Genomic DNA, 114,192 nt, shown 5'->3' on the forward strand with positions numbered 1-114,192 from the left:
GTGGGCCCGATGATTGGATGGCGTGACGAAGAACCACTCGAACCAGCCGAGCTTGGGCACATGACGGGTGTGCACCCAGAATTGATAGAGCAGGTTGAGCGAGGCGACGCTGATGAATACCACCAACGGCACGCCGAGCACGGCCAGGGGCAGGTAGAAAATCCAGCTCAGCAGAAACCCGGTGCTGGTCTGGCGCAGGGCGGTGCTGAGGTTGTAGTCCTCGCTCTGATGATGCACCGAGTGCGCGGCCCACAGGATATTGCGCTCGTGCCCCATCCGGTGCAGCCAGTAGTAGCAGAAGTCGTAGAGCACAAAGGCGAAGACCCAGGTCCAGACACTTTGGGCAGGCAGTTCGATCAGCGCCAAGTGCTTGAGGGCGAATGCGTAGGTCAGCAGCCCGACGCCCTTGGTCAACAACCCCGTGGTGGTGGACAGCACACCGGTGCTGAGGCTGTTGATGGCGTCCGCGACCCGGTAGTTGCGCTGGCCGCGCCAACGGTCAGCGAGCAATTCCACCACGATCAAGGCGATGAAAAACGGTACCGCGTAAGGCACGAAGTCCATGAGCTAGTCCGGTCTATTGTTGTGGCATCAAGATTAGGTGCAGCGACGCGAGATCCCATTGGCAACAGGTTACAAATTAGTAGACATTTAACGCCAAGACCCCAGGAGAAATGCCCATGAGCAAAAAGATTGCAGTGATCCTTTCCGGCTGCGGCGTGTATGACGGCGCAGAGATCCAAGAAAGCGTGATCACCCTGCTGCGCCTGGACCAGCGCGGCGCTCAGGTCCAATGCTTTGCCCCCGACATTCCACAGCTGCACGTAGTCAACCATCTCACCGGTGAAGAGATGCCCGAGTCACGTAATGTGCTGGTGGAGTCGGCGCGCATTGCCCGAGGCGAGGTGAAGGACATCAAAGAGGCCAATGCCGAAGAGTTCGATGCGTTGATCGTGCCCGGCGGGTTTGGTGCGGCGAAGAACCTGTCGGACTTTGCTGTGAAAGGCGCAGAGTGCAGCGTTAATCCACAAGTATTGGCACTGGCTGAAGCCTTTGCCGAAGCCGGAAAGCCGGTCGGGCTGATCTGCATCTCACCGGCCCTGGCCGCAAAAATCTACGGCCCAGGCGTGACCTGCACCATCGGCAACGACACCGACACCGTCGCAGCCCTGGACAAAATGGGCGCCTCCCATCAGGAGTGCGCGGTTGAAGATATCGCCGAAGACACGGCGCGCAAGCTCGTGAGTACGCCGGCCTATATGCTCGGCAAGAACATCAGCGAGGTGGCTTCAGGCATCAACAAGCTGGTGGACCGGGTGTTGGAACTGACCCACGAAAACGACTGATCCGCTCACACAACACTAGATTGTGGTGAGCGGGCTTGCCCCGGGCGAGGTACGGAAGTCAGGCGGGGCGCATCAACTGGGTGAGGATGCGGTCGAGCGAGTTGGCGAACGCCTGCTTATCCTTCTCGCTATGGGGCGGCGGCCCACCGCCCATCTGGCCTTGCTCACGCAGATCGGTAAACAGGTTACGCACCGCCAACCGCTCACTCATGTTCGCGGGGCTGAACTCCTTGCCCCGCGGGTCGAGCGCCGTGACACCCTTTTTCACAAGGCGGTCAGCCAACGGCACATCGCTGCAGATCACCAGTTCGCCGGGCACGGCGTGCTCTACCAAGTAATCATCCGCCGCGTCAGGACCGCTGGGCACCACGATCAGCTTCACGCAGGCAAAGCTCGGCTTGATCTGGCTCTGCCCAGCCACCAGCACCACCTCGAACTGGCGTTTGAGGGCAAACTTCACCACTTGGTCCTTGGCCGCCCGAGGGCAGGCATCGGCGTCAATCCATACCCGCATAGTCAAGCCGTCACGCGGCGTTTTTCGGCCAAACGACTGCGACCATACAGCACCACAATCGCCAGGATCGCTAAGGCCTGGGCGCTCAACGAATACGCGTCGGCGTGGATACCCAGCCAGTCGAAATCAAAGAATGCCACTGGCCGCGTGCCGAAGATGCCGGCTTCCTGCAACGCCTTGACGCCATGTCCGGCGAACACCACCGACAGCGCGCACAGTAGCGCCGCGTTGATGCCGAAGAACAGCGCCAGCGGCAACCTCGCCGAACCGCGCAGGATTACCCAAGCCAGGCCCACCAGCAGCACCAGCGCCGTTGCACCGCCCGCCAGCACAGCGTTGTGCCCGGCCGGGCCGGCTTGAAGCCACAGGGTTTCGTAGAACAGGATTACTTCGAACAACTCGCGGTATACCGAGAAGAACGCCAGCACCGCGAAACCAAAACGCCCACCGCCGCCCACCAAGCTGCTCTTGATGTAGTCCTGCCACGCCGCTGCATGGCGGCGATCATGCATCCAGACGCCCAGCCACAGCACCATGACACTGGCGAACAGGGCCGTGCAGCCTTCAAGCAATTCGCGCTGGGCCCCACTGACATCAATGACATACGCCGCCAATGCCCAGGTGGCCAAGCCCGCCAGCAACGCCAGGCCCCAGCCGACGTTAACGCTACGCACCGCCGATTGCTGGCCGGTGTTACGCAGGAAGGCAAGGATCGCTGCCAGCACCAAAATTGCTTCCAGGCCTTCGCGCAGCAGGATCAGCAGGCCTGAGATGTAGCTCAACGACCAACTCAAACCGTCGCTGCCCAGCAAACCGGCGGATTCGGTGAGCTTGCCCTTGGCCACGTCCAGGCGCTGCTGCACCTGCTCAATCGGCAAACCATCCTGCAACGACTGACGGTAGGCCATCAGGGCCTTCTCGGTATCTTTGCGCACGTTAGCGTCGACGTTATCCAGGGAGCTTTCTACCAGCTCGAAACCTTCCAGATAAGCCGCTACAGACAGGTCGTAGGCTTGTTCGTGGTCGCCATTACGGAACGCGGCGAGGCTTTTGTCCAAGGTCGTTGCGGTGTAGTCGAGCAACTGGGCCGGGCCACGCTTGACCTGCGGTGGTTGCGCACGCTGGGCGCGGAAGGTTGCGGCAGCGGCCGGGCCTTCTGCGGCCAACACTTCGTTGGGGGTTCGGCGAGCCAGATCGGCGAGGTTGAAGGGCTGCTCACTTTTTGCCGCAGCCGGGTCAGCGGTGAAGCCAGCGATGTAGGTCGCCAGGTCCCAGCGCTGACGGTCGTCCAACTGATCGGCAAAGGACGGCATATCGGTGCCTTCGACGCCCAGGCCCAGAGTGTTATAGATCGCGTAGAGGCTCAGACGATCCAGGCGCGCGGCATCCCGCAGGTTGGCAGGCGGCGGTGTGAGGCCCACGCCCGCCGGGCCATCACCCGCGCCGGCAGTGCCGTGGCACACCGAGCAATGCTGGGCATAGAGCGGTGCACCGCGCGTCGGGTCGGGCGTGATGGCCGGGGCCTGACTGACTTCATACGCGACGGCCAACTTGGCGCCCAACTGACGGGCCTGCCGGGCGACGGTCGCGCCGTCCTCATGCGCGTTGACAGCTGACAGTAATTCATCAACGCCCTTTACCAGCTCGGCGCGCTCGGGTCTTTGCGGCAAGTCCGCCACCAACCCCTGCAACACCCCGAGAAACTCCACCTGCTCGCGAAATTCCGAATCATCCACCACCTTGCCCGCCTCCACCGTCGGCGGATAGTCAGCACCAATGTAGTCCAGCAAATGCAGGGCTTGTGGCGCGCCTTCGGCAGTTGCCGCCAACAGGTTGGAGCTGCACGACATCAACGCCGGCAACATCAGCCAGGCGAGAAAACGGAAGGGGGCAGTCATGAACGAATCTCAAAGGGAAATACGAAGTAACACATTGTTAAGGCTTATCCGGTTTGACTCAAGGTGTAAGTGATGGGGTGCGGATAAGGACCCTGGATTTTTGCAGTCGAATAGTGGCACTTCGGCATGGCTTACCCATATGAGCTCCAAATCGGTTCACTCAAACAGGTAACAGCTATTAACCGGTAGGGACGATTTCGCGAGGATCTGGCCATGCTCTGGAGAACTCCCACAGCCACTCAACCGTACTGGGCCTGACGCTGGTGGAGGATTTCAGCCGGTTAACACACGCACCTTTGAGATCACCTCAGCATTTACCACCACGGTGAAGGCCAGGACACCAAACTGGTGAACAGCCGCAATGTGCGCGTTAGCCTGAACCGCCCGAATGGGATGAAAGAGGTGTCGAAGGCATTCGGTGAGGATATGGAGCAATTGGGTGGCGGGCATCAAGCGCCCAACCTACCGGAGTTGCGTAATAACGTGCCTAGGAATGAAGCGCCGAAGACTTTGCGCAGAGCGGTGATCCTCTGGGCGACACAAACCCAATGTGAGAGGGGGCTTGCTCCCGATAGCAGTGTCTCAGTCAGTTTAGCTGTAGCTGAGACACCGCCATCGAGAGCAAGCCCCCTCCCACACTTTTGACCCCGTTTCTTCAGTTATGCCGTGGCGCGGTGCAAGCTGGCCAGGAAACCCGCAGCCCCAACGAACAATCCGGCAAACGTGCGGTTAACACGTTTTTGCTGCTTAGGCGTACGCAACAGCCGCAGCACTTTTGACGCCAATCCCGTATATCCCGCCATCACGATCATATCGACGCTGATCATCGTCGCACCCAGGATCAGATACTGGATCAGCAAAGGCGCCTGCGGGTTCACGAACTGCGGCAGTACCGCCAACATGAACACTAGGGCTTTTGGATTGCTGGCGTTGACCAGAAAGCCACGGAACATCATCGCCATCGGCTTGCCGATCGGACGTGGCGCCGCGTCATCGGTCATGTCCATGGGCAAGGCGCGCCATTGCTTGATAGCCAGGTACACCAGGTACGCCACACCAAACCATTTGATCGCATAGAACGCGGTCGACGACGCCGCCAGAATGGCACCCAAGCCGCCCGCCACCACAGCAATCTGCATCGCCAGGCCCAATTGCAGGCCAATGGCGTTCCAATAACCGCGCACGAAACCATATTGGAGGCCGCTGGACATCGAAGCGATGGCACCGGCGCCAGGGGAAAGGGAGATGATCCAACTGGCCAGGAAAAAGGCCAGCCACGTATCGAGTGCCATTGCACACCTCGGGAGAGAGTCAGCGATTGTTGTGCCTAAAGCTAACTCCGCCGACCAGAGGCTGGCTATAGATTTTTACGCGCGGTGAATGCTAGCGGTCACCAGGAAACACATGGGTGCCTGGCCAGCGGCGTACGGAGCGTTGGAAGAATAGGCTGTTTGGGACCTGCACCATCGCGCTGTCGGTGCCGGCTTCCGCCACTTCGATCAGCGTGGTGTAGAGCAGATTGATTGCCACCACACGGCCTTTCACCCCCGGCTTGTCGACCGTATCCACCAGCTCGACGATGTCACCAATGCGGAACGGCCCAACGGTGAAGATTAAGATCGCGCACAGCAGGTTCGACAGCACCGACCACATCGCGAAGAACGCTACGGCGGCAACCGCAACAAACCCCGACAGCGCCGTCCACAACACCGTGGCGGACACGCCCAGGCGACCCAGCACGAAGATCAGCGCACTGCCCATGATCAGCCAGCGCAAGCCACCGCGCAGCGGCATCAACAGTTGCGGCGGAAACGGGTAGCGCTCACCCAAACGAGTCAGGCCTTTGGCAACGAAACGCTGGGCGAGGTATGCGCCCAGCAGGATCAGCAGGATTTGTACGCCGATCCACGCGGGCTCGACCCATTGCGTGGGTATCGGCAACTGCAACGCCTCCATCAGGACAGCGCCTCCAGCTCCGCTTGCAGGGTTTCAAGCAGTTCGAGGGCTTCCATCCAGGTTTCCTCCAACTGCCCTTCACGCACCTTGAGCTTGGCCTGCTCGGCCAGCAGGTCACGCAGCTCGTCCTTGCGGGCCGCCTCGTATACAGCGCTGTCGCCCAAACTGGCTTCGATCTTGGCCAGGCGCTCGTGAACCTTGCCCAGCTCGGCTTCGAGCTTGTCGGCTTCGCGCTTATGCGGCGCCAACTGTTGGCGCAATGCAGCAGCAGCCTGACGTTGAGCCTTCTTGTCAGTCTTATCCGGGTTAACCGGTGTGTTGCTGACCGGCGCGTTGCGCAGACGGTAATCCGTCAGCCAGCGTGCGTAGTCATCAAGGTCGCCGTCGAACTCTTCGACTTTGCCATCTGCGACCAGCAGGAAGTTATCGGTGGTGCTCTTGAGCAAGTGGCGATCGTGAGACACCACCAGCACCGCACCGCTGAACTCCTGCAGGGCCATGGTCAGCGCCAGGCGCATTTCCAGGTCCAGGTGGTTGGTGGGTTCATCGAGCAGCAGCAGGTTTGGGCGGTCCCAGGCGATCAGCGCCAAGGCCAGGCGGGCTTTTTCGCCACCGGAGAAGTTCAGCACCGGCTCATCGATACGCGCGCCACGGAAGTCGAAACCACCTAGGAAATCACGCAGGGTTTGCTCGCGCTCGGTCGGCGCCAGGCGTTGCAGGTGCAGCAACGGACTTGCCTTGGAATCGAGAGAGTCCAACTGATGCTGGGCGAAGTAGCCCACCACTAGGTTCTCACCACGAGTCAGGCGGCCGGCCAAAGGTTGCAGTTCGCCCGAGAGGTTCTTGATCAGGGTCGACTTGCCCGCGCCGTTGGGGCCGAGCAAACCGATGCGCGCGCCTGGCGTGAGCTGCAGTTTGACCTTTTCCAGGATGGTTTTTTCGCCATAACCCAGGCGAGCATCCGAGAGGTCCAACAAGGGACTGGAGATCTTCACCGACTCGCGGAACACAAAGTCGAATGGCGAGTCGACGTGGGCCGCCGACAGTTCTTCCATACGCTCCAACGCCTTGATCCGGCTTTGGGCCTGACGGGCCTTGGTGGCCTGGGCCTTGAACCGTGCGATGTAGCTTTCCATGTGCGCACGCTGCGCCTGCTGTTTCTCGAACGCCTGCTGCTGCTGGGCCAGGCGCTCGGCACGCGCACGTTCGAACGCGGTGTAGCCGCCACGGTAGAGGGTGATCTTCTTCTGTTCGACGTGGGCGATGTTGTCGACCACAGCATCGAGGAAATCCCGGTCGTGGGAAATCAGCAGCAAGGTGCCCTGGTAGCTCTTGAGGAAGTCTTCCAGCCACAGGATCGCATCGAGGTCCAAGTGGTTGGTTGGTTCGTCGAGCAGCAACAGGTCCGAGGGGCACATCAGCGCCTGGGCCAAGTTAAGGCGCATGCGCCAGCCACCGGAAAAGTCGGCGACCGGCCGGTCCATCTGCTCGTTGGTGAAGCCAAGGCCGGCAAGCATCTTGCGGGCGCGGGCGTCGGCGGTGTAGCCGTCGGCGCTGTCGAGTTCCGCGTGCAGGCGGGCCTGTGCGGCGCCATCCTGGGCTTTCTCGGCCTCGGCCAGGTCGTGTTGCACCTGGCGCAGACGCAGGTCGCCATCGAGCACGTAGTCGATCGCGATGCGGTCCAGGGTGTCGATCTCCTGGCGCATATGGGCGATGCGCCAGTCGGCGGGCAGCAAGCAGTCCCCGGAATCCGGGGTCAGCTCACCCAGCAACAGGGCAAACAACGTGGATTTGCCGGCGCCGTTGGCACCGATCAGGCCGGCTTTGTGACCGGCGTGCAGGGTCAGCTCGGCGTCTTCGAGAAGACGTTGCGGGCCACGCTGTAATGTTAGGCTTTGAAGTCGGATCATAATGGCGGCGGAGTCTACCAGCTTCGTTGCCCGCTGGCTTGGGTGTGAATATGTGCGCTGACCTGTGGAGCTTTGCCCTCTCGACTTACGCCCGTCCGGGCGTGGAAGCCGCTTGTCTGCGCTTGCAGGAACAAGGAGCGGATGTGTGCCTGCTGCTGTGTGGGGCATGGCTGGAACATCGTGGCGTGGCGCTGACCTATGAGCGCATTCAAGCGTTAACACAGATAGCCGGGCCGTGGCAGAAGCAAGTCATCGAGCCCTTGCGACAAGTGCGCGTGCAATGGCGGGCGTTGGCGCAGCAGGACGAACAACTGGCGGCGTTACGGGAGCGGGTCAAAGCCCTGGAGTTGGAGGCGGAGCGCGGGCTACTGACACGCCTGGAGGCGCTGGCACAGAACTGGATGAGCGCAGAGGTGAGCGGGGGTCAGAAATGGCTTGAAGGACTGGGGGCTGAGGCGGCCAACAACCTTGACCACGACGCGCTGCAACACTTGCGCGCCGTGGCAACCGGCACTTAGGAAGCGCTGGTTGGGGTGGTGTTCGATGCTGCCGGTGCAGGAGTGCTGCTGGCCGGTGCTGTTGGAGCGGTGGAGGCTGTCGGGGCGGTTGCAGTTGTTGCTGGTTTTGCAGCAGCAGGCTTAACAGCTGGTTTTGCAGCTGGTTTTGCAGCGGCAGGCTTAGCCGCTGGCTTGGCGGCTGGCTTTGCAGCAGCAGTCTTGGCAGCTGGCTTGGCGGCTGGTTTTGCAGCAGCAGTCTTGGCAACTGGCTTGGCGGCTGGTTTTGCAGCAGCAGTCTTAGCAACTGGCTTGGCGGCTGGTTTTGCAGCAGCGGTCTTAGCAGCTGGCTTGGCGGCTGGTTTTGCAGCAGCAGTCTTAGCAACTGGCTTGGCGGCTGGTTTTGCAGCAGCAGTCTTAGCAGCTGGCTTGGCGGCTGGTTTTGCAGCAGCAGTCTTAGCAGCTGGCTTGGCGGCGGGTTTTGCAGCAGCAGTCTTAGCAACTGGCTTGGCGGCGGGTTTTGCAGCAGCAGTCTTAGCAGCTGGCTTGGCGGCTGGTTTTGCAGCAGCGGTCTTAGCAGCTGGCTTGGCGGCGGGTTTTGCAGCAGCAGTCTTAGCAGCTGGCTTGGCGGCTGGTTTTGCAGCAGCAGCCTTAGCAGCTGGCTTGGCGGCGGCTTTGGCGGGTGCCTTCGCTGCAACTGCTTTTGCAGGTGTACGAGCGCCCAGCACTTTCGCCACGGCTTCTTTAACACGACCAACGCCCTGGGCCAATTTCAGGCTTTCCTGAGCATCTTTCTTGAGTTGGGAAATGTACGCGCGCGTTTCAGCTTGGCGATCCTTGAGGGCGTCCAGCAGGTCCTCAAGTTCTTTGACAGCGTCTTTGGCTTTGGCTTGTGCCTTGGCCTTGCCGGCGGTGGCGGCGTCTTGCAGTTTGGTACGGGATTTATGCAGCTTTTCTTGCGCCTTACCGCGTTGTTTTTCCAACTTGGCGAGCAGTTTTTCTGCATCGGCCAACGCTTGGGAACACGCGCTTTCCAGATGTTCGAGCAGGCTGCTCGACAGTTGTTGGAGTAAGTGCAACGGGGTATTAACAGGCTTCTGTTTGGCCGACATGGTTTACCTCCTGGCTGACGTGGGTGCGGCTCATACTAGCCCTCTGCTCTTACCGCCGCTAGGGCATGTTGACAGTATCGTTTGCCTTGCGTTGCACGGTACGAAAATTCTTATCGATATATCGAAAACACGCGACACTTTTTACCCTTTCACACTGGCATAATCCGTCGCACTTTCGGCGGGAGAATGCCCATGTCGCGTTACCTTTTTCTTGTTCTGGGCTTGGCAATTTCCGTAGCCAATGCGGGCGAGCAATCACCCTCCAAAACGGCAGACCAAGAGCAGCACGACCTCGCCTACAGCCTGGGCGCCAGCCTCGGTGAACGCCTGCGCCAGGAAGTGCCGGACCTGCAGATCCAGGCGTTGATCGAGGGCCTCAATCAAGCCTATCAAGGCAAGCCGCTGGCGTTGGATAACAAGCGCATCGAACAGATTCTTGCCCAGCATGAAGCGCAGGCCGAAGCCGACGCCCAAGCACCCAAAAGTGAAAAGTCGCTCGCAGCTGAACAGCAGTTTCTAGCCAAGGAAAAAACTGCAAAAGGGGTGCGCGAATTAGCTGACGGAATCCTGCTCACGGAACTGACACCCGGCAGCGGCAGCAAACCTGGAGCTAATGATCAGGTTCAAGTGAAATACGTTGGACGGTTACCCGATGGCACAGTCTTCGATCAGAGCACACAGCCCCAGTGGTTTCGCCTGGACAGTGTGATCAGCGGCTGGAGCAGTGCATTACAACAGATGCCGGTGGGAGCGAAATGGCGCCTGGTGATTCCATCAGCCCAAGCCTACGGTGCCGACGGCGCGGGAGAGTTGATCCCGCCTTACACGCCATTGGTATTCGAGATCGAGTTACTCGGCACTCGCCAATGATCCAATAAAAACGGTGCGTCATGCGCACCGTTTTTTTAAATCACCGTTGAGGATCAAGCCTGAGTGGCTGGCTCTTCCTTGTGAGCATTGTGCAGCACTTCGATCAAGCAATCTTCCAGTTCGAAGCGCTCATGCAACAGCGCGCCCAACTCCTTGAATTTTTCGGCAACGCAGTTTCCGGCATCACACAGGTCGGTGAACGCCAGCAGCTTCTCGGTGATGACATCAATGCGTGGGTAAATGGTTTCGGCCAAGTCGAGACCACGTTGATCGTCGAAGGCTTCGGCCTCCTTGGTCAGCTGCTCGTAGACGCCGAAGTGGCCGGCCGACACGTAGTCCACCAAGACACCACAGAAATCCTGCAACGGCTCGCGATTCTCACCCAGTGCCTCAGGCTTGGCGCCGAGAGCATCAAAGGCCCGAACCAGTTCGTGACGTGCCTTCAACCAGCTGTCGATCAGCTTGTGCACCCCACCCCAGCGTTCCTGAGCATTCTGACAACTTTCCAGCATGATGATCTCTCTTCCCTATAGGGGCGCTGCCGCCTGATGCCCGCGCAACACTTCAAGGAGTAAGCCGCAGCGGGACAAGGCCGCATCTGACAAGCAAACGGTTTTAATAACGCGTGCGGGCCAGATTATGCCCGCACGACTATGGCTTCAAGGTACGCAGGAGAGAAAGTTCATACAAGTGTTTAATCCCATCCTACAAACCGCGACCTTCGTTCAGCGCCCTACCGGACGCAGGGGACGGCTCAAATACAGCCGTGAAAACTGTATGACACCGAGGACTAGCATGCCCAGGAAGAACAACAGGCTCCATTCGGGAAGGCTCAAGTCGAACAGCGTCCAGCTTATTTCCACACAATCGACGGTACCCTCGACCACCAATCGTAAGGCCTGCCACACCGAGAGGTTATCGATCATGTGGCTCAGGCTGGGCCAGCAATCGGCGGCCTGATCCGGTGCGGCATTTTGCAGCAGCACCTGACGCACAGCGGTAACGGCACCCAACAATGCACATCCCATGCTCGTCAGCCCGTACAGGTAGTAAGTGGATCGACTGGATGAATGGATAGCGGCAACCAGATTGATGAGCGTGAATGCGGCCAGAAAGGCCCGTTGTATCTGGCACAGGAAGCACGGGCGTAACGATGCACCGAACTCAAGATAGAAGGACGCGCCCAACGTCAGCGCACCCGCCATGAACGCAAGAAAAAACAAGGAGCGTGAAGGGGCCAAAGACATGCTTTATCCGCACAGCGAGAGATAGGTCGTTACGGTAGAGGAAAGGCCCGACCCCTTTCAATACGCGACAGAGCAGACAGTTCTGTGAGATCGCAGGGATATCCCGCATAAGCATGAAAGACTTCGAGCATCCCAGTGTAGGAGTTTGCAGTAGAACGCTTAAAACCCAGCATCTGCTGGGCATTGAAGGGCTAACTCTCAGACGTATCTGAGCAAACCCTCCATTCCTTTCCTACATCAAGACCGGGTAGGAACTGGCAGCGGAGAGGCCAGTAAGCGGTTATCCAGCAGACCCAAACCTTCTTGGAACAGTTGGTTGCTGCGCTCGGTATCACCCAACTGGGCCAATAACCGCGCCAGCTCGGCACACGCCTCAGGATTACGCTGCACTTGAAGGCTACTTTCCAGATAATCCCGTGCCTTGCCCCATAGGCTGTTTTGCAAGCACAGACGACCCGACGTCAGCAGCAGGCTGGCATCACCCGGATGATCCTTGAGCCACCCCTCGGCAAACTTCAATTGCCGGGCCTGGTCACCGCCGCGCAGCAGGCCGTACAGACGAATCAGGTGGCTGTCATAGCCGCGCTTGATAGCACCGCGCAACGCCTCCTCCGCCTTGGCATCGGCGCCCAGCTGGCGCAGTTGCTCGGCGTAAGCCAGCACCAACTGAGGCTCCTGACGCTGAGCCGAAGTGAGTTGCTGCCAGGCCCGCTCAAGGGACTGCAAACCTGCTTCGCCCTGCTCTTCGCGCTGAGCAGCCAGGCTCAGGTTCTCGCCCCAGGCACGGCGCTCCAACTCGGCCAGTTCGCTGGCAGGCAGCACTTTATCCTTGCGCAGCTCCGGCAGCAGTCGAATGACCGAAGACCAGTCGCCTCGCTGCTGGTGCAAACGCTGCAATTGGCGCAATACCTGGGCGTTATGGGGATGACGCTCGTGCATGACCTGCAAGGTCGTCAGCGCGCCGTCAGTATCGCCACGGTCCAACTGCAATTGCGCATGGCTCAACGCGACCGCCAACTCCGCTTGGGGCTGACGCTCCAGCGCACGCGCCAGCAAACCGTCGGACTCCTCATAACGGCCCTGCTCATTCGCCGCACGGGCCGCACCCAGGTAGTACAACAAAGGCTGGCGCTCAGCTTCAGCTGCCCGATGCAGATGACGCTCAGCGCTGGCCCAGCGGCCTTCAGCGAGGTCCATCTGGCCCTGTTCGATGGCGATCTGCACACGGCGACTGCGGTTACGCCGAGACCACGGGTTGACCACGCCACCGGAGGTGGTCACCAGGCTCAGCAACACGCGAATCAGGTAAATGGCGAGGCCGATGGCAAACACTGCCACCACGGTCGCCCATAGGCTTGACTCGTAATGCAGCACATGAGGATAGGTAATCAGCACATAGCCGGTGTGTTTCGAAATGCCCACAGCGAGTGCCAGGGCGATCGCAACCACCAGCACCAGGATCACATAGAAACGCTTCATCGGCTCTACTCCTGGATCGCCGGCTTGCCAGCCGCCGCCTTAGCTTCGTCAGCAGACACATGACGACGTTCTAGGTACGCCTGCACCGCAGCCAGACTCGCCGCCAGGTCCGGTGTCACTACCGACACGGCTTTTGGCTCAAGCTCGGCGATACGCGCCAGCATCGCCTTGCTCTGCGGATTGTCCTGGTTGAAGTTGTCCTGCAACACGCTGCGCGCCTCGCCCAGCGAACGGCTGTACACCGCCGACTCTCCATTGAGCGCCGCCCATTGCGCCTGCTCCAGCGCCAGGCTCAGGGCCAGGCGAACTTGGTTCAGCCCCTGACCGGCGAGCAGTGGTCGAATGTTATCGTCGGGATTGAAGTCGATGCGGAAGTAACGGGAAATCTGCTCCCACCACTGTCTCCAGCGGCTATCCGTATCAGTGCTTGGACGCCCCTGCCCAGAGGGCTCGGTGAGTTGATATTCAGGGGCAATGGCTGCCAACTGCACAACCTGGTCACGCAAGGCTGCCAATTGCAGGTAGAGCCCGGTACGGTCCGGCTGCTCGGTACTGCGCAACGCGGCCAGGCTCTTGGCCAATTGTTCTCGCGCAGCGTAGGAACCTGGATCGCTCTGCTCGCGAAGAATCTCGTCGGCACCCTGCACCAGCGCCTGGGCACTGTTGATATCTTGCAGGGCGGACAGCCGCAAACTCGCCAGACGGATCAGGTGCTCGGCCTCGGCCAGGCGCCAGTCTTTACGGCTGGCCCCCAGCACGGTTTCCAGACGCTGGTTAAGGCGCTGCTGATCACCTTGCAACTGGGCGACCAGACGGCGGCGCTCTTCCAACTCGTCAGCGCCCGGCAACTGGGCCAAGCGCGCAGCCAGTTGCTGCTGACTTTGCTTGAGGGACTGGGATTGGTCATCCAAGGTCTGCACCTGACCCAGCTGCTGCTGGCTGCTGGCTTGCAGGGCGCGGACCTGCCAGATCCCCCAACCCCCGGCAGCAACACCCACGGCGCCAAGCAGCAAGGCGACAACTGCCAGGCCATTGCCACGGCGCGGCGTGGTGACCGGTGACTCAACCGGCGCATCGAGTGCGGGTTGGGTTTCATCTTTAGGCAAGGCTGTTTCGCTCACGTATCCGTCCTTTGCGTATCAGAGAGTGGGAACGGGATGACTCCGTAACGCCACTAACAAAGCCGCGGCACTCGCGCCGCGACAATCCACAACTTTTTCTGCGCCAGCAGCCCGTGCCATCTCGGCGACTCGTGGGCTGGGCACGAACAACGGCAGCTGTGCCACTTGTGGCCAATCGGGGCCGGCCAAGGCTTGCAGGTGCAAAAAACCCTGCCCACTGCTGACCACCAGGCCGTTCAAGCGTTCCAACTGGATGCGTTGCACCAGCACACCGGCGTCATAGGTCGGCAGGAAACGGCGGTACAACTCCAGATAGTCGACACTAGCACCTTGCTCGCGCAAACGCTCCGCCAGCAACTCTCGACCGCCCTCGCCACGCAGAATCAAAACCCGTGAATCGCGGCACGCGATAGCCTCGCGCAACGCCGGTAATTGAAGCAAGGCCTCGCTGTCGTCGCCGCTTTGGGGATAGTGAACGTTCAGGCCCTGATCGGACAGTACCTGCGCTGTTGCCGCGCCGACGCTGAACCAAGGCATTTGTGGTTTGGGATGATGAGCCAACTGCTGCAGGGCAAGGCGCGCAGCGGGCTTGCTCACCACGATCACCGCGCAATAGCGATGCAGGTCACGGAAGACAGCCTGTTGCTCGGGCGTGATGGGTAAAGGCTCAGTGTCCAGCAGGGGCAAACTGCTGCTGAAAATGCCGGCTTCAGATAACGACGCCGCCAGGGCGGTCGATTCCTCTGCAGGCCGCGTCAGCAGCACTCGCCACCCACTCACTGCGGACCGGCCTCACCGTAGACTTTTTGCAGAATGGCACCAGCGCCTTTATCCAGTAGCTCTTCAGCGACCTGGATACCCAACGCCGTGGCATCACGCTGCGGCCCGCGCACTTCTGCCGTCAACAAGGTGCCGCCGTCAGGGTCGCCGACCAGGCCACGCAGCCACAGGTCTTCACCTTCGAGCACGGCGTAGCAAGCAATCGGCACTTGGCAGCCGCCATTGAGGTGCTTGTTCAGAGCTCGCTCGGCTGTGACACGCACTTCGGTATCGTGGTGATCGAGCGGCTTGAGAAGTTCGTGGATTTGGCTGTCGGCGGTGCGACATTCGATGCCCACGGCGCCCTGCCCACCCGCTGGCAAGCTGTCTTCGACGCTGATGGCGGAGGTGATGCGATCTTCGAAACCCAGACGGATCAAACCAGCGGCAGCCAGGATGATCGCGTCATATTCGCCAGCATCCAGCTTAGCCAGGCGAGTGTTGACGTTGCCACGTAGAAAGCGGATCTGCAGGTCTGGACGGCGGGTCAGCAGCTGGGCCTGACGACGTAAGCTGGAGGTGCCGACGATGCTGCCCAGCGGCAGCTCATCCAGGGATGCATAGGTGTTGGAAACGAAGGCATCACGCGGGTCTTCGCGCTCGCAGATGCAAAAAAGGCCCAGGCCTTCGGGAAAGTCCATGGGCACGTCTTTCATCGAATGCACGGCGATGTCGGCTTCGTTTTCCAGCAGCGCAGTTTCCAGTTCCTTGACGAACAGGCCCTTGCCCCCGATTTTCGACAGTGGCGAGTCAAGCAGCTTGTCGCCGCGACTGACCATGGGCACCAGGGACACCGTGAGGCCGGGATGGGCCTGTTCAAGGCGTGCTTTGACGTATTCGGCCTGCCATAAGGCCAGAGCACTTTTACGGGTGGCGATGCGGATTTCGCGAGAGGACATGGATCAATCCGTACTGAATAGATACGGCAGATAATAACAGCTCAGGCAAATGCGCTTTGATTTGAATCAGCAAGTGCGGGGCCTCCCTGGCCACGTCGCACCGGGATAAGGAATGCAGGCCTCGCTACAGCCCTCGAACTAAAGCTGCTGCATCATTTTGCGCACGCCCGCGACATGGCGTCGACTGACGATCAACGCATCGCCGTTAAGCCCTTTAAGGAACAACTGGAAGTGCCCCAGAGGTGTGCGTTGAAGACGTTCGATCCGCTCGCGGGCCACCAGCGCATTGCGGTGGATACGCACGAAGCGTTCGCCGAACTCATCCTCAAGGGCCTTGAGCGGCTCATCGAGCAACACTTCGCCAGCCTCATGTCGCAGGGTCACGTACTTGTGATCGGCAATAAAATAAACAACCTGGCTCAGTGGGATCAGCTCAATCCCTTTGCGTGTCCGAGCGCTGATGTGGCTGCGCGGCCCGTTACCACTTTGGGCGGCAGGCTGGGTCAAGGCTGCCAGTTGGGCGCGGTTGGGGCGCTCGGCTTTCTTCATGGCCTTGAGCAAGGCTTCGGCAGTCACTGGTTTAATCACAAAGCTGACGCCACTGGCTTCCAGCGTCTGCTCAGCAAACTCTTCTTGCGCGGCGCATAACACCACGGCGGGTGGCGATTCTCGCTCGCTCAGCCGGGCGGCGACTTGCAGGCCATCAAGGCCCGGCATGCGGATATCGAGCAACACCAGGTCGGGCTTGAGGCTGTCGATCAGCGTCAACGCCTCCTCCCCGTTGGTGGCACTCGGCTCAAGGACTGTATAACCCTCAAGTTCACTGACCAAGCGGGTCAGTCGCTCGCGGGCTTGGGGTTCGTCATCAACGATCAGGACATTCATATAGCGCTGGATTCCTGCGTGAGTCTCGCACAAGGATAGCGTAGACAGGTGCGGTGACTTGCGTCACAGCGATCCACGCTAAGACTAGCGCGAGCGGCAAAAAGTGCCCTGACAGCGGCACCCATATTTACCCGGACCTGTTCAATAGCGCCCAAGACCTGCTGCCATCGGGCATCGTCGTAGGGTTTGCTGATACACAATCCGAATACCCCCCTTTTAAATGGATAGTCAGGCTCTGACCGCAATACCCGACTTTGGTGCATTCACACACTATCAGTCCAACTGTAGACGCTCACCGGAACGATATTGCGCAATCGTCAAATATCGTTTCGATAAACATCTACCTCCAGTCTCTTCCCGGACGCGTTCGGCGGCAAGGCACTTAGCCATCCTTTGCACAAATAAAAATGCCGACGACCCGCAGCACCGCCTCCACGGGCAACCCTGTTATTATCGCCGGCAGACTTCCACGCCTCTTTATTAAGCAGACCACGAGCGAATCCATGAGCACCGACAAGACCAACCAGTCCTGGGGCGGCCGCTTCAGTGAACCCGTCGACGCCTTCGTCGCCCGCTTCACCGCCTCCGTCACCTTCGACCAGCGCCTGTACCGCCACGACATCATGGGCTCCATCGCCCACGCGACGATGCTGGCCAAAGTCGGCGTGCTGACCGACGCCGAGCGCGACAGCATCATTGACGGCCTGACCACCATCCGCGGTGAGATCGAAGCCGGTACGTTCGACTGGCGCGTCGACCTGGAAGACGTGCACATGAATATCGAGGCCCGCCTCACCGACCGTATCGGTGTGACCGGCAAGAAACTGCACACCGGTCGTAGCCGTAACGACCAGGTGGCCACCGATATCCGCCTGTGGCTGCGCGATGAAATCGACCTGATCCTGTCCGAAATAACGCGCCTGCAAAAAGGCCTGCTGGAGCAGGCCGAACGCGAATCGGACACCATCATGCCCGGCTTCACTCACCTGCAAACCGCCCAGCCTGTGACGTTCGGTCACCACCTGCTGGCCTGGTTCGAAATGCTCAGCCGCGACTACGAGCGCCTGGTCGATTGCCGCAAGCGCGCCAACCGCATGCCACTGGGCAGCGCCGCGCTGGCTGGCACCACTTACCCAATCGACCGCGAGTACACCGCGCAACTGCTGGGCTTCGACGCTGTGGGCGGCAACTCCCTGGACGGCGTCTCGGACCGTGACTTCGCCATCGAATTCTGCGCCGCCGCCAGCATTGCGATGATGCACCTGTCACGCTTCTCCGAAGAGTTGGTGCTGTGGACCAGCGCGCAATTCCAGTTCATCGACCTCCCGGATCGCTTCTGCACCGGCAGCTCGATCATGCCGCAAAAGAAAAACCCCGACGTGCCGGAGCTGGTCCGCGGCAAGAGCGGCCGCGTATTCGGCGCACTGATGGGCCTGCTGACCCTGATGAAAGGCCAGCCGTTGGCCTACAACAAGGACAATCAGGAAGACAAGGAACCGCTGTTCGACGCCGCCGACACCCTGCGCGACTCGCTGCGTGCCTTTGCCGACATGATCCCGGCGATCAAGCCAAAACACGCGATCATGCGTGAAGCGGCCTTGCGCGGTTTCTCCACGGCAACGGACCTGGCGGACTACCTGGTGCGCCGTGGCCTGCCGTTCCGTGACTGCCACGAAATAGTCGGCCACGCAGTGAAATACGGCGTGGAAACCGGCAAAGACCTGGCAGAAATGAGCCTGGAAGAACTGCGCCAGTTCAGCGACCAGATCGAGCAGGATGTGTTCGCCGTACTGACCCTGGAAGGTTCGGTGAATGCGCGTAATCACATCGGCGGCACTGCGCCCGCGCAGGTGAAGGCAGCGGTCGTACGCGGCCAGGCGTTGCTCGCCAGCCGCTAAAAATGTGGGAGGGGCTTGCCCCCTCCCACACTTGATCACTTTTTGGCCGCAATCATCGCCATAAACGCAGGCATCGCCGCCTCCCGGTCCGCTGCCACCTTTTGGGCGTTGGGCATGGCATGCAATCGCTCCAACAACGCTTTCGCCTTTGGCAACTCAGCCAGCAAATCCAATCCAAACAGCTTCTCGCCCACGCCACAGGCGAGGTTCACGCTGTACATGAAATACAGATCCGCAATCGTAAAACTCTCCCCCGCCACGTAAGGCGCGAACTTGCCGTGCCGACCTAAAGAACCGATCCCCAGCAGCAACTCAGCCTTGGATTTTTCCTTGATCGCCTCCGGCACCGGCATACCGAAAAACGCCTCGGCAAAACACGCGCGGGCGGGCAATTCGATGTACAGCTCGATTTCCCGGCACAGCGCCAGCACTTGGGCACGCTGGAATGGGTCTGCCGGCAACAGCGAAGGACCTTCCTGGGTTTGCTCGATGTATTCGAGTATCACGCTGGTTTCGTTGATAAACCCCTGCTTTACGCCAAGCGCCGGTACCTTGCCGCGCGGACTGATTGCCAGGGCTTCCGGGGTTTGACCGGCATAGAAAGGTACCTCTTCAAACAGGAGCCCTTTCTCCAACAGCGCCAGTTTCACCATGTTGTAGTAGTTGCTGACCGAAAATCCGTAGAGCTTGAGCATCGCAAAGCCTCCAGGCCGTGTGCGGGGTTGGCTGCAAGAGTTATAGATCTTGACGCCCAGCCTGACCAGCAGCATCACCTGCCTGAATGGAGGTAGACTGGCGCCCTTTCCTTGAGGAGCCTGCCATGAGCGAGCCGACCGATATCGACAGTGACGAAGAAGAATTCACCGAAAACACCCTGATCGAAGCGATCGAGAACCAGATCGAAAGCGACAATCCCCCCGCCGCCAAGGCGACCTTCAACAAACTGACCCTGGTGGGTTATGAACGCGAAGACATCCTGAATCTTATGGCCCACGTGCTGGCGTTCGAGATCGACGCGATGCTGGACGAGGACCGCGCCTTCAATACCGAATGGTATGAAACCGCGCTGCGGGCGTTGCCTGAGTTGCCGCCTGAAAAGGAATAATCCCGGCACGCAGCAACACGCTGGACAGTTCGGCAAAGTGCGTTCACCTTATGGCCTGCTAGCCTCTAATAAATTTTAGAAAGTCTGGAGTCCTTATGTCGTATACCCCTGAATTGGTTGCCGAACTGGAAATCCTTGTACTCTTCCCCTTGGACAGCACCAAGGAAGGTCTGAAAGTCCATCAGACCGCCGCTCCTACTGCCATCGCCGCTGCCAAGCGCCTCCATGCCAAAGGACTTATCGACCAGCCAGACGGGGGCTATCTGACCAGCCTCGGTCGGGACGCCGCAGAGCAGGCCCAAACCCTGCTGACTATTCTGACCACTGCCAACACCAAAGAAGCAGCCTGATACCCGATACCGCCCATGGAGTCCGCTCACTGCGGATTCCAAGGGCGTTGCTGTGGGCCAGTTAAAATTCTGGCGTCAAAGACCATTTCCCCCTAAACCTCCTACGTCACTGGCTGTAAACTCCTACACGGCCGCCCACGTCGGGCCCTGCGAGCCACCGAGTTCGACATGACCCGCACCCATGAAATCCGCCCTGACTTGGACGAAGGCATCGACCGCAAGGTGCTGGCCCAATTGCGCTCGCGCTTCATGGCCCTCAATGAGGGGCGCATGGCGCGTGCCGTCGAGGGGCTGACGCCGCGCCAGCAAAGCGTGCTGACCCTCCTGCCACTGTTTTTTCACGTTAATCATCCGCTGTTGCCCGGTTATGTTTCGGGCAGCACGCCAGCCGGGCTTTCGAATTTCGAGCCCGACGCTCAGGCCTTGACCGAAGCCCAACGCCTGACCCGCTCGTTCTCTTACAAGCCGCGCCCGGTCAATCAGCCCAAGCCTATCCATGGCCTATTCCTGATGGGCAGCCTTGGCACCCTCGCCCAAGCGGATCAGAGCGATATGGACGTATGGGTGTGCCACGCCCCCGACCTGGGCGAAAACGAGCTGGGCGAACTGCGCAAGAAATGCCAATTGCTAGAAGCCTGGGCCCTCACCATGGGTGCCGAGGCACACTTCTTCCTGATCGAGCCAACGCGCTTCGTACTCGGCGAGCGCGACACCCAACTGAGCTCCGACGACTGCGGTACCACCCAGCATTACCTGCTACTGGACGAGTTCTACCGCACAACCATCTGGTTGGCCGGGCGCACGCCGATTTGGTGGCTGGTGCCGGTATACGAAGAGACCCGTTACGCCGAATTCACCCACACACTGCTCTCCAAGCGGTTTATCCGCGCCGATGAAACCCTTGACCTCGGCCACCTGGCACATATTCCACCCGGCGAATTCATCGGAGCCGGTCTATGGCAGTTGTTCAAAGGCATCGAGTCACCTTACAAATCGGTGCTCAAACTGCTGCTGACTGAGGTCTACGCCAGCGAACACCCCAACGTGCATTGCCTGAGCCTGCGCTTCAAGCGCGCGGTGTTCGCGAACCAGATGGACCTGGATGAGCTGGACCCGTACATCGTGGTGTACCGCCGCATCGAGGAATACCTCAAGGCACGCAACGAGCCCGAACGCCTGGAATTGGTACGCCGCGCGCTGTACCTGAAGGTCAATCGCAAGCTCACCGCCGGCCAACGCACCAGCAGTTGGCAGCGACTGTTGCTGGAGCGCCTGGCCCGCGAATGGAGCTGGGACCAGCGTCAACTCGCCCTGCTGGACAGCCGCAGCCAGTGGAAAGTGCGTCAGGTGGCCTCGGAACGCCGCGCCCTGGTCAGCGAGCTGAACTACAGCTATCGCTTCCTGACCCAGTTTGCCCGGACCGAACAGACCGTCAGCCTGATCAACAAGCGCGACCTTAACGTGCTGGGCCGGCGCCTGTATGCCGCTTTTGAGCGCAAAGCCGGCAAGGTCGAATTCATCAACCCCGGCATCGCACCGGACCTGGCTGAAGACACCTTGACCCTGGTGCAGTCGCCCAACCGCAAGGAACCCGGCCAGCATCACTGGGGGTTGTACAACGGCAACCTCACGGCCCTGGAGTGGGAACACTTTGCGCCGATCAAGCGCAGCCGCGACCTGCTGGAAATGCTGACGTGGTGCCATCGCAACGGTGTAATCGACAGCAGCACGCGCCTAGCGCTGCACCCCGGCACCAGCGACATGACCGAATTCGAGTTGTTCAACCTGCTGGGCAGCCTGCAACAAACGGTCGCCCTGCCCCTGACCAGCGTCGATGAAATAAGCCTGCTGCGATCGGCGGTGCCCGAGGAAGTGTTGCTGCTGATCAACGTCGGCGTCGACCCGCTCAAGCATCACCGCGACCTGAACATACTGATGACCACCGAGCGCACCGACTCCCTGAGTTATGCCGGTGTTCGCGATAACCTGGTGCTGACCCTGGACCAAGTCACGCTCAACAGCTGGAACGAAGTGATGGTCAGCCGTTACGACGGCCCGCACGCTTTGCTCGATTGCCTGCGCGACTACCTAAACCAACTGCCATCAGACCGCCTGCCGCGTCTGCGGGTGCGCTGCTTCTGTCATAACCGTGCGCAGTTCATTGCCCAGCGCGTGGAGGAAATCTTCGACACCGCGCAGAACCTGCTGCTGGGTCAGTCCAACCACCGCTACTTGCTGCAAGTTCAGCAGCACTACCACGTAATGGAGTTGATGCCGGGCCAAGCCACCCATGTGTCACTGGCAACCCAGGACGCGCTGATCGCCTACCTCAGCGAGGAGCTGGCCAGCTACAGCCCGCTGCATCTGGACACGATGGCCCTGGAAGACCACGACCTGGCGCTGCTGCTGCCCATGGGCATGGCTGATTGCGTGCAAGTGTTCTACCGGGTCAATGAGGATTTCGCCGAGCTGTATGTGCTGGATGAGTTCAACGCGCTCTGGCAGCAGCGCCTGCCGTTTCATGATGAGCAGAGCCTGCTGGCGCCTTTGCAGCGCTTTCTGCAATCCATCATCTATCGGCGGGATGCGTTGTCGCCGCTGGACACGCAACAACCCCTGGGCGCGGTGCAGACCTTGTATTACCAACTATTGCCGACAGGAAGCGGACGCGCCCGCGGGATCGAACCTCGGCCGGCGCCGCACAATCCAACGAACAAACCGTTTTACGACGTGCAGGCGATTATCGGCAAAGCAGCACACGGCAAGGTGGGCATTACCCTGTACTGCAATCAGCGGGAGTTTTCCGAATTGGAATTCGGCGACCAGCTATTTGCCGTGGTCGCCCAGGAGATCGTTGGACAGCGCCGGGAAACCGAGCGCTACCGTTGCTACATCACCGACCTGGATCTATCGGGCCTGCTCGGTGATGTGCAGAGCCCGAGCAACCTTTACCTGCGCTACAAGGCCGAGCTGGAGCTGTCGCTCAACGAGGCGCTGAGCCAGATTTAGAGAGTGAAGGCGCCGCCGTCTTTTGGCTGGCCTTCAACACTGAGCAATTCAAGCTTGAGGGTCTTGCCGCCAGGTGCCGGCCAGTCGATATGCTGGCCCACTTTCAGGCCTAACAACGCGCTGCCCACGGGTGCAAGGATCGAGATCTTGCCGGCGTCTGCATTGGCATCTTTCGGATAGACCAGCGTCAGGTGGTAGTCCTTGCCGCTGCCTTGCTCACGGCAATGTACGCTGGAGTTCATGGTCACGACACCCGCAGGCACTTCATCGTGGCCAACCACTTCTTCGGCGCGATCGAGTTCGGCTTGCAACGCTTCGACGCCGGGAGTTTCGTCGCCCAAGCGGTCGATCAGTTGCTCCAGACGCTGCACGTCAAGACGGGTGAGGATGATGGACGGTGCGGTGGTCATGATTCAGGCAGACTCCTTTTTTCTGCACAAAAAAGCAAAACCCCGCCAAAAAAAGGCGGGGTTCTCGCGGGCCTCGATGAGTTGAGGCGTACCCGGACACTACCACAGCGTCACAAATAAACAAGACAGCCTCAGGCGTGCGCCCTGCGCTGCTCGGCCTCGGCGCAGATCACCCTGCGCCGGGCATCGTCGGCGGAGCGCCATTCGCGGATGTCTTCAACGTGACGAAAGCAGCCGAGGCAGACTTTTTGCTCGTCCAGACGACACAAACTGATACAAGGTGACGGCACCGCCGGGCTGACATTACTGAACAGCGGCTTTGGCGGACGTACGGGTGCAGGCTCAGTCACGGTCAAATCTCGTCGAAATCCAGCTCGGCGCCGGTATATTCGTGGACCAGGCGCGTGAGCATCTCGCCCAACAACTCTTCACTCTTATCGCACTGCCATTTGCCGCTTTCTTCGTCGTAGTCAAAGTGAACGCCACCGGAGCGCGCCGCCAGCCACAGCTGACGCAGGGGTTCCTGGCGACTGAAGATCAGTTGCTGGCCACTCTCGAACTTGACGGTCAGCACGCCGGCCGAGTTTTCCAGGTCCACATCCAGGCCGCTGTCGTCAAAAATATCTTCCAGCGCCTGCTGGGTCGCATCCACCAGGTCGTGAAAACGGGCTTCGGTCAAACTCATTGTGGCAACCTCAAAAGTGTCTGGTTTTGCTCAAGCGCCGCACGATACGGGCGAGCCTCGCCGATTGCAAAGGATACCGATTTCATTACCGATGACGGTATGAAATATCCTCTGCCAGCGTAGCCCGCTTCACCTTCATGTCGGCAAACCCCCGCCGGACGGGTATTTCGGCGCATAGGCAAGCTGGCGGGTGGTCGGTATACTCGGGCGCAATTAATGCATATTCAAGGATTTCGCCATGAAGCGCCTGATCTCTTCCCTTGCTGCGCTCGTCGCGGTCGCTTGCCTCGTTAGTGCCTGTGGTCAAAAAGGCCCGCTGTACCTGCCCGATGACAGCAAAGACCCGAATGAACAGGCGCAATCGTCTCAAAAGCCATCCAAAGCGCATAAGCACGACACCTACGAATAAGGGAGCTCCATGGACGCTTTTAACTACCGGGACGGCGAGCTGTTCGCGGAAGGCGTGGCGCTGTCCGCGATTGCCCAGCGCTTTGGTACCCCGACGTACGTGTACTCACGCGCTCACATCGAAGCTCAATACCGCTCCTTCACCGACGCACTGGACGGCGTACCGCACTTGGTGTGCTACGCGGTCAAGGCAAACTCCAATCTGGGTGTACTGAATGTCCTGGCGCGTATGGGCGCTGGTTTTGACATCGTCTCCCGTGGCGAGCTGGAGCGGGTACTGGCAGCTGGTGGCCAGGCTGACAAGATCGTGTTCTCCGGCGTCGGCAAGAGCCGCGAAGACATGCGCCGTGCCCTGGAAGTCGGTGTGCATTGCTTCAACATCGAATCCACCGACGAGCTGGAGCGCCTGCAGGTCGTAGCCGCCGAAATGGGCGTACGCGCGCCGATCTCCCTGCGCGTCAACCCGGACGTCGATGCTGGCACCCACCCGTACATTTCCACCGGTCTCAAAGAGAACAAGTTCGGCATCGCCATTGCTGACGCCGAGGACGTGTATATCCGCGCCGCGCAGTTGCCGAACCTGGAAGTGCTGGGCGTCGACTGCCACATCGGTTCGCAACTGACCACTCTGCCGCCGTTCCTAGATGCCCTCGACCGCCTGCTGGCGCTGATTGATCGCCTGGGCGAATGCGGCATCTACCTGCACCACATCGACCTCGGTGGCGGCGTGGGCGTGCGGTATCGCGATGAAGAGCCGCCGCTGATTGCCGACTATATCCAGGCCGTGCGCGAGCGCATCGAAGGCCGCGACCTGACGCTGATGTTCGAGCCGGGCCGCTACATCGTCGCCAACGCCGGCGTGCTGCTGACCCAGGTCGAGTACCTCAAGCACACCGAGCACAAGGATTTCGCCATCGTCGACGCGGCGATGAACGACCTGATCCGCCCGGCGCTGTACCAGGCCTGGATGAATGTCACCGCTGTGACGCCTCGCGACAGCGAAGCTCGCGCCTATGACATCGTCGGCCCGATCTGCGAAACCGGCGACTTCCTCGCCAAGGATCGTCAGCTTGCGCTGGAGGAAGGCGATCTGCTGGCCGTGCATTCGGCCGGTGCCTACGGGTTTGTCATGAGTTCCAACTACAACACCCGCGGCCGTACCGCCGAGGTACTGGTGGACGGTGATCAAGCGTTTGAAGTGCGTCGCCGCGAGACGGTAGCCGAGTTGTATGCTGGCGAAAGCCTGCTGCCGGAGTAAGCCATGCTGCTGCGTTTTACCAAGATGCACGGGCTCGGCAATGATTTCATGGTCCTCGACCTGGTCAGCCAGCACGCGCACATCCTGCCCAAGCACGCTAAACAGTGGGGCGACCGGCATACAGGGATTGGCTTCGACCAATTGCTGATCGTCGAGGCGCCAAGCAACCCGGAGGTGGATTTCCGTTATCGGATCTTCAACTCCGACGGTTCCGAAGTGGAACAGTGCGGCAACGGTGCGCGCTGTTTCGCGCGTTTCGTGCTGGATAAGCGCCTGACCGCTAAGCGCCAGATCCGCGTCGAGACCAAGAGCGGCGTGATCGAGCTGGATATTCGCAGCGACGGCCAAATCAGCGTCAACATGGGCGCGCCGCGCTTGGTGCCAGCGGATATTCCCTTCCAGGCCAGCGAGCAGGCCACCAGCTACGCAGTCGATGTCGACGGCAAGATCGTCGACTTGGCGGCCGTCTCCATGGGCAACCCCCATGCTGTGTTGCGGGTCAACGACATCAACAATGCCCCCGTACATGAACTGGGGCCGAAGATCGAACACCACCCGCGCTTTCCGGCACGGGTCAACGTGGGTTTCCTGCAGGTGATCGACCGTTCCCGCGCGCAATTGCGTGTGTGGGAACGCGGCGCCGGCGAAACCCAGGCCTGCGGCACCGGTGCTTGCGCCGCTGCCGTGGCCGCGATTAGCCAGGGGTGGATGGATTCGCCGCTGCTGATCGACCTGCCCGGTGGACGCCTGTCCATCGAATGGGCAGGCCCTGGCCACCCGGTGCTGATGACCGGGCCGGCCTCGCGTGTATACGAAGGACAGGTCCGTCTATGAGTGAGCCAAGCTAATGACCGATAAGCCTCAAGTACCCGCACCCGCAACCCCGAGCGAAAGTCTGGAGGCCGCTGCTGTCGCGGCGTACCTTGAGGCGAATCCGGATTTCTTCGTCGAGCACGAAGAACTGCTGCCGGCACTGCGCATCCCCCACCAGCGCGGCGACACCGTGTCGCTGGTGGAGCGACAGATGAAGATCCTGCGCGAGCGCAATATCGAGATGCGTCATAAGCTCTCGCACTTGATGGACGTCGCCCGCGACAACGACCGCCTTTTCGACAAAACCCGTCGCCTGATCCTTGCGCTGATGGACGCCACCAGCCTGGAAGAAACCGTGATCGCCGTGGAAGACAGCCTGCGCCAGGACTTCCAAGTGCCATTTGTCAGCCTGATCCTATTCAGCGACAACCCGATGCCTGTAGGCCGCTGGGTCAGCGGCAGCGACGCACAGACCGCGATTGGCGGCCTGTTGTCCGAAGGCAAGACCATCAGCGGCACCTTGCGCGAGCATGAGCTGGACTTCCTGTTTGGTCCCGAACAGCTCAAGGAGATCGGCTCCACAGCTGTGGTCGCCCTCAGCCATCAAGGCTTGCATGGCGTGCTGGCTATCGCCAGCCGTGATCCTGCGCACTACAAAAGCTCGGTGGGCACGCTGTTCCTGACCTATATCGCCGAAGTGTTGGGCCGCGTCCTGCCGCGCTTCACCACCGCCCTGCGCGCGGTGCGCTAGCCATGGAACGGCAACTGGACGCTTACTGCGCTCACCTGCGCAACGAGCGCCAGGTGTCGCCCCACACACTGGAAGCCTACCGGCGGGACTTGAACAAGGTCCTGGCCTACTGCGAAAAACAGCAGGTCAGCAGTTGGAAGGCCTTGGATATCCAAAGCCTGCGCAGCCTGATCGCGCGCTTGCACCAGACGGGCCAATCCTCGCGCAGCCTCGCTCGCCTGCTGTCGGCTGTGCGCGGGCTCTATCACTACCTCAACCGCGAAGGCCTGTGCGACCACGACCCGGCCAACGGCCTGTCTCCGCCCAAGGGCGAACGGCGCCTGCCCAAGACCCTGGATACCGACCGCGCTTTGCAATTGCTTGATGGCGCCGTAGAGGATGACTTCCTGGCCCACCGCGACCAGGCGATCCTGGAGCTTTTCTATTCCTCGGGCCTGCGCCTGTCGGAACTCACTGGCCTGAACCTAGACCAATTGGACCTGGCAGACGGCCTGGTGCAAGTACTCGGCAAGGGCAGCAAAACCCGCGTCCTGCCGGTGGGTAGGAAGGCCCGCGAAGCCCTGCAACTCTGGCTTCCACTGCGGGCGTTGGCCAACCCGGCGGACGACGCCGTGTTTATCAGCCAGCAAGGCCGGCGACTGGGGCCGCGGGCTATTCAGGTGCGGGTCAAAGCCGCCGGGGAGCGCGAACTGGGTCAAAACCTGCACCCGCATATGCTGCGGCACTCCTTTGCCAGCCATATGCTGGAATCGTCCCAGGATCTGCGCGCCGTGCAGGAGTTGCTGGGCCACTCCGATATCAAGACCACGCAGATCTACACCCATCTGGACTTCCAACACCTGGCAACGGTGTACGACAGCGCCCATCCACGGGCCAAACGCATCAAGGGCGGCGACTCATGAGTATCAAGCTGATCACCTTCGACCTGGACGACACACTCTGGGACAACGTACCCGTCATCATCAGCGCCGAGGCGTCGATGCGCGAATGGCTGGTCGTGCATGCCCCCAACGTCGGCGACCTGCCACTGGAGCATTTCGCCAGCCTGCGCCAACAGGTGCTGCAGCGTCATCCGGAGCTCAAACACCGCATCAGCGTGTTGCGCCACCGGGTGCTGATGCACGCCTTCGAGGAGGCCGGATATCCACAGCCGCAAGCCACGGAAATGGCAGACGTGTGCTTCGAGGCGTTCATTCACGCCCGTCATCAGCTCACTCCCTTCCCTGAAGCCGAGCCGATGTTGCAAGCGCTGCGCCAGCACTTTCTGCTGGGTGTGATCACCAATGGCAATGCCGATGTGCAGCGTGTGGGCCTGGCTGACTACTTTCACTTTGCGCTGCGCGCTGAAGATATTGGTATTGCCAAGCCGGATGCGCGGCTGTTCCAGGAAGCGCTGCAACGCGGCGGAGTGGATGCCAGCGCAGCGGTGCATGTTGGCGACCATCCCGGGGACGACATTGCGGGGGCGCAGCAGGCGGGGCTGCGGGCCGTGTGGTTTAACCCCAGCGCCAAGGTGTGGGAGGGGGATAAACGCCCCGACGCGGAGATTCGTAGCCTTACGGAGCTGCCGGAATTACTCCGCAAGTGGCAGTAGTACTAGAGATCCCAATATGGGGATCACCACGAAGCTCAAATAAATCAGCAAGCATGAAAAAGCCCGCAGCGACGGCGGGCTTTTTCTTACAAGCAGGTGACTGACCTCAGATAGGTCGGCTGCCGTACTTGTTATCCGGCTTCTTGGGTGGGTCTGCCACCACGTTAGCCTCGACTTCCTGCACTCTGCCGCCTTTAGCGAGGAATTCTTCCATCGCACGGGCCAGAGCATCGCGCTCTTTGTTCTTGGCCTCAACGCTCGGCAATTCATCTACCGAAACAGCTGCCTTGGCTTTGCCTTTGGCCGCAGGGGCAGGCGCATCATCGCCACCATCGTCGTCCGCAACGTCTTCCGCTGCTGCTTCAAGACCTTCTTCGGTGTCGTCTTCGTCACCTACTTCGAGTTCGTCGTTTTCCAGATCATCGTCGCTCATGTTCTACCTCATGACTTGCGAAAAGCAGATTAGTTATAGCCCAGCTTCGCCCTCTGTCGAGGCCGCCAGGGAAAAATCAACATCCACTGGATAACCAGTGGCTTACGCCCCGTCACCGTGCAAGGTGGCGAGGACTTTACGAGCACCGCCATGATCACGGTGCTCGCCCAGATAAACACCTTGCCAGGTACCCATCGCCAAGCGGCCGGCCTTGACCGGCAAACTCAGCTGGCAGCCCAGGAGACTGGCCTTGAAGTGCGCCGGCAGATCATCCGGACCTTCGTCATTGTGTTCGAACCCGGCACGGCCTTGCGGCACCAGCAAGTTGAAAAAACGTTCGAAGTCACGGCGAACCGCCGGATCGGCATTCTCGTTGACGGTCAGAGAAGCCGAGGTGTGCTGCAACCACAGGTGTAACAGGCCCACACGACACGCCTTCAATTCAGGCAAGCCGGCAAGCAACTCATCGGTCACCAAGTGAAAGCCCCGGGGCTTGGCCCGCAGGGTAATCAGGGTCTGTTGCCACATAGAGTTCTCCGCCCATCGGCGCGCATTCTAGCGCGCTCTGGGAAAAAACAAAGTGCCGAATACGCCTACGTGCCTGTAAGACATTCGCACACTGAAAAGTGCCGTGTGCGGCCGATCACAAACTTTGCGCAAAAACCGGCACAGCGTCTTACGACTGACAAACACCAGGCAAAAAAATGCCCGGCAAGCCGGGCATTTTTTTTACGCGCACTTACAAGTTGTAGCCGCGTTCGTTGTGTTGCGCCAGGTCGAGGCCGACAGCCTCTTCCTCTTCGGTAACACGCAGGCCAATGACCATATCGAGCACCTTGAGGATGACGTAGGTGACGATCGCCGTGTAGATCACGGTGAAGCCAACACCCTTGCACTGGATCCAGACTTGAGCCGCGATGTCAGTGACGGTGCCGAAGCCGCCCAAAGCAGGGGCTGCGAATACACCTGTGAGGATCGCACCGACGATGCCGCCGATACCGTGCACGCCGAATGCGTCCAGGGAGTCGTCGTAGCCCAGCTTACGCTTGAGGCTGGTCGCGCAGAAGAAGCAGACCACACCGGCCACCAGGCCGATTACCAGAGCGCCCATCGGGCCAACGGTACCGGCGGCTGGTGTAACAGCTACCAGGCCAGCGACTACGCCCGAGGCGATGCCCAGTGCACTTGGCTTGCCGTGAGTGATCCACTCGGCGAACATCCAGCCCAACGCCGCAGCAGCGGTAGCGATCTGAGTGACCAGCATCGCCATGCCAGCAGTGCCGTTGGCCGCAGCAGCGGAGCCGGCGTTGAAGCCGAACCAACCGATCCACAGCATTGCCGCGCCCACCAGGGTGTAACCCAGGTTGTGCGGTGCCATCGGAGTGGTAGGGAAGCCTTTACGCTTGCCGAGCACGATGCACGCCACCAGCCCAGCCACACCGGCGTTGATGTGCACCACGGTGCCGCCGGCAAAGTCCAGCACGCCCCAGTCCCACATCAGGCCGCCGTTGCCGCTCCAGACCATGTGCGCGATTGGCGCATAAACCAGGGTGAACCAGATGCCCATGAAGATCAGCATCGCAGAGAACTTCATACGCTCAGCGAAGGCACCGACGATCAGCGCCGGGGTGATGATGGCGAAGGTCATCTGGAAGGTGATGAACACCGCTTCCGGGAACAACGCCGCAGGCCCGGTGATGCTGGCTGGGGTCACACCCGCCAGGAACGCCTTGCCCATGCCGCCGAAGAAGGAATTGAAGTTGACCACACCCTGTTCCATACCGGTGGTATCGAACGCAATGCTGTAGCCGTAGACGACCCACAGGATGCTGATCAGGCCAGTGATGGCGAAGCACTGCATCATCACCGACAGAATATTTTTGGAGCGGACCATGCCGCCGTAGAACAGCGCCAGGCCGGGAATGGTCATGAACAGCACCAGTGCGGTGGCGGTCAGCATCCAGGCGGTGTCGCCAGAGTTGAGGACTGGAGCAGCCACTTCGTCTGCCGCCATGGCCAGGCTTGGCATTACGATGGACAACAGGGCTCCGAGCCCTGCGAATTTACGCAGAGTCATATTGTTTTCTCCTGGGGCGTTGGGGTTTGGCGGCTTAGATTGCGTCGGTATCGGTTTCGCCGGTACGGATGCGAATAGCCTGTTCCAGATTGACCACGAAGATCTTGCCGTCACCGATCTTGCCGGTGTTGGCGGCCTTGGTTATCGCTTCGATAACCCGGTCAAGATCCTTGTCGTCAATGGCGACATCAATCTTCACCTTCGGCAGGAAATCGACTACGTATTCCGCGCCGCGATACAGCTCGGTGTGACCCTTCTGCCGACCGAAGCCCTTGACCTCAGTAACGGTAATGCCCTGCACGCCGATCTCGGACAGCGACTCGCGTACATCGTCCAACTTGAACGGCTTGATGATGGCAGTGACTAGCTTCATGAAAACTCTCTCCCGAATTGGTGGACTTGCCCCAGGAAAACAAACCCGTCTCAAGTCTAAGCGCAGTGCCTGGCTTTGTAACGCATCGTCGCAAGGGCAGTTGCCTTTGCGACGCCAGCGAACCACTGGTGACGAAACCTGTACCCCTGATCCGTCGGCGCACTGCATTCGTCACAGCGACTGCATCAGTGCATGGGTCATGATCGTCTAAGCAGAAACCTTGCCAGCTCCGTAAAAATCACTGAAATCAGTCCTTTGCCCACTTAACCTCACCCACAGGACTATTTGGCAGCTGCAATGCGCACGAAAACAGTGCGCCGTCGCACAGCCCGATGCGCGAAAAGCGTGCGCTGCAGGCCGCGAAAAAGACTATAGACGCTGCGTGATACACTGCCCGCCAACAGTTTCCGGAATATTTCCCATGCTCGCGCCCAAAGACCTACTCGACGCCCTGAGCGGCCACGCCTCTCGCCTGTTCAGCGGCGAAACCCCTCTGCCCCGCAATGAAATCGAAAGCCAGTTCAAGGCCTTGCTGCAAAGCGGTTTCAGCAAGCTCGACCTGGTGAGCCGGGAAGAGTTTGATAGCCAAATGGTGGTGCTGGCCCGCACGCGTGCGCGGCTGGAGAGCCTGGAGGCGAAGGTGGCTGAACTGGAAGCGCGGCTAATCCCAACGGCCGAGTAACTGACGCAACGAGGCCAAAATGTGGGAGGGGGCTTGCTCCCGATGGCGATGGGTCAGTGACATATTTATCAACTGACCCACTGCTATCGGGGGCAAGCCCCCTCCCACATTTGTTCTGCGCCGTTCTCTGGATACGTTCTGTAAAACCTCCCTCCCTCGCTAGCCTCACCCCTCGTCTACCCTTGAAAAACCCGCAGGAAGCGGCCCTCCCACTCAAGGAACGAGCATGTCCCTCGCCATCGTCCACAGCCGCGCCCAGATCGGCGTAGAAGCCCCAGCCGTCACCGTCGAAGTGCACATGGCCAACGGTCTCCCGTCCCTCACGCTGGTGGGCCTTCCCGAAACCGCCGTCAAGGAAAGCAAGGACCGAGTACGCAGCGCCATCCTCAACTCCGCCCTGCAATACCCCTCGCGCCGCATCACGCTCAACCTCGCGCCCGCCGACCTGCCCAAGGACGGCGGGCGTTTTGATTTGGCGATTGCACTGGGGATCCTCGCCGCCAGTGTGCAGGTGCCAGCGTTGATGCTCGATGACATTGAATGCCTGGGTGAGTTGGCGTTGTCCGGCGAAGTGCGTGCGGTCAAAGGTGTGTTGCCAGCCGCTTTGGCGGCGCGCAAGGCTGGGCGCACCGTGATAGTGCCGCGGGCGAATGCAGAGGAAGCTTGCCTGGCGTCGGGGCTGAAGGTGATTGCCGTGGATCACTTGCTGCAGGTGGTGGCGCACCTCAATGGACAAGTGCCGATTGAGCCCTATAAATCCGATGGTTTGTTGTACCTGAACAAGCCCTACCCGGATTTGAGCGAAGTGCAAGGCCAACTCTCCGCCAAGCGGGCGTTGTTGATTGCAGCAGCGGGCGCACATAACCTTCTGTTCAGCGGGCCACCGGGCACCGGCAAGACCTTGCTTGCCAGCCGCTTGCCCGGTTTGCTGCCTCCGCTGAGCGAGCAGGAGGCCCTGGAAGTGGCGGCAATTCAGTCGGTGGTCAGCCTCGCACCGCTGAGCCATTGGCCGCACCGGCCGTTTCGCCAGCCGCACCACTCTGCGTCAGGGCCCGCACTGGTGGGCGGTGGATCGAAACCGCAGCCTGGGGAAATCACCATGGCGCATCATGGCGTGCTTTTCCTGGATGAGTTACCGGAGTTTGATCGCAAGGTGCTGGAGGTTTTGCGTGAGCCATTGGAGTCAGGGCATATCGTGATTTCCCGTGCCCGCGACCGCGTGAGTTTCCCAGCGCGTTTTCAACTGGTGGCAACGATGAACCCCTGCCCTTGCGGGTATATGGGCGAACCCACTGGGCGTTGTCGCTGTACACCGGAGCAGGTCCAGCGGTATCGCAATAAGCTGTCTGGACCGTTACTGGATCGGATTGACTTGCACCTCACCGTGGCGCGGGAAACAACTGCGCTGAATCCAACCCAGCAGGTTGGAGATACGACGGCAACGGCCTCAGCCCAGGTGGCAGATGCTCGGGAGCGTCAGCAACAGCGCCAAGGCTGTGCCAACGCCTTCCTTGATCTACCGAGGTTGCGTGAGCACTGCCAACTTTTGAAAGCCGATGAAGGCTGGCTGGAAAGCGCCTGCGAGCGACTGACGTTGTCGCTGCGTGCGGCTCATCGGCTGCTCAAAGTGTCACGCACGTTGGCGGACCTGGATCAGGTGGATGCCATCACGCGGGACCATTTGAAGGAGGCCTTGCAGTACCGCCCGGCCTCCCTCAATTGAGCCTCAGCGAAAGCGATCCACCTCATGACGCAAGCCCGCCGCCAACGTCTCGAGCTCCTTGGCCGTAATCGCCAGGTTCGACACCACTTCCCGCTGCTCGCTGTTGGCCAGTGCGATGCTCTGCAAATTGCTGCTGAGCAATGTCGCGGTGCTGCTCTGCTCCTGAGTCGCCGTGGTAATCGCCGCGAACTGCTGACCGGCCGAACGGCTCTGCTCGTCGATACGTGCCAGGGCCGACGCCACGTCGGCGTTGCGCGACAGGCCTTCCTGCATCAGCGTGTTGCCGTGCTCCATGGTGCTGATGGCATTGCCGGTTTCCCGCTGAATGCTCTGGATCATCCCGGAAATTTCATCGGTGGCTTCGCGGGTACGCGAGGCCAGGTTACGCACTTCGTCAGCAACCACGGCAAACCCACGGCCCTGTTCACCTGCGCGAGCAGCCTCGATGGCGGCGTTCAGCGCCAGCAGGTTGGTCTGTTCGGCGATGGAGGTGATCACACCGACGATGCCGCCGATTTCCTGGGAGCGCTGGCCCAGGGTATTGATCACCGTGGCCGTGCTATTCAGCGCGGTCGCGATATGTTCCAGCGACGACGACGCCTCCTGCATCGAGGTGCGGCCGATGCGGGTTTGCTGGGCATTCTCTTGAGCCAGACGCTCGGTGTTGCCCATGTTGTCGGCGATATTCAGCGAAGTGGCGCTGAACTCTTCCACCGCACCAGCCATGCTGGTGATTTCGCCAGACTGCTGCTCCATCCCGTCATAGGCCCCGCCGGATAACCCGGACAGTGCCTGTGCACGGCTGTTGACCTCTTCGGCCGCCTTGCGGATATGGGAAACCATGGTCGAGAGCGCTTCACCCATCTGGTTGAAGCTGCGGGCCAGTTGGCCGATTTCATCATGGCTGGACACGTTGAGGCGCGCACTCAAGTCCCCCGCGCCCAAGGCTTCGGCCTGGCGCACCAGATCACTCAGCGGCTGCAGTTTGCTGCGCAGCAACCAGACCGTGGCGCCTACCGCCAGCAACATCGCCAGTATGCTGCCGATCACCAGGCGAATACCGACCGCCCAGGTCACTGCACGGATTTCAGCTTTCGGCATGCTCGCGACGACGGCCCAAGGACCGCCGTCGAACGGTACCGAAACACTGTAGAAGTCTTCGTTCTTATCGCTCCAGAAGCGGCCTTTGCCTGGGGTCTTGGCCAGGTCCAGCATCACCGCAACCGACTGATCCAAGGCCTGCACACCCGCGGGCGGTACCAGCCAACGCTTCTGCTCGTCGAGCAACGCCAGGGAGCCGGTCTGACCGATGCGGAAGCGCTTGAGGTTCTCAAACTGCGCGGCCTGGGCGTCGGTGTAGTCAAAGCCGATGAACAACACAGCGATCACTTTGCCGCTGCTGTCTCGTACGGGACTGTATTGGGTCATGTAGGAGCGATCGAACAACACCGCGCGGCCGATATACGCCTGACCACCGAGCACGCGCTGGTAAGCCGGACCCTGGCGGTCAAGCACGGTGCCGATGGCGCGGCTGCCGTCCTGCTTGGTCAGGGAAGTGCTGACGCGCACAAAGTCGTCGCCGCTGCGCACGAACACCGTGGCCACGCCGCCGGACATCTGCTTGAACTCATCGACTTCAGTGAAGTTGTTATTGAGCACTTCGCTGCCCAGCAACAGGCTCGGCGTCTGGACCCCAGCCACCGCGACCATTTGATCAGCCTGCACACGCAACCCGGCGCTGAAGCGCTTTTCAAACAATCCGGTCAGACGCTGGGTGCTCTCGCGCAGCGTGCTGTGGAAGGTATTGAGTTGGTCGGCCAGCAGTCGTGCCTCGCTGGCCAAGTGTTCCTCGCGGGTATCGAGGTTGGCGGAGTCAAGGGAACGCAAGGCGAAAACAGTACTGCCGCTGATGACGACAGCCAAAATCACGGCTAATGCAAGACCTAACTGCGAGGCGATCCGGGCGCGAGGTTGAGACATGAAAGCTCCTGGCCGAGGCCAGGATCATCCTGATCTCATAGCGCTGCTCGGCAAATTATCTGGTGGGAAACGTTGGTGCACGATGGTTCCAACACCCCTACTTCGGCGGCGCTTTGCAATACTTGAGCGAATCGCAGGGGTATCACGCAAACGGTTGCGTGATAGAGCCAGAATTATTCAATCAAGCCGTTCGACATCGGGCAAAACCATGGCCTGCACTTCGCTCTGGAGGAAATCCGCCAAGCGTCGCAAGCGCTCGCCGCCCGGACGGGTTTTCGGCCACACCAAATAGTAATTTTCCCTGCTCGCTACCGCCGTCGGCAACGGCAAGCTTAAACGTCCCTGCGCCACATCCTCGGCCACCATCAGCAGATCGCCCATGGAGACGCCATAACCGCGAGCGGCGGCGATCATGCCCAGCTCCAGGGTATCGAACACCTGCCCACCCTTGAGCGAAACCTGATTCGAAAGCCCCATGCGCTCCAGCCAATTGCGCCAGTCCCTGCGGTCGGGCGTGGGGTGCAGCAACTCGGCACCGGCGAGTCGATTTACATCCCATGGGCCATCGTCCAACAGATTCGGCGCGCCCACCGGTATCAACAGCTCAGGAAACAAATAGCTGGCCTCCCAATCCGCCGGAAAGTGCCCGTAGCTCAACAGCACCGCACAGTCGAAAGGCTCCTGGTTGAAATCCACTTCATCCACATTCATCCAGGCGCTGGTCAATTGCACTTCATTGCCTGGCTGTAATGCGCGGAAGCGACTGAGGCGCGCCAACAACCACCGCATAGTCAGGGTCGACGGCGCTTTCATGCGCAGGATGTCATCTTCGGCGTTCAGGGTATGGCAGGCCCGCTCCAGCGCCGCGAACCCCTCGCGCACACCGGGCAACAGCAGGCGCGCCGCTTCCGTGAGCTGTAGGTTACGGCCGCTGCGCTGGAAGAGGCGACAGGCGAAATGCTCTTCCAGCGTGCGGATATGTCGGCTCACCGCACTTTGGGTAATCGACAGTTCCTCGGCGGCGCGGGTAAAGGAGTTATGCCGGGAGGCCGCTTCAAATGCACGCAAGGCATAAAGAGGAGGAAGACGACGAGACATGAGGAAAGCTCCGACAGCAGGATGCCGAAACCGTACCAGAATCAGTCAGGCATGAGTTTTAATCATGTAGATGATCGCTTTTATCCCTTTGTGCAATGAGCTGAGAGGGCCGAGAATCCAACCCTCTCCAACCCTCTGACTTTCTGAGTGTGATGATCATGCAGCATCCAGCGCGTAACGAACTCTGGGCCATTCTGCGGCTGTCTGGGCCGTTGATTGCCTCACAGTTGGCGCACATGCTGATGGTGCTGACCGACACTTTGATGATGGCTCGCCTGAGCCCTGAAGCGCTGGCCGGTGGTGGCCTGGGTGCAGCGAGCTATTCGTTCGTGTCGATCTTCTGCATCGGAGTGATTGCCGCCGTGGGCACCTTGGTGGCAATCCGTCACGGCGCTGGCGACATCGAAGGTGCCACTCGCCTGACCCAGGCCGGGCTCTGGCTCGCCTGGCTGATGGCCTTGGCGGCGGCACTGCTGTTATGGAACTTGAAGCCGGTGCTGCTGATGTTCGGCCAGACCGATACCAATGTGCAGTCGGCGGGGCAATTCCTGACCATGCTGCCGTTCGCCCTGCCCGGCTACCTGAGTTTCATGGCCTTGCGCGGCTTCACCAGCGCCATTGGCAAGGCCACTCCGGTGATGGTGATCAGCCTCGGCGGCACGGTGCTGAACTACCTGCTCAACCACGCCTTGATCGAAGGTATGTTCGGCCTGCCGAAGCTCGGCTTGATGGGCATTGGCCTGGTCACTGCCATCGTCGCCAATGGCATGGCCCTGACGCTGATGTGGTACATCCGCAGCAACCGCGCTTACGCCGCTTACCCGCTGAGCGCGGGCCTGCTGCGCCTCAACACCCAGTACTTGCGCGAGTTGTGGCGTCTGGGCCTGCCGATTGGCGGCACCTATGCAGTAGAAGTCGGGCTGTTTGCCTTTGCCGCGCTGTGCATGGGCACCATGGGGAGTACGCAATTGGCGGCGCATCAGATTGCCCTGCAAATCGTCTCGGTGGCGTTCATGGTGCCAGCGGGCATGTCCTATGCGGTGACCATGCGCATCGGCCAGCACTATGGCGCCGGGCAGTTGCTGCAAGCGCGCATGGCCGGTCGTGTCGGCATCAGTTTTGGCGCGGCGGTGATGTTGGGATTTGCCGTGGTGTTGTGGCTGTTTTCCGACCCGCTGATCGGCCTGTTCCTCGACCATGACGACCCGGCATTCCACGAGGTGATCGTGCTTGCCGTCAGCCTGCTGGCCGTCGCGGCCTGGTTCGAGCTGTTTGATGGCGTCCAGACCATCGCCATGGGCTGCATCCGTGGGCTCAAGGATGCCAAGACCACCTTCCTGGTGGGCCTGGGTTGCTACTGGTTAATCGGCGCGCCTTCGGCGTGGTTGATGGCTTTCACCCTAGGCTGGGGGCCGACCGGGGTGTGGTGGGGATTGGCGCTGGGGCTGGCGTGTGCGGCTGTAAGCCTGACTTGGGCGTTTGAAGCGAAGATGAAGCGCATGATTGGTCTGGAAGGTGCAGTACCCGAAACCCGCCAAGGGTTCCGGGCCACTCAGCCGGATTAGAACACTTCGCCAGCGAGCGTCTGCTGGCCCTTGCCGAATGTCAGGTATTCCACCAACTCCGGCAACGGCAGCGGCTTGCTGATCAAGTAACCCTGAGCCTGATCGCAGCCAAACAGCCTCAGCAGCGCCAACTGCTCCGGAGTCTCCACGCCCTCAGCCACCACTTCCAGATTCAGGTTGTGCGCCAGGTTGATCATCGCGTGCACCAGCTTGCGATTCTCTTCGCGCTCTTCCATGCCACCGACAAAGCTCTTATCGATTTTCAACAAGGCAATCGGCAAGCTGTTGAGGTGCACGAACGACGAGAAACCGGTGCCGAAGTCATCCAAAGAAAACCGCACACCCAGCCGCCCTAGGGCATCCATGGTCTGTTTGACCAGATCGCTGCGGCGCATCACGGCAGTTTCGGTCAGCTCGAACTCCAGCCATTGCGCTTCCACACCGCGCTCGGCAATCAGCCGGCTGAGGGTAGAGAGCAACTGACTGTCCTGAAACTGGCGGAATGACAGGTTGACCGCCATGTGCAACGGCGGCAGGCCGCGCTCGCGTAGGTCCTGCATATCGCGTAGGGCGCGGGAGATCACCCAGTAGCCCAACGGCACGATCAGACCGCTCTGTTCGGCCAGGGGGACGAATTCGCTGGGCGGCAATAGGCCGCGCTCGCCGTGGCGCCAGCGCACCAGGGCTTCGAGGCCGACAATGTGGCCGTCATCCAGGTCCAGGCGCGGCTGGTAGTGCAGCTCCAACTCATCCCGGCGCAAGGCGCGGCGCAGTTCACTTTCCAGGTCGGCCAGGCTGCGCGCGTTGCGGTTGATGCGCTCGTTGAAGATATGGAAGGTGCAGCCTTGAGTGCTCTTGGCTTGCTGCATGGCGATATGGGCGTGCCACATCAATGGGTCGGCGCCAGCGCGGGCGCGGGCATGGGCCACGCCCAGGCTGCAACCGATCAGCAGGCTTTCGCCATCCACCCAATACGGTTCGGCCATGGCTTCGGTGATGCGCTCGGCCATCCACTCTGCACGCTGGGGTGCGCGGCGGGTGTCAATCAGCAAAGCGAACTCGTCGCTGCCCAGGCGTGCCAGTTGGTCGCCGATTTCGAGCTGGCTCTTGAGCCGCGAGACCACTTGCAGGATCAAACGGTCGCCAGCCTGGTGGCCGAGGGCATCGTTGGCGTGGCGAAAGTTGTCGAGGTCCAGGTGACCGAGGGCCAGGCCACGACCCTCGTTCTCGGCGAGCCGCGCCGCCAGCAGGGTCTGGAAGCCCTGGCGGTTGGCGATACCGGTGAGCGGATCTTGTTCGGCCAGGCGTTGCAGGGTGTTTTCCAGCAAGCCGCGCTCACGGACATGGCGCAGGCAGCGGCGCAGTGTGTCGGCGTCCAATGCATCACGGATCAGCCAATCACTCACGCCAAGCGGAGAAACCAACGGTTCCTGCTCCAACAACACCACGCACGACAAGCTGCAACGGCCAGGGCCAGGTTGCAGGCTGGGCGTGGTCAACAGCACGGCGCCGGTGTCATCTTCGAACAGACGACTCACCGAGTCCCAGTTTGGCGCGCTGATCAGCACAGCCCCATCGCCCATCGGCGCCAGGCACTCGCGCAACAACGCTGCCCACTCAGGCGTATCGGCCAGTAGCAGCAAACGCAAGGGTTCGACAGGCGTAGACAAGCTAGCTCCCTAGACTCTGCAAAGTTTCGTTGGCGGCGGGCATTATGACGTGCGGCCTGATAATGACCAATGATAGGGGTTATCAAATACGCAGGTGTAAGCATTTGTCGCTGTTTTAACCGCAAAAAGCCTCGACATCCTGCGGCAAAGTAGCAAAACCGGCAAATTTAGATCGAGTGGTACGTCACACCGTCGATCCAGAGCAGCAGAATCTTGCCAGCCTGTTAAAATGCCCGCCCTTTTGAACAACGACTCCCTGAATTCTGTATGTCCCGACTCAATCCCCGGCAGCAAGAAGCCGTGAACTACGTCGGCGGCCCTCTATTGGTGCTCGCCGGTGCAGGCTCCGGCAAGACCAGCGTGATCACCCGCAAGATCGCGCACCTGATCCAGAGCTGTGGCATCCGCGCCCAGTACATCGTCGCCATGACCTTTACCAACAAGGCCGCGCGCGAGATGAAAGAACGCGTCGGCAGCCTGCTCAAGGGTGGCGAAGGCCGTGGCCTCACGGTGTGTACCTTCCACAACCTGGGGCTGAACATCATCCGCAAGGAGCATGCTCGGCTGGGCTACAAACCGGGCTTCTCGATCTTTGACGAGACCGACGTCAAGGCCCTGATGACCGACATCATGCAGAAGGAATACGCAGGCGACGACGGCGTCGACGAGATCAAAAACATGATCGGCGCCTGGAAAAACGACCTGATCCTCCCCCCCGAGGCCCTGGAAAACGCGCGCAACCCCAAGGAACAGACCGCGGCCATCGTCTACACCCACTACCAGCGCACGCTCAAGGCGTTCAACGCGGTGGACTTCGACGACCTGATCCTGCAGCCGGTCAAGCTGTTCCAGGAACACGCCGACATCCTCGAAAAGTGGCAGAACAAGGTGCGCTACCTGCTGGTGGACGAATACCAGGACACCAACGCCAGCCAGTACTTGCTGGTGAAGTTGCTGATCGGTAAGCGCAACCAGTTCACCGTGGTGGGCGACGATGACCAGTCGATCTACGCCTGGCGCGGCGCCCGCCCGGAAAACCTGATGCTGCTCAAGGTCGACTACCCGTCCTTGAAAGTGGTGATGTTGGAGCAGAACTACCGCTCCACCAGCCGCATCCTGCGCTGCGCCAACGTGCTGATCTCGAACAACCCCCACGAGTTTGAAAAACAGCTGTGGAGTGAGATGGGCCACGGCGATGAGATCCGCGTAATCCGCTGCCGCAACGAAGACGCCGAAGCCGAGCGCGTGGCCGTCGAGCTGCTCACATTGCACCTGCGTACCGATCGGCCCTACAGCGACTTTGCGATCCTGTATCGCGGTAACTACCAGGCCAAGCTGATCGAGCTGAAGTTGCAGCACCACCAGATTCCATATCGTCTGTCGGGGGGCAACAGCTTTTTCGGACGCCAGGAAGTGAAAGACCTGATGGCCTACTTCCGGTTGATCGTTAACCCAGACGACGACAACGCCTTCCTGCGCGTGATCAACGTGCCGCGCCGGGAAATCGGCTCGACGACCCTGGAAAAACTCGGCAACTACGCGACCGAACGCAAGATTTCGATGTACGCCGCCACCGACGAGATCGGCCTGGGCGAGCACTTGGACACGCGCTTCACCGATCGCCTGGCGCGCTTCAAGCGCTTCATGGACAAGGTTCGCGAGCAGTGCGCCGGCGAAGACCCGATCAGCGCCCTGCGCAGCATGGTCATGGACATCGACTACGAAAACTGGCTGCGCACCAACAGCTCCAGCGACAAAGCTGCGGATTACCGCATGGGCAACGTCTGGTTCCTGATCGAAGCGCTGAAGAACACCCTGGAAAAAGACGAAGACGGCGAGATGACCGTTGAAGACGCCATCGGCAAGCTGGTACTGCGCGACATGCTCGAACGTCAGCAGGAAGAGGAAGACGGCGCCGAAGGTGTGCAGATGATGACCTTGCATGCCTCAAAGGGCTTGGAATTCCCCTACGTGTTCATCATGGGGATGGAAGAAGAAATCCTCCCGCACCGCTCCAGCATTGAAGCCGACACCATCGAGGAAGAACGGCGCCTGGCCTACGTGGGCATTACCCGCGCGCGTCAGACCCTGGCCTTCACCTTTGCCGCCAAGCGCAAGCAATACGGCGAGATCATCGATTGTGCCCCCAGCCGGTTCCTGGATGAACTGCCGCCGGATGACCTGGCCTGGGAAGGCAATGACGACACCCCGACCGAGGTGAAAGCCGTACGCGGCAACACCGCCCTGGCGGACATACGCGCGATGTTAAAGCGCTAGAATCGACTACTTTTTAATCTACTTTCGGCGCAGACCGCGCCATTAGAGGAAGCTTTCCGTGGAAGCACTGCACAAGAAAATTCGCGAAGAAGGCATCGTGCTTTCCGATCAGGTACTCAAAGTCGACGCCTTTTTGAACCACCAGATCGACCCGGCGCTGATGAAGCTGATTGGTGATGAATTCGCCGCACTGTTCAAGGACTCGGGCATCACCAAGATCGTCACTATCGAGGCCTCGGGCATTGCGCCGGCGATCATGACCGGCCTGAACCTGGGCGTGCCGGTGATCTTCGCCCGCAAGCAGCAGTCCCTGACCCTGACCGAAAACCTGCTGTCGGCAACGGTGTATTCCTTCACCAAGAAAACCGAGAGCACCGTGGCCATCTCGCCGCGTCACCTGACCAGCAGCGACCGTGTACTGGTGATCGATGACTTCCTGGCCAACGGCAAAGCGTCCCAGGCGCTGATTTCGATCATCAAGCAGGCCGGTGCGACCGTTGCCGGTTTGGGGATTGTGATTGAGAAGTCGTTCCAGGGTGGTCGTGCAGAGCTGGATGCGCAGGGTTATCGGGTTGAGTCGCTGGCGCGGGTGAAATCGCTGGCCGGTGGCGTGGTTACCTTCATCTGAAGCCAACACCGCTTAACATGTGGGAGGGAGCTTGCTCCCGATAGCAGTGGGTCAGCCAATATTTTCGGTGACTGATACACGGCAATCGGGGGCAAGCCCCCTCCCACATTTGCGCTCTATTGTCTGTTAGTGCGCGGTGGCCTGCAGGCCGGCGAGTAACAAGCGCTGATACAGATCCTCCTTCAACCCCTCCGGCTTATCCAGGCACATCCGTTTCAGGTGCTCGGGAAACGCCTCCGGCTCCGGTGCATCCAGCGCCGCCTTGCCCAACTCCAGAATTTCCGTCAGCTTGAATTTGCTCTTGAGCCAGTTCAATGCGCGCAACAGATCCCGCTCTTCGTCCGTGAAATCGCTGCCCAGCGGATACTCCGGGAACAAACGCCGATGCCGCGCCTGGATACCCTGGAGCCGCTCCGGCGTGTTGTCGGTGAAGCGCGGATCCATCTGGAAATCCTTGGGCAACTTGCCAGCCTTTTGCGCCTGCTCAATCAAGTCGGCCTGGAAGCGTGAGTCAGTGATGTTGAGCAACGCCTCAATGACCTTGGCATCCGTCTGCCCGCGCAGGTCGGCAATGCCGTACTCGGTGATGACGATGTCCCGCAGGTGCCGGGGAATGGTGCAGTGTCCGTACTCCCAGACGATATTGGAACTGACCTCCCCCGCCGACTCACGCCAACTGCGCAGGATCAGGATGGAGCGCGCGCCTTCCAGCGCATGCCCCTGAGCCACAAAGTTGTATTGCCCGCCCACGCCGCTGAGCACGCGGCCGTCCTCCAACTGGTCGGCCACGCCTGCGCCCAGCAACGTCACCGTGATCGCGCTGTTGATAAACCGTGCATCCTGGCGCTGCAAACGCTTGAGTTCTTCCTGGCCGTACAGCTCGTTGATATAGCTGATGCGGGTCATGTTGAATTCAAGGCGTTTGGCGTGGGTCATTTCCTGCAAACGCTGGTAAAAACTGCGTGGCCCGAGGAAGAAGCCACCGTGGATCGATACCCCATCGGGCTGCGCCGCATCATCCAGCAAACCGGCGTTGGCTTGTTCCTGAGTGGCCACATCCGGGTAGACCTTGCGCCGGATAATCCCCGCATCCGCCAGCACCAGCAGGCCGTTGACGAACATTTCGCTGCAACCGTAAAGGCCACGGGCGAAGGGATCGACACCTCCTTCATGGCTGATCAGCGGTGCCCACTGATACACATCCAGATCCGTCAGCAGCAGGCGGTAAGCTTCGTTATCGGCTTGGCGCGCCAGCAAGGCGGCGGTCAACGCATCGCCCATGGAGCCAATACCGATCTGCAAGGTGCCGCCATCGCGCACCAAAGTGCTGGCATGCAGGCCGATGAAATGGTCCTGAAACCCCACCGGCATGTTCGGCGTGGAGAACAGTGTGGTGCTGTCCTTAGCATCGATCAGGTAGTCGAACACGTCCATGCCCAACTCGGAATCGCCGGGCATGTAGGGCAAATCGGTGTGAACCTGCCCAACGATCAAAACGGTTTCGCCCGCTTCACGGCGCTTGGCGATCATGGGCAGCAGGTCGAGGGTGATGTCGGGGTTGCAGCTCAGGCTCAGGCGGTCCGGGTGTTCCGCGCTGCTCGCGACCAGTTGTGCCACCAGGTTCAGGCCAGCGGCGTTGATATCGCGGGCGGCGTGGCTGTAGTTGCTGCTGACGTAATCCTGCTGGGCCGACGTGCTGTGCAGCAGACTACCGGGCTGCATGAAGAACTGCTGCACGTGGATATTCTTCGGCAAGCTGTCTGAGTGCAGCGCGGCGAGAAACTCCAACTCCGGGTAATCCCCAAACACTCGCTCGATAAAGGGTTCAAGAAAGCGCTTCTGCAAGCCATCACCCATTGTCGGACGGCCCAGGCTCAACGCGGTATAGATCGTCAGCGCCCGCTCCGGCAGCTTGGCGATACGCCGGTACAGCGCATTAACGAACAGATTGGGCTTGCCCAGGCCCAGCGGCATGCCCATGTGAATATGCGCTGGCAAACGCGCCAATACGTCGTCAACTGCTTGCTCGATTGAACACAACTGCACCATCCGACCCTCCTGAACATTCCATGATTAGGGGTTGGACCGAGCTTGCCGGGTCTTTGCTGCAAAGAACAGCCTCGACGGGTAAATCACAGCCACAAAAAAGCCGCTCGTAAGCGGCTTTTTTGGCGAAGATCGGCAGGTTACAGGCCGGACATCTTCTTGATCGCGCCTTTAAGCTCTTCATCCGAGCAATCAGCACAGGTGCCTTTAGGTGGCATGGCGTTGATGCCGGTGATCGCCTTGGCCAGGATGCCGTCGAGACCGCCCTGGTGGTCGGCGCGTTCTTTCCAGGCGGCGGTGTCGCCGATTTTCGGCGCGTTCAGCAGGCCGGTACCGTGGCACGCGTTGCAGTGTTTGGCGATGATGTCATCCGGCGTTTTCGCGCCGCCGCCGCCGCCCGCTGCCACGGCGACTTCCATGCCTTTGCATTCCTCGCCCTGGACGCAGACCTGGCCCACCGGCTCCAGACGCTTGGCAATATCATCATTGGTCGCAGCTTGTGCGCTCACAGCCCATAGGGCCAATACGGTTGCTGGTGCAGCCAGCATTTTCATAATTAGGTTCACGCGTTCACCCTCAATGGTGGCTATTCACGCCTGCGGCCACGGTTTCGCAGGCGGCGAAAGTATAACGGTTAGCCCGCCGGGCCGAAACAACCCTATTAAATAAAGGGAGATTCAGCCTCGCGGAATACAGCTCGGGTGTCTCTGCAACGCTGGCAGGACGCCTCTATTCTTAAAAGTTCGCGGGTGTGGCTGCGCTGATTAGTCGCGCCGGTACGTCGAACGGATTACGAAAACGATGGGGCTTGGTACTTTCAAAGTAGTAGCTATCGCCAGCTTCGAGCACAAAAGTTTCAAGACCGACCACCAATTCAAGGCGACCTTCCACCAGAATCCCGGTTTCTTCGCCTTCGTGGGTGAGCATTTCTTCGCCAGTGTCGGCGCCCGGTGGGTAGATCTCGTTGAGAAACGCGATGGCCCGGCTCGGGTGCGCTCGACCCACCAGTTTCATGGTGACGGCGCCGTCAGAGATGTCGATCAGCTCATTGGCTTTATAGACGATCTGTGTCGGTATTTCCTGGAGGATCTCTTCGGAAAAGAACTCGACCATGGACATGGGGATGCCGCCCAGCACCTTGCGCAAGGAGCTGATCGAGGGGCTGACACTATTTTTTTCGATCATCGAAATGGTGCTGTTGGTGACGCCCGCGCGCTTGGCGAGTTCACGCTGGGAAAGACCCTTCAGCTTGCGGATGGATTGCAGTCGTTCGCCGACGTCCAATGCGGGAGCCTCCTAGGATTCAGGCTTTGTTGTAATTGAGCGTTATCATGGCGACAGCGTTCAGTATTTACAACACTTGGGCCTAAATCCCAGGGAGCTGTGTTCGTACCTGACGGTCAAGCGCCGGAATAGAGCCTTGGCACACGACGCAGGTTGCAGAAGATCTGGTAGGGAATGGTCTCAGCGGCAACCGCGACGTCACTGGCGAGGATGTTCTTGCCCCACAGCTCCACCGTAGAGCCAAGACCTGCCTCAGGGACGTCGGTCAGATCGATGCACAGCATGTCCATGGACACGCGCCCCAGCAATTGGCTGCGCTGCCCAGTCACCAACACAGGCGTGCCGGTAGGCGCGTGGCGCGGGTAGCCGTCGGCATAACCCATGGCAACCACGCCGATACGCATCGGTTTAGGCGTGATAAACCGGGCGCCGTAGCCCACTGGCTCGCCGGCCGGCAGTTCGCGTACGCAGATCACTTTCGATTCCAGGGTCATCACCGGCTGCAGACGTGCGGCGATGGTGTGGTCTTCGCCAAACGGCGTCGCGCCATAAAGCATGATGCCGGGGCGCACCCAGTCGCTGGTCATGCTCGGCCAGCCCAGCACCGACGGCGAATTGCGCAGGCTGACCTCGGCCGCCAGGCCTTGGCGCGCCGCCTCAAACACCGCGACTTGCTCGTTGCTGCTGACGCAATCGAGTTCATCGGCGCGAGCAAAGTGGCTCATCAATACGATTTTCGCGACTTTGCCGCTGGCCAGCAGGCGCTGGTAGGCCTCGTGATAATCCTTTGGATGCAGGCCGACGCGATGCATACCCGAATCCAGTTTGAGCCAGATGGTCAGGGGTTTGCTCAGTTTGGCCTGTTCGATCGCCTCCAGTTGCCACAAAGAATGCACTACGCACCACAAATCATGCTCGATGATCAGCGGCAACTCGTCGGCTTCGAAGAAACCTTCCAGCAGCAGCACCGGCGCCCGAATACCGGCGGCACGTAGCTCCAGGGCTTCCTCGATGCATGCCACGGCAAACCCATCCGCCTCGGCTTCCAGCGCCTGGGCCACACACACGGCACCATGGCCGTAGGCGTCGGCCTTGACCACGGCAAGGGCCTTGGCCCCCGTAATTTCACGGGCCAGTTGGTAGTTGTGGCGCAGGGCTTGGAGGTCGATCAGGGCACGGGCAGGACGCATGGCGGCAGGCTTCTAGGCGGCTAAGTGAAGAAAAAACCGGTACCGACCAACAGCTTCGGCACCGGGAGAGGGATCGTTGTTTAAGGCAGCGCGGCCACGACGGACAGCTCTACCAGGATTTCTGGTTCGCACAATTTGGCCTCGACAGTGGCGCGGGCCGGAGCGACGCCTTTTGGCAGCCACTTGTCCCACACCGCGTTCATGCCGGCGAAATCGGCGTCGATGTCTTTCAGGTAGATCGTCACCGACAGCAGCTTGGTCTTGTCGGTGCCGGCCAAATCCAGCAAACGCTCGATATTGGCGAGGGTTTCACGGGTCTGCTGTTCAATCCCGGCGTTCATGTCGTCGCCGACTTGCCCGGCCAGATACACGGTACCGCTGTGGACTACGATCTGGCTCATGCGCTCATTGGTGAGCTGGCGCTGGATTGACATGTTGTGCGGACTCCTGGTGGTTGCCGTAACGGGAAATATCGAGGCCTGCGGCGCTGATCTGCGGGGTTTTCTTAGCCATCAGATCAGCCAGCAAACGACCGGAGCCGCAGGCCATGGTCCAACCGAGGGTGCCGTGGCCGGTGTTCAGGAACAGATTCTTGAACGGGGTGGCACCGACAATTGGTGTGCCGTCGGGTGTAGTCGGGCGCAGGCCGGTCCAGAACTCGGCGGTTGCCAGATCGCCGCCCTGAGGATAAAGGTCGTTGACGATCATCTCCAGGGTTTCACGCCGACGCGGGTTAAGCGACAGGTCAAAACCGGCTATTTCAGCCATGCCTCCGACGCGAATGCGGTTGTCGAAACGGGTGATCGCGACCTTGTAGGTCTCGTCGAGAATGGTCGAAGTCGGCGCCATCGCAGGATTAGTGATCGGCACTGTCAGCGAGTAGCCCTTGAGCGGGTAAACCGGCGCCTTGATTCCCAGCGGTTTGAGCAGCTTCGGCGAGTAGCTGCCGAGCGCGAGCACATAGCGGTCGGCGGTTTCCAGCTTGCCGTCGATCCACACGCCGTTGATGCGGTCACCGGCGCGGTCGAGGCGCTGGATGTCCTGTTCAAAACGAAACTCCACGCCCAACTGCTTGCACATCTCGGCCAGGCGGGTGGTGAACATCTGGCAGTCGCCAGTCTGGTCGTTCGGCAGGCGCAAGGCACCTGCGAGGATATCGGTGACATTGGCCAGGGCCGGCTCAACGCGGGCAATGCCGGCGCGGTCGAGCAGTTCGAAGGGCACGCCGGATTCTTTCAATACAGCGATGTCTTTGGCGGCGCCATCCAACTGGGCCTGAGTGCGGAACAGTTGAGTAGTCCCCAGGCTGCGACCTTCGTAGGCAATGCCGGTCTCGGCGCGCAACTCGTCGAGGCAGTCACGGCTGTACTCGGACAAGCGCACCATCCGCTCCTTGTTCACCGCATAACGGCTGGCGGTGCAGTTGCGCAGCATCTGCGCCATCCACAGGTATTGATCGATATCGGCCGTGGCCTTGATCGCCAGCGGTGCGTGGCGTTGCAGCAGCCATTTGATGGCCTTGAGCGGCACACCTGGCGCGGCCCATGGCGAAGCGTAGCCTGGGGACACTTGGCCGGCGTTGGCGAAACTGGTTTCCATGGCAGCAGCGGGCTGACGGTCGACCACAACGACTTCAAAGCCAGCCCGAGCCAAATAGTAGGCACTGGTCACACCAATGACGCCGCTACCCAAGACCAGAACGCGCATTTTTATATCCTCATCGCGGGCTTAGCCGCTGACGTGTGTTATTCGAGCAATGATGGGCGCAGTATAAAAAGCAATCACCAGTGCATTTCACTATATAAATGCCTATATTTGGCGACAATTCTCGGCAAAAACCCTTTTCACAGAGGCGTATCCCCTATGCGTACCAACACCCAGACCAAACGGGAACTGGACAAGATCGACCGCAACATTCTGCGCATCCTGCAGACCGACGGGCGTATCTCGTTCACAGAGCTGGGGGAAAAGGTCGGGTTGTCGACCACGCCATGCACCGAACGGGTCCGCCGGCTGGAGCGTGAAGGGATCATCATGGGCTATAACGCGCGGCTCAATCCCCAGCATTTGAAGGGCAGTTTGCTGGTATTTGTCGAGATCAGCCTCGATTACAAATCCGGCGACACCTTTGAAGAGTTCCGCCGCGCCGTACTGAAACTGCCCCATGTGCTGGAATGCCACCTGGTGTCCGGCGACTTCGATTACCTAGTGAAAGCTCGGATTTCCGAGATGGCGTCGTACCGCAAATTGCTGGGGGACATTCTGCTCAAGCTGCCCCATGTGCGGGAGTCCAAGAGCTATATCGTGATGGAAGAGGTGAAAGAGAGCCTGAACCTGCCGATTCCTGACTAACCGACGCAACGCCCTCGCGCATTTTGATCGAGTACACCCGCTAGACGAGTACTTGCCGGGTGCTCGCCATGTACTCATGGATTTGCTTCTCCACCCGAGGATGAATCAGCTCCACCGGCCGCCGCCCATTAGGGCACGGCAAGGTCGAGGTGGTACCGAACAACCGGCAGATCAGCGGCCGTTCGTCATACACCGTGCAGCCGTTGGGCCCTAGGTGCACGCAGTTCAGTTCGTCCATGGCCGCGTCCTGCTCGGCGGCGGTCTTACGCGGTAGGCGCGACATTTCCTCGGGCGATGTGGTCACCGGCCCACAGCAGTCGTGACAACCGGGGACGCACTCGAACGAAGGAATCTGACGGCGCAATGCGCTGACTTTCTGACTGTTGCAACTCATCGAAACACGTACCGAACGGCAAATAGGCGTGGATTCTGACGCAAAACGCCCTGCGCAGACAGCTTCGTCCGACCGTTGTATCCTGCGTCAAATTTTCCAAACAGGGATTCTGCCCATGATCGCCAGCGCCCGGCACACCGCTTCCTACTACGCCGCCAGCAGCGTGCCGCAACCCGATTACCCGGCGTTGACAGGCGAAGTGACTGCCGACGTGTGTGTTATCGGTGGGGGGTTTTCCGGGCTTAACACCGCCCTGGAACTGGCCGAGCGCGGCTTGCGCGTGGTGTTGCTAGAAGCGCGCAAGATCGCCTGGGGCGCCAGCGGACGTAATGGCGGGCAACTGATTCGCGGCGTCGGCCACGGCCTGGACCAGTTCACCAACGTGATCGGCGCCGATGGCGTGCGCGAGATGAAGTTGATGGGCTTGGAGGCTGTGGAGATCGTGCGCGAGCGTGTCGAGCGCTACCAGATCCCCTGCGACCTGACGTGGGGCTACTGCGACCTCGCCAACAGGCCTCGTGACCTGCACGGCCTGGCCGAAGACGCCGAAGAACTGCGCAGCCTGGGCTATCGCCATGAAGTGCGCCTGCTGCAAGCCGCCGAGATGGGCAGTGTGATCGGTTCCGACCGCTATGTGGGCGGCATGATCGACATGGGTTCAGGCCACCTGCACCCGCTGAACCTGGCGCTCGGCGAAGCGGCCGCCGCACAGGGGTTGGGCGTGCAGTTGTTTGAGCAGTCCGAAGTGACGCGCATCGACTACGGCCCCGAGGTCAAGGTGTATACCGCCAACGGCCATGTGCGTGCCAAGACTCTGGTGCTGGCCTGCAACGCCTACCTCAACGGCCTCAACCCGCACCTGAGCGGCAAAGTGCTGCCCGCCGGAAGCTACATCATCGCCACCGAACCTTTGAGCGAAGCTCAGGCCGCCAGCCTGTTGCCGCAAAACATGGCGGTGTGCGACCAACGAGTGACGGTGGACTACTTCCGCCTGTCCGCCGACCGTCGCCTGCTGTTCGGGGGGGCGTGCCACTACTCCGGTCGTGATCCCCAGGACATCAGCGCCTACATGCGGCCGAAAATGCTACAGGTGTTCCCACAGTTGGCCGACGCAAAAATCGACTATCAGTGGGGCGGCATGATCGGCATCGGCGCCAATCGCTTGCCGCAGATCGGCCGGTTGGCGGATCAACCCAACGTGTATTACGCCCAGGCCTACGCGGGCCATGGCCTAAACGCCACGCACCTGGCAGGCAAGCTGCTGGCCGAAGCCATCAGCGGCCAACAGCAAGGGCGTTTCGATCTGTTCGCAAAGGTGCCGCACATCACCTTCCCCGGCGGCAAGCACCTGCGCTCGCCGCTGCTGGCGCTGGGGATGCTCTGGCACCGCCTCAAAGAGCTGGTGTGATCAACTGCGCCAGAAAGGCTTCAAGCCTTCCTGGCGTGCCTGTTCGACAGTAAGCCCGATATCTTGCAATTGCTCGCAGGTCAGCGTCAGCAGGGCCTTGCGGGTATGGCGACGATGCCAGAACAGGCTCCAGCGGTTACCCGTCAGCGCAGACAGTGCCCGCTGCTGCCCCGCTTCCAATTCCTGACTGTGTAACGCCAGCCTCACATCGCTCATGCCGTTCATTTTGTTGCCCCTCAGTGGCGTGTTGCCTTGAGTGACAAGAATGGGCGATCGGCAAAAACCATTACAGATTCAACCCACCTTTATTAAATCCATACAGACACTGCCTCTGAGCGGCTGAATCCTGTATTTTCCCCCTATCTGTACTGGTCCATTGGGAGCGACCGTCATGACCCTCTATGTCAACCTCGCCGAATTGCTGGGCACTCGTATCGAACAGGGCTTCTATCGCCCCGGTGATCGATTGCCATCTGTACGGGCCTTAAGCGTGGAACACGGGGTCAGCCTGAGCACCGTGCAACAGGCTTATCGCGTGCTGGAAGACAACGGTCTGGCGATGCCCAAGCCCAAGTCCGGCTACTTTGTACCCGTCGGCCGCGAGCTGCCGGCATTGCCGGAGGTGGGCCGGCCAGCGCAGCGGCCGGTGGAAATCTCCCAGTGGGACCAAGTGCTGGAACTGATTCGCGCCGTGCCACGCAAAGACGTCATACAGATGGGCCGCGGCATGCCGGATGTATTGTCGCCCACCCTGAAGCCCTTGTTGCGCAGCCTCGCCCGCGTAAGCCGGCGTCAGGATCTGCCCGGGCTGTACTACGACAACATCCTCGGCTGTATGGAATTACGTGAGCAAATCGCACGGCTGTCATTGGATTCCGGCTGCCAACTGACCGCTGAAGACATCGTAATCACCACTGGCTGCCATGAGGCGCTGTCCGCCAGCATCCACGCTATCTGTGATCCTGGCGATATCGTCGCGGTGGACTCGCCGAGCTTTCACGGCGCCATGCAGACCCTCAAGGGGCTGGGCATGAAAGCCTTGGAGATTCCCACCGACCCCATCACCGGCATCAGCCTTGAAGCACTGGAACTAGCCTTGGAGCAGTGGCCGATCAAGGTCATCCAGTTGACCCCCAACTGCAATAACCCCTTGGGCTACATCATGCCGGAGGCACGCAAACGCGCACTGCTGACCCTGACCCAACGCTTTGACGTGGCAATCATCGAAGACGACGTCTATGGCGAATTGGCCTACAGCTACCCGCGCCCGCGCACTATCAAATCCTTCGACGAAGACGGCCGAGTGCTGCTCTGCAGCTCCTTCTCGAAAACCCTCGCGCCGGGCCTGCGTATTGGCTGGGTAGCACCGGGGCGCTACCTTGAGCGGGTACTGCACATGAAATACATCAGCACCGGCTCCACCGCGACCCAACCGCAGATCGCGATTGCCGAATTTCTCAAAGGCGGGCATTTCGAACCGCATTTGCGACGAATGCGCACTCAATACCAGCGTAATCGCGACTTGATGCTCGATTGGGTCAGCCGCTATTTCCCGGCGGGCACCCGCGCCAGCCGTCCCCAAGGCAGCTTCATGCTCTGGGTGGAATTGCCGGAAGGCTTCGATACCCTCAAGCTCAACCGGGTGCTGGTGGAACAGGGTGTGCAGATTGCGGTAGGGAGTATCTTTTCTGCGTCGGGCAAGTACCGCAACTGCCTGCGCATGAACTACGGTGCTAAACCAACCCCGCAGATTGAAGAAGCGGTACGCAAGGTCGGTGCCGCCGCGATAAAGATGTTGGCCGAGTCGACCGACTGACCTTTCGCGGGAAATTGCCGTCATATGCCGACAACTGCCCTGATCTGGAAGCGCCTCCCTTGATGATTCGACGGCTTTTACCGCTTTTCCTGCTGGGAGCACTGAGCCTGGGTGGCTGCGCCACGGTGAGCACTGAGCGCATCCCCAGCGACGCACTGCCGGCTGCACAGTCGTCGTTCGGCCGCTCGATCCAGGCCCAGGCCGCGCCTTACCAAGGGCGCTCCGGTTTCCGCCTGCTGCCCAACAGCAGCGAAGCCTTCATGGCCCGCGCCGAGCTGATCCGTAACGCCCAGACCAGCCTCGATCTGCAGTACTACATCGTCCACGACGGCATCAGTACGCGCATGCTGGTAGATGAACTGCTCAAAGCCGCCGACCGTGGCGTGCGCGTGCGCATCCTGCTGGACGACACCACCAGCGACGGCCTCGACCAAATCATCGCCACCCTCGCCGCCCACCCCAAGATCGAAATTCGCCTGTTCAACCCCCTGCACCTGGGGCGCAGCACGGGTGTGACGCGGGCCATGGGTCGCCTGTTCGACCTGTCGCTGCAACACCGGCGCATGCACAACAAGTTGTGGCTGGCGGACAACAGCGTGGCCATTGTCGGCGGGCGAAATCTGGGGGATGAGTATTTCGACGCCGAGCCCAATCTGAACTTCACCGATATCGACATGCTCAGCGTCGGGCCGGTGGCCGAGCAGCTCGGGCACAGTTTCGATCAGTACTGGAACAGCGCCCTGAGCAAACCCATCGACGACTTCGTCTCAAACAGCCCCTCCAAAGGCGACCTGGCCGTCGCGCGCGTGCGCCTGGAGGCGTCGTTGGCCGAGTCGCGCCAGCAGAATCACGCGCTGTACAACCGCCTGCGCGCCTACCAGACCCAACCGCGCATGGACATCTGGCGTCGCGAGTTGATCTGGGCCTGGAATCAGGCGTTGTGGGACGCGCCGAGCAAGGTCCTGTCCAAGGCCGACCCAGACCCACGCCTGCTGCTGACCACCCAGCTGGCGCCGGAGCTGGAGGGTGTCAACCAAGAGCTGATAATGATCTCGGCGTACTTCGTACCGGGGCAGCCAGGACTGGTGTACCTAACGGGGCGCGCCGACGCGGGTGTGTCCGTGAGCCTGCTGACCAACTCCCTTGAAGCCACCGACGTGCCGGCGGTGCACGGTGGCTATGCGCCGTATCGCAAGGCGCTGCTGGAGCACGGAGTCAAACTCTATGAACTGCGCCGCCAACCGGGCGACGGGGGTGGCAGCGGCCCGCACTTGTTTCGCCGGGGCACCTTCCGAGGCTCGGATTCCAGCCTGCACAGCAAGGCAATGATCTTTGATCGGACGAAATCGTTTATCGGCTCGTTCAACTTCGACCCACGCTCTGTGCTGTGGAACACCGAAGTCGGTGTCCTGGTGGACAGCCCCGAACTGGCGGAACACGTGCGCAAACTGGCGCTGCAAGGCATGGCGCCCGCCTTGAGTTATGAGGCGAAACTGCAGGACGGCAACGTGGTGTGGGTGACCGAAGATAACGGTCAACTGCACACCCTGACACGCGAACCTGGCAGTTGGTGGCGGCGCTTCAATGCCTGGTTTGCCACTTCGGTCGGCCTGGAACGCATGCTCTAAGCACAATGAAGATCCAATGCGGGAGAGGGCTTGCCCCCCCTCCCACATTTGATCGCCTTTCAAATCAGGCTGGCTGTGCGGTACCGAATGCGCCCTGGCGCAGCAACAGCACCACCAACCCCAACGCCCCGGCTGCCATTAACAGCGGCAGCGCATGCCCGTTGATCCACTGGCTGCCCGCACCGGCCACCAGCGGGCCGACCAGGCACCCGATGCCCCACAACTGAGCGATATGGGCATTGGCGCGCACCAGCGCATCGTCACGATAGCGCTCGCCAATCAGGATCAACGAGAGGGTAAACAACCCGCCAGCACTGGCGCCGAACACTACCCATATCGGCCAGATCAACAGCGTGTGCAACGTCAACGGAATCGCCAGGCTGGACGCCAGTAACAGCACCGCGCAACTCAGAAACAGCGTACGTCGAGGCAGGTAGTCGGCCAGCGCACCGATGGGCAATTGCAGCAGCGCATCGCCGACCACCACCGTGCTGACCATCGCCAAGGCGATCTCGGCAGTAAAACCCTGTTGCAGGCAATACACCGGCAGCAGCGTCAGGATCATTGCCTCGAACGCGGCGAACAGCGCCACCGCCCAGGCGATCGCCGGCAGGCTCTTACAGAAGCGCCACAGGTCAGCGAAGGTCACGCTGAACGAGTCAGCGGTGGGCGCACCTGAGCGTCCCAGCAGCAACAGCGGCGCCACCAGCAACAGGCCAACGCCGACCCAGAAGCCGTAGTCATGGTCGGTGCCAATCAGGCCCAGCAGCAGTGGGCCCGAGAGCTGGCTCAGGGCATAACTGCAGCCATATAACGCCACCAGGCGGCCGCGCCACTGCTCCACCACCAGTTGGTTGATCCAGCTTTCGCCGAGGATAAACACAATGGTCAGAATCACCCCGATCATCAGCCGCAGCACCAGCCATACGGGGTAACTGGGCAGAATCGCCAGCAAACCGATGGACACAGCCCCGGCCCACAGGCACAGGCGCATCAGGTTGGCAGTGCCGAGCCAGGAGGCCAGCCGACTGGAGACCTTGGCACCGAGCAATACGCCGAAGGCCGGCATGGCGGCCATCACGCCAATGGCGAAACTGCCGTAACCCCAGCCTTCCAGGCGCAGGGACACCAGCGGCATGCTCACCCCCAGGGCCAGACCGACACTGAGTACCGAGGCCAACACGGCGAAATAGGTCGCCCAACGCATTGCCACACTCCTGTGGATAATTCTTGAGGACACACAAAGCAGTGTGGGAGGGGGATTGCCCCCGATCGCGGTGAATCATTGGGCACTTTTAGTGCCTGACACACGGCTATCGGGGGGCAACCCCCCTCCCACATTTGGCCTGCGGTGTTGCTTAGAGCTTGATCCAGGTCGACTTCAGCTCGGTGTATTTGTCGAACGCGTGCAGCGACTTGTCGCGACCATTACCCGACTGCTTGAAGCCACCGAACGGCGCGGTCATATCACCGCCGTCGTATTGGTTGACCCACACGCTGCCGGCGCGCAGGGCCTTGGCGGTCAGGTGCGCTTTGGAAATATCAGCAGTCCACACGGCTGCGGCCAGACCATACACCGTGTCGTTGGCGATCTTGATAGCCTCTTCGGCGCTGTCGAACGTAATTACCGACAGGACTGGGCCGAAGATCTCTTCCTGGGCGATCTTCATGGCGTTGGTCACACCATCGAAAATCGTTGGCTCCACGTAGGTACCGCCGGTTTCCTCCAGGATGCGCTTACCACCGGCCACCAGTTTGGCGCCATCGGTGTGACCCGCTTCGATGTAAGACAGCACGGTGTTCATCTGCTGGGTATCCACCACCGCGCCGACGGTAGTCGCCGGGTCCAGCGGGTTGCCAGGTTTCCAGGCCTTGAGGGCCTCGATAACCAGCGGCAGAAATGTATCTTTGATCGAGCGCTCAACCAGCAAGCGCGAACCCGCGGTGCAGACTTCGCCCTGGTTGAAGGCAATGGCGCTGGCGGCGGAGTTGGCGGCAGCTTGCAGGTCCGGTGCATCGGCGAACACGATATTAGGGCTCTTGCCGCCAGCTTCCAGCCATACGCGCTTCATGTTCGACTCGCCGGAGCGGATCAACAGTTGCTTGGCGATCTTGGTCGAACCGGTGAATACCAGCGTGTCGACGTCCATGTGCAGCGCCAGGGCATTTCCGACGGTGTGGCCGTAGCCCGGCAGCACGTTGAAAACGCCTTTCGGAATACCGGCCTCAACAGCCAGGGCCGCGATGCGGATGGCCGTCAGGGGAGATTTTTCGGAAGGCTTGAGGATCACCGAGTTACCGGTGGACAGCGCCGGGCCGAGTTTCCAGCACGCCATCATCAGCGGAAAGTTCCACGGCACAATGGCGCCAACCACGCCGACCGGCTCGCGGGTCACCAGGCCCAGTTGATCGTGCGGCGTGGCGGCGACTTCGTCATAGATCTTGTCGATGGCCTCGCCGCTCCAGCTCAGGGCATTCGCCGCGCCGGGTACGTCAATGTTCAGGGAATCGCTGATTGGCTTGCCCATGTCCAGGGTTTCAAGCAGTGCCAGCTCTTCGGCATTGGCCTTGAGCAGCGCAGCGAAACGGATCATGGTGGCTTTGCGTTTGGCCGGCGCAAGGCGCGACCAGACACCGGAATTGAAGGTGGCGCGGGCATTTTCCACTGCGCTCTGGGCGTCGGCGGCGTCACAGCTGGCGACAGTGGCCAACAGACGGCCATCGACCGGGCTGATGCATTCGAAGGTGTCGCCGGAAGCAGCGTCGGTGTACTCGCCATTGATGTAGGCGCGGCCTTCGATCTTCAGATCCTTGGCGCGTTGTTCCCAATCGGCACGGGTCAGGGTGGTCATGCGAGTGTCCTCCTCTTATTGAATACAAGGGCCAGGCGATGTCCCCCGGCAGCCTCAAAGAATGCTTGCCCGCCAACCAGCTGTTCGGCTCAAAGGCAGCTGCCACCCTAAACCAGCGGCTGGGGATGTTTCAATATATTTGACATAACGCGGGTAAACGCCCTTGCGATGTTCATTTTAATAAACATAGACTTTGGGCACTTCAACCCCAGGCCAGACGGGACACGCACATGAGCATCCAGGACATCGTCGACTTCAGCCAAGCCACCACCGCCCCCGACCGCTATCGCCCTGCCGCCGAAAAAATCCTCAAGGGCGATCCCGAACAAACGGTCTACAACCACTACAACAGCCCATGCGGCCAGATGAGCGCCGGGGTCTGGGAAGGTGATGTCGGGCAGTGGACGGTCAGCTACACCGAGCATGAGTACTGCGAAATCGTGCAGGGTGTGTCCGTGCTGCGCGACGCCGAGGGAAATGCCAAGACCTTGCGCGCCGGCGACCGCTTTGTGATTCCTGCTGGCTTCAGCGGCACCTGGGAAGTACTGGAACCATGCCGCAAGATCTACGTGGTGTTTGAACAGAAGACCTGATCAACCAAATTCCACGCAAAAAAAAGCCCGACTCGTGAGAGACGGGCTTTTTTTCACAAGGAAGAAAATCAATTACTTGATTTTGCCTTCTTTGTAGATCACGTGCTTGCGAACGCGCGGGTCGAACATTTTCTTTTCGAGCTTGTCCGGGGTAGTACGCTTGTTCTTGTCGGTAGTGTAGAAGTGACCAGTACCGGCGCTAGAGATCATTCGAATCAATTCACGCATGATAGAGCTCCTTAGATCTTGCCAGCGGCACGGATTTCGGCCAGCACGACAGTGATGCCACGCTTGTCGATGATACGCATGCCTTTAGCAGATACACGCAGGCGAACAAAACGTTTCTCTTCTTCAACCCAGAAGCGGTGATGCTGCAGGTTCGGCAGGAAACGACGACGGGTTTTGTTATTTGCGTGGGAAATGTTATTCCCAGTCACCGGACCCTTACCGGTAACTTGACAGACTCTCGACATGCCTCAGCCCTCTAAAACCACATGCCCAACCCGGCATGGGTTGGCCGCTTAATCTCTCAGTCATTTGGCGCCAGGCGCCGCGTTTCTTTAGGGTCTTACCGGCTACACCTACAAGCGAAGGAACCGGGCCCCTAGAAAAGAGCGCTGCTTTATACCAGAAAGACCTTGGTGCAACAACAGCGAGTGTGTTTTTACCGGAGTAAATCTCGACCATTGCCGCCTGAACCGTTGCCAGGAGGGGCCGATACAACAGCCGACCGCTCGTCGCACAGAATGATTTTCAGCGCCCGCACGCACCGTAAAGTGCACGGCGAAACAATCTGAGGCGCCATCAAAACAGCATTTGAGCCAAAAGCACAGGCAAAAATGGGCTAGTCATTTATCAATCAGAGCACTACGGTAGGACTTTTCCAGACTGCACTCGCAGATGGGCCTTCGATCTGCAAAGGAAACCGAATATGCGCCTCGCTGCCCTACCGCTGTTGCTTGCCCCTCTCTTTATCGCGCCGCTGGCCTCTGCCGCCACCAACCTGAGCGTGTGCACCGAGGCCAGCCCTGAAGGGTTTGATGTGGTGCAATACAACTCGCTGACCACCACCAACGCCTCCGCCGACGTACTGATGAACCGCCTGGTGGACTTCGATGCCGCCAGCGGCAAGCTGGTGCCAAGTCTGGCGGACAGCTGGGAAGTGTCGCCGGACGGCCTGACCTACACCTTCAAGCTGCACCCGGATGTGAAGTTCCACCGCACCGAGTATTTCACCCCAAGCCGCAGCCTGACCGCCGAAGACGTGCGCTTCAGCTTCGAACGCATGCTCGACCCGGCCAACCCGTGGCACAAGATCGCCCAAAGCGGCTTCCCTCACGCCCAGTCTCTGCAACTGCCAACACTGGTCAAGAAGATCGATGCCCTCGACCCGCTGACGGTGCGCTTCACTCTGGATCATGCCGACTCCACCTTCCTCGCAGCCCTGAGCATGGGCTTCGCCTCGATTTACCCGGCCGAATACGCCGACAAGTTGCTCAAGGCCGGCACGCCGGAGAAACTCAACAGCCAACCGATTGGTACCGGCCCGTTCATTTTCAGCCGTTTCCAGAAAGACGCTGTGGTTCGTTACAAAGCCAACCCGGACTACTTCGGCGGCAAACCGGCTGTGGATAACTTGATCTTCGCCATCACGCCGGATGCCAACGTGCGCCTGCAGAAGCTGCACCGCGATGAGTGCCAGATCGCCCTGTCGCCCAAGCCCCTGGATGTAGGCGAGGCAGAGAAAGACCCAGCCCTCAAGGTGGAAAAGACCGCTGCATTCATGACTGCATTCGTGGCGATCAACAGCCAGCACCCTCCCCTGGATAAACCCGAAGTACGTCAAGCGATCAATCTGGCCTTCGATAAGGCCAGCTACCTCAAAGCCGTATTTGAAGGCACCGCCGAAGCCGCCAACGGCCCTTATCCGCCCAACACCTGGAGCTACGCCAAGGACTTGCCGGGTTATCCACAGGACCTCGCCAAGGCCAAGGCCCTGCTGAATCGCGCAGGGCTCAAGGACGGCTTCAAGACCACCATCTGGACACGTCCCACTGGCAGCCTGCTGAACCCTAACCCAAACCTCGGCGCGCAATTGCTGCAAGCCGACCTGGCCAAAGTCGGCATCCAGGCCGAGATCCGAGTGATCGAATGGGGCGAACTGATTCGCCGCGCCAAAGCCGGCGAGCATGACCTGCTGTTCATGGGCTGGGCCGGCGACAACGGTGACCCGGATAACTTCCTGACCCCGCAGTTTTCCTGCGCAGCAGTGAAGTCAGGCACCAACTTCGCTCGCTACTGCGACCCGGCGCTGGACAAACTGATCAGTGCTGGCAAAACCACCAGCGAGCAAGGGGTGCGCAGCAAGCTGTATCAACAGGCCCAGGCGCAAATCCAGCAGCAGGCGCTGTGGCTGCCACTGGCGCATCCGACGGCGTTCGCCCTCGCGCGCAAGAGTGTCGACGGCTATCAAGTAAGTCCGTTCGGGCGCCAGGATTTCTCGAAGGTCAGCGTCAAGCCCTGAACCGTAACCCCACCTGAAAGGGTGGGGTTACATCCATCCGTATTCCGCCATCGATAACGGATCACCATCTCCCACGATGATGTGATCCAGCACCCGCACGTCCACCATCTCCAGCGCTTTTTGCAGGACTTTGGTCAATTTTCGATCAGCGGCACTCGGCTCCACGCTTCCCGAAGGATGGTTATGACAAAGGATCAACGCCGCCGCGTTGTAAGCCAACGCGCGCTTGACCACTTGCCGGGGGTACACCACAGCGGCGTCGATGGTGCCCTCGGATAACGCCTCGAAGCCCAACACCCGATGCTTTGAATCGAGAAACAGGCAGCCAAAGATCTCGTGGGGCTCATGACGCAACAGCGCCTTGAGGTATCCCCGCACGACTTCCGGACTTTCCAGTGCCGATTCATTGCGCAACTGTTCGGCCATATGCCGCCGGGACATCTCTAGTACCGCCTGCAACTGGGCAAACTTCGCCGGCCCCAAGCCCAGTTGCTGATTGAACAGCGCCTGGCTTGCTTCCAGCAGCGGGCGTAAGCCGCCAAATTGCGCCAGCAGATGGCGCGCCAGGTCCACCGCGCTCCGACCTGCGACACCGGTGCGTAGGAAGATTGCCAGCAGTTCAGCATCCGACAGACTCGCCGCGCCCCACGCCAAAAGCTTCTCCCTGGGCCGCTCTGCCGCCGGCCAATCACGAATACTCATCCCACCTCCCTGTACATGTGCGCCGCTGTTGCGGGGCAGACGCTGTGTTATCGTAGGCCCTCTTTTTTGCGTGCGATTTCACCTGGGGAGGGGGGATCGCACGCACCACTGAACTGGCTTCACTGAACTGGAAAGGCAAACCAATGCAGCGTCTGTATCGGAAACGCATCGTTCTCGGCGTCGGCGGCGGCATTGCCGCCTACAAGAGCGCAGAGTTGGTTCGCAGGCTCCTGGACCAAGGTGCCGAAGTGCGCGTGGTCATGACCCGTGGCGGGAGCGAGTTCATCACACCCCTGACCATGCAGGCCCTGTCCGGCCACCCGGTTCATCTGGACCTGCTGGACCCGGCGGCCGAAGCCGCCATGGGCCACATCGAACTGGCCAAATGGGCCGACCTGGTGCTGATCGCCCCGGCCACTGCCGACCTGATCGCACGCCTGGCCCAAGGTATCGCCGATGACCTGCTGACTACCTTGGTACTGGCCACCGACGCCACCGTTGCCATTGCCCCCGCGATGAACCAGGCCATGTGGCGCGATCCGGCCACTCAGGCCAATACCCAACTCCTGCAAAGCCGTGGCCTCAAGGTGTTCGGCCCGGCATCGGGCAGCCAGGCATGTGGCGACGTGGGCATGGGCCGCATGCTCGAAGCCACCGACCTGGCCCTGTGTGCCGCCGAGTGCTTCCAGCACTTGGCCCTGACCGGCAAGCATGTGTTGATCACCGCCGGCCCGACCCAGGAAAACATCGACCCGGTGCGTTACATCACCAACCATAGCTCAGGAAAAATGGGCTTTGCGCTGGCAGAAGCCGCGGTCGAGGCAGGCGCCCGCGTCACGCTGATCACCGGACCGGTACATCTACCGACCCCTGATCGCGTCACGCGAATCGATGTAGTCAGCGCCCGAGACATGCTCGCGGCCTGCGAAGCGGCTATTCCCTGCGACCTTTTTATCGCCTCGGCAGCGGTTGCGGACTACCGCCCGGAAGTCGTCGCCCCGCAAAAGCTCAAGAAAGACCCTACAAGCGGCGACGGCCTGCTCCTGCAAATGGTGCGCAACCCGGACATCCTGGCCACCATCGCCACACGTCCTGACCGCCCGTTCAGCGTCGGCTTCGCCGCCGAGACCGAGCATCTGCTGGACTACGCCGCACGCAAATTGAAAGACAAAAACCTCGACCTGATCGTTGCCAATGATGTCGCCAACCCGAGCATCGGCTTCAACAGCGAGGAAAACGCCTGCAGCGTGATTGACCGCGACCTGCACGCGACCCTTTTCGCCCAGACCAGCAAGGGCAAGATTGCCCGCCAACTGATCTCTTTTATCGCCCAACGGCTGAACCAGGTTTAATTTCCATGCACGCTTTGCAAGCCAAGATCCTCGACCCACGCATCGGCACCGAATTCCCACTGCCGGCCTACGCCACCCCAGGCTCTGCCGGCCTGGACCTGCGTGCCATGCTCAAGCAAGACACCCTGCTTGAGCCGGGACAGACCGTCCTGATCCCTACCGGCCTGTCGATCTACGTGGGCGACCCTGGTCTGGCTGCGCTGATCCTGCCGCGCTCCGGCCTGGGCCACAAACACGGCATCGTGCTGGGCAACCTGGTAGGCCTGATCGACTCGGACTACCAAGGCGAGTTGATGGTGTCGTGCTGGAACCGCGGCCAAACCGCATTCAACATCGTGGTCGGCGAGCGCATTGCCCAGCTTGTTCTTGTGCCGGTGGTACAGGCGCACTTCGAACTGGTGCAGGAATTCGACGAAACCCAACGTGGTGCAGGCGGCTTTGGGCATTCAGGCAGTCTCTGACTAAGCTGAACGTGGCCGGGTGCTTTTGCCCGGCCAGACGCCACCGCATGTCTTTTCAGGATGAAGAATGCGCGGAATTTATCAGCGAGATTTCCCTAGCTAAATCAACGTATTACGCAGAAATAAGCCTGACTTCCAAACGCCGATGGCATTTTTGCACCACGAACTCTCTGCCGAAAACACCGTCATACCCTTCAGTTTGAGCCTGCCGGTCAGCCACTTTAAGGCCAGCCTTGCCCCCTTCAGATGGAGTTTCCCCCCGCGATGAGTACCGCAGCCCGAGTAGCCCCGACATTCCCCGACAGCATCTTTCGCGCCTATGACATCCGTGGCGTGGTGCCCAAGACCCTGACTGCCGAAACGGCCTACTGGATCGGCCGCGCCATCGGCGCCCAGAGCCTGGCTCAGGATGAGCCCAACGTATCGGTCGGCCGTGACGGTCGTTTGTCCGGCCCGGAGTTGGTGGAGCAACTGATCCAGGGCCTGGCCGACGCCGGCTGCCATGTCAGCGACGTCGGCCTGGTACCAACGCCAGCTCTGTACTACGCCGCCAACGTCCTGGCCGGCAAGTCCGGGGTGATGCTCACTGGCAGCCATAACCCATCGGATTACAACGGTTTCAAGATCGTCATCGCTGGCGACACCCTGGCTAACGAACAGATCCAGGCCTTGCATACCCGCCTGAAAACCAACGACCTGACCAGCGGCAAAGGCAGCATCACCAAAGTCGACATCCTGCAGCGCTACTCCGACGAAATCACCCGCGACGTCAAGCTCGCCCGCCGCCTCAAAGTGGTAGTGGACTGCGGCAACGGCGCGGCCGGTGTGATCGCGCCGCAACTGCTCGAAGCCTTGAACTGCGAAGTAATCCCGTTGTTCTGCGAGGTTGACGGCAACTTCCCCAACCACCACCCGGATCCAGGCAAGCCAGAAAATCTGGTGGACCTGATCGCCAAGGTCAAGGAAACCGGCGCCGATGTCGGCCTGGCCTTCGATGGTGACGGCGACCGCGTAGGTGTGGTGACCGAGACCGGCGAGATCGTATTCCCCGACCGCCTGCTGATGCTGTTCGCACGTGACGTAGTGGCGCGCAATCCCAACGCCGAAATCATCTTCGACGTGAAGTGCACCCGCCGCCTCACGCCGCTGATCAAGGAATACGGCGGCCGCCCGCTAATGTGGAAGACCGGTCACTCGTTGATCAAAAAGAAAATGAAGGAAACCGGCGCGCTGTTGGCCGGTGAAATGAGCGGTCACGTGTTCTTCAAAGAGCGCTGGTTCGGTTTTGACGACGGTATCTACAGCGCCGCTCGTCTGCTGGAGATCCTCAGCAAGGAAAAATCCACTGCCGAAGAGCTGTTTCAGACCTTCCCGAATGATATTTCTACGCCAGAGATCAATATCCATGTGACCGAGGAGAGCAAATTCAGCATCATTGACGCACTGCACGACGCGCAATGGGGCGAAGGCGCCAACCTGACCACCATTGATGGTGTGCGAGTCGATTACGCCAAAGGCTGGGGCCTGGTTCGCGCGTCCAACACCACACCGGTGCTGGTGCTGCGTTTCGAGGCGGATACCGAGGCTGAGTTGCAGCGCATCAAGGACGTGTTCCACGCCCAGTTGAAACGTGTTGCCCCTGATCTCCAATTACCGTTCTGATTTTTTACCGGAGCCCTGAATGACCCTCGAACGCGAAGCCGCTGCCAACACCGCCAAGGTCCTGTCCGAAGCGTTGCCTTACATTCGACGCTACGTCGGCAAGACGCTGGTGATCAAGTACGGCGGCAATGCCATGGAAAGCGAAGAGCTGAAAACCGGCTTTGCCCGCGACATCGTGTTGATGAAAGCCGTGGGGATCAACCCTGTGGTGGTGCACGGTGGCGGCCCGCAAATCGGCGACCTGCTCAAGCGCTTGTCGATCGAGAGTCACTTCATCGATGGCATGCGTGTCACTGACGCGCAGACCATGGACGTGGTGGAGATGGTCCTCGGCGGCCAGGTGAACAAAGACATCGTCAACCTGATCAACCGCCACGGCGGCAGCGCCATCGGCCTGACCGGCAAGGACGCCGAGCTGATCCGCGCGAAAAAACTGACCGTTACCCGTCAGACGCCGGAAATGACCCAGCCGGAAATCATCGATATCGGCCAGGTAGGCGAAGTGATCGGCATCAACACCGACCTGCTGAACCTGCTGGTCAAGGGTGACTTCATCCCGGTGATCGCGCCGATCGGCGTGGGTGCGAACGGTGAGTCCTACAACATCAACGCCGACCTCGTCGCCGGCAAGGTCGCCGAGGCGCTGAAGGCTGAAAAGCTGATGCTGCTGACCAACATCGCCGGCCTGATGGACAAGGAAGGCAAGGTGCTGACCGGCTTGACCACTCAACAGGTGGACGAACTGATCGCCGACGGCACCATCTACGGCGGCATGCTGCCGAAGATCCGTTGCGCGCTGGAAGCAGTGCAAGGCGGCGTTGGCAGCTCGCTGATCCTTGATGGCCGTGTACCGAATGCAATCCTGCTGGAAATCTTTACCGATACAGGTGTGGGTACGCTGATCAGCAACCGCAAGCGCCCTTAAAACGCTGAAAACAAAAAGCCCCGCTCAACTTGGTTGAGCGGGGCTTTTTTATGGTTCGGCGATTACTGAACGCCGAACTGCTCGCGATACGCCTTAACTGCCGGCAAGTGCTGCTTGAGCTGCGGATCATCTTCCAGGAACTGCAACACCTGGTTCAACGAAACGATGCTTACCACCGGAATACCGAAATCACGCTCCACTTCCTGGATCGCCGACAACTCACCGTTGCCGCGCTCCTGGCGGTTCAGCGCGATCAGCACGCCAGCAGCCTTGGCGCCGTCTTGGGAAGCGATAATCTGCATCACTTCACGGATGGCGGTGCCGGCGGTGATTACGTCGTCAATGATCAGCACGTCGCCGGTCAGCGGCGCGCCCACCAGGCTGCCGCCTTCGCCATGAGCCTTGGCTTCCTTGCGGTTGAAGCACCATGGCAGATCGCGCCCATGGTGTTCCGCCAGGGCCACGGCTGTTGCAGCTGCCAGGGGGATACCCTTGTAGGCCGGGCCAAACAGCACGTCGAAGGAAATATCGCTTTCAACAATGGCTGCCGCGTAGAAACGCCCCAACTGAGCCAGGGCCGAACCCGAGTTGAACAAGCCCGCATTGAAGAAGTACGGACTGGTGCGCCCGGACTTGAGGGTGAACTCACCGAAGCGCAAAACCCCGCGATCGATGGCAAAACGAATGAAATCGCGTTGATACGCCTGCATGAAAAAAGCCTCAGATACCACGGATTTAGCTAATTAGGTAGACGGCGTGTATCATACACGCACGCGATTTTTGGGGCCATTTATGCGGATCATCAGTGTGAACGTTAATGGTATTCAGGCTGCAGTCGAGCGTGGTTTGCTCAGTTGGCTGCAAGCTCAGAATGCCGACGTCATCTGCCTGCAGGACACCCGCGCCTCCGCCTTTGAACTGGACGACCCAGCCTTCCAACTGGATGGCTACTTCCTTTATGCCTGCGATGCCGAAGTGCCCACCCAAGGTGGCGTGGCTTTGTACTCGCGGTTGCAACCCAAGGCGGTCATCAGCGGCCTCGGCTTCGAGACAGCCGACCGCTACGGGCGCTACCTGCAAGCCGATTTCGACAAGGTCAGCATCGCGACCTTGCTGCTTCCTTCGGGGCAGAACGGCGATGAAGACTTGAACCAGAAGTTCAAGCTAATGGACGATTTCGCCCGTTATCTGGATAAACAGCGGCGTAAACGTCGCGAGTACATTTACTGTGGCTCGCTGTACGTGGCGCAACAAAAGCTGGATATCAAGAACTGGCGCGACAGCCAGCAATCCCCAGGTTTCCTGGCGCCGGAACGGGCCTGGATGGACGAGATTGTCGGCAACATGGGCTATGTGGATGCCCTTCGTGAAGTCAGCCGCGAAGGCGACCAGTACAGCTGGTGGCCAGACAATGAACAGGCTGAAATGCTCAACCTGGGCTGGCGCTTCGACTACCAGTTGCTGACCCCAGGTCTGCGCCGGTTCGTACGCAGTGCACGTTTGCCGCGCCAGCCGCGTTTCTCGCAGCACGCGCCGCTGATCGTGGACTACGACTGGACACTGACCATCTAAGGTCTTTCTCCAGGCACAAAAAAACCGACATCGCTGTCGGTTTTTTTGTGGGCGATCACTATTTGACCAAACGCCAGGTCCATGGGTATCGGTAGGCTGTGCCGTTGTTGGCTTTAACGCCGCCAATGATCGTCAGCACCAGCGCCGCAACCACGAGCACCAACATCAACACAAAGCCGATCACCACAAACCCCAGCACCATGCAGACCAGCCAGGCGATGGCCACTGTGATCTGGAAATTCAGGGCTTCCTTGCCCTGATCATCGATAAGCGGGTCCATATCCTTCTTGATCTGCCACACGATCAACGGCCCCAACAGGCTGCCAAAGGGGAATACCAACCCCAGAAACGCCGCGAAGTGACACAACATCGCCCATTGGCGAACTTCCTTGGTCGGTGCCGGAACCGGCAATTGACTGTCACTCATGGCGCTTCTCCTTGAAGTCGGCTTAGTCAGCCAGTGCGGCGTTCTGCAGTTCGAAGATCTCGGTCATGCCTTTCTGGGCTAGGGCCAGCATGGCGTTCAGCTCGGCCGGCTGGAATGGCGCGCCTTCAGCGGTGCCCTGCACTTCGATGAAACCACCGGTGCTGGTCATCACGACGTTCAGGTCAGTCTCGGCAGCCGAATCTTCCAGATAGTCCAGGTCCAGCACAGGCTCGCCCTGGTACATACCCACCGATACAGCGGCAATCATTTGCTTGAGCGGGTCGCCGCCTTTCAGGCCGCCACGTTTCTTGATCACTTTCAGTGCGTCGACCAAGGCCACCATCGCGCCAGTGATGGATGCAGTGCGGGTGCCGCCATCGGCCTGGATCACGTCGCAGTCGACGTAAAGGGTCACGTCGCCCAGCTTGGACATGTCCAGGGCTGCACGCAGGGAGCGACCGATCAGGCGCTGGATTTCCAGGGTGCGGCCGCCTTGCTTGCCACGGCTGGCTTCACGCTGGTTACGTTCACCGGTGGCGCGCGGCAGCATGCCGTATTCGGCGGTCAACCAACCCTGGCCCTGGCCTTTAAGGAAACGCGGCACGCCATTTTCAACGCTGACGGTGCAGATAACCTTGGTATCGCCAAACTCGACCAGTACAGATCCCTCGGCGTGTTTGGTGTAGTTGCGGGTGATGCGGATCGAGCGGAGCTGATCGGCAACGCGACCACTTGGACGTTTCATAGGGGATACCTGTACTGAGGACGAAAAACTGCCGAGCATTATAGAGCCGCGAGCCGATTCGGGGCACTTCTAAAAATCTGGTTACGAATGGTCAGCCTATCGCCCATTGTTTGGGCGCACTCGCCCCACTGCGCTACAATCCTGCGCCTTCGCAGCCTGTCGGCTTCAATTTACCCATCAGCCCGTGTTTGCGGGACTGCATCGCGAGGTACCTCCATGGTGCACAGCATGACCGCCTTCGCCCGCGTCGAAAAAGCAGGCGCCCAAGGCACCCTGAGCTGGGAACTGCGCTCGGTCAACAGCCGCTACCTGGAGCCGCACCTGCGCCTGCCGGAATCCTTCCGCGACCTCGAAGGCGCCGTGCGTGAGGCACTGCGCCAGGGCATCTCCCGCGGCAAGCTGGAATGCACCCTGCGCTTTACCGAAGAAACCACCGGCAAGCCGCTGCAGGTAGACCGCGAGCGCGCCGCGCAACTGGTCGCTGCCGCCGAAACCATCGCCGGCCTGATCAAGCAGCCCGCAGCGCTGAACCCTCTGGAAGTGCTGGCTTGGCCCGGCGTGCTGGTGGCCGACGCCTCCGATCCGCAAGCCCTCAATGCCGAAGCCCTCGCCCTGTTTAATCAGGGCTTGAAGGAGCTCAAGGCCGGCCGCGAACGCGAAGGTGCCGAACTGGCACGCCTGATCAACGAGCGCCTGACGTCGATCGAAGCAGACGTGGTCATCTTGCGAGAGCTGGTGCCGCAGATGCTCGCCACCCAACGTCAGAAGGTTCTCGACCGCTTCACAGACATGAAGGCCGACCTCGACCCGACGCGCCTGGAGCAGGAAATGGTCCTGCTGGCCCAAAAGAGCGACGTCGCCGAAGAGCTGGACCGCTTGAGCACCCACATCCTCGAAGTGCGTCGCGTGCTCAAATCCGGCGGCGCCGCCGGTCGGCGCCTGGACTTCCTGATGCAGGAACTCAACCGCGAAGCCAATACACTCGGCTCCAAGGCATTTGACCCGCGCAGCACCACGGCTGCCGTCAACCTCAAAGTGTTGATCGAGCAAATGCGCGAACAAGTACAGAATATTGAGTAAGGCAACCTACATGACCCACAGCACCGGCACCCTTTACATCATTTCCGCCCCTTCGGGCGCGGGCAAGAGCAGCCTGGTCAAGGCCCTGACCGACGCTGACGAGCAGATTCGCATCTCGGTCTCCCACACCACCCGTGCCATGCGCCCGGGCGAGGTGAACGGCGTGCACTACCACTTCGTCGAGCGTACCGAGTTCGTCAAAATGATTGAGCACGGCGACTTCCTGGAGCGTGCCGAAGTGTTCGGCAACCTCTATGGCACTTCGCAGAGCCATCTGCAGCAGACCTTGGACGAAGGCCACGACCTGATCCTGGAAATCGACTGGCAGGGCGCCGAGCAAGTTCGCCAGCTGATGCCCAAGGCACGCTCGATCTTCATCCTGCCGCCGTCGCTCGAAGCCTTGCATCAGCGCCTGACCAATCGTGGTCAGGACAGTGACGAGATCATCGAAGGCCGCATGCGTGAAGCCGTCAGTGAAATGAGTCACTACGTCGACTACGACTACCTGATCATTAACGACGATTTTTCCCACGCACTGGACGACCTGAAGGCGATTTTCCGCACGAATCAGCTCCAGCAAAAGCGTCAACAGCAGCGTTTCGGCAAATTACTGGCCGAACTGCTTGGCTGATTGGGTCTTCCCAAAACGGCTGTAAGGGCTTTACATTGGCCCTTGTAGCGGTTTTGCGAGGGCCTGCGAAAAATCAGCGCTTCCCTAAACGCTGGTGATTTTTTAAACTGCTCAGTCCGCTCGCCCAACCGGGCAGCGCGCATCTTGCATTCGCTCCGAGGAATATCATGGCCCGCGTAACCGTTGAAGACTGCCTAGACCACGTGGCAAACCGCTTTGAGCTGGTCATGCTCTCTACCAAGCGTGCCCGTCAACTGGCCACTGGCGGCAAAGAGCCCCTGGTCCAGTGGGAAAACGACAAACCTACCGTTGTAGCCCTGCGTGAAATCGCTGAAGGCCTGATGAGCTACGAGTTCATCGCCAACGCTGAGATCGTTGAAGACGAACCGCTGTTTGCAGCGTTCGAGGACGAGTCCAACGAGGCCGTCTAAGCCTATGCCTGGTCGACGTAGCACGGCGCGGAGTCACAGCCTTCGGCAGGAGTTCACACTTTGCCGAGCATAGACGCCCTCGCCGATCGCTTATCGACCTACCTCGGCCCCGACCAGGTTAACCTAGTCCGCCGAGCGTATTTCTACGCCGAACAAGCCCACGACGGCCAACGCCGCCGAAGCGGTGAGGCGTACGTCACCCATCCTCTTGCGGTGGCGAATATCCTGGCCGACATGCACATGGACCATCAGAGCCTGATGGCCGCGATGCTGCATGACGTGATCGAAGACACCGGTATTGCCAAGGAAGCGCTCAGCGCGCAATTTGGCGAAACCGTGGCCGAACTGGTCGACGGGGTCAGCAAACTGACCCAGATGAACTTCGAAACCAAGGCTGAAGCCCAGGCGGAAAACTTCCAGAAGATGGCCATGGCCATGGCCCGGGACATCCGGGTGATCTTGGTCAAGCTGGCCGACCGGCTGCACAACATGCGCACGCTGGAAGTGCTGTCCGGCGAAAAACGTCGGCGCATCGCCAAGGAAACCCTGGAAATCTATGCGCCCATCGCCAACCGGCTGGGCATGCACGCCATTCGTATCGAGTTCGAAGACCTCGGCTTCAAGGCCATGCACCCGATGCGTTCGGCGCGCATCTACCAAGCGGTCAAGCGTGCCCGTGGCAATCGCAAGGAAATCGTCAACAAGATCGAAGAGTCGCTAAGCCATTGCCTGGCGATCGACGAAATCGAGGGCGAAGTCAGCGGGCGGCAGAAGCACATCTACGGCATCTACAAGAAGATGCGCGGCAAGCGTCGGGCCTTTAACGAGATAATGGACGTGTACGCGTTCCGGATCATCGTCGACAAGGTTGACACCTGTTACCGCGTTTTGGGCGCTGTACATAATTTGTACAAACCCTTGCCGGGCCGCTTCAAGGACTACATTGCGATTCCCAAGGCCAACGGCTATCAGTCACTGCATACCACGCTGTTCGGTATGCACGGCGTGCCGATAGAAATTCAGATCCGCACCCGCGAAATGGAAGAGATGGCCAACAACGGCATCGCCGCCCACTGGCTGTACAAGTCCAGTGGCGACGAGCAGCCAAAAGGCACCCATGCCCGCGCCCGCCAATGGGTCAAAGGCGTGCTGGAAATGCAGCAACGTGCTGGCAACTCCCTGGAATTCATTGAAAGCGTGAAGATTGACCTGTTCCCGGACGAGGTCTACGTGTTCACGCCCAAAGGCCGGATCATGGAGCTGCCCAAAGGCTCCACGGCGGTCGACTTCGCTTACGCGGTGCATACCGACGTGGGCAACAGCTGCATCGCCTGCCGGATCAACCGTCGCCTTGCCCCACTGTCCGAGCCGCTGCAAAGCGGCTCAACCGTGGAGATTGTCAGCGCGCCTGGCGCACGCCCGAACCCGGCGTGGCTCAACTTCGTGGTCACCGGCAAGGCGCGTACGCACATCCGTCACGCCCTCAAACTGCAGCGCCGCTCCGAGTCCATCAGCCTCGGCGAACGCCTACTGAACAAGGTGCTCAACGGTTTCGACAGTGCTCTGGATAAGATCCCGCAGGAGCGTGTGCAAGCGATGCTCCACGAGTATCGCCAGGAAACCGTCGAAGACTTACTGGAAGATATCGGCCTGGGCAACCGCATGGCTTACGTGGTGGCCCGCCGCCTGCTTGGCGAAGGCGAGCAGTTGCCAAGCCCCGAAGGCCCACTGGCAATTCGCGGCACCGAGGGTCTGGTACTCAGCTACGCCAAGTGCTGCACGCCGATCCCGGGCGACCCTATTGTCGGCCACCTGTCCGCAGGCAAAGGCATGGTCGTGCACCTGGACAACTGCCGCAACATCACCGAAATACGCCACAACCCGGAAAAATGCATCCAGCTCTCGTGGGCCAAGGATGTCACCGGCGAATTCAACGTTGAGCTGCGGGTGGAGCTGGAACACCAGCGCGGCCTGATCGCCTTGCTGGCCAGCAGCGTCAACGCGGCCGACGGCAATATCGAGAAAATCAGCATGGACGAACGCGATGGTCGCATCAGCGTTGTCCAACTGGTGGTCAGCGTGCACGACCGCGTGCACCTGGCCCGCGTGATCAAGAAGCTGCGTGCCTTGACCGGCGTGATCCGCATCACCCGTATGCGCGCATAGCTGTTCAGATAAGTCATCGCCCCATTACAAGGAGTCATTCATGACCAAGACTGTTATCACCAGCGACAAGGCCCCGGCCGCCATCGGTACTTACTCCCAGGCAATCAAGGCGGGCAACACTGTCTACATGTCCGGCCAGATCCCTCTGGACCCGAAGACCATGGAACTGGTGGAAGGCTTCGAAGCACAGACCGTGCAAGTTTTCGAGAACCTCAAGTCCGTCGCCGAAGCTGCCGGCGGTTCGTTCAAGGACATCGTCAAGCTGAACATCTTTCTTACCGACCTGAGCCATTTCGCCAAGGTCAACGAGATCATGGGCAAGTACTTCGAACAGCCTTACCCAGCCCGCGCCGCCATCGGCGTTGCTGCCCTGCCAAAGGGCGCGCAGGTTGAGATGGACGCGATTCTGGTCATCGAGTAAAACACCCGGCGCAGCCCTCACAGGCCGCGCCGACTTCGTTTTAAAAGGATTTCATGATGCGCAAAGCGCTTGTAGCCACTTCGTTGCTCGCCCTGATGCTCGGCGGCTGCGCCAGCAACCCGGCCGACCTGGATGTGAGCGGCACCTGGATCAACCAGGTCGCCATCGATGCGGCAGCCAAAGGCGGCCCTTTGCGCGAAGCACTGCAGAGCTTTGGCCCGAACCTCGAGTGGGAGGTCAACTCCAAGGCGGCGCAGGCGCGCTACTACAACGGTTTTGAGGTTGCCGAAGGCAAGCTGCTCGGCGAGCAATCCGGCGCCTGGAGCGTGGATTTCTACGGCAGCTCCGCCACTGAGCTCAAGCGCAAAGGCAAACAACTGCTGCAAGTGGCGAACGACAATGAGCCCGAACAGCTGTTTGCTCGCGCCAAAGATCCAGCCCCGGAAGGCGCGCCACTGGGCGCGAACTTCGAACGCGCGCTGTATGCGGCCTATATGGGCGGCGACTGGAAGATCACCGACGGCTTCGGCAGCGGGGCCACGGTGCAATTCCAGTCTGACGGCAAAGTCGCCGGCTTACCTGGCGTCGATCGGTACTCACTGTGCCTGGCAGGTGATTGCGCATCCATGAGCGGCGGCTACGACAGCATGTGGCTGCAACTCAACGGCGTGGGTAACCCATGGATTTTTGCCCGCAAAGGCAAACAGCTGGAAATTTTCCAGGCGATCAACACTGCACAGACCGATGAGGTGCCTTCGTTTACGCCTGGGCCACGTCAGTGGTTGCTGGAAAAATAGTGATACAGAACAAAGGAGCCCAAAGGCTCCTTTTTCTTTAGCCTGCGCCACGGTTTCTTACCCTCAGAGATGGCTCCATGCGCGCATTGCTTACCTTCGGCCTGCTACTGCTTGGCGGATGCACCCATACGTCGCCGAAAACGGATATCAGCGGCATCTGGATCAACCAGACAATCCTTGATGCCGCTGCGTTGAGCCAATCGCTGAACACTCAGGGCTCAAATCTGGAATGGAATATCGATATCCACGCCGGCAAGGCGCAGGTGAGCAGCGGCTTCGAAATGGCCGAAGGCAACCTGTTGCAAACATCCCCTGACGCCTGGACCGTCGACTATGGCGGCTATAGCAGTGACGCACTGCGCCTCGACGGCAAACAGCTCATCCAACTGGGCAAAGAGCATATGAAGGAACAGGTGTTCAGCCGCCCTATCGACACCGCTAAAACCGAAGAAAGGTGGGGCAGCACTTTCAGGAGGGCCCTGAACGCAGCTTACATGGGTGGAAAATGGCGCATCATCGAGGGGCCAGGAACAGGTGAAACTGTAACGTTCACCGCGGATGGCCAGGTCTCAGGGCTTGCAAAAACGGACAGATACGAACTATGCCTGGACGGTGACTGCGCCTCCCAAGGCGCAGGCAATAACACCCTTTTCCTGACCAATGGAGACGTCGGTAATACCTGGATCTTCGTGCGCAAGGGCAAGCAGATGGAAATCCTCCAGGCAATCAACGGCGCGCAAAGCGACGAAATACCCACGTTCACGCCCGGCCCGCGCCAATGGCTGCTAGAACAGCAATAACACAGATCCAACGGTGGGGAGGGGCTTCAGCCTTTTAGAATGGCCGCATACCCTTCTCGATAGCTCGGATACGTCGGCACCCAACCCAGCGCTTTGATGCGAGCATTGCTGCATTGCTTGCTACCAGCACGCCGCACGCTGGCGTCATCGGACCACTCCGTTACGCCCAGGTAGTCACGCAACCAGGCCACCACCTCGGCCAAGGGAGCCGGCGCATCGTCGACGCCGATATAGATTTTATCCAGCGAACCGCCCTGCTCCACATGGCGCAACAAGAAGGCCAGCAAACCCGCCGCGTCGTCCGCGTGAATGCGGTTGCCATATAAAGGTGGATCGATCGCCACGCGATAACCCTGGCGTACCTGGGTCAGAAGCCACTCGCGGCCCGGACCGTAAATGCCGGTCAGACGCACAATGCTCGCAGGAATGCCGCTATTGAGTGCGACCTGTTCGGCCTCCAGCATGACCTGCCCGGAATAGCCCTTCGCCTTGGTTTCAGAGGTTTCGTCGACCCACTCGCCATTCAGTTGCCCATATACGCTACTGCTGGATACAAACAACAAATGCTTGGGTTCCTGACCGTAATCTTTTAGCCACTCCAACACATGCTGCAATCCTTGCACGTAGGCCGCGCGATAACCGGCCTCATCGTGATCCGTCGCGGCAGCGCAATACACCAGGTAACCCCCCCCGCCAATAGGCCAGGTGTCGGGGCAATCCTTGTTGAAGAGGTCGCCGGCAATGCCGATCACGCCGTTGGGCAAACGCGAAATGTCGCGTCGCAGGCCATAAACCTCCCATTCTGAGGCCAGCAATTGGCTAGCCAGGCGACCACCCACATCGCCGCATCCGGCAATCACAACAGAAGGTGCAGACATCACAAAACTCCATTCTCAAAGGTCTAGGTTAGCCTTCTCGGCTGACCAGCGGCCAGAAAAAGCACAAATAAAGTTACTGTATTACTTTTGTTAACAAGAATTACTTGCAATAATGACCGCCCATTTGTCCTCGGCCGCCTAGGGTCTGGTAGGACGATCACTCATTTTTTCTTCTCAGGTCCGGCCAGCATGACACGTAATACCACCCCCGCTTCGCCAACCAAGCTTCACAGCCCGTCCCGCGCCTGGCGCGCGATTGCTGCGATGCTGTTCAGCGTGCTGCTGGCGCCGACCGCCGCATTCGCTGATGCCAACGCCCCAGCCACGCCGGCGGCCGTCGAGCAAAACGCTGCTGCCCCGGCCGCTCCAGCCGCCACCGATCCAGCCCAGGCTGCTGCGCCAGCCGCCACTGACGAAACTGGCGTCGTGCTGGAAGAAGACAACACCCTGGGCATGGCCCATGACCTGTCGCCGTGGGGCATGTACCAGAACGCAGACGTCGTGGTGAAGGCCGTGATGATCGGTCTGGCCATCGCTTCGATCATCACGTGGACCATCTGGATCGCCAAAGGCTTCGAGTTGCTGGGTGCCAAGCGCCGTCTGCGTACTGAAATCGTCCACCTGAAAAAGGCCACTACCCTCAAGGAAGCCAGCGAGAGCGCGACCAAAAAGGGCACCCTGGCCAATACCTTAGTGCATGACGCACTGGAAGAAATGCGCCTGTCGGCCAACACCCGTGAAAAGGAAGGCATCAAGGAGCGCGTGGCGTTCCGCCTGGAGCGACTGGTAGCAGCCTGCGGCCGTAACATGAGCAGCGGCACCGGCGTACTCGCCACCATCGGTTCCACCGCGCCGTTCGTCGGTCTGTTCGGTACCGTGTGGGGCATCATGAACAGCTTTATCGGCATCGCCAAAACCCAGACCACCAACCTCGCCGTCGTTGCCCCCGGCATCGCCGAAGCCCTGCTGGCAACCGCCCTGGGCCTGGTTGCTGCAATTCCTGCGGTGGTGATCTACAACGTCTTCGCCCGTTCGATTGCCGGCTATAAAGCCCAGGTATCCGACGCGTCGGCAGAAGTCCTGCTGCTGGTCAGCCGCGACCTCGATCACCTGCCTACCGAGCGCAGCTCGCAACCGCACATGGTGAAAGTGGGGTAATCGGCCATGGGCCTGCATTTGAATCAAGGCGACGATGAACTCGTCGAGAACCACGAAATCAACGTCACGCCGTTTATCGACGTAATGCTGGTACTGCTGATCATCTTCATGGTGGCCGCTCCCTTGGCCACCGTGGATATCAAGGTCGACCTGCCCGCGTCCAGCGCCAAGCCTGCGCCGCGGCCCGAGAAACCGGTGTTTCTCAGCGTCAAGGCGGACCAACGCCTGTTCCTGGGCGAAGAAGAAGTCAAAGCTGAAACCTTGGGCCAGGTCCTCGACGCCAAGACCCAAGGCAAGAAAGACACGACGATCTTCTTCCAGGCCGACAAGGGCGTGGACTACGGCGACCTGATGAGCGTGATGGATGCCCTGCGGGCAGCCGGCTACCTCAAGGTAGGCTTGGTCGGACTTGAGACGGCAGCCAAGAAATGATCACGACGCGCCACAAACTGACGCGTTATGGCACCAGCCTTGCCGTCGTGCTGGGCGTGCACGCCGTCGCGATTGCTATCGCGCTCCATTGGTCGGCGCCGCGCACTGTGCAGCTGCCGCCGGCCGCCATGGTCATTGACCTGGCGCCGATGCCAGCACCGCCGCCACCGGCTCCACCGAAAGTGGTCACGCCACCGCAACCGCCCGCACCGGTGGAAGAGTTGCCTTTGCCGAAACTGGCCGAGGCACCCAAGCCGACGATCCAGGTGCCCAAGCCGGTCAAGCCCAAGCCCAAACCTCAGCCGCCCAAGCCGGTAGAGAAAAAGATCGAGCCACCCAAGGAGAAACCTTCCGAGGATCCGCCGAGCGATGCTCCGCCGACCAAAGCGCCGGCCGAAAAATCGGCGCAGCCGGCTCCAGGCCCGTCGCCGCAGCAGCTTGCAGCCAAGGCCTCTTGGGAAGGCACCCTGCTGGCGCATTTGCAGAAGTACAAAAAGTACCCGCCAGGTGCCCAGGCCCGTGGCAAGGAAGGCCTGAACCGCTTGCGCTTCGTGGTCGATGCCGAAGGCAACGTGCTGTCCTACGAGTTGGTGGGCCGTTCCGGCAACGCTGACCTGGACCGTGCAACCCTGGACATGATCCGTCGTGCCCAACCGCTGCCCAAGCCACCGGCCGACATGGTGAAAAGCGGCAGTGTCGAGATCGTTGCACCATTCGTGTACAACATCGAAAAGCGTCGCCGCTGATATGACTGTGGCAAGGGGCAACCCTTGCCATTCTCAGCAAACAGCAAAATCCTCCGCATCCCCCGCTCAATCCCCAACAAACTTCTGATAACGTGCGTCTATCGATTGCAGCCGGTATGCTTGGCCCGCAACTTCATGGACGCCTGCTATGACTCTTACAGAATTACGCTACATCGTTACCCTCGCCCAAGAGCAGCACTTCGGCCATGCGGCCGAGCGTTGCCACGTCAGCCAGCCGACGTTGTCGGTGGGCGTGAAAAAGCTTGAAGACGAACTCGGTGTGCTGATTTTCGAGCGCAGCAAAAGCGCCGTGCGCCTTACCCCTGTGGGTGAAGGCATTGTTGCCCAGGCCCAGAAAGTCCTGGAACAAGCGCAAAGCATTCGCGAGCTGGCCCAGGCCGGTAAGAACCAGCTGACCGCTCCGCTGAAAGTCGGCGCCATCTACACCGTCGGCCCGTACCTGTTCCCGCACCTGATCCCGCAACTGCACCGCGTCGCACCGCAGATGCCGCTGTATATCGAAGAAAACTTCACCCACGTGCTGCGCGACAAACTGCGCAACGGCGAGCTGGACGCGATCATCATCGCCCTGCCGTTCAATGAGGCCGACGTGCTCACGCTGCCGCTCTACGACGAGCCGTTCTACGTGCTGATGCCCGCCTCCCACCCGTGGACGCAGAAAGACACCATCGACGCCGGCCTGCTCAATGACAAGAGCCTGCTGCTGCTTGGCGAGGGCCACTGCTTCCGCGACCAAGTGCTGGAAGCCTGCCCGACGCTGACCAAAGGCAACGACGGCGCCAAGCACACCACCGTGGAATCCAGCTCCCTGGAAACCATTCGCCATATGGTCGCTTCCGGCCTGGGCATTTCGATCCTGCCGCTGTCAGCGGTGGATAGCCATCACTACGCCCCCGGCGTTATTGCAGTACGCCCGCTCACACCTCCGGTGCCCTTCCGCACCGTGGCAATCGCCTGGCGTGCCAGCTTCCCACGGCCTAAAGCCATTGAGATCCTCGCCGACTCGATCCGCCTCTGTTCGGTGGCCAAGCCGCCTGCTGCGAGCTAAGTAGCCGTATGACTGAGCTGTCGCAGGTGTCGGTGACGGCACTCAAGGGTGTCGGTGAAGCCATGGCCGAGAAGCTGGCCAAGGTCGGGCTGGAAAATCTCCAGGACGTATTGTTCCACCTGCCCTTGCGGTATCAGGACCGCACCCGCGTGGTGCCCATCGGCCAGTTGCGCCCAGGGCAAGACGCCGTCGTGGAAGGCACCGTCAGCGGGGCCGACGTGGTCATGGGCAAGCGCCGCAGCCTGGTCGTGCGCCTGCAGGACGGCACCGGCGGTCTGAGCCTGCGCTTCTACCATTTCAGCAACGCGCAGAAGGAAGGCCTCAAACGCGGCACACGCGTGCGCTGCTATGGCGAGGCGCGACCCGGTGCCTCGGGCCTGGAGATTTACCATCCGGAATACCGCGCGATCACCGGCGACGAACCGCCTCCGGTGGACACCACCCTCACGCCGATCTACCCGCTCACCGAAGGCCTGACCCAGCAACGCCTGCGCCAACTGTGCACGCAGACCCTGACCATGCTCGGCCCGAAAAGCCTGCCCGACTGGCTCCCACTGGAGCTGGCTCGCGACTACCAACTGGCGCCACTGGACGACGCAATTCGCTACCTGCATCACCCGCCGGCCGACGCCGACGTCGACGAGTTGGCCCTGGGTCACCACTGGGCCCAGCACCGCCTGGCCTTCGAAGAACTGCTCACTCATCAACTGTCCCAGCAGCGCCTGCGCGAAAGCATGCGTTCCCTGCGCGCCCCAGCGATGCCCAAGGCCACGCGCCTGCCTGCGCAATACCTGGCCAATCTTGGCTTCGCGCCGACCGGTGCCCAGCAACGTGTAGGCAATGAAATCGCCTACGACCTCAGCCAAAAAGAGCCCATGCTCCGGTTGATTCAGGGTGACGTGGGTGCAGGCAAGACAGTGGTCGCCGCCCTCGCCGCCTTGCAGGCGCTGGAAGCCGGTTACCAAGTGGCGCTGATGGCACCCACCGAGATTCTCGCCGAGCAGCACTTCATCACCTTCAAGCGCTGGCTCGAACCCTTGGGCCTGGAAGTCGCGTGGCTGGCGGGCAAGCTCAAGGGCAAGAACCGCGCAGCGGCACTGGAGCAGATCGCCGGCGGCGCCCCGATGGTGGTGGGCACCCATGCGCTGTTCCAGGAGGAGGTGAAGTTCAAGAACCTGGCCCTGGTGATCATCGACGAACAACACCGCTTCGGCGTGCAGCAGCGCCTGGCACTGCGCCAGAAAGGCGTGGGCGGTCGCATGAACCCGCACCAGTTGATCATGACCGCCACGCCGATCCCGCGCACGCTGGCCATGAGTGCCTACGCCGACCTCGACACCTCGATCCTCGACGAACTGCCGCCCGGCCGCACCCCGGTCAACACCGTGCTGGTCACCGATACCCGGCGTGTCGAAGTGATCGAACGGGTACGCGGCGCCTGTGCCGAAGGGCGCCAGGCTTACTGGGTGTGCACGCTGATCGAAGAGTCTGAAGAACTGACCTGCCAGGCCGCCGAGACCACCTATGAAGACCTCACCAGTGCCCTCGGCGAACTCAAGGTCGGGCTGATCCACGGGCGCATGAAGCCCGCCGAAAAAGCCGCCGTGATGGCCGATTTCAAGGCCGGCAACCTTCAACTGCTGGTGGCCACCACGGTGATCGAAGTCGGTGTGGACGTGCCCAACGCCAGCCTGATGATCATCGAAAACCCCGAGCGCCTGGGCCTGGCGCAACTGCACCAACTGCGCGGCCGCGTCGGCCGGGGCAGCGCGGCCAGCCACTGCGTGCTGCTGTATCACCCGCCGCTGTCGCAGATCGGTCGCCAGCGTCTGGGCATCATGCGCGAGACCAACGACGGGTTCGTCATTGCCGAAAAAGACCTCGAACTGCGCGGTCCCGGCGAAATGCTCGGCACCCGCCAGACCGGCCTGCTGCAATTCAAAGTCGCCGACCTCATGCGCGACGCCGACCTGCTGCCCGCCGTGCGCGATGCGGCACAGGCCCTGATGGAGCGCTGGCCGGATCACGTCAGCCCGCTGTTGGATCGCTGGCTACGCCATGGGCAGCAATACGGCCAAGTGTGACGCCTGACTCACTTAAGCGACCTACAAATGTATCAAGCTGGTTATACTCCGATGACTGTAAGAAATTGGATCAGGCCATGTCAGAAGTTGCCCTCGCCACAGCCCCGCTGACCGCCCCACCGGTCATCCGGGCTCTGCTCGCAAAGCTCGCCATCCCCTACACGGAAGTTGCTGAACACCCTGGCCTGAATCCTGCGCAAAAGGTGCAGGCTGTGCTGCTGGAAGATGCGGTGGGTGCACTGATGGTGCTGTTCCCCCAAAACCAGTTGCTCGACCTCAACCGTCTCGCCGAACTCACCGGTCGCCGCCTCATCGCGGTGTCGCCGGATCGCGTCAAGCGTATGCTGGACAAGCATGAGCTGAGCCTGCTGCCAGGCCTGCCGGCACTCACCAGCTCGCCGTGCCTGTACGAAGGCAGCCTGCTCGACGAGCCGAGCCTGCTGGTGCATTCGGGCGAGCCAGGGCTGCTGCTGGAGATCGCCAGCGATGCGTTCAAGACCATGCTCACCAAAGCCAGCGCCGCAAACTTCGGCGAGCCGCTGAGTAATATCCGACCGAACCTCGACCGCCCCAATGATGACCGTGAGGAAATCACCCAGGCGATGCAGGCGTTCACCGCTCGCCGTATCCAGCAGCGACTGGAAGCGACCATCGAGATTCCACCACTGGCTGACACCGCGCAGAAGATCATCAAGCTGCGCGTCGACCCTAACGCCACCATCGACGACATCACCGGCGTGGTCGAGACCGACCCGGCCTTGGCGGCCCAAGTGGTCAGTTGGGCCGCGTCACCGTACTACGCGTCGCCCGGCAAGATCCGTTCAGTAGAAGACGCCATCGTGCGCGTACTGGGTTTCGATCTGGTGATCAACCTGGCACTGGGCTTGGCCCTCGGCAAGACCTTGAGCCTGCCCAAAGACCACCCTCACCAGGCCACGCCGTACTGGCACCAGTCGATCTACACCGCCGCCGTGATCGAAGGCCTGACCCGCGCCATGCCCCGCGCACAGCGCCCGGAAGCAGGCCTGACCTACCTGGCCGGCCTGCTGCATAACTTCGGTTACCTGCTGTTGGCCCACGTGTTCCCGCCGCACTTCTCGCTGATCTGCCGCCACCTGGAGGTCAACCCGCATCTGTGCCACAGCTACGTGGAGCAACATTTGCTGGGCATCAGTCGCGAGCAGATCGGTGCCTGGTTGATGCGCTACTGGGACATGCCGGACGAACTGTCCACCGCCCTGCGCTTTCAGCACGACCCAACCTACGACGGCCAATATGCCGAATACCCGAATCTGGTATGCCTGGCTGTGCGCCTGTTACGCAGCCGAGGGATTGGTTCTGGGCCGGATGAGGCGATCCCGGATGCGTTGCTGGAGCGCCTGGGGTTGAGCCGTGACAAGGCTGAAGAAGTGGTGAGCAAGGTGCTGGATGCAGAAGTGCTGTTGCGTGAGTTGGCGTCCCAGTTCACTCAAAACTGAATCTGTCGCCTCTCAGATAGCTATCGGGGGCGGTGCGACTTGCCCCCGATGAATCCAACTTGGTTTCCCTGAACGCCTACTTCTTTTTCTTCGGCTTCAAATACTTGGTCAACCCCTGGAACCAGATCACCAGCGCCGGGTTGCCCTTGATCTGGATCGACTTGTCCTGAATCCCCGTCATGAACGCCAGTTGCTTGTTCTTCGCCTGCATCGTGGCGAAGCCGTACGCGGCATCTTTAAACGCAATGGCGAACGCCGGCGCAGGATGAACACCTGAGCGGCTGGTAATACGTTGGTCTTTGACGATGAAGTGACGGGCAACCTTGCCGTCGAGAGTCTGCAACTGGAACGCCAGGTCTTTATCACCCAACTGTTGCTGGAAGGCGGGATTGGTCCGGCTGGCTTTGCCCATCATCAGGCCCAGCACCCAGAGGAGAAGACGAAATTTCATAAATGCACAGCCTCGGAATAATAAGGACTGGCGCAGTTTAGCGATTCGTTCAAAGAACGCCACCTCGTCATAGAGGGCGCGGGCAATCCCACAAGTGCGCAATTTAATGACTGCTTAGTCATTGTAGAGCTGACGCATAGCTTACGTTCGATAACAGAATAACGAGTATTCGAAAATTATATAAAAAACTGTTAATTCCAACAGTCGACGCGTGACTTTTTTATAACCAAGCTGATTTTCCATACTGTCAGCCACATTAATAAAGGACACGCATCATGAACTCAAACATCCCGCCGAATGAAATAAATTTTCACCTTATACTGGGCCCAATAGATCACACACTCTCGATGCCGCCCACTATAAGTATAAAAGATGGAAAGCTAACAATAAGTGGTTCCCGTTTTGTATTAGGCGGCGGTCCGGCAGGTGGACTTCATGCTTTTAGCATGATTATCACTGAAGGTCTGACTGCAGGAAATTACGACTTGAACGCCGAACAAAAAGATATAGTAATGACTTATGTAGCACCAAGATCAAACATAACTGACAACTTCACTAATGAAAGCGGCTTATTAACACTTAACCAAAAAGCCACTATTGAAAATATAGACGCTATCTTTAACTGCAAAGCGGTAAATGTGAATGCCGACATTAAAGACAGGGCTAAATTGAATCAAGGCATAATACTGTTCAATCAGTCGGCTAAAATAACAGCCACCGGCGAGCTGAAGGGAACTATTGAACCTGGCAACTACCGTTTTACGCCAACTATTTTTTCCATGAAGTTCGTCGAGGCACCCGACCACCCTGGCTTCCTTACGCTTGATGCAGCGGTAGGTAACCAGCGTCTGTTTGTTCATATTCCTAAAGCAAAACTTGGCGACGGCACCACGCAAACGCTACCCATCAATAAGGACGAAAGTGGGAAGTCCGCGCTATCAACCTTACTTTATGGTGATGTATATCATGCAGAGTCAGGTGAAATCACATTCAACTACAACGAGCGCACCCAAACACTCACCGGCGATATGAGTTTCCAAGCCACGGGAACTAACCCCATCCCAACAAAGATAACGTTTTCCAGTAAGGCTTTCAAAGTCACTGGCTTAGACGTTTAAACAGAATTCAACATCAATAAGTCAGCCTGAATACCGGCCGCCACCACTGTTAAGTGAGGCGGCCGTTTTCAATGCTCAGCGTAACCTAAGGCTGTGACTTAAACGTTAGGGCAAGGCACCGGCGCCCAGTCGGCCAGGTTTGGATCGCGGCAAGTGCCTTCGATCTGCGCTTTACCGGCGCTGGCGACCTTCTTGCTCTCATCTTGCTTGGTCTGGGCAGTCTGGAAGGTTTTTTCGGTGCTCACTGCTTCTGTTGGGACAGTTGGAAGAGGCGGCTTCTTCGGCGGTTTAGTGCCTGTACCTTTCTTCTTACCCGGTGTCACAACGGGTTTTGAATCGGCCTGGGCCACGGTGACCACGTCGGCACGCTGTACGCCAACCTGCTGCAGGTCTTTCTCGTAAGCCTGGGTGTAGTTGTTCAGGTCTTCGCTGGCCTTGCCGTTGACTGCAACGATCAGGTCATTGGATTCCTTCAAGCCCGAGACGATTTCCGCCAGGCGCTTGCGGCCTTCGGTGTCGTTGACGGTCTTAGCCTTACGGTCAGCCACCAGCTTGGTGAACGCGCTCTGATAGCACTGTTGCGACGCTTTGGCATACGCGGTGCTGCGGTCGATGTCGGAGGCGCTTTTGTTTACGTCAGCCGCATACGAAGCAATGCGCTGGTTGTCGTCGGCGATCTGCTTCTGACGCTCGGTGTAGTAACCCGCCGCGCCGCCGGCAAGGGCGCCGCCCGCTGCGCCAATGGCAGCATTACGGCCGCGCTTTTCGGAGTCGCCGGTCAGGGCGCCCAGCAGTGCACCGCCGGCCGCGCCGATGGCCGCGCCGGTGACAACCGACTTGGTCATGTTCGAGTCGGTGGCGCGCAAATGCTGCACCGGCTCGTAGCAGTTGGGGTAGTACTCGACCTTGGTGCTGGACGCCACCTTGGAGGCCGGCGATGTGGCGCAGCCTGTCAGCACGGTGCTGAAGCCAGCGGCAATCAGCAACAGGTGACGCTTGGAAACCGCCTTACGGGAAAAAAGCATAGGTTGTGTTCTCTTCTAAGTTTGACTTGCCCAGCGCGGCAACTGCCGCCTGAGTCCCTTCCAAGCTCGCTATACAGCCAACGATCAAGACCGCTGACCGCTCGCTGCGAGCAATTCCTTCAAGATCGTCGCCGGGTCAGCCCGCTGTTGTTTGCGGTAGTTGCCGACATGGCGGACGAACAGTGTCGCGCGCGTCACCAGGCTCTTGCCGAGCACTGGCTTGCGATCCAACTCTTCCTTGATCCTTTGAAACTGCGCCTGGATCACCGCATCGGTGTAGCGCGTGCCCGTCGCCAAGTTGTCGATGTAAATCGCGACCGCGCCGTCGAGGGCACTGCGGCCGTTGGCAATGGCCATATCAAACAGCTTCGCGCTGGCCTCATCCTTATTGTCCAGAGACTGTTGGCGACTCTTCTGCAGGTTGGCCAGGCGGATGTTGTAGTTGCTGATGGTCTCAGCCACCAATGCGGCCGACTGAATCAGGTTGCCCGCCGCTTCTTCGCGTTGCTGGGCGATCAGCGAGACGTTGCGCTTGAGCTCTTCGTTAACCAGCCCCAATTCGGCTTGCAGCTTGGGGTCGACGCTGGCGGCGATGATGCTGTCCAGGCGTTTGGTCGGGTCTTGGGCGTCATCGATGGCGTCGGTCAGCGCGGCCAGGCGCCCTTCCTTTTGCCACTGCGCAAACAACTCCTTGTAACGTGAACGCGGGGCCGACAACGCACCAATCGCCACGCGGAAACCGGTGGTTTCATTGCTTTGCTCGGTGCCGTCGGCGGCGAAAAGCGGGTATTCGCGGCGCATGCCAGTGAACAGCGTGCCCTCGCCTTCCAGGTAGTTGCCGCCCTTGACCACAAAGCCGCCGTAAGTGCCCTGGCGTCGACCGGCATGGACCAATTGGAAAGACTCCTGGACCATTTCTGCCGCGTTGCCGATCACGTCGAACATGCCAATTGGGTTGGGTAATTTGGTGCCAATGGGCATCAGGCGCGCCGCCTGGCCAGTACCGCCGGCGACTTGGTTGAACACGGCGTAATCACCCAAAGGGCCATCGCTTTCGCTGCCTTCAGTGCGACGAGGAAACAGACGCCCCTCCAGATCCTGACGGCTCACCGCCTGGCCACCGCGTGCGGCAAACTCCCACTCCACTTCAGTGGGCAAGCGCACAAAGCCAAGGCCGCCGTCTTCCGCCGACGAACCGCGCCCGCTCACCGGTAGCAAATCGCGGTGGTACTTCATCAGCCAGGCGCTGTACACCGCAGAGAACCGCTCGGCCTCAAACCGCGACAGTTTCACCTTGGGCAAACGCCCGGCCATACCGGTCGGCGCATCGCAGGCCGGCGCCGGCTCGCCACTGGCCAGGGACTGCGCCTGGGCCATCACTTGGGCGTATTGGCGAGCGGTCACTTCGTACTTGCCGATGAAGTACAGCATCGGCTTGAGTGGGGTCTTGGCGTCTGTCTTCGGCATCAACGGCGCGATGACTTTGTTCCAGTCTTTCGGCAAATCCTTGAGGGTGAACTGGCCGTTGATAAAGTCGCGGCGATAGCCGGAAATAAACGACTGCTGGTAACCGGCCTCGCCTTCGGCGAAGGGGTAGCCGAGGCTGATTTCGCGGTCATCCAGCGTGCCTTGGGCCAGCACGTAGGCGTAGCGGAACACCATGTTGCCCTCGCATGGCAGCGGCAGGCTCACGTCATCTGGCAACGGTTTGGGGTTGTCCAGTTTATCGCTTGCTTCATCGGCCCAGGCCATCGAGGCCAGGCTCAGCGCCACGACGGCGCCCAGTAACTTATACATCTCTGATTCCTTCAGAAGCCTGGATACGCGCCACTCGCCAGCCACCACACGCCGCCGCCACGGCGCTGACGCCGAGGACTGCAACCAGGGCCAGGCCGTAATGACGCGCCAGCAGATGACTGGCGTACTCGCCCGGCACTTGCGCAAATAATTTGTTCAACGCTGCTTCGGCCAAGCCATACAGCCCGGCGCTGAGCAAGGCCGCAAACCCTGCGCTATACAGCGCCTGCACCACTACAAACAACAACAACCCGCCGGTGGAAAACCCCAACAGGCGCAGCACTGACAATTCCCGTCGCTTGCGCGCCACGGCGGCCAAGGCCCCAGCGAAGATCGCCGCAAACGCCCCCGCCAACGCCAGCCCGGCGATAACCCAGAATACGATCGACAGGTTGCGGCTCAACGACTGCACCTGGGCGATGGTGTTCGCCTGGGTCGATACCAACACGTTCTGCCCAGCGAAATACACCCGCAGGGTTTCTACATCAGTGAGATTGCGCGCGTACAGGCGAAACGCCGGGTACACCCGCTGCTCACCCACCGCCACCTCTTCGCCCGTCCATCCCAACGCCGGTACGGCGCGACCATCGCGGTAATCTTCCGCCGCTTCCAGCAGGGCCAGATCGGCGAACAAAGCGTCCCGCGCGAAGGCTTCCAGCGGCAGTACCGCAACCACCTGTACCTTTGTGCGCTGCTCCTCGACACGTCCTGCTACCTGGCGGGCAAAGCGGGTTTCCAATAGATCCCCAGGCCGCGCTGCAAGCTTCTCGGCAGCGGTGTGGCTCAGCACGATCTGGTTCAGGCCATGCGGTAGCACCAGCGCACCCAACAACGGATCACCCGGCGCTGTCGGCAGCATCTCCAACGTCAGCGCGCCCACCTGCGCCGTCGCCGCAATCTGCCGCGTACGCGGTATGGCAAACGCCACATCGGGGCGCTGGGCAAGCTGCTCAATCAATGCGCTGCTGAATCGACCACCGCCCAACGGAATAATTTCACGGGTGGCGGGGTCGGTCTGTAAACGTTCGGTCAAACTGCTAACCAGTCCAAATTTCAGGCCGAATAACACCAGCAACGGCGCGATCACCGCCACCAATGCCAGCACCGAACAGGCCGACAGCCACGCGTCGTTGCGGTAATCCTGCCAGGCCAGGGAAGCGATCAAGGGGATGCGCATCAGCACGCCTCCCCAAGGGTGGCGGTGACGCCACCGTCAGCATCGCGGCGGCAACTGATACGCCTAATCTGCAAGCCACTGGCACGGGCCAGAGGTTCGTCATGGGTGGCGATCACACAGGCGGCGCGGTGCTCATGGGCCTGGGCCAACAGGGCGTGCATCACCCGCTCGGCATTCAACGGGTCAAGGGACGCGGTCGGCTCATCCGCCAGCACCAGTTGCGGTGCATGGGCCAGGGCTCGGGCGCAGCTCACGCGCTGGCGCTGGCCCACCGACAGCGCCGAGGGTTTCTTCGCCAACTGGTCACTGATTTCCAACTGCTCGGCCAGGCGCGCCACACTGCCATCGTCTTTCAAGCCCAGCAGTTGCCGGGACAGGGCGATGTTGCCGCGCACATCGAGAAAGCCAAGCAGGCCACCGGTTTGCAGCACGTAGCCCAAGTGCTGGCTGCGCAACTGCGCCAGCCGCGATTGCTGATCCGCACGCCACAGACTGCCAATGTCGATCGCATTAAATTCGAAGTGCCCCACCTGATCCGGCGCCAGGACCAACGCCAGCAAATCCAGCAAGGTGCTCTTGCCGCAACCGCTGGGCCCAACGATCGCCACTTGCTCACCCGCGCGCAGCGCCAGCGCCGGGATCACCAGGCTATAGCGCTGGCTACCGACGCCCCGGCTCTTGTGCACCGCGCTCAGGGTCAGCATTACGGCAGCGTCGACAACGGCACGCGGTACAACGCATCGCCCGGCTCGGCATCGCCGAAACGGACCCAATTGGCCACGTCGTTATGGAAGGTTTCGTAGAGGCGGATTTTCGAATCCAGCTCGTCGATAAAGTCTTCCTGCTCGGCCACGCTCAACGACAACCACAAGTCCTGGGTCATGTTCAGCGACTTGCTGCGGTACGGCAGGCCTTCCAGGTATTCGCCGAGAATGCCGCCATCGGCCAAGTTGCCGCCCTTGCGCAGGGCTTGCGGGTCGCGGCTCATGTAGGCAGAGGCGCTGGCGATTTCCTGGAAGAAATCCTTGGGTGACGTCTGGGTCTTGCGCGCCGCGTCGACGATCAGTTTCAGCGACTGCTGCAAATCGTTGAGCTGCAACTTGGTCAGCATCACGCACACCTGGAACGCCGGCAGCGCCGGGTTGGTCAGGTCGCGATCGGCAGTCCAGGCGCTAACCAGCTGCGGCGCCTGGCTCGCGGTTTTGCGGCCGAGGAAGTCCATGTGCATGGCGTAACCAACGGCGGCAGATTTATCCGCCAAGGTCGGTGCCGAACTGAGCAGCGGGACCGGTTGCGGCGTGTTGCTGCGCACTTGATGCACCAGGTTGGCGAATACGCTGCCGATCTCATCGACACGCTCACCCAACTTGCGCACATCACCACCGGGCACCGGTGTGTACAAGTCGCCGATCTGCGGGTTGGCGTCGGCGGTGAGGATGCGGTACTGGCTCTCGGCGCCAGCGTGGGTTTTCTTGCCGGCGTCGGTGCGCAGGTGCAGAGCGTAAATCTTGATCTGCTTGCCCAGCGCGGCCTGGCGCACTTCGGCTTCGTTCATCTGGGTGGCGGCGAACGGGTCGTTCTTGCGCAGCGCGCCAGCATCGGTGACCAGCAGAATGATGCGCCCGCCATAACCAGACCAGTCCATGCCGTCCACAGCCTGCATCACCCCGGCAAACGCGTCTTCGTTGAACGAATGGCTGGAAACGCTGGACGCTTTGACTTGCCGCGCCATGTCGAGGAAGCGTTGTGGATCACGCCCCTGGTCGAGGCTGATCAGGGTTTTGGCCACGTATTCCAGGCCAGGGGTTTTCTTGATGCTGCTGCGAAAACCGACCATGCCGAAGCTGACGCTATCGAGTTCGCCGCGTTCGGCGATGCGGGTTTGCAGCTCATGAACCACGTCACGGATCTGGTCGATATACGGCTGCATCGACACGGTGGTATCCACTACCAGCACCACCGCAGTGCGGAAGGCATCGGCATTGGCGTTGATCACCGGCGTGGCGGGCTTGGCCACGGCGCTGCTGCCGGGGTCGATGGAAGCGACATTGAGCAACTGCACCGGCTGACCGTTTTCGTCGAAGCTCTCTTTGGAGTCAAAGATCGGCAACAGATAAAACTGGTTCTGCGGCACGGCGCTGGCCGTCGGTTCCAGGGCAAGGATTTGCCCGTTGTCTTCGCTGTTTTTCTGCGCTTTGGCCAGCGCGCTCTTGGCGGCGGCCGGGTCGGCGAGCAGCTTTTCCACTTCCCCCGATTGCCGCAGGAACATCACCGGCGCACGGCCCGAGCGCTCGGTGAACTTGAGCACCAGGCTTTGTTTCCAGTCGCTGACTTGCGAGGCCGGCAACCAACCGTCGCTGCGCCCATCGGTGGCGGTGCCGACGCGTACCCACGGTTGACCCTCAATGTCTTTGCGTTGGTACACGTAAAGCACCGAGAACGCCGGCAGCGCCTTGCCAGCCGCGCTGCCTGCCTCATCCGAAAGCTTCGCGCCCGGCTTGCTGAGGACGCGCTGGAACAGGGTTTTCTTGCCCGCCATCAACAGCGGACGTTGACCGCCATCCGCCTCAACCACTGCCGCTGCAGGTGTTGCTGGGGGTGTTGCTGGGGGTGTTGCTGCGGGGACTACGGCGGCCGGTGGTTTGGCCGGTTCATCATCGCCACTCAGCCACCAATAGGAAGCGCCGCCAATCGCCAGGGCAACCGCCACAGCCACCGCTGCCAGCGCCAACACAGGCCCGCGACGCTGCTCACTGTGCTGCGTCGGCGGCACCACCGGTTGGCGCACTGGCTCGGGTTTGGCTGTCGGGATTTCGATGGACTCCGGCGTGATACCCGCCAGGTCAAAACTCACCGGGATCGGCAGTGGTCGCACCAGCGTGGCTTCCGGCGAATCCGCCGGCAGTTGGTCCAGCGCCAGCAGCAATGCCGCTGCATCCGGGAACCGCTCGGCCGGATCCTTGGCCAACAACTTACGCAACACGCCCTGATAACGACCGTGGTGCACCGGCAATTCCGGCAACGGTTCGGTCAGGTGCGCCAGCGCGGTGGAGAGCGCGTCGGTGCCGCTATACGGCAGCTTGCCGACGAGAATTTCATAGAGCACCACGCCCAACGCATACAGGTCGGCGCGCCCGTCGATCTCCTGGCCCCGCGCCTGTTCCGGGCTCATGTAGCTCGGCGTACCAACGGCGAAACCGGCCTGAGTGAACTGGGTGCGGTCGTCCAGGGACTTGGCGATGCCAAAGTCCGAAAGCACCGCCGTACCGTCAGCGCGGAACAGGATGTTCGCCGGCTTGACGTCCCGGTGTACCAATCCTTGAGCGTGGGCATACCCCAGCGCCGAGGCGATCTGGCGGATCAATGTCACGCCCTGCTCCGGCGTCATACCCGCGGCGATACGCTCCTTGAGCGTACCGTTGGGCAGGAACTCCATGGCCATGTAATACAGCTCACCGACATTACCGATGTCATGGATGGTCACCGTATGCGGGTGCGACAGGCGCGCCAGGGTCTTGCCCTCGCGCAGGAAGCGCTCGCAGAAGCTCGGGTCGGCGGCCAATGCCGCCGCCATCACCTTCAATGCCACCTTGCGCTCCAGCGAGCGCTGGGTCGCCAGGTACACGCTGGCCATGGCGCCTTCGCCGATCTCGCCTTCGATGTCGTAGCCAGGAATCACAATGTTCATGCCGATACCTTCACAACGATGGCGGTGATGTTGTCCGGCGCGCCGCGATTGAGCCCCAGGTGCACCAGGCTGCGCACGATTTCATCCGGCGCGTCGTGGCTGAGCACTTCGCGAATTTCATGGTCTTCGACGGTCTTGTTCAAGCCATCGCTGCACAGCAGGTAGCTGTCGCCGGGGGCGATCAACAGGTCGACTACCGCCACTTCAAGCTGGGCTTCCACGCCAATGGCGCGAGTGACGATATTGGCGCGAGGATGCACGCGGGCGTCGGCTTCGCTGAGCAGGCCGCTGTCTTGCAGGTCTTGCACGTAGCTGTGGTCGCGGGAAATACCTTCGAGCACGCCATCGCGCAGGCGGTACAGGCGACTGTCACCAGCCCACAGGCATACACCGCGCAAGCCACGCGTGGCGAGTACGACCACGGTGCTGCCCATCATGGTCACGCCACGATTGGCGGTTTCTTCGCGCACGGCGGCGTTGATGCGGATCAGGTCATTGCGCAGGGCCGCGGAGTATTCGTCCAGGGAGCGGCCCAACGGCACACTGCGCAGGCTGTCGACGATCAGGCTGCTGACATAATCCCCTGCCGCATGCCCGCCCATGCCATCGGCCACCACCCACAGGCGGTTTTCCGGCAGGTCCAGGCACGCGTCTTCGTTAACTTGGCGCACCATGCCCACATGGCTTTTGCTCGCGGATTTGTACGTCGCCCCCATCTACACCACACCTTCTTGTCCGAGCAAAAACTGCGCAAAATCACCGGCGGCAGGTAAGCCCTGACACCGTAATAAACCAGGGGAAATACGTTCCGACCCTCGGCCCCACCACAGGCTTGCGCCTTCGCAGGCCTGTTCGGCGAGCGCGGTCATGCGCCCATGGGGCACGGTGGCGGACACCCTTTGCAGGCCCGCGAAACGGCTATCGACCGCGCGCGGCTCACTGGCTGGAAAGCCGAGGGTATCGAGGCCATCGTTGAAGCTTTCAAAGGTCGCGCCGGTGTCCAACGTGCTGAGCAACAGCTCTTCGGCATGCTCGAACCACGTGTCCGGCCCGCCTACCAATGAGGCGGGATTGGTGTCGTGATCAAGCAAGGCCACCACCGCCAACGGAAAATAGCGCCCGACCCGATCGATACTCGGCATCACCACACCCGCCGCCGCATCCGGCCCGCACACGCCCGGCGCCAGTACAAAACGCCAAAGCGGACTGACTAGGTAAACGTTGAGCCAATCACCGCCCAGGCTGTTCTGGCTGGCCAGCAAACCCGCGGCCAGCCAACTGTCCCACGGACCGACAAAACTCTGGGGCAATGCGCGGCTGACAAAATCCCCGCGACTGGCCAACTTGCCGTAGAAACCCAGTGTCGTCATAGCCGCTCCGGCAGGCTGAAGCCACTGAGCACGCGGCTCTTGAACGGGTTGAAAGCACTGTTGGCGCGCAACTCGTAGGCGATGCTCGCGCCGTCGACCCGCAGCCGCAGGTTGAAGCGGTCCGGCGAGTTGCCAGCGGTGAGGTCAGATTGCTCCAACAGGCGGAACCACGCCCAAGGGCCGTCAAGTGTCACGCCCGAACGGCCGCTGGCCGATGGCGGCATGATGGAAATGCGCACCACGCCAATGCTGCCGGGGTTCGGCCATTGCATCGCCACCGGGCGGCTTGGACCGTGGTCGTAGCTCAGTTGCTGGCCGTCGAGATCGAGCAGGAACTGGGTGATGGTCGGGTCCATCGACACCGGTTTGAGTTCGAAACGGACGATGGGCTGCGTGCCCCCGGAGCGGAAAAACGCATCGCGGATTGTCGCGGCGCGCTGGAAGGTTTGCAGCACACCCGGCGAGATCCCCAGCTTCTGCGCCGCGCCCGGCTGCCAGCGCCAAGTCTGCGCAGACGTGTCCACATACGGCTGCAGGTATTTGCGGAAGTAGTTATCCATCACCCCGCCCACACCAAAGAACTGCCCGAAGTCATCCAGCGTGGCGTCCCGCGCACTGCCCGGCGACATCGGATAACGCCCCGCCAGGGACTGGCGATACACGTTGACCACTTCGCTGACCCATGCCGCGTTTAGTTGGTTACGCACCCCGCCCATCATGCTGTTGGTGGTGGAGTTGACCACCGACTTGACCATGCCCTGCACCAGCGGCGGCTGGCGTTCGGCGTTCAGACTGACCCGCGTGGCAGCAGCCGCCGCCTGGTTCTTCGCCTCACCGAGCAACGCGTCGCCACTGGCACCGACCATGGCGCTGACCTGCACATACAGCGCGTTCATGTCCGACAACAAGCCATCAATAGCGGCTGGCTCGCCTTCATTTTTACTGACGATGCTGTTGAGTTCGGCAAAGTGCGCGGTGACCGGATCATCCGCTGCCGCCGGCGCATTGGCCGTCGGTTGCTCCTGGCCGAGCAGGCTGCCGAGGCGCTCCTTGAGCTTGTCGACGCCGCCTTCCACCGGCACGCCTTTGGCGGCCAATTGGCGCTCTTCAGTTTGCAGATCGGTTTCCTTGGCCACCGCCACCAGCAGCTTTTTCAGCGGTGAAGTCGGCCCGGAAATTACCCGCAGGACATCGGCCGCCTGGGCCACGCTGGTGATCGGCACAAAGTCGATGTCGGCGAGCAAGGCATCCCACTGGCGCTGGTAGTCCTGGAAGTACAGGCGACGCACATCGGCGGCGAGGCTGACCACGTTCTGCTGATCGGCCTGCTCGCGGCCCAACACCCACTGCTCTTCAGCCAAGGTGCCGGTCTGGTTCAGGCTGCTCAGCAGGAATGCCTGGCGATAGCCCTTGGCGGTGAAAAAACCACTCAACGGCTCGCCCAACGGCTTGCCGCTTTTACGGCTGAACACCAGCGCGGCATCTCGGCCGGCGGCTTCGTTGATACGGAAGTCCGGGATGCCTTCAGGCAGTTTCTGGCGTTTGACCCGGTCGTAGACGCGCTGGGCCACCGGCAGCTGTTGCAACTGGCGACGCAGGTCATCAATCAAGCGCGGATCGAGGCGTGCGCTCGGAGGGTGACGATCAAACAGCGCCTGCAAGTGCCCGGTCAGCGCCTGGCGCTGATCGGCCGGCAGGTCGCGCGGCAGGTTGCGGTCCCAATCGAGGGCGATCCAGGCCTTGATGAAGTCCGGGTCGTAATGCTCGCTGTCGGCGAGCATCAGGTAGGCCTTGAGGCCTTCGTAGAGGAAATCGGAATTGCCACCGCCGTGCAGCTGCTCCTCGATGCGCGTCACCAAGCGTGGCGCGAAGACCGCGATCAACAACTTGCGGTACACGCTGGCGGATTCGGCTTCGAGCATGTCGCCCTGATACAAGCCAAGACCTTCGGACCAGCTCGGCGAGTCGCCCGCGAGGTTCTTCACCGCGTTGAGCAACGGCAGTACGGCGAGGACTTCACGCTGCGCCGGGCTTAGGTTCTGCACGGTCTGGCCCAACGGCGCGACCTTTTGGTCGACCTGGGCGATATACGCCTGGTTGGCGCGATAACTCACCCACCACAGGCCGCTGACCACCACCACCAACGCCACGGTGGCCGCCAGCACGCCGCGCGCAATCCACTTGCGCCGCCGCTCGACCTTCGGGTTCACCCCCACCAAGCCACGCTCGGCAAACGCCACCGCGGTGAAGAGTTTTTCGATGAAGTAACTGCGCCCGGTGCCGCTCTGCCGTGCCAGGTGCTGGCGGTCCAGGTTCATGCTCTGGGCCATGGCGCCGATCAGGCGGTCAATCGGGCTGCCTTCTTGGGTACCGCTGGTGAAATACACACCGCGCAGCAACACGCGCTCTTCAAAGGCGTTGGGTTTGAACACGCCTTCGAGGAAGCTTTGCAGGCAATCCTTCAACGCGCCGAACTGCTGCGGGAAGCCGTAGATCAGGTCGCGCCGCGCCGGGTCGCGCTCCTGTTGCAGACGCTCAACCAAACGCTCATTGAGGCGTTGCTCCAGACCCGCGAATTCGCTTTGCAGATGGGCCAGAGGGCTGTCGCTGTTTTTACCGTCGTCCAGGGCAAAGGTCATGCCCCACACCTGGGCGCGCTCTTCCTTGCTCAGGTTGTCGAAGTACTCCATGAAACCCGGCACCAGGTCGAGCTTGGTCAGCATCAGGTAGATCGGGAAACGCACGCCCAATTGGGTGTACAGCTCCTGGATGCGCAGGCGAATCGCGGCAGCATGGGCAGCGCGCTCGGCATCAGTGCCGAGCAGCAAATCCGAGAGGCTGATGGCGATAAATGCGCCGTCGATAGGGCGGCGTGAACGCTGCTTTTTCAGCAGGTCAAGGAAGCCCAGCCACGCGGCTTTATCCACCGTGGAGTTGCTGTCCTGAGTGGTGTAGCGGCCAGCGGTGTCGAGCAATACTGCTTGATCGGTGAACCACCAATCGCAGTTGCGCGTACCGCCGACGCCACGCACCGCACCGGCGCCCAACTGCGCAGCCAACGGGAAGTGCAAACCGGAATTGACCAGCGCGGTGGTCTTGCCCGACCCCGGCGGGCCGATGATCACGTACCACGGCAGCTCATAGAGATTGCGGCGCTCGTCACCGCCTAGCTTGGCTTTTTTCAGCAGCGCCAGGGCTTCGTCCATGCGCTGGCGCAGGGTGGTGAGCTCTTCGGCAGTGGCCACGCTGTTGGGGTCGGCCGGGGTTTCGGCAGCCAGGCTGCGCATCACTTCGGCCGCTTGGCGCCGCGCCTGGATGATGCGGAACACGCGGTAGGCGATCCACACCGCGAACACCAGGATAATCAGCGCCCAACGGCGCCCTTCCGGCATCAGCACGTCGAGCAACGGCCCGACAAACCAGATGATCAGGCTCAAGGCGATCAGGCCCAGCAGCGGGATCACCCAGCGAATCATAAAACTGAAAAACGCCTTCACTCGACGCCCTCCGCCAATACGGTGATTTCAACCCGACGATTGCGGGCGCGGCCTTCGGCTGTGCTGTTGGTGGCCAACGGCTCGGTGTCGCTTCTGCCCTCGGCACTGAAGCGATCCGCTTGGCCAGTCTTGGCCGCGAGGATTTCCAGCACCGACTTGGCCCGTGCTTCGGACAGCGCCCAGTTGGACGGGAAGCGCAGCGTGGCAATCGGACGATTGTCGCTGTGGCCGGTCACGCGCACCTGGCCCTTCACTTTGCGAATGGCATCGGCGATGCGCAGCATCAGCGGCTGGTAGTCATCGACAATGCTGGAGCTGGCCGATGCGAACAGTTCATCGCCACGAATGGTGACCACGGAACGGTCGACTTTATCTTCAACGGCAACGCGACCGGCCTTGATGTCTTCAGCCAGGAACCCCGCCAAACGCGGCCGCTCGATGACTTTAGGCTGCGCCACCGGACGGTCGATGGCCTGCACCGGGATCTCGCCCAGGGCATGGATATTCTTGAACACCGGCTCCGCCTGCGACGCCAGGAGCATGCGCAAGGTGAACAGCAACGCCAACAACAGCGCCACGCCAATGGCTACGGCGATCCACGGCGGCATGAATTGCGCCAGGCGATCACGGGCCACGGTCACACCACGCCAGTGCGGCGACAGCTCGCGCTCATGCTCGCCACGAGCACTGCGAATCGCCGCAGCGGTGCGCTCGCGCAGGGCTTCCAACTGGCTGCGACCGTCGTTCATCACGCGGTAGCGGCCTTCGAAACCCAGGCACATGCACAGGTACAACAGCTCCAGCAGGTACAGACGTTCCCGTGGGCTTTGCAGGCAGTGGTCGAGCAACTGGAAGACTTTTTCGCCGCCCCAGGCTTCGTTGTGCACAGTGATCAGCAGGCTTTGCTTACCCCAATCGCTGGTGCTGCCCCACGGCGTGCTCAATACGGCTTCATCCAGGGCGGTACACAGCGCATAACGGGCCAGCAGCACTTCGTTGCGCGCCACGCCGGCGGCTTCGGCGCGCTCTTCGAACTGACGCAGGTAGGCCAGCAACTGCGCACGCAGGCTGGCTGGCGCGGGGTGGGCGATGGTGTTGCGCAGGCGCGTCAGCAAAGCCAGCAGCGGGCCGGCGGCGCTTTCCAGCGGGTTGAGGCCCTGGCTTTTGCCGGTGAGCATCGGTGCTGCCGGCATCGACAGCGGAGCCGGCTCTGCGCGCACAGGTTCAGGCGCGCGGCCACCTGGGCGGGGCATGAACTGGGTGCGGTCGTCATCATTGGGATGCATCGCGGATTATCCTCGGATCGCCCAGAAGGCCAAGTTCAAGCCCGGGAACTGCCCGGCGATATGGAAGGCAAAGCCGCCGGAGTTGCTTAGTTGCTGCCAATGCTCACTGCCCCGGTCCAGCTCGTAATAAGTGCTGCCCGCGTGGTACGGCAGTTGGCGCGGCGCCACCGGCAACGGCACCAGGCCAATGCCCGGCAGTTGCAGGTTGACCATGTCGCGGATGTGCTCCACCGCGCCGACCTTGCTCTGCTGGCCGAAGCGGCCGCGCAGGGTTTCGCCAGGCACATCGGCACGCACCACCAGGATGAAACTGGCGTTGTCGAGCAGGGTTTTGTCGGCGAGCATCGCCACGTGGATGCCGTAGGCTTTCTCGACAATCGGGATCGGTGTGGCTTTGCTATCGATCAACATCGACAGCGCTTCACGCAGAGCCGCCATCACCGGGGCGTAGCTCAGGGCCAAGTCATCGTGCTGGTACTGCGGGTATTCCTGGGGACGACGACCCGAGGTGGAAAAGGTCGAGAACTCACCGGCCAGGCTCACCAGTTCGCTGAAGAAGCGCTCCGGATGCAGTGGGCTCAACTGGCTGAAATGCTGGATAAGCGGCTGCGCGCGGTTGACCAATTGCAGCAGCATGAAGTCAGCAATCTCCGACGCACCACCGGCGCCCGAGGCGACCACGCGGCCGGCCAGGGCTTCGCCGCGCTGGTGCAACAGGCCCAGCAGTTCGCTGCGAAACGCGGTCAGCGGCTTGCTCGCAGCCACGTCCAGTACCGGAGGGATGTAGGTGTCGTCGAGCACCAGGGCGCGGTCTGCACGTTTTTCCTTGATACGCACCAGGCCGATGGCGGCGTAATCGCTGATGCCATCCTGGGCAGTGAGCAGGCGCAGGGCACGGGAACCCACGGCCACAGGCGCGCGGTTTTCAAACGGGGCGTTGTCGTCGCGCACTTCGCGCACCTGGCTCACGTAACGTGCGGCTTCCAGCGCTTCACCTTCGTCAACCGTGTCCCGCGCACCCGCGCGTTTGAGCGGCAAGGCCAGGTAGACCAGGCCATCGCGCAGGTTGTCGTCGATGTTCAGCGGGCTTGGTGCCAGGTCGTCCTGGGGGATATTGAACGGCGTGCCGTCGGGCAAAAGGCCACGCGCCGAGACGATGGCCAGCTTGCCCTGGGCCAGCAGGCCCTGGTCGATCAGCAACTCGGAAAAGCCCCAGGCACCAGCGGCCAACGGGCGGCTGCGGGCGTCGATCAGGTTTTCCAGGTAACGGTCATGCTGCTGAAAGTGCTGCGTTCCGATGAACATGCCTTCCGACCAGACCACGCGATTGTTCCAGGACATGGGGGCTCCGATTGCTTGTTATTGGGCAGGGCTGGATGGGGAAACCACGACGTCGGCGCGCACGGCGCGCACATCGAGGCTGATCTGGTATTCGGTGTACTGGCGCGCCGGCACGTTGATCACCGTGCGCCATTGCGCGCGGTCCAACTCGCGGTAACCCACCAGCAAGCCGATCTGGCGCGTGGACGGGTCGAGATCTCGCTGGATACTCAGTTGTTGGCCGGGCTGGACCATCACTTCGTCTTGGTCCAGCAGGTCCAGGCCGAGGGTAGATTGGGCGCGGTCCGCCAGGGCGAAGTAGTCGGAGCGGCCGAAGGTGGCGGCGTTTTTCAGCTCGAAAATGCGCACCCGAACCGGCGCGGCCTGGCCGTTGGGGCCGGGGTTAAGCCCGGAAATCGCGTGGAAGTGAAACTCGACCGCAGCGGTATCCGCTTGCTCCTCGGCCGCCGCTTCGGGTTTGACGGCGTCATTGGCACACGCCGTCAGCAGCAGCGCGGTGGCGACTGCGAGTAAAAACCTGGGAATCATCCTGCGTCCTCAATGACGTACTTAGCTATCCGTTGATCCATTGTTGCGGCGCGGCGATTAGCGACGCTGTCGTGCGCTGTGTTCTTCGTAGGCTCGGCTGAATTCGCGGCCGAACAGGTCCTGGAAGTCTTCCTGGGCCTCGCGGGAAATATTGCTGTAGAGCTCGGTGAACTGCTGCCAGTACTGGGCCTGGCGCGAGCCGTTGAAAATGCTCGACAGCCCGCCGGGCTTGCCCATGCGTTCCTCCAGCTGGGCCGGTTCGAAACGCGTGAGCAGGTGTTTGATTGCGGCTTCCACCCCGGCCATCACGGCCAACTGATGGGCACGCAAGTCGTCGAAACTGTCCCGCACGGCAAGGTCCGGCGCCATAAACGCTTGGTTTCCATGACGAAGCAAAAGCAGTAACGCTTCCTCGGCATTCGGGGCAAATTTCAACGGATTGTTTTCAGCAGGCTGGATCATCGTCTGCTGCATGCGGAATTCGCCCTTGAGGCTGGCGCGTGCGCGCAACACATCGATCAAGCCTTCGACCATCAGCCGGTAGCTGCGGCCGATGCTTTCCATCTGGGCTTCTGCTTGGGCTTTGTCCAGACGCAACTGGTCGAGGCCAGCGCCGCGCAGGAAGGCTTGCAAGAGGTCGGGTTGTTGGCTGTCGGCCACGGGGAGCACAGGCTCGACCACGGGTGGCGGCGGGATGATCGGCGCGGTTGGAGGTGGGGGTGGCGGCGCGCTGACCAACGGCGCTGGCGCGTCGCCGAACAAGTCCCAGTCTTCAGGAATCACCGAGCCCGACACTGGGGGCGCTTCGACCACCGGTACAGCCACAGGTGTCGGCGGACGGAAGTCGTGTTGTTCGCAGGGCACGTGGTCCGGCACGGTCGGCGGCGGCACGGCGGTGGGGCTGAGGAAGTCGAACAGGTCCGGCAGGGTGTCCATCGACGAGGCGCCCTGAAACTGCGGCGCAATTACTGGGGTCGCCACCGGAGCGTTCACCACGGCCCCCATCAGTGCCTCAAAGCTGTTCGGCGATTCACCGGCAAACGGCTGGCTATCGGCGACCTGAACGTTGAAGTCGATACGCGCTTGAATCTCGTAATCGCCGATGCGGATCAGCTCGCCATTTTGCAGCAGCTCGCTATTACCCCGGCGCATGCGAACACCGGCGTTAACCAACTCCACACCGTTTGTGCTGTTATCGGTTAAATAATAACGGCCATCTTTGTATTGAATTACGCAATGTTGTGAAGACACCAGCCGCTCAGGATCAGGCAATACCCAGTCATTATCCGAACTGCGGCCGATCGCCATCGAGCCCTGATTCATGGACTTTTCGGCGCACTGCCCTGGGGTAATCTTGTGATAACTAGTGATAGTCAAACACAGCGACATCTTGCCTCCTTGCTGATACTTCGCGCGCGAGCGATTCACGGGACAGAGAATCCCGAGAGTTCCCCATCAGATCGTGCCTCCGACCGTCTACAACCGGCCGATGCCAGCATGATCGCTGATCTTAACTGGGCTCTATGACAAAAATCCTGTCCCGGTGCGCCGTTCGACCCACCAGTCGCGCAGGTTGTTAAGCACCGCACATCTGTCACAGAGGGCGAATAGCTTACCTTGACAAGCCCTAACTACTACACCAAAAATGCACAACTTCTTGAACACCAATGATGGCACATTAGTAGCACCGTGCTTATATGACCAAGAAAACATGCAAAGTTCCTCGCGCAACTAATGCATGAATTGCCCGCCATATAACGGGCTGATAGGGAGATCAATTTCAGTGGATGTGCCGTTGCTGCTCACCGCCGTTTCCGCGACTTCGCCTTGTGGCGAAGACATGGAATATGACGCGCAATTTCTCCAACTGGAGCGTGATGCCAAGGGCCAGCCTGAGCGCAGCATGGGTGATTCCATCTTGCCCGCCGAGCCGCCGGACTGGCGCAGCATCCAGCAGCAGAGCCTCGACCTGCTGCAGCGCAGCAAAGACCTGCGCATCACCCATTTCCTCCTGCAAAGTTCCCTCGCCCTCCAGGGTGTGGCCGGGCTGGCCGATGTTCTGAAACTGATCGACGCCCTGTTGCGCGAATACTGGTCCGACCTGCACCCGCGCCTGGATGCCGACGACGACAACGACCCGACCGTGCGCATCAACGCCCTGTCTGGCCTGACCAGTGACGCGACCATTCGCCTGCTGCGCGAAAGCATCCTCACGCGCTCGCGCACCTTCGGCCCCGTGAGCCTGCGCGCCGCGCTGAATGCCAGCGGCCTGATGAATTTCCCCGACGAACAGCTCGGCGCCCAGCAACTGAACGCCGCATTCCTCGACAGCGACCCCGAACACCTGCAAGCCACCCGCGACGCCTTGAGCGCCGCGCGTGCGGCTTGCGAAGCCATCGAGCAGCAGGTCAGCGACCAGGTCGGTTCAGCCCAAGGCGTGGACCTGACCCTCTTGAAACAACCGCTCAAGCAGGCGCTGCAAGTGCTTAATCAAGCGGTTCCAGACACCCAAGGCAGCAGCGAACCCGAGGCCGTCAGTGACGACAATGCCCCCTCGGTCGAGTACGCCGCTGCCCCTGCGGCATCGCGCCCGGCCGGCGATATCGCCAGCCGCGATGATGTACTGCGCAGCCTGGACAAGATCCTTGCGTACTACACCCGTCACGAGCCTTCGAGCCCGCTGCCGGTGCTGTTGAACCGAGCGAAGAATCTGGTGCATGCCGACTTTGCCGCGATCGTGCGCAATCTGATTCCCGATGGCATGTCCCAATTTGAAAACCTGCGTGGGCCGGACGGCGAGTAAGCCGTCCGACTGCGCAGTAACAACACCGTCGCTCAAGCGACCAGGAGCAGCAACGTGGCGAAGCAAAGTTCTCAGAAATTCATCGCGCGCAACCGCGCGCCTCGGGTGCAGATCGAGTACGACGTCGAGCTCTACGGCGCCGAGAAAAAGGTCCAGCTGCCCTTCGTGATGGGTGTGATGGCCGACCTCGCCGGCAAACCTGCCGAGCCTCTGGCGCCAGTGGCTGATCGCAAGTTCCTTGAAGTGGACGTCGACAACTTCGACTCACGCCTCAAGGCCATGCAGCCGCGCGTAGCGTTCCACGTACCGAACGAATTGACCGGCGAAGGCAACCTGAGCCTGGATATCACGTTCGAAAGCATGGACGACTTCAGCCCGGCCGCCGTGGCGCGCAAAGTCGACTCGCTGAACCAGTTGCTCGAAGCCCGCACCCAGCTGGCCAACCTGCTGACCTACATGGACGGCAAGACCGGCGCTGAAGAAATCATCATGAAGGCAATCAAGGACCCGGCACTGCTTCAGGCACTTGCCAGCGCGCCTAAGCCTGCAGGGGACCAATAATCATGACTGACAATACCGCCCGCGAAGGCAGCCAGATCCTGGGTGCCACCGAAGAAGCCAGCGAGTTCGCCAACCTGCTGCTGCAAGAGTTCAAACCCAAGACCGAGCGTGCCCGCGAAGCCGTGGAAACCGCTGTGCGTACATTGGCCGAACAGGCTCTGGCGCAAACAGACCTAGTGTCCAACGACGCGATCAAGTCGATCGAATCGATCATCGCCGCCATCGACGCCAAGCTCACCGCCCAGGTCAATCAGATCATCCACCATCAGGACTTCCAGCAGCTGGAAAGCGCCTGGCGTGGCTTGCACTACCTGGTCAACAACACCGAGAGCGATGAGCAGCTCAAGATCCGCGTGCTCAACATCTCCAAGCCGGACCTGCACAAGACCCTGAAGAAATTCAAGGGCACCGCGTGGGACCAGAGCCCGATCTTCAAGAAAATGTACGAAGAAGAATACGGCCAGTTCGGCGGCGAACCGTATGGTTGCCTGGTCGGCGACTACTACTTCGATCAGTCGCCTCCGGACGTCGAGTTGCTGGGCGAGCTGTCGAAAGTCTGCGCGGCCATGCACTCCCCGTTCATCGCTGCGGCCTCGCCGACCGTGATGGGCATGGGCTCGTGGCAGGAACTGTCGAACCCGCGCGACCTGACCAAGATCTTCACCACCCCGGAATACGCCGGCTGGCGCTCGCTGCGTGAATCGGAAGATTCGCGCTACATCGGCCTGACCATGCCGCGCTTCCTGGCGCGTCTGCCGTATGGCGCCAAGACCGACCCGGTGGAAGCTTTCGCCTTCGAAGAAAACACCGACGGCGCCGACAGTTCCAAGTACACCTGGGCCAACGCCGCATACGCGATGGCGGTGAACATCAACCGTTCGTTCAAGCACTACGGCTGGTGCTCGCGCATCCGTGGCGTGGAGTCCGGTGGTGAAGTGGAAAACCTGCCGGCCCACACGTTCCCTACCGATGACGGTGGTGTGGACATGAAGTGCCCGACCGAAATCGCCATCAGCGACCGCCGTGAAGCGGAGCTGGCGAAGAACGGTTTCATGCCGCTGCTGCACAAGAAAAACACCGACTTCGCCGCGTTCATCGGCGCCCAGTCGTTGCAGAAACCGGCCGAATACGACGACCCGGACGCCACCGCCAACGCCAACCTGGCCGCGCGCCTGCCGTACCTGTTCGCCACCTGCCGTTTCGCGCATTACTTGAAGTGCATCGTGCGCGACAAAATCGGTTCCTTCAAAGAGAAGGACGAGATGCAGCGCTGGTTGCAGGACTGGATCCTCAACTACGTCGACGGTGACCCGGCGCACTCCACCGAAACCACCAAGGCCCAGCACCCATTGGCTGCCGCCGAAGTGATCGTGGAAGACGTCGAAGGCAACCCGGGGTACTACAACTCCAAGTTCTACCTGCGTCCGCACTACCAGCTCGAAGGGCTGACCGTGTCGCTGCGCCTGGTATCGAAACTGCCTTCGGCGAAAAGCGCCTAACCCACGGATGAGCTGGCTCTTCTGTGGGAGGGGGCTTGCCCCCGATAGCATCACTGGGGTGTGACTGACACACCGAGGTGCCTGCATCGGGGGCAAGCCCCCTCCCACACAAAGGCACTGCGCATTTGGAGTTACTCAAATTCAGTGGCAAGCGCCACACAGGGAGAAAACATGGCTGTTGATATTTTCATCAAGATCGGCGACATCAAGGGCGAGTCCATGGACAAGGCCCACAAGGACGAAATCGACGTACTGAACTGGAGCTGGGGCATGGCCCAGTCCGGCAACATGCACGTGGGCGGTGGTGGTGGTGCAGGCAAGGTGAATATCCAGGACCTGTCGCTGACCAAGTACGTCGACAAAGCTTCGCCGAACCTGATGATGCACTGCGCCAGCGGCAAGCACATCGACAAGGTCAAGCTGACTGTGCGCAAGGCCGGTGGTGAAAGCCAGGTCGAGTACATGGTGATCAACCTGGAAGAAGTGCTGGTCACGTCCCTGAGCACCGGCGGTTCGGGCTCCGATGACCGCCTGACCGAGAACGTTACCCTGAACTTCGCCCAAGTGATGGTTGACTACCAGCCGCAGAAAGCTGACGGCACCAAAGACGGCGGCGCAATCAAGTTTGGCTGGAACATCCGTTCCAACACCAAGCGCTGATAGCCCTGGTGGCCGTGGTCTCATGCCACGGCCACTAGCCCTGCCCCTCAGAACAACCGTCCCTCTCACAACCCGTCCGTGGAGCTGCTTTGGTGGTAACTGAAATCGCTTCCCGCGACCGTCTGCAACCGTCCTTGCTGGACCGGCTGACTGACGACGACCCAACCAATCCCAAGGAAAGCGCCGACAAACGCGTGCTGTCCCTGACCCAATTGAAAGCCTCGGTGCTGCGCGACCTGGCGTGGCTGCTCAATACCACGTCGTTGCTCGATGCCGACGCCACGCTGCACACCCCGGCCGGTACCTCGGTGGTCAATTACGGCCTACCTGCATTGGCGGGCAACAGCGTTTCCAGTGTCGATATCAAGGCTCTGGAAGCCCTGATCTACCAGGCGATTGCCACCTTTGAACCGCGCATCCTTCGCCATACCCTGCGGGTGAAGGCCCGCGTTGGCCATGGCGAGATGAATCACAACGCCCTGAGTTTCGAGATCGAAGGCGACCTGTGGGCGCAGCCAGTGCCGTTGCGCCTGTTGCTGCAAACCGACCTCGACCTTGAATCCGGCCACGTGCGCGTGGTCAATGCCGACCAGCGGAGACGCCCATGAATCCGCGTCTGCTGGAGCTGTACAACCAAGAACTGCATCACGTGCGCGAGAGCGCCGCCGAGTTCGCCAAGGAATACCCGAAGATCGCCAGTCGGCTGACGTTGTCTGGCATGGACTGCGCCGACCCGTATGTCGAACGTTTGCTTGAGGGCTTCGCTTACCTCACCGCCCGCGTACAGCTCAAACTCGACGCCGAGTACCCGACCTTCACCCACAACCTGCTGGAAATCGCTTACCCGCACTACCTGGCGCCGACCCCGTCGATGACCGTGGTGCAATTGCAGACCGACCCCGACGAAGGCTCCCTGGCCAGCGGCTTCCCGCTGCCGCGCGACACCGTGTTGCGTGCCGCCCTGGGCCGCGAAACCCAGACCTGCTGCGAGTACCGCACCGCACACCCGGTGACGTTGTGGCCGTTGCAGGTCAGCAATGCCGAGTACTTCGGCAACCCCGCCGCCGTACTCGGTCGCCTGGCCGCCAGTGAGCCGAAAGCCAAGGCCGGCCTGCGCCTGACCCTACGCACCGGCGCCGAATTGCCGTTCAACAGCCTCGACCTGGACAACCTGCCGCTGTACCTCAGCGGCGCCGACGAGCAGCCGTTCCGCCTTTACGAACAACTGCTGGGCAACGCCTGCGCGGTGTTTGCGCGCAAGCCCGGTGGCGATTGGGTTGAGCGGTTGCCCCAGGACGCACTGCGCTCCCGGGGTTTCGACGATGCCGACGCGGCTATGCCGGTCGTTGCGCGCGCATTCCAGGGCTATCGGTTGTTGCAGGAATACTTCGCCCTGCCCCACCGTTTCCTGTTCGTCGAATTCGCCGAACTGAGCCGCGCGGTCAAACGTTGCGACGGCCAGGAGCTGGAGCTGATCGTGCTGTTCGACCGTCACGAACCGAGCCTGGAAGGCAGCGTCGGCGCGGCGCAATTCCTGCCGTTCTGCACCCCGGCGATCAACCTGTTCCCGAAGCGCGTGGACCGCATCCACTTGTCCGACCGGGTCAACGAGCACCACGTGATCGCCGACCGCACACGGCCAATGGATTTCGAGATTCACTCGCTGAGCGGCATCACCGGCCACGGTACTGGGCCAGAGCAGCCATTTTTGCCGTTCTATGCGGTACGCGATCCATCCCGTTATGGCCGCGACCAGGCGTACTACACGGTGCGTCGCGAGCCGCGCGTGCTATCCAGCGACCAACGCCGCAATGGCCCACGCTCTACCTACGTGGGCAGCGAAACCTTCGTCAGCCTGGTGGACAGCCGCCAGGCGCCCTACGGCCACGACCTGCGCCAACTGGGCGTGACGGCGCTGTGCACGAATCGCGATTTGCCGTTGTTCATGAGCGTGGGCAATGGCAAGACCGACTTCACCCTCTCCGACAGCGCGCCGGTTTTATCCGTGCGTTGCGTCGCCGGCCCAAGTCGCCCGCGCGCCAGCCATGCCCATGACGCCAAGGCCTGGCGCCTGATCAGCCAGTTGTCGCTCAACTATTTGTCCCTGAGCGAACAAGGCCAGGGCGCGGGTGCCTTGCGCGAATTACTGCGCCTGTATGGCGACAGCAATGACGCCGCCCTGCAATTGCAGATCGAAGGTCTGCGCGACGTCAGCAGCAAGGCCGTCACCCGGCGCCTGCCGATGCCCGGACCGATCGTATTTGGCCGCGGTCTTGAGATCACATTGGAGTTCGATGAAAACGCGTTTCGCGGTACCGGCGTGTTCCTGCTCGGTGCGGTGCTGGAACGCTTCCTGGCACGCTACGTGTCGATCAACAGTTTTACCGAGACGGTGATCCGTACCACCGAACGCGGCGAGATCATGCGATGGAAAGCCAAGCCCGGGCGTCGTCCGACCCTGTGAGTACTTTGGATGCGATGCATCAGGAGCCCTGGGAATACGATTTCTTCCAGGCGCTGCGGCGTATCGAGTGCGAATCGCCGGACCTGCCGCGCCTGGGCCATTCCCTGCGCCTGGCAGACGACCCGCTACGCTTGGGGCAACAGGCCGATTGCACGTTCGCCCCGGCCACCCTGGCGTCGGTCGACCCCGGCGGCGATGGCAAACCCGCACGCCTGGAGCAGTTCTTCTTTGGCCTCGGCGGCCCGAACGGCCCGTTGCCGCTGCACATCACCGAGTACGTACGCGAGCGCCAGCGCAACAATGCTGACAGCACCAGCAAGCAGTTCCTGGACGTCTTCCACCACCGCCTGCTAAGCCTGTTTTATCGGGCTTGGGCCGAGGCGCGGCCGACGGTCAGCCATGACCGACCGGATGATGACTACTGGTCTGCACGCCTCGCCGCCTTAAGTGGTCGAGGCATGCCGAGTCTGCTCAACCAAGGGCTGATTCCCGACACGGCGAAGCTGCATTACAGCGGTCACTTATCAGCGCAAACCCGTTACCCAGACGGTTTGAAGGCAATCCTCGGCGAGTATTTCGGCCTGCCGGTGGAGATTGAAGAATACGTCGGCCAATGGCTGGAACTGCCAGAGCGCAGCCGTGTGAGTGTCAGCGCCAACCGGCTGGGTGTGGACTTTTGCCTGGGCAGCCATGTGTGGGACCGCCAGCACAAATTCCGTATCCGCCTGGGCCCGCTCAAGCTGGACGACTACATGGGCATGCTGCCCGGCAGTCAGCCGTTCAACGAGCTGGTGGCGTGGGTGGCCGAGTACCTGGGCCATGAATTGGACTGGGACTTGAACCTGGTTTTGCAACAACCCGAAGTACCGGCGCTGCAACTCAATGGCCAGTTCCGCCTGGGCTTTAACACCTGGCTCGGCAATCCCGAGCATGACGCCAACGACCTAATCCTGGCCCGGCATTACGCCGATCAAGCCACCACCTCAAGGAATCCAGAGCATGGGTGAAATCAGTCGCGCCGCACTGTTCGGCAAACTCAACAGCGTGGCCTACAAGGCCATCGAAGCCGCCACCGTGTTCTGCAAGTTGCGGGGCAATCCGTATGTGGAACTGGCCCACTGGTTTCACCAGTTGCTGCAACTGCAGGACTCGGACCTGCACCGCATCATCCGCCAGTTCAACGTCGAGCCGGCGCGCCTGGCCCGTGACCTCACCGAAGCCCTGGACCGCCTACCGCGTGGCTCGACGTCGATCACCGACCTGTCGTCCCATGTGGAAGAAGCCGTGGAGCGCGGCTGGGTATACGGCAGCCTGATGTTCGGCGAAAGCCAGGTGCGCACCGGTTATCTGGTGCTAGGCATCCTCAAGACGCCAAGCTTGCGCCACGCGCTGCTGGGGTTGTCTTCGGAATTCGACAAGATCAAGGCCGAGGCACTGAGCGAGCGTTTTGATGAATACGTTGGCGACTCGCCGGAAAACGCCTTGAGCGCCAGCGACGGCTTTAACGCCGGTGTTCCAGGCGAGGCCAGCGGCGCCATGGCACCGAGTGCGATGGGCAAACAGGAAGCCCTCAAGCGTTTCACCGTCGACCTGACCGAACAGGCTCGCAGCGGCAAGCTCGACCCTATCGTCGGCCGTGACGAAGAGATCCGCCAACTGGTGGACATCCTCATGCGCCGCCGCCAGAACAACCCGATCCTCACCGGTGAAGCCGGCGTCGGCAAGACGGCCGTGGTCGAAGGTTTCGCCCTTCGCATCGTCGCCGGTGACGTGCCGCCTGCACTGAAAGACGTGGAACTGCGCAGCCTTGATGTCGGCCTGCTGCAAGCCGGCGCCAGCATGAAAGGCGAGTTTGAACAGCGCCTGCGCCAGGTCATCGAAGACGTCCAGGCCTCGCCCAAGCCGATCATCCTGTTTATCGACGAAGCCCATACCCTGGTAGGTGCCGGTGGCGCCGCCGGGACGGGTGATGCAGCCAACCTGCTCAAGCCTGCCCTCGCCCGTGGCACCTTGCGTACCGTGGCAGCCACCACCTGGGCCGAGTACAAGAAGCACATCGAGAAAGACCCAGCGCTGACCCGCCGCTTCCAGGTCGTGCAAGTTGCTGAACCGTCGGAAGACAAAGCTCTGCTGATGATGCGCGGCGTGGCATCGACCATGGAGAAACACCACCAGGTGCAGATCCTCGACGAAGCCCTTGAAGCCTCGGTAAAGCTGTCTCACCGCTATATCCCGGCGCGCCAGTTGCCCGATAAATCCGTAAGCCTGCTGGACACCGCCTGCGCCCGCGTCGCCATCAGCCTGCACGCCGTACCGGCCGAAGTGGACGACAGCCGCCGCCGCATCGAAGCCCTGGAAACCGAGCTGCAAATCATCGCCCGCGAGCATGCCATCGGCATCGACATTGGTGCGCGCCAGAGCAACAGCGAAACCCTGTTAAGCGCCGAGCGTGAGCGCCTGGCGACCCTGGAAAGCCGCTGGGCCGAAGAGAAAACCCTGGTGGATGAATTGCTCGCCACCCGTGCCACCCTGCGTGAAAAGGCCGGGGTTGTGGACAGCGATGCGGGTAACAACGAGAGCGATGAGTTGCGTGCGAAACTGGTCGATCTGCAACAGCGACTGACCGCGCTGCAAGGCGAAACTCCGCTGATCCTACCGACCGTGGATTACCAGGCCGTGGCCTCGGTGGTCGCTGATTGGACCGGTATCCCGGTGGGCCGCATGGCTCGCAATGAACTGGAGACGGTGCTTAACCTCGACCAGCACCTGAAGAAACGCATCATCGGCCAGGACCACGCCCTGCAGATGATCGCCAAGCGCATCCAGACCTCCCGAGCCGGCCTCGATAACCCGAGCAAGCCAATTGGCGTGTTCATGCTCGCCGGCACCTCCGGCGTGGGCAAGACCGAAACCGCCCTGGCCTTGGCCGAGGCCATGTACGGCGGTGAGCAGAACGTGATCACCATCAACATGAGCGAGTTCCAGGAAGCTCACACGGTGTCGACCCTCAAGGGCGCGCCACCGGGCTATATCGGCTACGGCGAAGGCGGCGTGCTGACCGAAGCAGTGCGGCGTAAACCCTACAGCGTGGTCCTGCTGGACGAGGTGGAGAAAGCCCACCCGGACGTGCATGAAATTTTCTTCCAGGTGTTCGACAAAGGCGTGATGGAAGATGGCGAAGGCCGGGTGATCGACTTCAAGAACACCCTGATCCTGCTGACCACCAACGCCGGTACCGAGCTGATTTCCCGCGTCTGCAAAGACCCGGCGAACATCCCCGAGCCAGAAGAAATCGCCAAGGCCCTGCGTCAGCCATTGCTGGAGATCTTCCCGCCTGCCTTGCTCGGCCGCCTGGTGACGATCCCCTACTACCCGCTGAGCGACGAGATGCTCAAGGCGATCACCCGCCTGCAACTCAACCGCATCAAGAAGCGCGTGGAGAATACCCACAAGGTCGCCTTCGACTACGACGACGCGGTGGTCGACCTGATCGTCTCGCGCTGCACCGAAACCGAAAGCGGCGGACGCATGATCGACACCATCCTCACCAACAGCCTGCTGCCGGACATGAGCCGTGAGTTCCTCACGCGCATGCTTGAGGGCAAGGCGCTGGCGGGTGTGCGCATCAGCAGCCGGGATAATGAATTGCACTACGACTTCAGCGACGCCGAATAACGACTGTTGGAATGCAATGCAAATGTGGGAGGGGGCTTGCCCCCGATGGCGGTGAATCAGTCGCCTGATACCTCAACTGACACACTGCTATCGGGGGCAAGCCCCCTCCCACATTTGAACTCAGTTTCTTCGGTTATTTAGTCATTTTCGAGACGCCCGATGCTATTCAACCAAGCCTCACGCCTGGCCAAGATCACCAGCCCCCTCGGGCCGGATGTGCTGCTGCTCAATGAAATGGGCGGCGGCGAAGAGCTGGGCCGACTGTTCAACTATGAGCTGCAACTGACGTCCCTGGACGCCAACATCGACCTCAACCAGTTGCTGGGCAAGCCGATGAGCGTCGGCGTGCAACTGGCGGACGGTGGCGAGCGGCACTTCCACGGCATCGTCGCGCGTTGCAGCCAGAACATCGATCAGGGTCAGTTCGCCAGTTATCAGGTGACGCTGCGCCCGTGGTTCTGGCTGCTCAGCCGCACCTCCGATTGCCGGATCTTCCAGAACCTGAGCATCCCGCAGATCATCAAGCAGGTGTTCCGCGACCTGGGTTTTTCCGACTTCGAAGACGCCCTGAGCCGGCCGTACCGCGAGTGGGAATACTGCGTGCAGTACCGCGAGACCAGCTTCGATTTCGTCAGCCGCTTGATGGAGCAGGAAGGTATCTACTACTTCTTCCGCCATGAACAGGACCGTCACGTGCTGGTGCTGGCCGACGCCTATGGCGCCCACACCACGGTGCCAGGCTACGCGTCTATCCCGTATTACCCCAAGGACGAGCAGCAGCGCGAACGCGACCACATGCACAACTGGCACCTGGCGCAGGAAGTGCAACCGGGCTCCCTGGAGCTCAACGACTACGACTTCCAGCGCCCCAGCGCCAGCATCGACGTGCGCTCGGCCATGCCGCGCCCGCACACTGCCGGCGACTACCCGCTGTACGACTACCCCGGCACCTACGTGCAAAGCGCCGACGGCGAACACTACGCGCGCACCCGCATCGAAGCCCTGCAAACCCTGCATGAGCAAATCGAGTTCGCCGGCAACGCGCGCGGGCTAGGTTCTGGCCACCTGTTCAGCCTCACCGGCTTCAGCCGCCAGGACCAGAACCGCGAATACCTGATCGTCGGCTGTCGCTATTACATCGTCCAGGAAAGCCTGGAAAGCGGCGGCGGCTCAGGCTCGGCGCAGTTCGAAAGCAGCCTGACCTGCATCGACGCCCAACAAAGCTTCCGCCCGCTGGCCAACACCCACCGCCCCATCGTCAAAGGCCCGCAGACCGCCTTGGTTGTGGGCCCCAAAGGCGAGGAGATCTGGACCGACCAGTACGGCCGCGTAAAGGTGCACTTCTACTGGGACCGCCACGACCAATCCAACGAAAACAGCTCGTGCTGGATTCGCGTATCGCAGTCCTGGGCTGGCAAGAACTGGGGCTCGATGCAGATTCCACGGATTGGCCAGGAAGTGATTGTAAGCTTCCTCGAAGGCGACCCCGACCGGCCGATCATCACCGGCCGCGTGTACAACGCTGAGCAGACCGTACCGTACGACCTGCCGGAAAACGCGACCCAGAGCGGCATGAAAAGCCGTTCGAGCAAGGGCGGCACGCCGGCCAACTTCAATGAAATCCGCATGGAGGACAAGAAGGGGTTGGAGCAGTTGTACATCCATGCCGAGCGTAACCAGGACATCGTCGTCGAAGTGGACGAAAGTCACTCGGTAGGGCATGACCGCAACAAGAGCATTGGGCATGACGAGACGGTGACGATTGGGAATAACCGTGTGCGCATCGTCAAGCAGGAAGACATCCTTTCTGT

Annotated in this window: 106 protein-coding genes and 2 pseudogenes (2 of these 108 cut by a window edge); 53 read left to right on the forward strand and 55 right to left on the reverse strand. The window is 60.8% G+C overall.

The genetic code is table 11. From position 1 onward, the window contains the following. A protein-coding gene (locus tag AOA61_RS10835; RefSeq protein WP_099601740.1) for a sterol desaturase family protein crosses the window boundary here: on the reverse strand, positions 1–564 show its start. It extends 672 nt beyond the left edge of the window; the window shows 564 of its 1,236 coding nt (coding positions 1–564); its start codon is at positions 562–564; the stop codon falls past the left edge of the window. Between the two features lie 116 nt (positions 565–680). Between AOA61_RS10835 and elbB the strand changes: the two genes are divergently transcribed. Then, positions 681–1,346 (forward strand): isoprenoid biosynthesis glyoxalase ElbB, encoded by a 666-nt coding sequence (gene elbB, locus AOA61_RS10840; protein WP_032884330.1) that lies wholly within the window; start codon positions 681–683, stop codon positions 1,344–1,346. Between the two features lie 58 nt (positions 1,347–1,404). On the opposite strand, the gene AOA61_RS10845 is transcribed toward elbB, so the two are convergent. Further along, positions 1,405–1,860 (reverse strand): YaiI/YqxD family protein, encoded by a 456-nt coding sequence (locus tag AOA61_RS10845; protein WP_032884331.1) that lies wholly within the window; start codon positions 1,858–1,860, stop codon positions 1,405–1,407. Positions 1,861–1,862: 2 nt separating this feature from the next. Further along, a complete protein-coding gene (locus tag AOA61_RS10850) occupies positions 1,863–3,758 on the reverse strand; it encodes a cytochrome c/FTR1 family iron permease (protein ID WP_099601741.1) in 1,896 nt (631 codons plus the stop codon). Positions 3,759–3,970: 212 nt separating this feature from the next. On the opposite strand from AOA61_RS10850, the pseudogene AOA61_RS32200 reads away from it, so the two are divergent. Beyond that, positions 3,971–4,274, forward strand: a pseudogene (locus AOA61_RS32200) (penicillin-binding protein activator LpoB); the annotation flags it as partial. A 143-nt stretch (positions 4,275–4,417) separates the two neighbouring features. On the opposite strand, the gene AOA61_RS10860 reads toward AOA61_RS32200, so the two are convergent. The 3 genes from AOA61_RS10860 to AOA61_RS10870 all read right to left on the reverse strand — a co-directional run bounded on the left by AOA61_RS10860 (position 4,418) and on the right by AOA61_RS10870 (position 7,624). Further along, positions 4,418–5,050, reverse strand: coding sequence for a LysE family transporter (locus AOA61_RS10860; protein WP_032884337.1), 633 nt, complete (start codon positions 5,048–5,050; stop codon positions 4,418–4,420). Positions 5,051–5,141: 91 nt separating this feature from the next. After that, on the reverse strand, positions 5,142–5,714 hold the full coding sequence (locus AOA61_RS10865) for a mechanosensitive ion channel family protein (RefSeq protein ID WP_032884339.1): 573 nt from the start codon (positions 5,712–5,714) through the stop codon (positions 5,142–5,144). Continuing rightward, on the reverse strand, positions 5,714–7,624 hold the full coding sequence (locus AOA61_RS10870) for an ATP-binding cassette domain-containing protein (protein ID WP_032884341.1): 1,911 nt from the start codon (positions 7,622–7,624) through the stop codon (positions 5,714–5,716). The genes AOA61_RS10865 and AOA61_RS10870 overlap by 1 nt, the downstream gene beginning before the upstream one ends. Positions 7,625–7,674: 50 nt before the next feature. Between AOA61_RS10870 and AOA61_RS10875 the strand changes: the two genes are divergently transcribed. Beyond that, positions 7,675–8,142: a TIGR02444 family protein gene (locus AOA61_RS10875; protein WP_099601742.1), complete on the forward strand. Its 468-nt coding sequence runs from the start codon at positions 7,675–7,677 to the stop codon at positions 8,140–8,142. Here AOA61_RS10875 and AOA61_RS10880 read toward each other — a convergent pair. Continuing rightward, complete coding sequence (locus AOA61_RS10880; RefSeq protein WP_099601743.1) at positions 8,139–9,230, reverse strand: AlgP family protein; 1,092 nt, start codon at positions 9,228–9,230, stop codon at positions 8,139–8,141. The two genes, AOA61_RS10875 and AOA61_RS10880, sit on opposite strands and share 4 nt — an antisense overlap. Before the next feature lie 192 nt (positions 9,231–9,422). Between AOA61_RS10880 and AOA61_RS10885 the strand changes: the two genes are divergently transcribed. Next, positions 9,423–10,100, forward strand: a complete 678-nt coding sequence (locus AOA61_RS10885) for an FKBP-type peptidyl-prolyl cis-trans isomerase (protein WP_099601744.1) — start codon at positions 9,423–9,425, stop codon at positions 10,098–10,100. 53 nt (positions 10,101–10,153) lie between these two features. Here the strand turns inward: AOA61_RS10885 and AOA61_RS10890 are convergent, their stop codons facing one another. The 7 genes from AOA61_RS10890 to AOA61_RS10915 all read right to left on the reverse strand — a co-directional run bounded on the left by AOA61_RS10890 (position 10,154) and on the right by AOA61_RS10915 (position 16,550). After that, on the reverse strand, positions 10,154–10,612 hold the full coding sequence (locus AOA61_RS10890; RefSeq protein WP_032884346.1) for an Rsd/AlgQ family anti-sigma factor: 459 nt from the start codon (positions 10,610–10,612) through the stop codon (positions 10,154–10,156). A gap of 213 nt (positions 10,613–10,825) precedes the next feature. Further along, complete coding sequence (locus AOA61_RS10895) at positions 10,826–11,347, reverse strand: disulfide bond formation protein B (RefSeq protein WP_095185188.1); 522 nt, start codon at positions 11,345–11,347, stop codon at positions 10,826–10,828. 237 nt (positions 11,348–11,584) lie between these two features. Beyond that, positions 11,585–12,826: a heme biosynthesis protein HemY gene (locus tag AOA61_RS10900; protein ID WP_099601745.1), complete on the reverse strand. Its 1,242-nt coding sequence runs from the start codon at positions 12,824–12,826 to the stop codon at positions 11,585–11,587. A 5-nt stretch (positions 12,827–12,831) separates the two neighbouring features. Continuing rightward, positions 12,832–13,947, reverse strand: coding sequence for a uroporphyrinogen-III C-methyltransferase (locus AOA61_RS32205; RefSeq protein WP_032884350.1), 1,116 nt, complete (start codon positions 13,945–13,947; stop codon positions 12,832–12,834). Between the two features lie 18 nt (positions 13,948–13,965). Continuing rightward, positions 13,966–14,727: a uroporphyrinogen-III synthase gene (locus AOA61_RS32210; protein WP_122822539.1), complete on the reverse strand. Its 762-nt coding sequence runs from the start codon at positions 14,725–14,727 to the stop codon at positions 13,966–13,968. After that, positions 14,724–15,665 (reverse strand): hydroxymethylbilane synthase, encoded by a 942-nt coding sequence (gene hemC / locus AOA61_RS10910; protein WP_032884352.1) that lies wholly within the window; start codon positions 15,663–15,665, stop codon positions 14,724–14,726. The genes AOA61_RS32210 and hemC overlap by 4 nt, the downstream gene beginning before the upstream one ends. A gap of 138 nt (positions 15,666–15,803) precedes the next feature. Then, positions 15,804–16,550: a LytTR family DNA-binding domain-containing protein gene (locus AOA61_RS10915; RefSeq protein WP_095185190.1), complete on the reverse strand. Its 747-nt coding sequence runs from the start codon at positions 16,548–16,550 to the stop codon at positions 15,804–15,806. Between the two features lie 503 nt (positions 16,551–17,053). Between AOA61_RS10915 and argH the strand changes: the two genes are divergently transcribed. Next, entirely contained in the window at positions 17,054–18,448 is a 1,395-nt protein-coding gene (gene argH, locus AOA61_RS10920; RefSeq protein WP_032884354.1) for an argininosuccinate lyase, read from the forward strand. A gap of 35 nt (positions 18,449–18,483) precedes the next feature. On the opposite strand, the gene AOA61_RS10925 is transcribed toward argH, so the two are convergent. Beyond that, positions 18,484–19,143, reverse strand: a complete 660-nt coding sequence (locus AOA61_RS10925) for a glutathione S-transferase family protein (RefSeq protein ID WP_095185191.1) — start codon at positions 19,141–19,143, stop codon at positions 18,484–18,486. Positions 19,144–19,268: 125 nt separating this feature from the next. Here AOA61_RS10925 and AOA61_RS10930 point away from each other — a divergent pair, with 125 nt between their 5' ends. The 3 genes from AOA61_RS10930 (at position 19,269) to AOA61_RS10940 (ending at position 22,912) form a co-directional block, all read left to right on the forward strand. Continuing rightward, positions 19,269–19,553 carry a hypothetical protein gene (locus tag AOA61_RS10930; protein ID WP_032884356.1) on the forward strand — a complete coding sequence of 95 codons (285 nt, stop codon included), beginning with the start codon at positions 19,269–19,271 and terminating at the stop codon, positions 19,551–19,553. A 95-nt stretch (positions 19,554–19,648) separates the two neighbouring features. Further along, positions 19,649–19,903: a TIGR02647 family protein gene (locus AOA61_RS10935; RefSeq protein WP_014720451.1), complete on the forward strand. Its 255-nt coding sequence runs from the start codon at positions 19,649–19,651 to the stop codon at positions 19,901–19,903. Positions 19,904–20,071: 168 nt separating this feature from the next. Beyond that, positions 20,072–22,912 carry a class I adenylate cyclase gene (locus AOA61_RS10940; RefSeq protein ID WP_099601746.1) on the forward strand — a complete coding sequence of 947 codons (2,841 nt, stop codon included), beginning with the start codon at positions 20,072–20,074 and terminating at the stop codon, positions 22,910–22,912. Here the strand turns inward: AOA61_RS10940 and rnk are convergent. From rnk to cyaY, 3 genes are all read right to left on the reverse strand, one after another. Continuing rightward, the gene (gene rnk, locus AOA61_RS10945) at positions 22,909–23,322 is read right to left on the reverse strand and encodes a nucleoside diphosphate kinase regulator (protein WP_032884359.1); all 414 of its coding nucleotides are present in this window, start codon (positions 23,320–23,322) and stop codon (positions 22,909–22,911) included. The genes AOA61_RS10940 and rnk overlap by 4 nt on opposite strands. A gap of 131 nt (positions 23,323–23,453) precedes the next feature. Beyond that, the gene (locus AOA61_RS10950; protein WP_081797581.1) at positions 23,454–23,672 is read right to left on the reverse strand and encodes a DUF1289 domain-containing protein; all 219 of its coding nucleotides are present in this window, start codon (positions 23,670–23,672) and stop codon (positions 23,454–23,456) included. Between the two features lie 2 nt (positions 23,673–23,674). Beyond that, the gene (gene cyaY / locus AOA61_RS10955) at positions 23,675–24,007 is read right to left on the reverse strand and encodes an iron donor protein CyaY (protein WP_032884360.1); all 333 of its coding nucleotides are present in this window, start codon (positions 24,005–24,007) and stop codon (positions 23,675–23,677) included. A gap of 238 nt (positions 24,008–24,245) precedes the next feature. Between cyaY and AOA61_RS10960 the strand changes: the two genes are divergently transcribed. Genes AOA61_RS10960 through AOA61_RS10985 form a run of 6 tightly spaced genes read left to right on the forward strand, consistent with a single transcriptional unit; the run spans position 24,246 to position 28,831 of the window. Further along, complete coding sequence (locus AOA61_RS10960) at positions 24,246–24,416, forward strand: lipoprotein (protein WP_010207449.1); 171 nt, start codon at positions 24,246–24,248, stop codon at positions 24,414–24,416. Between the two features lie 9 nt (positions 24,417–24,425). Next, a complete protein-coding gene (gene lysA, locus AOA61_RS10965; RefSeq protein WP_032884361.1) occupies positions 24,426–25,673 on the forward strand; it encodes a diaminopimelate decarboxylase in 1,248 nt (415 codons plus the stop codon). Positions 25,674–25,676: 3 nt separating this feature from the next. Further along, positions 25,677–26,507, forward strand: coding sequence for a diaminopimelate epimerase (dapF, locus tag AOA61_RS10970; RefSeq protein ID WP_032884362.1), 831 nt, complete (start codon positions 25,677–25,679; stop codon positions 26,505–26,507). A 13-nt stretch (positions 26,508–26,520) separates the two neighbouring features. Further along, positions 26,521–27,237 (forward strand): DUF484 family protein, encoded by a 717-nt coding sequence (locus AOA61_RS10975; protein ID WP_032884363.1) that lies wholly within the window; start codon positions 26,521–26,523, stop codon positions 27,235–27,237. Positions 27,238–27,239: 2 nt separating this feature from the next. Then, positions 27,240–28,139: a tyrosine recombinase XerC gene (gene xerC / locus AOA61_RS10980; protein WP_099601747.1), complete on the forward strand. Its 900-nt coding sequence runs from the start codon at positions 27,240–27,242 to the stop codon at positions 28,137–28,139. Then, positions 28,136–28,831 (forward strand): HAD family hydrolase, encoded by a 696-nt coding sequence (locus AOA61_RS10985; RefSeq protein WP_032884366.1) that lies wholly within the window; start codon positions 28,136–28,138, stop codon positions 28,829–28,831. The genes xerC and AOA61_RS10985 overlap by 4 nt, the downstream gene beginning before the upstream one ends. Before the next feature lie 106 nt (positions 28,832–28,937). Here the strand turns inward: AOA61_RS10985 and sutA are convergent, their stop codons facing one another. From sutA to glnK, 4 genes are all read right to left on the reverse strand, one after another. After that, on the reverse strand, positions 28,938–29,264 hold the full coding sequence (sutA, locus tag AOA61_RS10990; protein WP_032884367.1) for a transcriptional regulator SutA: 327 nt from the start codon (positions 29,262–29,264) through the stop codon (positions 28,938–28,940). Positions 29,265–29,366: 102 nt separating this feature from the next. Beyond that, positions 29,367–29,792 (reverse strand): secondary thiamine-phosphate synthase enzyme YjbQ, encoded by a 426-nt coding sequence (locus AOA61_RS10995; protein WP_032884368.1) that lies wholly within the window; start codon positions 29,790–29,792, stop codon positions 29,367–29,369. Positions 29,793–30,003: 211 nt separating this feature from the next. After that, complete coding sequence (locus tag AOA61_RS11000) at positions 30,004–31,341, reverse strand: ammonium transporter (RefSeq protein ID WP_032884369.1); 1,338 nt, start codon at positions 31,339–31,341, stop codon at positions 30,004–30,006. A 34-nt stretch (positions 31,342–31,375) separates the two neighbouring features. Next, positions 31,376–31,714 (reverse strand): P-II family nitrogen regulator, encoded by a 339-nt coding sequence (gene glnK, locus AOA61_RS11005; protein ID WP_002555808.1) that lies wholly within the window; start codon positions 31,712–31,714, stop codon positions 31,376–31,378. Positions 31,715–32,135: 421 nt separating this feature from the next. Between glnK and AOA61_RS11010 the strand changes: the two genes are divergently transcribed. Continuing rightward, a complete protein-coding gene (locus AOA61_RS11010; protein WP_032884370.1) occupies positions 32,136–32,396 on the forward strand; it encodes an accessory factor UbiK family protein in 261 nt (86 codons plus the stop codon). Positions 32,397–32,622: 226 nt separating this feature from the next. Further along, complete coding sequence (locus AOA61_RS11015) at positions 32,623–34,119, forward strand: YifB family Mg chelatase-like AAA ATPase (RefSeq protein ID WP_099601748.1); 1,497 nt, start codon at positions 32,623–32,625, stop codon at positions 34,117–34,119. 3 nt (positions 34,120–34,122) lie between these two features. Here AOA61_RS11015 and AOA61_RS11020 read toward each other — a convergent pair whose 3' ends face one another. Further along, positions 34,123–36,099, reverse strand: coding sequence for a methyl-accepting chemotaxis protein (locus AOA61_RS11020; protein WP_099601749.1), 1,977 nt, complete (start codon positions 36,097–36,099; stop codon positions 34,123–34,125). A gap of 177 nt (positions 36,100–36,276) precedes the next feature. After that, positions 36,277–37,197, reverse strand: coding sequence for a LysR substrate-binding domain-containing protein (locus tag AOA61_RS11025; RefSeq protein ID WP_032884375.1), 921 nt, complete (start codon positions 37,195–37,197; stop codon positions 36,277–36,279). Positions 37,198–37,349: 152 nt separating this feature from the next. On the opposite strand from AOA61_RS11025, the gene AOA61_RS11030 reads away from it, so the two are divergent. Next, complete coding sequence (locus AOA61_RS11030; protein ID WP_032884376.1) at positions 37,350–38,762, forward strand: NorM family multidrug efflux MATE transporter; 1,413 nt, start codon at positions 37,350–37,352, stop codon at positions 38,760–38,762. On the opposite strand, the gene AOA61_RS11035 is transcribed toward AOA61_RS11030, so the two are convergent. Next, the gene (locus AOA61_RS11035; protein WP_099601750.1) at positions 38,759–40,432 is read right to left on the reverse strand and encodes a bifunctional diguanylate cyclase/phosphodiesterase; all 1,674 of its coding nucleotides are present in this window, start codon (positions 40,430–40,432) and stop codon (positions 38,759–38,761) included. The two genes, AOA61_RS11030 and AOA61_RS11035, sit on opposite strands and share 4 nt — an antisense overlap. 267 nt (positions 40,433–40,699) lie before the next feature. Here AOA61_RS11035 and rep point away from each other — a divergent pair, with 267 nt between their 5' ends. Next, positions 40,700–42,709, forward strand: a complete 2,010-nt coding sequence (gene rep, locus AOA61_RS11040; protein WP_095185200.1) for a DNA helicase Rep — start codon at positions 40,700–40,702, stop codon at positions 42,707–42,709. Between the two features lie 58 nt (positions 42,710–42,767). Then, positions 42,768–43,337 (forward strand): xanthine phosphoribosyltransferase, encoded by a 570-nt coding sequence (locus tag AOA61_RS11045; RefSeq protein WP_003176890.1) that lies wholly within the window; start codon positions 42,768–42,770, stop codon positions 43,335–43,337. 126 nt (positions 43,338–43,463) lie between these two features. Here the strand turns inward: AOA61_RS11045 and AOA61_RS11050 are convergent, their stop codons facing one another. The 6 genes from AOA61_RS11050 to dadA form a co-directional block, all read right to left on the reverse strand. Further along, positions 43,464–45,386, reverse strand: coding sequence for an acetyl-CoA hydrolase/transferase C-terminal domain-containing protein (locus AOA61_RS11050; RefSeq protein ID WP_099601751.1), 1,923 nt, complete (start codon positions 45,384–45,386; stop codon positions 43,464–43,466). A 137-nt stretch (positions 45,387–45,523) separates the two neighbouring features. Continuing rightward, on the reverse strand, positions 45,524–45,937 hold the full coding sequence (locus AOA61_RS11055) for a cytochrome c5 family protein (RefSeq protein ID WP_032884380.1): 414 nt from the start codon (positions 45,935–45,937) through the stop codon (positions 45,524–45,526). A 181-nt stretch (positions 45,938–46,118) separates the two neighbouring features. Beyond that, positions 46,119–46,667, reverse strand: coding sequence for a cupin domain-containing protein (locus AOA61_RS11060; RefSeq protein ID WP_003176893.1), 549 nt, complete (start codon positions 46,665–46,667; stop codon positions 46,119–46,121). A 116-nt stretch (positions 46,668–46,783) separates the two neighbouring features. Then, positions 46,784–47,857 (reverse strand): alanine racemase, encoded by a 1,074-nt coding sequence (alr, locus tag AOA61_RS11065; RefSeq protein ID WP_099601752.1) that lies wholly within the window; start codon positions 47,855–47,857, stop codon positions 46,784–46,786. Positions 47,858–47,937: 80 nt separating this feature from the next. Further along, positions 47,938–48,291, reverse strand: coding sequence for a RidA family protein (locus AOA61_RS11070; protein ID WP_017135862.1), 354 nt, complete (start codon positions 48,289–48,291; stop codon positions 47,938–47,940). Further along, a complete protein-coding gene (gene dadA, locus AOA61_RS11075) occupies positions 48,263–49,564 on the reverse strand; it encodes a D-amino acid dehydrogenase (protein WP_032884384.1) in 1,302 nt (433 codons plus the stop codon). Before dadA ends, AOA61_RS11070 begins: the two co-directional genes overlap by 29 nt. A 156-nt stretch (positions 49,565–49,720) precedes the next feature. Between dadA and AOA61_RS11080 the strand changes: the two genes are divergently transcribed. Then, positions 49,721–50,209, forward strand: a complete 489-nt coding sequence (locus AOA61_RS11080; RefSeq protein ID WP_003176896.1) for an Lrp/AsnC ligand binding domain-containing protein — start codon at positions 49,721–49,723, stop codon at positions 50,207–50,209. Between the two features lie 40 nt (positions 50,210–50,249). On the opposite strand, the gene AOA61_RS11085 is transcribed toward AOA61_RS11080, so the two are convergent. Then, a complete protein-coding gene (locus tag AOA61_RS11085) occupies positions 50,250–50,603 on the reverse strand; it encodes a YkgJ family cysteine cluster protein (protein ID WP_032884386.1) in 354 nt (117 codons plus the stop codon). A 115-nt stretch (positions 50,604–50,718) separates the two neighbouring features. Here AOA61_RS11085 and AOA61_RS11090 point away from each other — a divergent pair, with 115 nt between their 5' ends. After that, positions 50,719–52,011 (forward strand): FAD-binding oxidoreductase, encoded by a 1,293-nt coding sequence (locus AOA61_RS11090; RefSeq protein ID WP_095185202.1) that lies wholly within the window; start codon positions 50,719–50,721, stop codon positions 52,009–52,011. On the opposite strand, the gene AOA61_RS11095 is transcribed toward AOA61_RS11090, so the two are convergent. Further along, positions 52,012–52,236, reverse strand: a complete 225-nt coding sequence (locus tag AOA61_RS11095; protein ID WP_099601753.1) for a DUF1127 domain-containing protein — start codon at positions 52,234–52,236, stop codon at positions 52,012–52,014. 166 nt (positions 52,237–52,402) lie between these two features. Between AOA61_RS11095 and AOA61_RS11100 the strand changes: the two genes are divergently transcribed. Both AOA61_RS11100 and AOA61_RS11105 read left to right on the forward strand, forming a co-directional pair. Next, on the forward strand, positions 52,403–53,827 hold the full coding sequence (locus AOA61_RS11100; RefSeq protein WP_099601754.1) for a PLP-dependent aminotransferase family protein: 1,425 nt from the start codon (positions 52,403–52,405) through the stop codon (positions 53,825–53,827). 62 nt (positions 53,828–53,889) lie between these two features. Then, the gene (locus AOA61_RS11105) at positions 53,890–55,455 is read left to right on the forward strand and encodes a phospholipase D family protein (RefSeq protein WP_095185204.1); all 1,566 of its coding nucleotides are present in this window, start codon (positions 53,890–53,892) and stop codon (positions 55,453–55,455) included. A gap of 64 nt (positions 55,456–55,519) precedes the next feature. Here AOA61_RS11105 and AOA61_RS11110 read toward each other — a convergent pair whose 3' ends face one another. Together AOA61_RS11110 and AOA61_RS11115 are read right to left on the reverse strand one after the other, a co-directional pair. Then, the gene (locus AOA61_RS11110; protein ID WP_095185205.1) at positions 55,520–56,662 is read right to left on the reverse strand and encodes an MFS transporter; all 1,143 of its coding nucleotides are present in this window, start codon (positions 56,660–56,662) and stop codon (positions 55,520–55,522) included. A 151-nt stretch (positions 56,663–56,813) separates the two neighbouring features. After that, positions 56,814–58,307, reverse strand: a complete 1,494-nt coding sequence (locus tag AOA61_RS11115; RefSeq protein ID WP_032884395.1) for an aldehyde dehydrogenase — start codon at positions 58,305–58,307, stop codon at positions 56,814–56,816. Between the two features lie 230 nt (positions 58,308–58,537). On the opposite strand from AOA61_RS11115, the gene AOA61_RS11120 reads away from it, so the two are divergent. Then, positions 58,538–58,900, forward strand: a complete 363-nt coding sequence (locus AOA61_RS11120; RefSeq protein ID WP_032884397.1) for a cupin domain-containing protein — start codon at positions 58,538–58,540, stop codon at positions 58,898–58,900. A gap of 72 nt (positions 58,901–58,972) precedes the next feature. Here AOA61_RS11120 and rpmG read toward each other — a convergent pair whose 3' ends face one another. Both rpmG and rpmB read right to left on the reverse strand, forming a co-directional pair. After that, on the reverse strand, positions 58,973–59,128 hold the full coding sequence (gene rpmG / locus AOA61_RS11125; protein WP_003176906.1) for a 50S ribosomal protein L33: 156 nt from the start codon (positions 59,126–59,128) through the stop codon (positions 58,973–58,975). An 11-nt stretch (positions 59,129–59,139) separates the two neighbouring features. After that, positions 59,140–59,373 (reverse strand): 50S ribosomal protein L28, encoded by a 234-nt coding sequence (gene rpmB, locus AOA61_RS11130; protein ID WP_003176907.1) that lies wholly within the window; start codon positions 59,371–59,373, stop codon positions 59,140–59,142. Positions 59,374–59,831: 458 nt separating this feature from the next. On the opposite strand from rpmB, the gene AOA61_RS11135 reads away from it, so the two are divergent. Continuing rightward, positions 59,832–61,424, forward strand: coding sequence for an ABC transporter substrate-binding protein (locus AOA61_RS11135; RefSeq protein ID WP_032884399.1), 1,593 nt, complete (start codon positions 59,832–59,834; stop codon positions 61,422–61,424). Between the two features lie 27 nt (positions 61,425–61,451). On the opposite strand, the gene radC is transcribed toward AOA61_RS11135, so the two are convergent. Continuing rightward, the gene (gene radC, locus AOA61_RS11140) at positions 61,452–62,126 is read right to left on the reverse strand and encodes a DNA repair protein RadC (RefSeq protein ID WP_032884400.1); all 675 of its coding nucleotides are present in this window, start codon (positions 62,124–62,126) and stop codon (positions 61,452–61,454) included. 143 nt (positions 62,127–62,269) lie between these two features. Here radC and coaBC point away from each other — a divergent pair, with 143 nt between their 5' ends. The 4 genes and pseudogenes from coaBC to argB all read left to right on the forward strand — a co-directional run bounded on the left by coaBC (position 62,270) and on the right by argB (position 66,526). Next, on the forward strand, positions 62,270–63,478 hold the full coding sequence (gene coaBC / locus AOA61_RS11145) for a bifunctional phosphopantothenoylcysteine decarboxylase/phosphopantothenate--cysteine ligase CoaBC (protein WP_016970585.1): 1,209 nt from the start codon (positions 62,270–62,272) through the stop codon (positions 63,476–63,478). Positions 63,479–63,483: 5 nt separating this feature from the next. Beyond that, positions 63,484–63,939 (forward strand): dUTP diphosphatase, encoded by a 456-nt coding sequence (dut, locus tag AOA61_RS11150; protein WP_032884403.1) that lies wholly within the window; start codon positions 63,484–63,486, stop codon positions 63,937–63,939. 240 nt (positions 63,940–64,179) lie between these two features. Then, positions 64,180–65,601: pseudogene (locus AOA61_RS11155) on the forward strand (phosphomannomutase/phosphoglucomutase); the annotation flags it as partial. A 19-nt stretch (positions 65,602–65,620) separates the two neighbouring features. After that, on the forward strand, positions 65,621–66,526 hold the full coding sequence (argB, locus tag AOA61_RS11160; protein ID WP_017735763.1) for an acetylglutamate kinase: 906 nt from the start codon (positions 65,621–65,623) through the stop codon (positions 66,524–66,526). Positions 66,527–66,588: 62 nt separating this feature from the next. On the opposite strand, the gene pyrE is transcribed toward argB, so the two are convergent. Continuing rightward, entirely contained in the window at positions 66,589–67,236 is a 648-nt protein-coding gene (gene pyrE, locus AOA61_RS11165) for an orotate phosphoribosyltransferase (protein ID WP_074847982.1), read from the reverse strand. 82 nt (positions 67,237–67,318) lie between these two features. Between pyrE and AOA61_RS11170 the strand changes: the two genes are divergently transcribed. Beyond that, positions 67,319–68,098, forward strand: coding sequence for an exodeoxyribonuclease III (locus tag AOA61_RS11170; protein ID WP_003195493.1), 780 nt, complete (start codon positions 67,319–67,321; stop codon positions 68,096–68,098). Positions 68,099–68,156: 58 nt separating this feature from the next. On the opposite strand, the gene AOA61_RS11175 is transcribed toward AOA61_RS11170, so the two are convergent. Then, positions 68,157–68,525: a DUF4870 domain-containing protein gene (locus AOA61_RS11175; RefSeq protein WP_032884406.1), complete on the reverse strand. Its 369-nt coding sequence runs from the start codon at positions 68,523–68,525 to the stop codon at positions 68,157–68,159. A 22-nt stretch (positions 68,526–68,547) separates the two neighbouring features. Then, complete coding sequence (gene rph / locus AOA61_RS11180; RefSeq protein ID WP_017735760.1) at positions 68,548–69,270, reverse strand: ribonuclease PH; 723 nt, start codon at positions 69,268–69,270, stop codon at positions 68,548–68,550. Positions 69,271–69,486: 216 nt separating this feature from the next. Between rph and AOA61_RS11185 the strand changes: the two genes are divergently transcribed. The 7 genes from AOA61_RS11185 to AOA61_RS11215 all read left to right on the forward strand — a co-directional run bounded on the left by AOA61_RS11185 (position 69,487) and on the right by AOA61_RS11215 (position 75,596). Next, positions 69,487–70,350 (forward strand): YicC/YloC family endoribonuclease, encoded by an 864-nt coding sequence (locus tag AOA61_RS11185; RefSeq protein WP_095185208.1) that lies wholly within the window; start codon positions 69,487–69,489, stop codon positions 70,348–70,350. A 10-nt stretch (positions 70,351–70,360) separates the two neighbouring features. Next, on the forward strand, positions 70,361–70,981 hold the full coding sequence (gene gmk / locus AOA61_RS11190) for a guanylate kinase (RefSeq protein WP_032884410.1): 621 nt from the start codon (positions 70,361–70,363) through the stop codon (positions 70,979–70,981). Between the two features lie 167 nt (positions 70,982–71,148). Then, positions 71,149–71,412 (forward strand): DNA-directed RNA polymerase subunit omega, encoded by a 264-nt coding sequence (gene rpoZ / locus AOA61_RS11195; RefSeq protein ID WP_017735757.1) that lies wholly within the window; start codon positions 71,149–71,151, stop codon positions 71,410–71,412. Between the two features lie 60 nt (positions 71,413–71,472). Next, positions 71,473–73,578 (forward strand): bifunctional GTP diphosphokinase/guanosine-3',5'-bis pyrophosphate 3'-pyrophosphohydrolase, encoded by a 2,106-nt coding sequence (gene spoT, locus AOA61_RS11200; protein WP_032884411.1) that lies wholly within the window; start codon positions 71,473–71,475, stop codon positions 73,576–73,578. A gap of 40 nt (positions 73,579–73,618) precedes the next feature. Then, complete coding sequence (locus AOA61_RS11205; protein WP_003176922.1) at positions 73,619–73,999, forward strand: RidA family protein; 381 nt, start codon at positions 73,619–73,621, stop codon at positions 73,997–73,999. A gap of 56 nt (positions 74,000–74,055) precedes the next feature. Beyond that, the gene (locus AOA61_RS11210) at positions 74,056–74,796 is read left to right on the forward strand and encodes a hypothetical protein (RefSeq protein ID WP_099601755.1); all 741 of its coding nucleotides are present in this window, start codon (positions 74,056–74,058) and stop codon (positions 74,794–74,796) included. A 77-nt stretch (positions 74,797–74,873) separates the two neighbouring features. After that, entirely contained in the window at positions 74,874–75,596 is a 723-nt protein-coding gene (locus tag AOA61_RS11215) for a hypothetical protein (RefSeq protein WP_032884413.1), read from the forward strand. Between the two features lie 26 nt (positions 75,597–75,622). Here the strand turns inward: AOA61_RS11215 and AOA61_RS11220 are convergent, their stop codons facing one another. Next, a complete protein-coding gene (locus AOA61_RS11220; protein WP_099601756.1) occupies positions 75,623–76,474 on the reverse strand; it encodes an SDR family oxidoreductase in 852 nt (283 codons plus the stop codon). A gap of 189 nt (positions 76,475–76,663) precedes the next feature. Here AOA61_RS11220 and exbB point away from each other — a divergent pair, with 189 nt between their 5' ends. The 6 genes from exbB to AOA61_RS11250 all read left to right on the forward strand — a co-directional run bounded on the left by exbB (position 76,664) and on the right by AOA61_RS11250 (position 83,441). Continuing rightward, a complete protein-coding gene (exbB, locus tag AOA61_RS11225; RefSeq protein ID WP_032884415.1) occupies positions 76,664–77,632 on the forward strand; it encodes a tonB-system energizer ExbB in 969 nt (322 codons plus the stop codon). A 6-nt stretch (positions 77,633–77,638) separates the two neighbouring features. After that, positions 77,639–78,064 carry a TonB system transport protein ExbD gene (gene exbD, locus AOA61_RS11230; protein ID WP_032884416.1) on the forward strand — a complete coding sequence of 142 codons (426 nt, stop codon included), beginning with the start codon at positions 77,639–77,641 and terminating at the stop codon, positions 78,062–78,064. Continuing rightward, positions 78,061–78,810, forward strand: a complete 750-nt coding sequence (locus AOA61_RS11235; RefSeq protein WP_032884417.1) for an energy transducer TonB — start codon at positions 78,061–78,063, stop codon at positions 78,808–78,810. The genes exbD and AOA61_RS11235 overlap by 4 nt, the downstream gene beginning before the upstream one ends. Before the next feature lie 148 nt (positions 78,811–78,958). Next, on the forward strand, positions 78,959–79,879 hold the full coding sequence (locus AOA61_RS11240) for a hydrogen peroxide-inducible genes activator (RefSeq protein WP_003213305.1): 921 nt from the start codon (positions 78,959–78,961) through the stop codon (positions 79,877–79,879). An 8-nt stretch (positions 79,880–79,887) separates the two neighbouring features. After that, on the forward strand, positions 79,888–81,963 hold the full coding sequence (gene recG, locus AOA61_RS11245; RefSeq protein ID WP_032884418.1) for an ATP-dependent DNA helicase RecG: 2,076 nt from the start codon (positions 79,888–79,890) through the stop codon (positions 81,961–81,963). A gap of 77 nt (positions 81,964–82,040) precedes the next feature. Next, the gene (locus AOA61_RS11250; protein ID WP_032884419.1) at positions 82,041–83,441 is read left to right on the forward strand and encodes an aminoacyl-tRNA deacylase and HDOD domain-containing protein; all 1,401 of its coding nucleotides are present in this window, start codon (positions 82,041–82,043) and stop codon (positions 83,439–83,441) included. A 76-nt stretch (positions 83,442–83,517) separates the two neighbouring features. Here the strand turns inward: AOA61_RS11250 and AOA61_RS11255 are convergent, their stop codons facing one another. Beyond that, the gene (locus AOA61_RS11255; RefSeq protein WP_003195530.1) at positions 83,518–83,892 is read right to left on the reverse strand and encodes a hypothetical protein; all 375 of its coding nucleotides are present in this window, start codon (positions 83,890–83,892) and stop codon (positions 83,518–83,520) included. A 275-nt stretch (positions 83,893–84,167) separates the two neighbouring features. Here AOA61_RS11255 and AOA61_RS11260 point away from each other — a divergent pair, with 275 nt between their 5' ends. Then, entirely contained in the window at positions 84,168–85,010 is an 843-nt protein-coding gene (locus AOA61_RS11260) for a hypothetical protein (protein ID WP_143521204.1), read from the forward strand. Between the two features lie 98 nt (positions 85,011–85,108). On the opposite strand, the gene tagQ is transcribed toward AOA61_RS11260, so the two are convergent. From tagQ to tagH, 12 genes are all read right to left on the reverse strand, one after another. Then, positions 85,109–86,035 (reverse strand): type VI secretion system-associated lipoprotein TagQ, encoded by a 927-nt coding sequence (gene tagQ, locus AOA61_RS11265; protein ID WP_032884422.1) that lies wholly within the window; start codon positions 86,033–86,035, stop codon positions 85,109–85,111. An 84-nt stretch (positions 86,036–86,119) separates the two neighbouring features. Continuing rightward, positions 86,120–87,832, reverse strand: coding sequence for an SUMF1/EgtB/PvdO family nonheme iron enzyme (locus AOA61_RS11270; RefSeq protein WP_032884423.1), 1,713 nt, complete (start codon positions 87,830–87,832; stop codon positions 86,120–86,122). Beyond that, positions 87,825–89,009, reverse strand: coding sequence for an ABC transporter permease (locus tag AOA61_RS11275; RefSeq protein ID WP_099601758.1), 1,185 nt, complete (start codon positions 89,007–89,009; stop codon positions 87,825–87,827). Before AOA61_RS11275 ends, AOA61_RS11270 begins: the two co-directional genes overlap by 8 nt. Continuing rightward, on the reverse strand, positions 89,009–89,713 hold the full coding sequence (locus AOA61_RS11280) for an ABC transporter ATP-binding protein (RefSeq protein ID WP_032884425.1): 705 nt from the start codon (positions 89,711–89,713) through the stop codon (positions 89,009–89,011). Before AOA61_RS11280 ends, AOA61_RS11275 begins: the two co-directional genes overlap by 1 nt. Further along, on the reverse strand, positions 89,713–92,697 hold the full coding sequence (locus tag AOA61_RS11285; RefSeq protein WP_099601759.1) for a serine/threonine-protein kinase: 2,985 nt from the start codon (positions 92,695–92,697) through the stop codon (positions 89,713–89,715). Before AOA61_RS11285 ends, AOA61_RS11280 begins: the two co-directional genes overlap by 1 nt. Then, positions 92,694–93,413: a PP2C family serine/threonine-protein phosphatase gene (locus AOA61_RS11290; RefSeq protein WP_032884427.1), complete on the reverse strand. Its 720-nt coding sequence runs from the start codon at positions 93,411–93,413 to the stop codon at positions 92,694–92,696. The genes AOA61_RS11285 and AOA61_RS11290 overlap by 4 nt, the downstream gene beginning before the upstream one ends. Further along, complete coding sequence (gene tagF / locus AOA61_RS11295; protein WP_095185215.1) at positions 93,414–94,067, reverse strand: type VI secretion system-associated protein TagF; 654 nt, start codon at positions 94,065–94,067, stop codon at positions 93,414–93,416. Then, positions 94,064–97,564, reverse strand: a complete 3,501-nt coding sequence (gene tssM / locus AOA61_RS11300; RefSeq protein ID WP_099601760.1) for a type VI secretion system membrane subunit TssM — start codon at positions 97,562–97,564, stop codon at positions 94,064–94,066. Before tssM ends, tagF begins: the two co-directional genes overlap by 4 nt. After that, positions 97,561–98,850: a DotU family type VI secretion system protein gene (locus tag AOA61_RS11305; protein ID WP_032884432.1), complete on the reverse strand. Its 1,290-nt coding sequence runs from the start codon at positions 98,848–98,850 to the stop codon at positions 97,561–97,563. Before AOA61_RS11305 ends, tssM begins: the two co-directional genes overlap by 4 nt. A 6-nt stretch (positions 98,851–98,856) precedes the next feature. Beyond that, complete coding sequence (tssK, locus tag AOA61_RS11310) at positions 98,857–100,191, reverse strand: type VI secretion system baseplate subunit TssK (protein ID WP_095185217.1); 1,335 nt, start codon at positions 100,189–100,191, stop codon at positions 98,857–98,859. Positions 100,192–100,209: 18 nt separating this feature from the next. Further along, positions 100,210–100,719: a type VI secretion system lipoprotein TssJ gene (gene tssJ, locus AOA61_RS11315; protein ID WP_099601761.1), complete on the reverse strand. Its 510-nt coding sequence runs from the start codon at positions 100,717–100,719 to the stop codon at positions 100,210–100,212. Positions 100,720–100,776: 57 nt separating this feature from the next. Next, positions 100,777–102,108, reverse strand: coding sequence for a type VI secretion system-associated FHA domain protein TagH (gene tagH, locus AOA61_RS11320; RefSeq protein ID WP_099601762.1), 1,332 nt, complete (start codon positions 102,106–102,108; stop codon positions 100,777–100,779). Between the two features lie 394 nt (positions 102,109–102,502). On the opposite strand from tagH, the gene tssA reads away from it, so the two are divergent. From tssA to AOA61_RS11365, 9 genes are all read left to right on the forward strand, one after another. After that, positions 102,503–103,522 carry a type VI secretion system protein TssA gene (tssA, locus tag AOA61_RS11325; protein ID WP_099601763.1) on the forward strand — a complete coding sequence of 340 codons (1,020 nt, stop codon included), beginning with the start codon at positions 102,503–102,505 and terminating at the stop codon, positions 103,520–103,522. A gap of 54 nt (positions 103,523–103,576) precedes the next feature. Beyond that, the gene (gene tssB / locus AOA61_RS11330) at positions 103,577–104,083 is read left to right on the forward strand and encodes a type VI secretion system contractile sheath small subunit (RefSeq protein ID WP_010207547.1); all 507 of its coding nucleotides are present in this window, start codon (positions 103,577–103,579) and stop codon (positions 104,081–104,083) included. Positions 104,084–104,085: 2 nt separating this feature from the next. Next, positions 104,086–105,582: a type VI secretion system contractile sheath large subunit gene (gene tssC / locus AOA61_RS11335; protein WP_032884437.1), complete on the forward strand. Its 1,497-nt coding sequence runs from the start codon at positions 104,086–104,088 to the stop codon at positions 105,580–105,582. 171 nt (positions 105,583–105,753) lie between these two features. After that, positions 105,754–106,242 carry a type VI secretion system tube protein Hcp gene (locus AOA61_RS11340; RefSeq protein ID WP_017735732.1) on the forward strand — a complete coding sequence of 163 codons (489 nt, stop codon included), beginning with the start codon at positions 105,754–105,756 and terminating at the stop codon, positions 106,240–106,242. 92 nt (positions 106,243–106,334) lie between these two features. Then, entirely contained in the window at positions 106,335–106,850 is a 516-nt protein-coding gene (gene tssE, locus AOA61_RS11345) for a type VI secretion system baseplate subunit TssE (protein WP_005792513.1), read from the forward strand. Further along, on the forward strand, positions 106,847–108,706 hold the full coding sequence (gene tssF / locus AOA61_RS11350; protein ID WP_095185221.1) for a type VI secretion system baseplate subunit TssF: 1,860 nt from the start codon (positions 106,847–106,849) through the stop codon (positions 108,704–108,706). Before tssE ends, tssF begins: the two co-directional genes overlap by 4 nt. Continuing rightward, on the forward strand, positions 108,670–109,713 hold the full coding sequence (gene tssG, locus AOA61_RS11355; RefSeq protein WP_032884439.1) for a type VI secretion system baseplate subunit TssG: 1,044 nt from the start codon (positions 108,670–108,672) through the stop codon (positions 109,711–109,713). The genes tssF and tssG overlap by 37 nt, the downstream gene beginning before the upstream one ends. Then, positions 109,706–112,381, forward strand: a complete 2,676-nt coding sequence (tssH, locus tag AOA61_RS11360; protein WP_032884440.1) for a type VI secretion system ATPase TssH — start codon at positions 109,706–109,708, stop codon at positions 112,379–112,381. Before tssG ends, tssH begins: the two co-directional genes overlap by 8 nt. Before the next feature lie 159 nt (positions 112,382–112,540). Beyond that, positions 112,541–114,192: the 5' portion of a type VI secretion system Vgr family protein gene (locus AOA61_RS11365; RefSeq protein WP_099601764.1), read on the forward strand. The gene runs 289 nt beyond the window's last position; the window shows 1,652 of its 1,941 coding nt (coding positions 1–1,652); the start codon lies at positions 112,541–112,543; the stop codon falls past the right edge of the window.

It is taken from the genome of Pseudomonas sp. 2995-1 (assembly GCF_002742505.1).
Lineage (GTDB): Bacteria > Pseudomonadota > Gammaproteobacteria > Pseudomonadales > Pseudomonadaceae > Aquipseudomonas > Aquipseudomonas sivasensis.

Excerpts from the sequence above, each read along its gene's own strand:
- tssK (WP_095185217.1), bottom strand. The coding sequence starts at position 100,191 with ATGTCCTGGAACAATCGCGTGGTCTGGTCGGAAGGCATGTTCATCGGA.
- AOA61_RS11000 (WP_032884369.1), bottom strand. The coding sequence starts at position 31,341 with ATGACTCTGCGTAAATTCGCAGGGCTCGGAGCCCTGTTGTCCATCGTA.
- AOA61_RS11080 (WP_003176896.1), top strand. The coding sequence starts at position 49,721 with ATGCGTACCAACACCCAGACCAAACGGGAACTGGACAAGATCGACCGC.
- xerC (WP_099601747.1), top strand. The coding sequence starts at position 27,240 with ATGGAACGGCAACTGGACGCTTACTGCGCTCACCTGCGCAACGAGCGC.
- alr (WP_099601752.1), bottom strand. The coding sequence starts at position 47,857 with ATGCGTCCTGCCCGTGCCCTGATCGACCTCCAAGCCCTGCGCCACAAC.
- AOA61_RS11260 (WP_143521204.1), top strand. The coding sequence starts at position 84,168 with ATGAACTCAAACATCCCGCCGAATGAAATAAATTTTCACCTTATACTG.
- recG (WP_032884418.1), top strand. The coding sequence starts at position 79,888 with ATGACTGAGCTGTCGCAGGTGTCGGTGACGGCACTCAAGGGTGTCGGT.
- AOA61_RS10995 (WP_032884368.1), bottom strand. The coding sequence starts at position 29,792 with ATGTGGCAACAGACCCTGATTACCCTGCGGGCCAAGCCCCGGGGCTTT.
- dut (WP_032884403.1), top strand. The coding sequence starts at position 63,484 with ATGCACGCTTTGCAAGCCAAGATCCTCGACCCACGCATCGGCACCGAA.
- AOA61_RS11250 (WP_032884419.1), top strand. The coding sequence starts at position 82,041 with ATGTCAGAAGTTGCCCTCGCCACAGCCCCGCTGACCGCCCCACCGGTC.
- dapF (WP_032884362.1), top strand. The coding sequence starts at position 25,677 with ATGCTGCTGCGTTTTACCAAGATGCACGGGCTCGGCAATGATTTCATG.
- AOA61_RS11015 (WP_099601748.1), top strand. The coding sequence starts at position 32,623 with ATGTCCCTCGCCATCGTCCACAGCCGCGCCCAGATCGGCGTAGAAGCC.
- AOA61_RS10885 (WP_099601744.1), top strand. The coding sequence starts at position 9,423 with ATGTCGCGTTACCTTTTTCTTGTTCTGGGCTTGGCAATTTCCGTAGCC.
- AOA61_RS11220 (WP_099601756.1), bottom strand. The coding sequence starts at position 76,474 with ATGTCTGCACCTTCTGTTGTGATTGCCGGATGCGGCGATGTGGGTGGT.
- rnk (WP_032884359.1), bottom strand. The coding sequence starts at position 23,322 with ATGACCACCGCACCGTCCATCATCCTCACCCGTCTTGACGTGCAGCGT.
- AOA61_RS11170 (WP_003195493.1), top strand. The coding sequence starts at position 67,319 with ATGCGGATCATCAGTGTGAACGTTAATGGTATTCAGGCTGCAGTCGAG.
- AOA61_RS10865 (WP_032884339.1), bottom strand. The coding sequence starts at position 5,714 with ATGGAGGCGTTGCAGTTGCCGATACCCACGCAATGGGTCGAGCCCGCG.
- tagQ (WP_032884422.1), bottom strand. The coding sequence starts at position 86,035 with ATGCTTTTTTCCCGTAAGGCGGTTTCCAAGCGTCACCTGTTGCTGATT.
- AOA61_RS11185 (WP_095185208.1), top strand. The coding sequence starts at position 69,487 with ATGGTGCACAGCATGACCGCCTTCGCCCGCGTCGAAAAAGCAGGCGCC.
- lysA (WP_032884361.1), top strand. The coding sequence starts at position 24,426 with ATGGACGCTTTTAACTACCGGGACGGCGAGCTGTTCGCGGAAGGCGTG.
- AOA61_RS10875 (WP_099601742.1), top strand. The coding sequence starts at position 7,675 with ATGTGCGCTGACCTGTGGAGCTTTGCCCTCTCGACTTACGCCCGTCCG.
- AOA61_RS11270 (WP_032884423.1), bottom strand. The coding sequence starts at position 87,832 with ATGTATAAGTTACTGGGCGCCGTCGTGGCGCTGAGCCTGGCCTCGATG.
- sutA (WP_032884367.1), bottom strand. The coding sequence starts at position 29,264 with ATGAGCGACGATGATCTGGAAAACGACGAACTCGAAGTAGGTGACGAA.
- exbD (WP_032884416.1), top strand. The coding sequence starts at position 77,639 with ATGGGCCTGCATTTGAATCAAGGCGACGATGAACTCGTCGAGAACCAC.
- AOA61_RS11105 (WP_095185204.1), top strand. The coding sequence starts at position 53,890 with ATGATTCGACGGCTTTTACCGCTTTTCCTGCTGGGAGCACTGAGCCTG.
- AOA61_RS11210 (WP_099601755.1), top strand. The coding sequence starts at position 74,056 with ATGCGCAAAGCGCTTGTAGCCACTTCGTTGCTCGCCCTGATGCTCGGC.
- tssH (WP_032884440.1), top strand. The coding sequence starts at position 109,706 with ATGGGTGAAATCAGTCGCGCCGCACTGTTCGGCAAACTCAACAGCGTG.
- AOA61_RS11115 (WP_032884395.1), bottom strand. The coding sequence starts at position 58,307 with ATGACCACCCTGACCCGTGCCGATTGGGAACAACGCGCCAAGGATCTG.
- tssF (WP_095185221.1), top strand. The coding sequence starts at position 106,847 with ATGAATCCGCGTCTGCTGGAGCTGTACAACCAAGAACTGCATCACGTG.
- cyaY (WP_032884360.1), bottom strand. The coding sequence starts at position 24,007 with ATGAGTTTGACCGAAGCCCGTTTTCACGACCTGGTGGATGCGACCCAG.
- AOA61_RS10870 (WP_032884341.1), bottom strand. The coding sequence starts at position 7,624 with ATGATCCGACTTCAAAGCCTAACATTACAGCGTGGCCCGCAACGTCTT.
- AOA61_RS10935 (WP_014720451.1), top strand. The coding sequence starts at position 19,649 with ATGTCGTATACCCCTGAATTGGTTGCCGAACTGGAAATCCTTGTACTC.
- exbB (WP_032884415.1), top strand. The coding sequence starts at position 76,664 with ATGACACGTAATACCACCCCCGCTTCGCCAACCAAGCTTCACAGCCCG.
- AOA61_RS11275 (WP_099601758.1), bottom strand. The coding sequence starts at position 89,009 with ATGCGCATCCCCTTGATCGCTTCCCTGGCCTGGCAGGATTACCGCAAC.
- AOA61_RS10940 (WP_099601746.1), top strand. The coding sequence starts at position 20,072 with ATGACCCGCACCCATGAAATCCGCCCTGACTTGGACGAAGGCATCGAC.
- hemC (WP_032884352.1), bottom strand. The coding sequence starts at position 15,665 with ATGTCCTCTCGCGAAATCCGCATCGCCACCCGTAAAAGTGCTCTGGCC.
- glnK (WP_002555808.1), bottom strand. The coding sequence starts at position 31,714 with ATGAAGCTAGTCACTGCCATCATCAAGCCGTTCAAGTTGGACGATGTA.
- pyrE (WP_074847982.1), bottom strand. The coding sequence starts at position 67,236 with ATGCAGGCGTATCAACGCGATTTCATTCGTTTTGCCATCGATCGCGGG.
- AOA61_RS10850 (WP_099601741.1), bottom strand. The coding sequence starts at position 3,758 with ATGACTGCCCCCTTCCGTTTTCTCGCCTGGCTGATGTTGCCGGCGTTG.
- tssG (WP_032884439.1), top strand. The coding sequence starts at position 108,670 with ATGGAAAGCCAAGCCCGGGCGTCGTCCGACCCTGTGAGTACTTTGGAT.
- rpmB (WP_003176907.1), bottom strand. The coding sequence starts at position 59,373 with ATGTCGAGAGTCTGTCAAGTTACCGGTAAGGGTCCGGTGACTGGGAAT.
- elbB (WP_032884330.1), top strand. The coding sequence starts at position 681 with ATGAGCAAAAAGATTGCAGTGATCCTTTCCGGCTGCGGCGTGTATGAC.
- AOA61_RS11030 (WP_032884376.1), top strand. The coding sequence starts at position 37,350 with ATGATCATGCAGCATCCAGCGCGTAACGAACTCTGGGCCATTCTGCGG.
- AOA61_RS11110 (WP_095185205.1), bottom strand. The coding sequence starts at position 56,662 with ATGCGTTGGGCGACCTATTTCGCCGTGTTGGCCTCGGTACTCAGTGTC.
- AOA61_RS11090 (WP_095185202.1), top strand. The coding sequence starts at position 50,719 with ATGATCGCCAGCGCCCGGCACACCGCTTCCTACTACGCCGCCAGCAGC.
- AOA61_RS11085 (WP_032884386.1), bottom strand. The coding sequence starts at position 50,603 with ATGAGTTGCAACAGTCAGAAAGTCAGCGCATTGCGCCGTCAGATTCCT.
- radC (WP_032884400.1), bottom strand. The coding sequence starts at position 62,126 with ATGAGTATTCGTGATTGGCCGGCGGCAGAGCGGCCCAGGGAGAAGCTT.
- tssC (WP_032884437.1), top strand. The coding sequence starts at position 104,086 with ATGACTGACAATACCGCCCGCGAAGGCAGCCAGATCCTGGGTGCCACC.
- AOA61_RS10900 (WP_099601745.1), bottom strand. The coding sequence starts at position 12,826 with ATGAAGCGTTTCTATGTGATCCTGGTGCTGGTGGTTGCGATCGCCCTG.
- AOA61_RS11050 (WP_099601751.1), bottom strand. The coding sequence starts at position 45,386 with ATGGTGCAGTTGTGTTCAATCGAGCAAGCAGTTGACGACGTATTGGCG.
- AOA61_RS11070 (WP_017135862.1), bottom strand. The coding sequence starts at position 48,291 with ATGTCAATCCAGCGCCAGCTCACCAATGAGCGCATGAGCCAGATCGTA.
- AOA61_RS10975 (WP_032884363.1), top strand. The coding sequence starts at position 26,521 with ATGACCGATAAGCCTCAAGTACCCGCACCCGCAACCCCGAGCGAAAGT.
- tagH (WP_099601762.1), bottom strand. The coding sequence starts at position 102,108 with ATGTCGCTGTGTTTGACTATCACTAGTTATCACAAGATTACCCCAGGG.
- AOA61_RS11010 (WP_032884370.1), top strand. The coding sequence starts at position 32,136 with ATGCTCGCGCCCAAAGACCTACTCGACGCCCTGAGCGGCCACGCCTCT.
- rpmG (WP_003176906.1), bottom strand. The coding sequence starts at position 59,128 with ATGCGTGAATTGATTCGAATGATCTCTAGCGCCGGTACTGGTCACTTC.
- argH (WP_032884354.1), top strand. The coding sequence starts at position 17,054 with ATGAGCACCGACAAGACCAACCAGTCCTGGGGCGGCCGCTTCAGTGAA.
- AOA61_RS10960 (WP_010207449.1), top strand. The coding sequence starts at position 24,246 with ATGAAGCGCCTGATCTCTTCCCTTGCTGCGCTCGTCGCGGTCGCTTGC.
- AOA61_RS11175 (WP_032884406.1), bottom strand. The coding sequence starts at position 68,525 with ATGAGTGACAGTCAATTGCCGGTTCCGGCACCGACCAAGGAAGTTCGC.
- AOA61_RS11340 (WP_017735732.1), top strand. The coding sequence starts at position 105,754 with ATGGCTGTTGATATTTTCATCAAGATCGGCGACATCAAGGGCGAGTCC.
- AOA61_RS10845 (WP_032884331.1), bottom strand. The coding sequence starts at position 1,860 with ATGCGGGTATGGATTGACGCCGATGCCTGCCCTCGGGCGGCCAAGGAC.
- AOA61_RS11235 (WP_032884417.1), top strand. The coding sequence starts at position 78,061 with ATGATCACGACGCGCCACAAACTGACGCGTTATGGCACCAGCCTTGCC.
- AOA61_RS11240 (WP_003213305.1), top strand. The coding sequence starts at position 78,959 with ATGACTCTTACAGAATTACGCTACATCGTTACCCTCGCCCAAGAGCAG.
- AOA61_RS10915 (WP_095185190.1), bottom strand. The coding sequence starts at position 16,550 with ATGAATGTCCTGATCGTTGATGACGAACCCCAAGCCCGCGAGCGACTG.
- rpoZ (WP_017735757.1), top strand. The coding sequence starts at position 71,149 with ATGGCCCGCGTAACCGTTGAAGACTGCCTAGACCACGTGGCAAACCGC.
- AOA61_RS10930 (WP_032884356.1), top strand. The coding sequence starts at position 19,269 with ATGAGCGAGCCGACCGATATCGACAGTGACGAAGAAGAATTCACCGAA.
- dadA (WP_032884384.1), bottom strand. The coding sequence starts at position 49,564 with ATGCGCGTTCTGGTCTTGGGTAGCGGCGTCATTGGTGTGACCAGTGCC.
- AOA61_RS11205 (WP_003176922.1), top strand. The coding sequence starts at position 73,619 with ATGACCAAGACTGTTATCACCAGCGACAAGGCCCCGGCCGCCATCGGT.
- tssJ (WP_099601761.1), bottom strand. The coding sequence starts at position 100,719 with ATGATTCCCAGGTTTTTACTCGCAGTCGCCACCGCGCTGCTGCTGACG.
- AOA61_RS11025 (WP_032884375.1), bottom strand. The coding sequence starts at position 37,197 with ATGTCTCGTCGTCTTCCTCCTCTTTATGCCTTGCGTGCATTTGAAGCG.
- AOA61_RS11095 (WP_099601753.1), bottom strand. The coding sequence starts at position 52,236 with ATGAACGGCATGAGCGATGTGAGGCTGGCGTTACACAGTCAGGAATTG.
- AOA61_RS10985 (WP_032884366.1), top strand. The coding sequence starts at position 28,136 with ATGAGTATCAAGCTGATCACCTTCGACCTGGACGACACACTCTGGGAC.
- AOA61_RS11215 (WP_032884413.1), top strand. The coding sequence starts at position 74,874 with ATGCGCGCATTGCTTACCTTCGGCCTGCTACTGCTTGGCGGATGCACC.
- AOA61_RS11290 (WP_032884427.1), bottom strand. The coding sequence starts at position 93,413 with ATGGGGGCGACGTACAAATCCGCGAGCAAAAGCCATGTGGGCATGGTG.
- rph (WP_017735760.1), bottom strand. The coding sequence starts at position 69,270 with ATGAAACGTCCAAGTGGTCGCGTTGCCGATCAGCTCCGCTCGATCCGC.
- AOA61_RS11135 (WP_032884399.1), top strand. The coding sequence starts at position 59,832 with ATGCGCCTCGCTGCCCTACCGCTGTTGCTTGCCCCTCTCTTTATCGCG.
- AOA61_RS10890 (WP_032884346.1), bottom strand. The coding sequence starts at position 10,612 with ATGCTGGAAAGTTGTCAGAATGCTCAGGAACGCTGGGGTGGGGTGCAC.
- AOA61_RS10880 (WP_099601743.1), bottom strand. The coding sequence starts at position 9,230 with ATGTCGGCCAAACAGAAGCCTGTTAATACCCCGTTGCACTTACTCCAA.
- AOA61_RS11100 (WP_099601754.1), top strand. The coding sequence starts at position 52,403 with ATGACCCTCTATGTCAACCTCGCCGAATTGCTGGGCACTCGTATCGAA.
- gmk (WP_032884410.1), top strand. The coding sequence starts at position 70,361 with ATGACCCACAGCACCGGCACCCTTTACATCATTTCCGCCCCTTCGGGC.
- AOA61_RS11020 (WP_099601749.1), bottom strand. The coding sequence starts at position 36,099 with ATGTCTCAACCTCGCGCCCGGATCGCCTCGCAGTTAGGTCTTGCATTA.
- rep (WP_095185200.1), top strand. The coding sequence starts at position 40,700 with ATGTCCCGACTCAATCCCCGGCAGCAAGAAGCCGTGAACTACGTCGGC.
- coaBC (WP_016970585.1), top strand. The coding sequence starts at position 62,270 with ATGCAGCGTCTGTATCGGAAACGCATCGTTCTCGGCGTCGGCGGCGGC.
- AOA61_RS11120 (WP_032884397.1), top strand. The coding sequence starts at position 58,538 with ATGAGCATCCAGGACATCGTCGACTTCAGCCAAGCCACCACCGCCCCC.
- AOA61_RS11055 (WP_032884380.1), bottom strand. The coding sequence starts at position 45,937 with ATGAAAATGCTGGCTGCACCAGCAACCGTATTGGCCCTATGGGCTGTG.
- AOA61_RS10860 (WP_032884337.1), bottom strand. The coding sequence starts at position 5,050 with ATGGCACTCGATACGTGGCTGGCCTTTTTCCTGGCCAGTTGGATCATC.
- argB (WP_017735763.1), top strand. The coding sequence starts at position 65,621 with ATGACCCTCGAACGCGAAGCCGCTGCCAACACCGCCAAGGTCCTGTCC.
- AOA61_RS10925 (WP_095185191.1), bottom strand. The coding sequence starts at position 19,143 with ATGCTCAAGCTCTACGGATTTTCGGTCAGCAACTACTACAACATGGTG.
- AOA61_RS11280 (WP_032884425.1), bottom strand. The coding sequence starts at position 89,713 with ATGCTGACCCTGAGCGCGGTGCACAAGAGCCGGGGCGTCGGTAGCCAG.
- AOA61_RS11305 (WP_032884432.1), bottom strand. The coding sequence starts at position 98,850 with ATGCATCCCAATGATGACGACCGCACCCAGTTCATGCCCCGCCCAGGT.
- tagF (WP_095185215.1), bottom strand. The coding sequence starts at position 94,067 with ATGACGACACTGGGTTTCTACGGCAAGTTGGCCAGTCGCGGGGATTTT.
- AOA61_RS11285 (WP_099601759.1), bottom strand. The coding sequence starts at position 92,697 with ATGAACATTGTGATTCCTGGCTACGACATCGAAGGCGAGATCGGCGAA.
- AOA61_RS10895 (WP_095185188.1), bottom strand. The coding sequence starts at position 11,347 with ATGTCTTTGGCCCCTTCACGCTCCTTGTTTTTTCTTGCGTTCATGGCG.
- AOA61_RS11255 (WP_003195530.1), bottom strand. The coding sequence starts at position 83,892 with ATGAAATTTCGTCTTCTCCTCTGGGTGCTGGGCCTGATGATGGGCAAA.